General features: G+C 39.7%; 78 protein-coding genes and 2 pseudogenes. 40 read left to right on the forward strand and 40 right to left on the reverse strand.

Going from position 1 to position 102,432, the window contains the following annotated elements; translation table 11 throughout:
• The 4 genes from L0659_RS24980 to L0659_RS24995 all read right to left on the reverse strand — a co-directional run.
• Positions 1 to 1,431, reverse strand: a 1,431-nt coding sequence (locus tag L0659_RS24980; protein WP_235129343.1) for a tail fiber domain-containing protein, incomplete at its 3' end; no start/stop codon positions are given.
• A 28-nt stretch (positions 1,432 to 1,459) separates the two neighbouring features.
• Complete coding sequence (locus tag L0659_RS24985) at positions 1,460 to 3,028, reverse strand: tail fiber domain-containing protein (protein WP_235129344.1); 1,569 nt, start codon at positions 3,026 to 3,028, stop codon at positions 1,460 to 1,462.
• A 27-nt stretch (positions 3,029 to 3,055) separates the two neighbouring features.
• Positions 3,056 to 4,597 carry a tail fiber domain-containing protein gene (locus L0659_RS24990; protein ID WP_235129345.1) on the reverse strand — a complete coding sequence of 514 codons (1,542 nt, stop codon included), beginning with the start codon at positions 4,595 to 4,597 and terminating at the stop codon, positions 3,056 to 3,058.
• 91 nt (positions 4,598 to 4,688) lie between these two features.
• Positions 4,689 to 5,963 carry a T9SS type A sorting domain-containing protein gene (locus L0659_RS24995; protein ID WP_235129346.1) on the reverse strand — a complete coding sequence of 425 codons (1,275 nt, stop codon included), beginning with the start codon at positions 5,961 to 5,963 and terminating at the stop codon, positions 4,689 to 4,691.
• A 1,098-nt stretch (positions 5,964 to 7,061) separates the two neighbouring features.
• On the opposite strand from L0659_RS24995, the gene L0659_RS25000 reads away from it, so the two are divergent.
• The gene (locus tag L0659_RS25000) at positions 7,062 to 7,751 is read left to right on the forward strand and encodes a response regulator transcription factor (protein WP_235129347.1); all 690 of its coding nucleotides are present in this window, start codon (positions 7,062 to 7,064) and stop codon (positions 7,749 to 7,751) included.
• A 7-nt stretch (positions 7,752 to 7,758) separates the two neighbouring features.
• A complete protein-coding gene (locus L0659_RS25005; protein ID WP_235129348.1) occupies positions 7,759 to 8,082 on the forward strand; it encodes an Hpt domain-containing protein in 324 nt (107 codons plus the stop codon).
• 10 nt (positions 8,083 to 8,092) lie between these two features.
• On the opposite strand, the gene L0659_RS25010 is transcribed toward L0659_RS25005, so the two are convergent.
• Complete coding sequence (locus L0659_RS25010; protein ID WP_235129349.1) at positions 8,093 to 13,735, reverse strand: AAA family ATPase; 5,643 nt, start codon at positions 13,733 to 13,735, stop codon at positions 8,093 to 8,095.
• A gap of 185 nt (positions 13,736 to 13,920) precedes the next feature.
• Here L0659_RS25010 and L0659_RS25015 point away from each other — a divergent pair, with 185 nt between their 5' ends.
• From L0659_RS25015 to L0659_RS25025, 3 genes are all read left to right on the forward strand, one after another.
• Positions 13,921 to 15,168: a styrene monooxygenase/indole monooxygenase family protein gene (locus L0659_RS25015; RefSeq protein ID WP_235129350.1), complete on the forward strand. Its 1,248-nt coding sequence runs from the start codon at positions 13,921 to 13,923 to the stop codon at positions 15,166 to 15,168.
• Positions 15,169 to 15,600: 432 nt separating this feature from the next.
• Entirely contained in the window at positions 15,601 to 16,392 is a 792-nt protein-coding gene (locus L0659_RS25020) for a hypothetical protein (protein WP_235129351.1), read from the forward strand.
• Between the two features lie 56 nt (positions 16,393 to 16,448).
• The gene (locus L0659_RS25025; RefSeq protein WP_235129352.1) at positions 16,449 to 18,782 is read left to right on the forward strand and encodes an Rv1355c family protein; all 2,334 of its coding nucleotides are present in this window, start codon (positions 16,449 to 16,451) and stop codon (positions 18,780 to 18,782) included.
• Between the two features lie 54 nt (positions 18,783 to 18,836).
• On the opposite strand, the gene L0659_RS25030 is transcribed toward L0659_RS25025, so the two are convergent.
• The 8 genes from L0659_RS25030 to L0659_RS25065 all read right to left on the reverse strand — a co-directional run bounded on the left by L0659_RS25030 (position 18,837) and on the right by L0659_RS25065 (position 32,006).
• On the reverse strand, positions 18,837 to 19,268 hold the full coding sequence (locus tag L0659_RS25030) for a hypothetical protein (RefSeq protein WP_235129353.1): 432 nt from the start codon (positions 19,266 to 19,268) through the stop codon (positions 18,837 to 18,839).
• Between the two features lie 142 nt (positions 19,269 to 19,410).
• The gene (locus L0659_RS25035; protein WP_235129354.1) at positions 19,411 to 20,193 is read right to left on the reverse strand and encodes a hypothetical protein; all 783 of its coding nucleotides are present in this window, start codon (positions 20,191 to 20,193) and stop codon (positions 19,411 to 19,413) included.
• A 138-nt stretch (positions 20,194 to 20,331) separates the two neighbouring features.
• Positions 20,332 to 21,624: a T9SS type A sorting domain-containing protein gene (locus L0659_RS25040; RefSeq protein ID WP_235129355.1), complete on the reverse strand. Its 1,293-nt coding sequence runs from the start codon at positions 21,622 to 21,624 to the stop codon at positions 20,332 to 20,334.
• Between the two features lie 103 nt (positions 21,625 to 21,727).
• Positions 21,728 to 23,266, reverse strand: coding sequence for a tail fiber domain-containing protein (locus L0659_RS25045; protein WP_235129356.1), 1,539 nt, complete (start codon positions 23,264 to 23,266; stop codon positions 21,728 to 21,730).
• A 274-nt stretch (positions 23,267 to 23,540) separates the two neighbouring features.
• Positions 23,541 to 24,749, reverse strand: coding sequence for a hypothetical protein (locus L0659_RS25050; RefSeq protein WP_235129357.1), 1,209 nt, complete (start codon positions 24,747 to 24,749; stop codon positions 23,541 to 23,543).
• A 1,212-nt stretch (positions 24,750 to 25,961) separates the two neighbouring features.
• Entirely contained in the window at positions 25,962 to 26,096 is a 135-nt protein-coding gene (locus L0659_RS25055; RefSeq protein ID WP_310590718.1) for a DUF4249 family protein, read from the reverse strand.
• A 1,111-nt stretch (positions 26,097 to 27,207) separates the two neighbouring features.
• The gene (locus tag L0659_RS25060) at positions 27,208 to 28,620 is read right to left on the reverse strand and encodes a T9SS type A sorting domain-containing protein (protein WP_235129358.1); all 1,413 of its coding nucleotides are present in this window, start codon (positions 28,618 to 28,620) and stop codon (positions 27,208 to 27,210) included.
• Between the two features lie 32 nt (positions 28,621 to 28,652).
• The gene (locus L0659_RS25065; RefSeq protein ID WP_235129359.1) at positions 28,653 to 32,006 is read right to left on the reverse strand and encodes a C25 family cysteine peptidase; all 3,354 of its coding nucleotides are present in this window, start codon (positions 32,004 to 32,006) and stop codon (positions 28,653 to 28,655) included.
• A 499-nt stretch (positions 32,007 to 32,505) separates the two neighbouring features.
• Here L0659_RS25065 and L0659_RS25070 point away from each other — a divergent pair, with 499 nt between their 5' ends.
• The gene (locus L0659_RS25070) at positions 32,506 to 33,042 is read left to right on the forward strand and encodes a dihydrofolate reductase family protein (RefSeq protein ID WP_235129360.1); all 537 of its coding nucleotides are present in this window, start codon (positions 32,506 to 32,508) and stop codon (positions 33,040 to 33,042) included.
• Positions 33,043 to 33,196: 154 nt separating this feature from the next.
• Here L0659_RS25070 and L0659_RS25075 read toward each other — a convergent pair whose 3' ends face one another.
• The 3 genes from L0659_RS25075 to L0659_RS25085 form a co-directional block, all read right to left on the reverse strand.
• Positions 33,197 to 33,580 (reverse strand): FdtA/QdtA family cupin domain-containing protein, encoded by a 384-nt coding sequence (locus tag L0659_RS25075; protein ID WP_235129361.1) that lies wholly within the window; start codon positions 33,578 to 33,580, stop codon positions 33,197 to 33,199.
• 146 nt (positions 33,581 to 33,726) lie between these two features.
• Positions 33,727 to 34,722 (reverse strand): TlpA disulfide reductase family protein, encoded by a 996-nt coding sequence (locus L0659_RS25080; RefSeq protein WP_235129362.1) that lies wholly within the window; start codon positions 34,720 to 34,722, stop codon positions 33,727 to 33,729.
• A gap of 1,963 nt (positions 34,723 to 36,685) precedes the next feature.
• On the reverse strand, positions 36,686 to 38,239 hold the full coding sequence (locus tag L0659_RS25085; protein ID WP_235129363.1) for a Fic family protein: 1,554 nt from the start codon (positions 38,237 to 38,239) through the stop codon (positions 36,686 to 36,688).
• A 578-nt stretch (positions 38,240 to 38,817) separates the two neighbouring features.
• On the opposite strand from L0659_RS25085, the gene L0659_RS25090 reads away from it, so the two are divergent.
• Entirely contained in the window at positions 38,818 to 39,477 is a 660-nt protein-coding gene (locus tag L0659_RS25090; RefSeq protein WP_235129364.1) for a recombinase family protein, read from the forward strand.
• A gap of 270 nt (positions 39,478 to 39,747) precedes the next feature.
• On the opposite strand, the gene L0659_RS25095 is transcribed toward L0659_RS25090, so the two are convergent.
• On the reverse strand, positions 39,748 to 40,116 hold the full coding sequence (locus L0659_RS25095) for a hypothetical protein (RefSeq protein WP_235129365.1): 369 nt from the start codon (positions 40,114 to 40,116) through the stop codon (positions 39,748 to 39,750).
• Positions 40,117 to 41,423: 1,307 nt separating this feature from the next.
• Between L0659_RS25095 and L0659_RS25100 the strand changes: the two genes are divergently transcribed.
• From L0659_RS25100 to L0659_RS25115, 4 genes are all read left to right on the forward strand, one after another.
• Positions 41,424 to 42,086, forward strand: a complete 663-nt coding sequence (locus tag L0659_RS25100) for an AAA family ATPase (protein WP_235129366.1) — start codon at positions 41,424 to 41,426, stop codon at positions 42,084 to 42,086.
• On the forward strand, positions 42,058 to 42,333 hold the full coding sequence (locus tag L0659_RS25105) for a hypothetical protein (protein WP_235129367.1): 276 nt from the start codon (positions 42,058 to 42,060) through the stop codon (positions 42,331 to 42,333). The genes L0659_RS25100 and L0659_RS25105 overlap by 29 nt, the downstream gene beginning before the upstream one ends.
• A 52-nt stretch (positions 42,334 to 42,385) precedes the next feature.
• Positions 42,386 to 43,519: a hypothetical protein gene (locus L0659_RS25110; protein WP_235129368.1), complete on the forward strand. Its 1,134-nt coding sequence runs from the start codon at positions 42,386 to 42,388 to the stop codon at positions 43,517 to 43,519.
• Between the two features lie 1,688 nt (positions 43,520 to 45,207).
• Positions 45,208 to 46,401, forward strand: coding sequence for a hypothetical protein (locus L0659_RS25115; RefSeq protein ID WP_235129369.1), 1,194 nt, complete (start codon positions 45,208 to 45,210; stop codon positions 46,399 to 46,401).
• A gap of 715 nt (positions 46,402 to 47,116) precedes the next feature.
• Here the strand turns inward: L0659_RS25115 and L0659_RS25120 are convergent.
• Genes L0659_RS25120 through L0659_RS25130 form a run of 3 tightly spaced genes read right to left on the reverse strand, consistent with a single transcriptional unit; the run spans position 47,117 to position 48,727 of the window.
• The gene (locus L0659_RS25120) at positions 47,117 to 47,599 is read right to left on the reverse strand and encodes a hypothetical protein (protein WP_235129370.1); all 483 of its coding nucleotides are present in this window, start codon (positions 47,597 to 47,599) and stop codon (positions 47,117 to 47,119) included.
• The gene (locus tag L0659_RS25125; protein WP_235129371.1) at positions 47,599 to 48,306 is read right to left on the reverse strand and encodes a hypothetical protein; all 708 of its coding nucleotides are present in this window, start codon (positions 48,304 to 48,306) and stop codon (positions 47,599 to 47,601) included. The genes L0659_RS25120 and L0659_RS25125 overlap by 1 nt, the downstream gene beginning before the upstream one ends.
• Before the next feature lie 34 nt (positions 48,307 to 48,340).
• Complete coding sequence (locus tag L0659_RS25130) at positions 48,341 to 48,727, reverse strand: hypothetical protein (RefSeq protein WP_235129372.1); 387 nt, start codon at positions 48,725 to 48,727, stop codon at positions 48,341 to 48,343.
• Between the two features lie 265 nt (positions 48,728 to 48,992).
• On the opposite strand from L0659_RS25130, the gene L0659_RS25135 reads away from it, so the two are divergent.
• A complete protein-coding gene (locus L0659_RS25135) occupies positions 48,993 to 49,331 on the forward strand; it encodes a plasmid mobilization protein (RefSeq protein ID WP_235129373.1) in 339 nt (112 codons plus the stop codon).
• Positions 49,328 to 50,152, forward strand: coding sequence for a relaxase/mobilization nuclease domain-containing protein (locus tag L0659_RS25140; RefSeq protein WP_235129374.1), 825 nt, complete (start codon positions 49,328 to 49,330; stop codon positions 50,150 to 50,152). The genes L0659_RS25135 and L0659_RS25140 overlap by 4 nt, the downstream gene beginning before the upstream one ends.
• A 589-nt stretch (positions 50,153 to 50,741) precedes the next feature.
• Here the strand turns inward: L0659_RS25140 and L0659_RS26580 are convergent.
• Positions 50,742 to 50,960 (reverse strand): response regulator, encoded by a 219-nt coding sequence (locus tag L0659_RS26580; protein ID WP_409019460.1) that lies wholly within the window; start codon positions 50,958 to 50,960, stop codon positions 50,742 to 50,744.
• A 348-nt stretch (positions 50,961 to 51,308) separates the two neighbouring features.
• Between L0659_RS26580 and L0659_RS25145 the strand changes: the two genes are divergently transcribed.
• The 3 genes from L0659_RS25145 to L0659_RS25150 all read left to right on the forward strand — a co-directional run bounded on the left by L0659_RS25145 (position 51,309) and on the right by L0659_RS25150 (position 57,701).
• Complete coding sequence (locus L0659_RS25145; RefSeq protein WP_235129375.1) at positions 51,309 to 52,718, forward strand: T9SS type A sorting domain-containing protein; 1,410 nt, start codon at positions 51,309 to 51,311, stop codon at positions 52,716 to 52,718.
• A gap of 243 nt (positions 52,719 to 52,961) precedes the next feature.
• Positions 52,962 to 53,132 (forward strand): Tn3 family transposase, encoded by a 171-nt coding sequence (locus tag L0659_RS26585; RefSeq protein ID WP_409019462.1) that lies wholly within the window; start codon positions 52,962 to 52,964, stop codon positions 53,130 to 53,132.
• A gap of 3,057 nt (positions 53,133 to 56,189) precedes the next feature.
• Positions 56,190 to 57,701, forward strand: a complete 1,512-nt coding sequence (locus L0659_RS25150) for a tail fiber domain-containing protein (protein ID WP_235129376.1) — start codon at positions 56,190 to 56,192, stop codon at positions 57,699 to 57,701.
• Between the two features lie 245 nt (positions 57,702 to 57,946).
• Here L0659_RS25150 and L0659_RS25155 read toward each other — a convergent pair whose 3' ends face one another.
• From L0659_RS25155 to L0659_RS26360, 3 genes and pseudogenes are all read right to left on the reverse strand, one after another.
• On the reverse strand, positions 57,947 to 58,132 hold the full coding sequence (locus tag L0659_RS25155; protein ID WP_235129377.1) for an integrase core domain-containing protein: 186 nt from the start codon (positions 58,130 to 58,132) through the stop codon (positions 57,947 to 57,949).
• Positions 58,105 to 58,476, reverse strand: a complete 372-nt coding sequence (locus tag L0659_RS26355; RefSeq protein ID WP_310590719.1) for a fasciclin domain-containing protein — start codon at positions 58,474 to 58,476, stop codon at positions 58,105 to 58,107. The genes L0659_RS25155 and L0659_RS26355 overlap by 28 nt, the downstream gene beginning before the upstream one ends.
• Positions 58,477 to 58,731 (reverse strand): annotated as a pseudogene (locus tag L0659_RS26360) (fasciclin domain-containing protein); the annotation flags it as partial.
• Positions 58,732 to 59,446: 715 nt separating this feature from the next.
• On the opposite strand from L0659_RS26360, the gene L0659_RS25165 reads away from it, so the two are divergent.
• A complete protein-coding gene (locus L0659_RS25165; RefSeq protein WP_235129379.1) occupies positions 59,447 to 60,253 on the forward strand; it encodes a DUF3050 domain-containing protein in 807 nt (268 codons plus the stop codon).
• Between the two features lie 195 nt (positions 60,254 to 60,448).
• Here L0659_RS25165 and L0659_RS26590 read toward each other — a convergent pair whose 3' ends face one another.
• Both L0659_RS26590 and L0659_RS25170 read right to left on the reverse strand, forming a co-directional pair.
• A complete protein-coding gene (locus L0659_RS26590; RefSeq protein WP_409019465.1) occupies positions 60,449 to 60,643 on the reverse strand; it encodes a winged helix-turn-helix transcriptional regulator in 195 nt (64 codons plus the stop codon).
• A 242-nt stretch (positions 60,644 to 60,885) separates the two neighbouring features.
• Positions 60,886 to 61,884 carry a toxin-antitoxin system YwqK family antitoxin gene (locus L0659_RS25170; RefSeq protein WP_235129380.1) on the reverse strand — a complete coding sequence of 333 codons (999 nt, stop codon included), beginning with the start codon at positions 61,882 to 61,884 and terminating at the stop codon, positions 60,886 to 60,888.
• Positions 61,885 to 62,132: 248 nt separating this feature from the next.
• Between L0659_RS25170 and L0659_RS25175 the strand changes: the two genes are divergently transcribed.
• Positions 62,133 to 62,555, forward strand: a complete 423-nt coding sequence (locus tag L0659_RS25175; RefSeq protein WP_235129381.1) for a hypothetical protein — start codon at positions 62,133 to 62,135, stop codon at positions 62,553 to 62,555.
• A 23-nt stretch (positions 62,556 to 62,578) separates the two neighbouring features.
• On the opposite strand, the gene L0659_RS25180 is transcribed toward L0659_RS25175, so the two are convergent.
• Positions 62,579 to 63,319: a hypothetical protein gene (locus L0659_RS25180; protein ID WP_235129382.1), complete on the reverse strand. Its 741-nt coding sequence runs from the start codon at positions 63,317 to 63,319 to the stop codon at positions 62,579 to 62,581.
• 522 nt (positions 63,320 to 63,841) lie between these two features.
• Between L0659_RS25180 and L0659_RS25185 the strand changes: the two genes are divergently transcribed.
• Positions 63,842 to 64,075: a hypothetical protein gene (locus L0659_RS25185; protein WP_235129383.1), complete on the forward strand. Its 234-nt coding sequence runs from the start codon at positions 63,842 to 63,844 to the stop codon at positions 64,073 to 64,075.
• Between the two features lie 104 nt (positions 64,076 to 64,179).
• Here the strand turns inward: L0659_RS25185 and L0659_RS25190 are convergent, their stop codons facing one another.
• Positions 64,180 to 64,704 (reverse strand): helix-turn-helix domain-containing protein, encoded by a 525-nt coding sequence (locus tag L0659_RS25190; RefSeq protein WP_235129384.1) that lies wholly within the window; start codon positions 64,702 to 64,704, stop codon positions 64,180 to 64,182.
• A gap of 313 nt (positions 64,705 to 65,017) precedes the next feature.
• Between L0659_RS25190 and L0659_RS25195 the strand changes: the two genes are divergently transcribed.
• The 7 genes from L0659_RS25195 (at position 65,018) to L0659_RS25225 (ending at position 70,375) form a co-directional block, all read left to right on the forward strand.
• Positions 65,018 to 65,191 (forward strand): hypothetical protein, encoded by a 174-nt coding sequence (locus L0659_RS25195; protein WP_235129385.1) that lies wholly within the window; start codon positions 65,018 to 65,020, stop codon positions 65,189 to 65,191.
• A 328-nt stretch (positions 65,192 to 65,519) separates the two neighbouring features.
• Positions 65,520 to 65,819, forward strand: a complete 300-nt coding sequence (locus tag L0659_RS25200) for a hypothetical protein (RefSeq protein ID WP_235129386.1) — start codon at positions 65,520 to 65,522, stop codon at positions 65,817 to 65,819.
• Between the two features lie 381 nt (positions 65,820 to 66,200).
• Positions 66,201 to 66,689 (forward strand): hypothetical protein, encoded by a 489-nt coding sequence (locus tag L0659_RS25205; RefSeq protein WP_235129387.1) that lies wholly within the window; start codon positions 66,201 to 66,203, stop codon positions 66,687 to 66,689.
• A gap of 68 nt (positions 66,690 to 66,757) precedes the next feature.
• Complete coding sequence (locus tag L0659_RS25210; protein WP_235129388.1) at positions 66,758 to 67,924, forward strand: hypothetical protein; 1,167 nt, start codon at positions 66,758 to 66,760, stop codon at positions 67,922 to 67,924.
• Between the two features lie 235 nt (positions 67,925 to 68,159).
• Complete coding sequence (locus L0659_RS25215) at positions 68,160 to 68,621, forward strand: hypothetical protein (RefSeq protein ID WP_235129389.1); 462 nt, start codon at positions 68,160 to 68,162, stop codon at positions 68,619 to 68,621.
• 112 nt (positions 68,622 to 68,733) lie between these two features.
• The gene (locus L0659_RS25220; RefSeq protein ID WP_235129390.1) at positions 68,734 to 69,303 is read left to right on the forward strand and encodes a hypothetical protein; all 570 of its coding nucleotides are present in this window, start codon (positions 68,734 to 68,736) and stop codon (positions 69,301 to 69,303) included.
• Between the two features lie 820 nt (positions 69,304 to 70,123).
• On the forward strand, positions 70,124 to 70,375 hold the full coding sequence (locus L0659_RS25225) for a hypothetical protein (RefSeq protein ID WP_235129391.1): 252 nt from the start codon (positions 70,124 to 70,126) through the stop codon (positions 70,373 to 70,375).
• An 883-nt stretch (positions 70,376 to 71,258) separates the two neighbouring features.
• On the opposite strand, the gene L0659_RS25230 is transcribed toward L0659_RS25225, so the two are convergent.
• Complete coding sequence (locus L0659_RS25230) at positions 71,259 to 72,002, reverse strand: GntR family transcriptional regulator (RefSeq protein ID WP_235129392.1); 744 nt, start codon at positions 72,000 to 72,002, stop codon at positions 71,259 to 71,261.
• 223 nt (positions 72,003 to 72,225) lie between these two features.
• The gene (locus tag L0659_RS25235; protein ID WP_409019476.1) at positions 72,226 to 72,840 is read right to left on the reverse strand and encodes a LytR/AlgR family response regulator transcription factor; all 615 of its coding nucleotides are present in this window, start codon (positions 72,838 to 72,840) and stop codon (positions 72,226 to 72,228) included.
• A 346-nt stretch (positions 72,841 to 73,186) separates the two neighbouring features.
• Between L0659_RS25235 and L0659_RS25240 the strand changes: the two genes are divergently transcribed.
• The 7 genes from L0659_RS25240 (at position 73,187) to L0659_RS25270 (ending at position 83,954) form a co-directional block, all read left to right on the forward strand.
• Positions 73,187 to 74,557 (forward strand): glycosyltransferase, encoded by a 1,371-nt coding sequence (locus tag L0659_RS25240; RefSeq protein WP_235129394.1) that lies wholly within the window; start codon positions 73,187 to 73,189, stop codon positions 74,555 to 74,557.
• 109 nt (positions 74,558 to 74,666) lie between these two features.
• Positions 74,667 to 76,283, forward strand: coding sequence for a vitamin K epoxide reductase family protein (locus tag L0659_RS25245; protein WP_235129395.1), 1,617 nt, complete (start codon positions 74,667 to 74,669; stop codon positions 76,281 to 76,283).
• Positions 76,284 to 76,738: 455 nt separating this feature from the next.
• A complete protein-coding gene (locus L0659_RS25250) occupies positions 76,739 to 77,428 on the forward strand; it encodes a hypothetical protein (RefSeq protein ID WP_235129396.1) in 690 nt (229 codons plus the stop codon).
• Positions 77,429 to 77,981: 553 nt separating this feature from the next.
• Positions 77,982 to 78,833 (forward strand): FkbM family methyltransferase, encoded by an 852-nt coding sequence (locus tag L0659_RS25255; RefSeq protein ID WP_235129397.1) that lies wholly within the window; start codon positions 77,982 to 77,984, stop codon positions 78,831 to 78,833.
• A gap of 156 nt (positions 78,834 to 78,989) precedes the next feature.
• The gene (locus L0659_RS25260; protein WP_235129398.1) at positions 78,990 to 79,910 is read left to right on the forward strand and encodes a glycosyltransferase; all 921 of its coding nucleotides are present in this window, start codon (positions 78,990 to 78,992) and stop codon (positions 79,908 to 79,910) included.
• A complete protein-coding gene (locus L0659_RS25265) occupies positions 79,907 to 82,312 on the forward strand; it encodes a peptidase domain-containing ABC transporter (RefSeq protein ID WP_235129399.1) in 2,406 nt (801 codons plus the stop codon). Before L0659_RS25260 ends, L0659_RS25265 begins: the two co-directional genes overlap by 4 nt.
• A gap of 346 nt (positions 82,313 to 82,658) precedes the next feature.
• Entirely contained in the window at positions 82,659 to 83,954 is a 1,296-nt protein-coding gene (locus tag L0659_RS25270) for an HlyD family secretion protein (RefSeq protein WP_235129400.1), read from the forward strand.
• Positions 83,955 to 85,845: 1,891 nt separating this feature from the next.
• Here the strand turns inward: L0659_RS25270 and L0659_RS25275 are convergent.
• The 3 genes from L0659_RS25275 to L0659_RS25285 all read right to left on the reverse strand — a co-directional run bounded on the left by L0659_RS25275 (position 85,846) and on the right by L0659_RS25285 (position 91,107).
• Complete coding sequence (locus L0659_RS25275; RefSeq protein WP_235129401.1) at positions 85,846 to 88,236, reverse strand: tetratricopeptide repeat protein; 2,391 nt, start codon at positions 88,234 to 88,236, stop codon at positions 85,846 to 85,848.
• Between the two features lie 14 nt (positions 88,237 to 88,250).
• Positions 88,251 to 88,640: a hypothetical protein gene (locus tag L0659_RS25280; protein WP_235129402.1), complete on the reverse strand. Its 390-nt coding sequence runs from the start codon at positions 88,638 to 88,640 to the stop codon at positions 88,251 to 88,253.
• Between the two features lie 547 nt (positions 88,641 to 89,187).
• A complete protein-coding gene (locus L0659_RS25285) occupies positions 89,188 to 91,107 on the reverse strand; it encodes an SIR2 family protein (protein WP_235129403.1) in 1,920 nt (639 codons plus the stop codon).
• A 310-nt stretch (positions 91,108 to 91,417) separates the two neighbouring features.
• On the opposite strand from L0659_RS25285, the gene L0659_RS25290 reads away from it, so the two are divergent.
• From L0659_RS25290 to L0659_RS25300, 3 genes are all read left to right on the forward strand, one after another.
• Positions 91,418 to 91,657: a hypothetical protein gene (locus L0659_RS25290; RefSeq protein ID WP_235129404.1), complete on the forward strand. Its 240-nt coding sequence runs from the start codon at positions 91,418 to 91,420 to the stop codon at positions 91,655 to 91,657.
• Between the two features lie 366 nt (positions 91,658 to 92,023).
• A complete protein-coding gene (locus L0659_RS25295; RefSeq protein ID WP_235129405.1) occupies positions 92,024 to 92,512 on the forward strand; it encodes a hypothetical protein in 489 nt (162 codons plus the stop codon).
• 67 nt (positions 92,513 to 92,579) lie between these two features.
• A complete protein-coding gene (locus tag L0659_RS25300) occupies positions 92,580 to 93,737 on the forward strand; it encodes a hypothetical protein (RefSeq protein WP_235129406.1) in 1,158 nt (385 codons plus the stop codon).
• A 1,553-nt stretch (positions 93,738 to 95,290) separates the two neighbouring features.
• Here L0659_RS25300 and L0659_RS25305 read toward each other — a convergent pair.
• The 3 genes and pseudogenes from L0659_RS25305 to L0659_RS25310 form a co-directional block, all read right to left on the reverse strand.
• Positions 95,291 to 95,788: pseudogene (locus L0659_RS25305) on the reverse strand (zincin-like metallopeptidase domain-containing protein).
• Positions 95,752 to 96,159: an ArdC-like ssDNA-binding domain-containing protein gene (locus L0659_RS26595; protein WP_409019471.1), complete on the reverse strand. Its 408-nt coding sequence runs from the start codon at positions 96,157 to 96,159 to the stop codon at positions 95,752 to 95,754. Before L0659_RS26595 ends, L0659_RS25305 begins: the two are co-directional and overlap by 37 nt.
• Before the next feature lie 156 nt (positions 96,160 to 96,315).
• Entirely contained in the window at positions 96,316 to 96,483 is a 168-nt protein-coding gene (locus L0659_RS25310) for a hypothetical protein (protein ID WP_235129407.1), read from the reverse strand.
• Between the two features lie 539 nt (positions 96,484 to 97,022).
• On the opposite strand from L0659_RS25310, the gene L0659_RS25315 reads away from it, so the two are divergent.
• Entirely contained in the window at positions 97,023 to 97,169 is a 147-nt protein-coding gene (locus tag L0659_RS25315; RefSeq protein ID WP_235129408.1) for a hypothetical protein, read from the forward strand.
• A 216-nt stretch (positions 97,170 to 97,385) separates the two neighbouring features.
• On the opposite strand, the gene L0659_RS25320 is transcribed toward L0659_RS25315, so the two are convergent.
• From L0659_RS25320 to L0659_RS25330, 3 genes are all read right to left on the reverse strand, one after another.
• A complete protein-coding gene (locus tag L0659_RS25320; protein ID WP_235129409.1) occupies positions 97,386 to 97,547 on the reverse strand; it encodes a hypothetical protein in 162 nt (53 codons plus the stop codon).
• Positions 97,548 to 98,414: 867 nt separating this feature from the next.
• The gene (locus L0659_RS25325) at positions 98,415 to 98,906 is read right to left on the reverse strand and encodes a hypothetical protein (protein WP_235129410.1); all 492 of its coding nucleotides are present in this window, start codon (positions 98,904 to 98,906) and stop codon (positions 98,415 to 98,417) included.
• A gap of 88 nt (positions 98,907 to 98,994) precedes the next feature.
• Positions 98,995 to 99,213: a hypothetical protein gene (locus tag L0659_RS25330; protein WP_235129411.1), complete on the reverse strand. Its 219-nt coding sequence runs from the start codon at positions 99,211 to 99,213 to the stop codon at positions 98,995 to 98,997.
• 803 nt (positions 99,214 to 100,016) lie between these two features.
• Here L0659_RS25330 and L0659_RS25335 point away from each other — a divergent pair.
• Both L0659_RS25335 and L0659_RS25340 read left to right on the forward strand, forming a co-directional pair.
• Entirely contained in the window at positions 100,017 to 100,268 is a 252-nt protein-coding gene (locus L0659_RS25335) for a hypothetical protein (protein ID WP_235129412.1), read from the forward strand.
• The gene (locus L0659_RS25340; RefSeq protein WP_235129413.1) at positions 100,268 to 100,666 is read left to right on the forward strand and encodes a hypothetical protein; all 399 of its coding nucleotides are present in this window, start codon (positions 100,268 to 100,270) and stop codon (positions 100,664 to 100,666) included. The genes L0659_RS25335 and L0659_RS25340 overlap by 1 nt, the downstream gene beginning before the upstream one ends.
• A 175-nt stretch (positions 100,667 to 100,841) precedes the next feature.
• Here L0659_RS25340 and L0659_RS25345 read toward each other — a convergent pair whose 3' ends face one another.
• Positions 100,842 to 101,555, reverse strand: a complete 714-nt coding sequence (locus L0659_RS25345) for an aspartate/glutamate racemase family protein (RefSeq protein ID WP_235129414.1) — start codon at positions 101,553 to 101,555, stop codon at positions 100,842 to 100,844.
• Positions 101,556 to 101,756: 201 nt separating this feature from the next.
• Here L0659_RS25345 and L0659_RS26600 point away from each other — a divergent pair, with 201 nt between their 5' ends.
• Complete coding sequence (locus tag L0659_RS26600) at positions 101,757 to 102,002, forward strand: MafI family immunity protein (protein WP_409019474.1); 246 nt, start codon at positions 101,757 to 101,759, stop codon at positions 102,000 to 102,002.
• Positions 102,003 to 102,432 lie beyond the last annotated feature (430 nt).

Here is a 102,432-nt window from a genome sequence, read left to right on the forward strand (position 1 = left end):
TTGCACATCGCGCTCAGCCGTAAGCATTTCAATTTGCTTCTGCTGTTCCTGGATGGCTCTGGTCAAAACAGGAATGAGCGAATTGTAATCCAAAGCCAAGGTCTTATCTGCATCCTTACCTTCCCGTATTAATTGCGGCAGTATCTTTTGAACTTCCTGAGCAATGAAACCGATTTCTGATTTATTGTAAACGCTATCGGCAATGGTCGCCTTTTTCTCGTAGCTCACCGGATTTAGTTTAGAAACAATGCCCAAACCATTTTGAAATGCATGGATATTACGTTTTAAACGCGCATCTGAGGTTAAACTGGCACCGCTATTTCTAACCTCACCAGTGGCATTGATGTCACCGCCTACATCGAGTTGATATTTGGGGTTTAGTTTGTTGATCCCCACAAATCCATCGTCCTTCAAAATAGTGAGTGCGTCTTTGCTTTCAACAGTTCTAACCCTAAACACGAGCGCTCCGCTTGCACCGATTTTATTTGAATGAAATATCCGCGCGTCGTATCCATCTAAATGTGAGTCTTTAAAATCAACATGGCCATGGGTATCATCAGTTTCATCAAAATCACAGATTTGTATCCCGCCATTTCTCAATCGAACTGATTGCGTACTAGAAGCTAAATTATCGCCATTCATTTGAGTGAGAGGACCCTTTACACGAAGTTCACTTCCGATATTTTCAGAAAAGGAGGTCCCAATTGTAATCCCACCATCAGGGGCTATTCGCATCCGCTCCGTGGGTACATTATCAATTCCTGTTGTACGGAAAATCAATGGATGCTGTGTAGTTGTTTGGATCCCTGTCACCGCGTTAGCTTCGGGAGAATTAGCCAGATTAATTTTTTTGTTATATTCTGAGAACAAGCCGGTAACAGCTGGTTGTGCAGAACCATGGCCAACGACTGTGGCTACACGGGATGATACACCTGGAGTGAAAGAATTGCTCCTCAATGTCACTTCCTGGTTGCCAGCCCCGCCGTGATATATAGCGGATCCGATATCGGCAGGGTTTGATGGCGCTTCATCGTTACTAGTTTTAAACCAATCGAAATCGCTAGTTGGGCCAGATTGACCTTTTTTGTAACTTACCCAGCCGCTCCCATCCCAGTAATAAACCCCGATGCCGCCTTCCGCTATCGGATAAGAAGTAGATACAGCCTCAACAGCAGCGTTATTATTATACACCTGCATGCCGGCAGCAGGTGTACCCGCCAAGCCCCAGGTCGTAGTGTTGCCCAGCGATACCCTTGGAAGCAGTAAACCTTTGTTGGCACTTTCCACTTCCAAGACCGACCCAGCATTAATAGTTTGTGGATTATCGCCTACTTTTAACTGCGCAAGTGCTTGGGTTCCGCAAATCATACCTGATACAGTGAACGTGAGTGAGAACAAAGAGGGAATAATTTGCGTAGACAGTCGCTTCATGTGAATGTGTGATATAGTAGTGATTTACTTATTTGGAAACAGACGAGGTACTGCCCTTGGAGTTGACATTCAAAAGCTTCTTTATTTCAGCTAGTTCCGCAGCTTGTGCTTCAAGCTTGGTGGATTGTACATCAAGCCTTGTCAATTGTGCGTTCAGCTTATCAGATTGCGTATTCAGTTCCGCAGATTGCTTATTTAACTGAGCTGCTTGCACATCGCGCTCAGCCGTAAGCATTTCAATTTGCTTCTGCTGTTCCTGGATGGCTCTGGTCAAAACAGGAATGAGCGAATTGTAATCCAAAGCCAAGGTCTTATCTGCATCCTTACCTTCCCGTATTAATTGCGGCAGTATCTTTTGAACTTCCTGAGCAATGAAACCGATTTCTGATTTATTGTAAACGCTATCGGCAATGGTTGCCTTTTTCTCATAGCTCACCGGATTAAGCTTGGACACAATGCCTAAACCATTTTCCAATGCATGGATATTGCGTTTTAAGCGGGCATCAGAGGTTAAAGCAACACCGCTGTTTCTAACCTCGCCAGAGGCATTGATATCTCCATTAACAGATAATTGATATATAGGATTATCATCGTTAATTCCCACAAAACCATTACTATTAAGAGCAGTAAATGGAATTTTATTATTATTCACACTTTTTAATATCATTAATAATCGACCATTCAAGTTAGATCCAGCATGTCTAATTGAGGCGTCAGAATCACTGTTGGAATCAAACACATGGCCAAATTCTATTGACGGTTCACCCAATGCGTTGTTCTTATGAAATAATCTTACTATGCCATTCTTCAGTACGACGCTTGCTTCTGCTTCTAAGTCTGAACTACCGCTTCTTTGAAGAAATGAGTTCTCGACAGTGATTCCGTGATTAAAGGATGGAGAAGTTGTGAATAATCCAATTTTAAAGTTTGGATCTATATGTAAAGCTGGAAGCCCAATAGGAAATTGAATTTGAAAAGCATGATTTGATTCAGCTTTCAGGCCTACAACACCACCTCCTAACGTACTTGCGAAAAAATTACCAGCGATCGGCATTGCCGATTCGTGGGCAGCGCGCACTGAAAATTGAGCAAAATTACTCGCGCCGGTCTCATTTGTTCTTACCATTACTTCCTGATTACCTGCACCACCATGGTAAATCCCACTAGTAATATCACCGGGAGTGGATGGACTTCCATTTCCACTAATCTTTAGCCAATCAAAATCACTTGACCCGCCAGATCCAGCTGATTTACTAGGAACCCAGCCATCTCCGTCCCATGTATACACTCCTTTACCCCCCGGCGCAGGCGGATAAAAAGCAACTCCCTCCGCAACTGCAATATTAGTATTATACACCTGCATACCAGCAACCGGCGTGCCGGCCAGGCCCCACACTGTTGTGCTAGTCAGTGTTACCCTTGGCAGGAGTAGGCCTTTATTAGGACTCTCTACTTCCAGCACAGAGGCTGGGTGGATGCTGGATGGGTTCTCCCCTACTTTCAGCTGCGCGTGACTATTCTGCCCGCTCAATACAAGGACAGCTGTAATGCTAAACGCAATAAAAAGTTTCGAATGTGTTATGAGTAAAGTCTTCATATGTTTGTATTTGCTAATATTGGCTTACTATTTAGACGCTTCCAACGTACTTTTGGTAGACTTACTCAAAACCTGCTCGATTGCATCAAGTCGTGTAGCTTGTGTATCAAGCAACGCCGACTGTGTATCAAGTTTGCTAGCCTGAAATTGCAGTTTAGCAGATTGCGCTTCGATCAGCAGTTGCTGTTCCTGAATAGCCTTGGTAAGGATGGGAATTAGTGAATTGTAATCCAGTGCCAATGTTTTGTCAGAATCTTTGCCTTCGCGCACCAGTTGTGGCAATATCTTCTGGACCTCTTGGGCGATGAACCCTATCTCTGACTTTTCATAAACTTTACTCTCAATAGAACCCTTTTTCTCGTAGCTAACGGGCTTCAATTTTGAAACGAGTCTAAGCCCATCCTCCAGTGCATGAACATTGCGTTTCAGTCTGGCATCAGACGTTAAGGCTACACCATTACTTCTAACTTCGCCGGTTGCGTTAATCTGGCCACCGACTGATAGCTGGTAATCAGGGCTTGTATCATTAATTCCGACAAAGCCGTTTTTTCCTATTAAAGACATTGTTTGGTACACGGGCAGAGTAAGGCCATTGCCTCCATTGGCGCCGCCAATACGAAAGTTCAATGAGCCTCCATCTGACTCGTTGTAAATAATTCTTGCCGTTTGAGATCCTCCTGCGTAACCCTCTACAAACGAAATGCTTCCGCCATCTAAAAGCCCACTGCCCCATAATTGCAGTGAACCACCCGCCAGTCTAGCACCTTTTGTATTAATATTATTGATATCTCCTGCCAGATATAAAATACCTTTTTCCTCCGGAGCCAAGCCATTACCCTCTCGCACATGCAGCATAGCGAGGGGGGATCCTGTGTTGATCCCTACTCTACCATCACTCGTAATACGCATACGTTCCCTAGGATCTTGAGCTCCGTTCTCGGTTGTACGAAAAACAAGCGGATCCGGCGATAAATTTTGGAAACCGGCCGTCCTGCCATACGGTGTGCGATTTTCTGCAAACAAGTTACCAACTACAGGAACGGCAGAACCATGCCCAGCGCTCACCCCTACACGGGCAAATACATTGTCGAGCTCAATGGTTCTTACAGAAATCTCTTGATTCCCTTCTCCACCATGATAGATGGCCTTTGATATATCCCCCACATGAGATGGATTGGAATCGTCATCCAAAAGCCAATCAAAATCCGCCCCCGCTGATCCGGATTCCGGCGTATATTTGGTAGCTACCCAACCAAGCCCGTCCCAATAATATATACCTACTCCTTCATTGGTAGTGATATAACCTTGCGAACTGAAGGTTTCTGCATTTATATTATAAACCTGCATCCCTGCGACGGGAGTCCCGCTCAACCCCCAAATGTCTGTTTTAAAAAGCGAGACCCTTGGCAAAAGTAACCCCTTGTCGTCTGCCTCGATTTCTAAGGCTGATCCGGCGTTGATTGTTTCCGGATTGTCTCCCACCTTAACTTGCGCATATAAACTACTTTCATCGAGTAATGTTGCGATGATCATCACTACTGTCAGTAGCACTTTTTGACTTTTAAACATAGGTTGCATTAATTATGATTTACTTGTTTGTCGACAATGTTTACTACTATCATAGAAATGCCTGTAACAACTTTTTACTGGCGAGTTCGCCTCAATGGATTACAGATATCTTTCTTATATAACTGCTACCATCACTTAGTCGTACCCTGACAATATATAGTCCATTTTGAAGCAAGCTGACATTTATACTGCCGGTGAAAGTTTTATCTGAACCGAATACTTGTTTCCCTACACGATCATTAATTGAAACCGCTTCTATTTTCTGTAGATCAATGTCTTTAAAATATAAGGTCTTTGAAACTGGATTTGGAAACATTGTCAGAAACTCAGCTGCTTCTCCAACGTTCACAATTTGAATTTTACTGAAAGCAAAAGTTTTGTCCCGATCCATCATTTTTAGACGGTAGTAATTTTTTCCAGGCATAGGTGCCTTATCTGTAAAAGTGTAATCCAAACGCGCTTTGCTGTCACCTGCTGCAGCCTGTCTGCCAATCACATTCCAATCACTCGCATTTGTGCTGCGCTCAATCTCAAAATAGTCTGTATTGGTTTCTTCCGCTGTCGTCCATCGAAGGTGCCCTAATCCTGATTCAGTGCTTGCAGTAAAGCTGATGAGCGTAACGGGTAACGGTGCTGATGTAGCCCCAATCGTTATAGCACTATATTTGGTCATATCGGTTATTGTACCGGTGACAAATGTGCCTTCGACATTAGATGTGGGGGCTGTACCACCACTTAAATTTTCCCATTGGTTAGTCGTTGTATTCCAACCTACCAAACGGATATTAGCTGCCGGATATCCCTCGCTTCCAGTATTATCCGGCATAGATACACGTATGTTGACTACCGCTGACTTTGTACCGCGGACCCAATCCCAAAAGCCAAGACTCGATACAGATTCAATCTTATCTACTCCGGCAGTACCTAAATCGCTAATTTCATTTCGGTCATGCGCTCCACCTGTGGGATCCAGGTTAGTCCCTACATCGCCTTTCCAATAACCTATTGTAAGTTCTATTTGACCTGCGGCAGAAATAATCTCCAAGGGTCGTATATCATTGCCATCTTGATCTCCAACAGGAAATTGAAATGCTGCCTGCCCGACCTTGGTCACGTATCCATTGACATATCTTGCATCGCTTTGGCCCTGAATGATTGTTCCATCTGTAAAATATACAGAGGTTGTTTGAGCGGCACTACGAGATGTGATGATATGCCCATTGACGAAAGTGAGGGGTTGAGCATCAATTCGTAAATAACTATTTGCAAATAAATGTGTTGTGCTATTTATCTGAACACCTATCTGGGCTTTGGCTATGAAGGCGTTGCAAAAAAAAGCGGCTAGTAGAAATTTAGTTACTTTCATTTGTTTAAGTAGGGTGTTGATTAATTCGAAATACCTGTAATAGCCTTATACTGATCACTCATTGCAAAAGCCATTTCATCATTACCGCCATTTTCAAATCAATATTTGAATAAAAATGTAAGTGTGTGATAGGCCTGTCACAGCCAGTATGAATGCTGAGACTTCCAATTAATCCTATGTCAGTGTGTGGAAGAATCTAGTGTGTGAATGTGATCCAGAACAATTGCTAGCGCGTTTAAACCACAAGCCGACCTGGCCTAAAAGGCCCACATTTGCAAATAACCTATTGCACTATACGTAAACAAATATATCGTCACATTTGCCGACTACCATCTTGGTAATGATTTTCAGATAGACAAAATTAACGCGTTAGCATATTTCTTTTAGTAAAGAAGGATTAACAATTATAAAAAATTATAAAATAGATGAACACCAGATAAAACCATCATAAATTGAAATAAAATCCGGTTTATAAATACCTGAAAAACTATACTGGTGATTTTTAAAGTATTGGATAAGCAATCATTAATCCATTAATTATGAAAAATATCTTCCCCTAAAATTAGGGAAGATATCCATATTACTGCTCAACGTCCCTGTTACCTAAACTTTACCATTTCAATTTGTACTAAAAAAAACGCGTTATTATTAAATGTTGGTGACCACTATTATTAGTTAATAAATCAGTTTTGTGATCTATGTTTAGTAAGTAAATATGCCAACTCAACCTCATTAATACATAAGTATTGCTGCGGCAAATAAATAGCTTTGCAGTTTCTCACTCGAAAAATAGGTTGATTAATAATATTGCAAAATTATATAATCTATGAATAGCCAGAAATAAATACTTGTTAAAAAGTATAAAAATTTATTAAATTTTGAATGCCAGCGCCTTCATACTGTTCAAAGAGGAATAATAGCATGTAAACTACCACGAAATGCCTCTAAATAGGATAGTATAAATTGATGTATTGACCATCGTGAGTCGCTGTTTGAAATGATTTTATCTCTCTATTTGAAGATGTCATTGCTTTTACTAAATTTGTAAACTATCCTAAGTTTCAAATTGGTACCTATCACAATAGAATAAGACGTTTTATGGAACAGCCTCATCTGTTGCTGATCGATGATGAACTCCAATACAGTGAACTGACAAAGGAATATTTAGAAATGAAAGGCTGCAAAGTCATGTTAAAACATGATGCACAAGCTGGCTTTGATGCTTTTAAATTACATGTTTTCGATCTGTGTGTTTTGGACATCAAGATGCCAAAAAAGGATGGATTTACTCTTGCCGAAGAAATCAAGTTGGTTGATGAGCTGATGCCTATTATCTTTCTGACCGGCCAATCGCTTAAAGAAGACAGGATTAGAGGCCTTACTCTTGGAGCTGATGATTATCTTACAAAGCCATTCAGTATGGAAGAACTTTATCTTCGTATTTTGGCGGTCTTAAAACGTGTAAAAGTCAAGGGACATGTCAGAAAGTCAGAACCTTACCAGCTAGGAAATTCAAGTTATGATCCTCATCTTCAACAGCTAGTCGTTTCCAGTAAAACGATTAAACTCACCTCAATCGAATCAAAACTCCTTAACCTGTTTTGCAAACATCAAAATCAGGTGTTGATGCGGGACGCTGCCATCATAGCTATATGGGGTGACGAGGAGCATTACCGAGGTTATAGCCTGAACGTCTATATTAGCAAGCTTCGCAAATACCTCAAAGATGATCCTAGTGTCGAGATTATGAACTTGCATGGGGAAGGTTATAGGCTAATAATTAAATAGATATTTTATGGATTTATCTCTGTTAAGGAGCCTTATGGGCGATGACGAGAAACTGCTTAATCATTTTGTTACGATATTTAAAGCCCAGGCTCCTAAGCAAATAATAATGCTCTCGCAGCTGTGTGAACAAGATAAGTGGGAAGACTTATCCATAGCCGTTCACAGCTTAAAAACACAATTTAATTACGTTGGTCTTAGCACATTTTCAGAACGGATGCGCGATATGGAGAAACAGATAGATTTAGGCGAAACGGGATCAATTAAACAACAAATCCAACACTTTACTGATGATTTTAACGAGTTTTGGAGTATAGAATTCTCTACTCAGTAATTGACTACCCTTACGAAGAGATGCTCATTTGCCTGGATACTTGAAGTAGTTTCCCGATTTTCAGTTTCAGTTTTTTAGCTTCAATTGGCTTGGTAATATAGTCATCCATACCAGCATCGATACATTTTTGGGCTTCTGTTGGATTTGCATTCGAAGTAAAAGCAAGAATGGGGACTCTTGTATCTATTTCACGTGCTCGAATTGCCTTGGTTGCTGTATATCCATCCATGATTGGCATCTTTATATCCATTAATACAATATCAAAAGTGCTTTCGGATAGCTTTTGAAGAGCGATTTCGCCGTTGTCGGCAATTGATACTTTTACATCACGGATCATTTTTTTCAACGTCTCTTCCGCAACAACCTGATTAAAGAGATTATCTTCGACCAACAACACGTTTAGCCCGGAGGGTAGCTGCTCCTCGTTTTCGCGCTCATGGTCAGATTCTTGCGCACCAGTACAAATTTCAAATGTCAGGTCGAAACTAAATTCCGTCCCTACCGAAAGTTGGCTCGCGACCTTCATCGTTCCACCTTGCTCTTCAACAAGCTTTTTTGCAATGAATAATCCAAGACCGGTCCCTGATTGTTTATTATTTAAATCCTCGTCGATTCGGGTAAATGTCTCAAAAATATACTCAATTTTATCCTCCGGAATACCTATCCCGGTATCATTTACGCTAAATGTAAGTGTCTCTTTTCCGGCCTTACGAGAATATACACTTACCTGGATACGTACGGAACCGTGATCTGTAAATTTTACCGCATTACTGGCCAGGTTCAATAGTATTTGATGCAATCGGATAGGATCTCCAATGAGTTGCGGACTTACATTCTGATCTACTATGATATCTAGCACGAGACCTTTTTCTTCTGCAATCACATGCAAGATGTAGCTAAGCCTGTTTAGGCGTTCCCGAATTCGGAACGGTTTATTGACAAAGGAGAACTTACCAGCTTCAATTTTGGAATAGTCTAAAATATCATTGATAATAGTTAGTAAGTTTTCTGACGAATACTGAATACCCCGGGCATATTCAAGTTGCTTGGCATTTAATTCTGTGTCAAAGATCAATTGTGACATTCCTAAAATGGCTGTCATTGGCGTGCGGATCTCATGGCTCATATTGGCAAAAAATTGCTCTTTATAGCGTGATTTTTTTTCCAGTAATTGTTTCTGCCTCTCAATTTCTTCTTTTTGAACTTGGATTTCAGCAGTACGGATAGCTACTTTCTGTTCTTGCTTTTCATATAGTATGGCATTTTCGATTGAGACAGCGATTTGCCCAGATAGTAGTTTTAATAGCTGTGTGCGCTCATAAGTAAAAACCGCAGTGGCTAGGTTATTTTCCAAATATAGTACACCAAGTACCTTACCTTGATTTAAGGCCGGAATACATAGTAAAGACCGAACCCCTCTGGAAATGATCACTTGGTCCTTCTTGAATTGCTCACTTTCCAGTGCATCATAAAGCACAACATCTTTCTGGGTTTGAAAAACATGGTCAATGATGCTAATAGGTAATTGATTGGATTGGCTAAGCGGAATTTTTCTGATTTCACTTACTTCCCCGATCACTGAGCGCTGTGCTTCAATGAATAGCTCCCCTCCCCAGTCAAGGATAAAATAGCCTGATTGAGCACCTGCGTTCTCGATTACAAACTGCATGAGTTTCTCCATCAGCTTGGCAAACACAACTTCACTAGAAATGGCGGTAGAGGCTTTCATCAAAGTGGATAGATCGAGTGTTGATGCTATGCTATCATGTGAGTCAGAGAAACGAAGCACTGTGGACGTTGTATCAGTATGAGTAATTCCAGCAAAATTTTCCAGCAATTGCCGTTCTTTTAATACACACCCCCATTCTTGATAACCCTTTAATGCCGCTTTTAAGTAAATAATAGCTGTCTGTACTTTGTTCTTTTTAAGCCAGTATAAACCACACAATTCATTGGCTATTGCGGCTTCATGTGGATGGTCATTTTCAATGGCAGTTTGTATTGCTGTATCATACCGATCAATCGCCATCTCGCTTTTCCCTCTACAAGCAAAAATCTCGGCTTCAAGCAATTGAAACCTGTGTAAAAAATTTATCGGAACCTGACTTGCTAATTTTTTCAGGTCACGGGCCTGCTCACAAGCTATCATTAAATATCTTCGATTGCCACTTTTTTTATACATAGCCGTGTTCAACAACCCAATGTAGAAAGTAGATAAAGGAACAAATAGCCCAAGCGCTTTAGCTTTACCATAAAAAAATTTCGCACGTTGTCCTTCTTCTATTCCCCGCTCATATTGACCCGTTAGATAAGCCAACATCATCTTATATACAAAGGAGACAAACACTCGCGTGTTATCCTTTTGAGCCAGGATTGATGAGAAATTATGTCCTTCGTTGAAGTAAGAGCCGCTAAGAGCAACAGGATCAGCACTCTCGCCAAGAAGGTTGGAAGCAACCTGGATCAGTGTTTCATTACCGTAGGTTCCGTTGTTTTTTGACAACGCCTTTGGTGGTTGGTTAAAACGGAGTATTTCGTGTTTTACCCAATGCAAGTTTTTTCCGGATAACAATAAATAAAACGAGTAAGTACTCGAAGCATACGCACAATATTCAAGATCACCCATCTCAATGCCTCTTTGATAGCATTTCCTTAACGAATCGAGCGAATTTTTAAAATGTTCGCCTGATGGCCTGTTAACAATATTGTAAACCAGAACAGTCCTGTTCAAGCCTGCCCCTGCCTGATCTGCCAACTTTAGGGCAAGATTACCATACCGGTACGATAAATCATGATTTGCCTCGATAGCATTGACAATAGCCCCATACGTTGCAAGTGCAATTGCCGACTCTGATGTAATCCCAAACCGCAGAGACAACTCCACCATTTTGATCACCATAAGCGTATATAAAATTTGACTATTTTCAAAAACAGTAGCAGTAATCATTTGTAGTACCCTCATAGCAGCCAGTGCTCTCGGGTCACTCATCTTATGTAATTCTGCTATGTCTTCTACTTTTTTACCACGTAGTAGCCATTTCGATTTTAGGTAAGCGGAAATCACATGAAGCTTTCCGGGTTTTTCCGGAAAATTAATTTCCAATTCTTTTAGTACCCTTAGTGAGATGTTAATTGCATTCTTAGGTTCTTCATTAAATATAAGGCATTGGATTTGCACTTGACAAATCTTTATTTTGTCGTCAATTTGGTTTGTAAATAGCAGAGCCTCATTAGTTACGCTAAGACATGTGTCTAGATGGCCAGCCAAATAAGCGCTCTCGGCATACAAAAGATGAATTTCAAGCACAAGCAGATAATCTATTTGCCAATCCTCTGACATGAGTATTTGTGCTGCTTTCTGAAAATAGGCAAAAGCAACAGAATAGGCTGCCGAGGCTTTTGCCTTCTTTCCAGCATCTCTATTAAGTTGAGCTATCTGCCGTCTTTCTGACGAGATGCTAAATATTGCTGGATGGTGATTAAAGTGGTTAACTATTTGAAAAAGCTGTCGATCCCGCTCTGCAATTGTCAATCTTTCCATCAAAAAATAACCGACATTAAGATGTATTTCATCGGCCTCTTTTGATCCAAGCATGTTATATGCAGCTTGCTGAACTTGATCATGCACAAACCTATATTTGTTCCTTAAGGGGTACTTTCCTGCTCCACTATCAGCGACAGATATTGTAAGCAAATTTTCGACCACTGCCTGGCGTAGATCCTCCTCCGTTTCTTGAGGCGTTTTGTCATGCAGCGCTGACAATACCATCAGATCGAATTCTGTACCAATGCAGGAAGCCGTAGTTAGCGCCTTGTATGTTGCCTTATCTAAGCCGTTTATTTTAGACGTGAGTAGTTGCTGGGACGATACTAATCGGGTATAACCTGACATTTTTTCCAAGTCCCAAACCCATCTGTGCATCTTTCGATCATAATAAATCAATTCCTGGTGAAAGAAATCCGTTACTACTTCTAATATAAAATATGGGTTTCCCAAAGTTGCTGACATAATAATCTCTGCCAATGAACTGACCGCACCTATTGGGGATGAGAGCATATCGGACACCATATGAGCGATATCCGTTTTTTTCAAAGGTGAGAGTACAATCTGTGAAAGCCTGATGGTTGTCTCCCCTAGTTTTTGAATAGCTATTTTTAAGGGGTGATCATTTGCCACTTCATTATCTCGATAGCTGCCAATTAATAACAGGTTGCTTCCCTGAACGGAATCGGTAACACGGCTAAGGAAATTAATGCTGGCCAAATCCGACCATTGCAAATCATCCAGAAAAATAACCAGTGGGTGTTCCTTTTTGGTGAACACATTGATAAAATTAGTGAATACGTTAAAAAACCTATTTTGCGCTTCCACAGGTTCAAGCGGCGCAACTGCCGGCTGCATTCCAATTATTTTTTCTAGCTCAGGCAGTTCATCAATAATTATCTGACCTAATGATCCAACAGCATCCAAGATGGATTCACGCCAATAGCTTGTATTTTCTGAGGATATTTTACAAACGAGTTCTTTAAAGGATTTAATAACACCTTCGAAAGGTATGTCTTGTATATACTGATCAAATTTACCAGACACAAATAGGGCATCCTGAGATACAAGCCTCTGCTGCACTTCTCGGATTAATGAGGACTTACCAATGCCAGAGTGACCTGATACAAGCAAAAGTTCATTACTATTTTTAACCCTACTAAATATTTCCAATATCTGTGATACTTCCTGTTCTCGACCATATATGCAGTCAGGAACTATAAGTTTTCCTGGTAAATCAGATTTGCCAGCTTGGAATTCGGCGAAATTTGCCCCAGACAAATGTTGCTTTGCACATATTGCAAGATCAAGGTTAATACCCCTGCTTGTCTGATAACGATCCTCTGGTTTTTTAGCTAATAGTTTCATTGCAATTTTGATGAAACTATCAAGCTTGTTAGTGCTAGATATTGCCGGGTTTTCTGGGAGTCGGGCCATATGAGCATGGACAAGCTCATTCGCGTCTGTACCTTCAAAGGGCAAATGGCCGGTAAAAAGCCGGTAAAAAATTACACCCAGATGGTAATAATTAGAACGATAGTCGATTGGTACGTCTGTCAGGCCACTTTGCTCAGGTGAGATATAATGAAGTTGAACCTCCTTTTGGCTAACATTACTTCTTTTTTGGTTGTCGCTTTCCAAAACGGCAAACGATAGATCCGAGAGTCTGATCTCTTTGGTTTCAGGATTAATCAGAAAGTGTGCCGGCCGAAGGTCATGATGAATAATACCGTAATATTGCAACTCTTCTATTATAAGAATGAGCGACTGTGCAATAGAAATACACAGCGGCACATCTATCTCTTCGGAAGCTAAAAAACTTTCAAGATTAACTCCGTTAAAATAGCTTAATTCGACAACATGATGACTTTCAGTGCGGCTTAACTTGTTATAATTTAATATACGGTCAAAGCGATAAAGCTGTGTCCACTCAAATTCTGTTTCTATCTGCTTGTTAGAGCTGCCGATAGCACCTACAAAAGGCACAATCCTAAGAATGACAGGCTCTGGCGCATTCTCCGGCACAGCCACTAATAGCAGTTTGTCATGCTCTCTATATAGTTCAGAAATAATAGTGTAATCAGGAAGGTAAACTGTACCGTAGCTCATACTGTCGTAAATATTCTGTCTCGAAGCATTGTAAAATTAAACTTACGTTACTGATATCAAATCTATTAGGACTTATTTTTTTATAAATTTTTATAATTTTTTATATTTTTTAAATACTCGCCTCAACTTTTCATAAAGCATTCAATGTTATATTTGTTATTATCGAGAACCAATACTGCTGATTAATGAGAAGGATAGCCATCATGGGTGCGGGACAGGCCGGATTATTTCTCGCAATACGACTTATAAAGAGTGGCTATGACGTCACTGTCATTTCAGAATACTCTGCCGAAGAGCTTTTTAATGGCCCACCTACCGGCGCTACCTATCTTTTTGATGATGCACTACAGCTTGAAAAAGAAATAGGATTGGACTTGTGGCGTGATACCGCATATCATGCATCGGCATTTCACATTAACCTTGGCACCCCTGGCGGTAATCTGGATTTTGCCATCAGATCCCGAACAAGTAAGCCGGGAGCTTCCATAGACCAACGGCTTAAGTTTTACCAATGGATTAAAGTGTTTCAGAAACATGGAGGAAAGTTTATTGTAAGCGATACAACCCCTTCTGACTTATTGGGATGCACTTCTCAATTTGATTTAGTCATTATTTCCTCAGGAAAAGGTCCGCTTGCACGTCTTTTCCCAAAAGATGTAGAGCGCTCCCCACATCAGCAGCCTGCTAGAAAATTGGTTCAGATCCATTTCAACGATTTTGAACAGCCTGGCCATACACGTTTCACCTCTATCACATTTGACGCGATAATGGGGGCTGGTGAAGTAATAACCGGACCATTCTATCAGAAAGATGATATTCAATGCGCATTTATGCTAATGGAATGTGTCCCTGGAGGCCCTATGGATGTTTTTGATGATTGCAAATCCGCAACTCAAATATTAGAACGTGCAAAGTTGATGATGCAAAGCGTGATACCATGGCGTTATCCCTCTTTAAATAATGCGTCGGTAATTGATCCGAGTGCATTTTTGAAAGGTTCATTTACCCCCGTCGTCAGAAAGCCGTTTGTAAAACTCAATTCAACTGCTACAGTTATGGGCTTGGGTGATACAGTCATACTTAATGATCCAATCGTTGGCCAAGGCGGCAACAATGCAATTAAGATGGCTCATGCATATGCCCAAGCTATTATTGAACATGGTGATAATATCTTTGATTCTGAATGGATGGAAAGGACTTTCGAAAGTTTTTGGGCCTATTCTCAGCATGTTAACCATTTTTGCGATCTATTTTTATCACCTCCAGCACATGTTATAGACATCCTTAAAGCAGCTGAACACAATCCAGAAATTGCATTTGATTTTGTTAGTGGCTTTAATCACCCACCTGGCTTATTCCCCTGGCTTAGTAACCGCGAAACTGCAAGCGATTATTTGGCAAATAAATTGGCCGTATCTGCCTTCGAAATTTAAAGTTTTAAACCTATCCTCCTGCCAGAGCATGCTTGCGATCAAGCCTTTCACAAGCATACTCTGCACATAAGTATCAAGCTTGGTCCCATCTCTCATTATTCTTATCTAATTCCAATTTTTTGCTAAGGTCACTTTACCTAGCAGGTAACATAGTTGCGATGCTTTCCCTCTCCTTCAAACAAGTATTATTTTTTCACTTTAACTCTTAGAAGAAAGCAACAAGTAATACTATTTTATAATAATCCTTTCCATTATTTTAATAATTCTTAATACTTCTTAAGGATTATTTAAAGCCTAGTCTTGTTGGTAAAAGTATTTTTGTAACTCTTAATTAACCAAATGATATTTCTACCTGTGTTAAACGCAACAAAAGGCAGGATATTATAAGCTAGCACAAAGAGGTCTGATCACTTAAACATCAACAATCAACTTATGGAATTTGATTTTCAGCAATTGCTTAAAACTTTTGAACTTAGGGAACTCAAAAGTGAAGCCGATCTAATAGACCATTTAACTTTAAGAAGGAAAATATATAAAAACGAATATTCGGATGAGTATCTGGAAAATGAGTACGATTTACTACCAAGTGATTGGAAGGCAAATTTGATAGGAATTTTTTTTCAAGAACAGCAAATCGCAACTATTAGAGTTGTTAAGAGAAATATTAATACCGCCATTGAAAAGCAGCTGACAATTATAAATCAGAGATTTGGTTTAAAAATTGTTCCGGATACCTCTGATCTACTACCGACTGAATATGCTTTTGATATAGAATCTGAGGAGAACATTGACTTTAAAAGTGCTACTGTAGAACTAAGCAGAGTTGCTGTTTCAGCGGAATTTCGTGGCCTAGGGCTGTGTAGATTCGCCTTACTGGCAGCCGTAGGAATTTCCATTCTTGATAATTCAAAATATTGTCTCTACTCCTGCTCCATCGACTCAATCAAATTCCATTCAGATCTAATACCAATGATGAAAGGAATTACGACAAAGCAGAAAACCAATGGTTATCCTGGATTCAAATTCCCTGTTTCATCGGCGGCTATCCTCTCGGAAATACAACATATCCCACAAGCCCATACTAATCAGGCAATTTTGGCCGGTATCGTTTGCAGGTATGGAATCGGTGTATTAGGAAATGATTTTATAGGGAAGCAAAGCCGGTTGTTTCCTGATGACACCATTCATTTCCCTAATAATTATAGATCCTCTAGTCAACAGTGAGCAGTATTACTTTTTTCAAAATGAAGCAGTTTAAATTATATTCCCGTTAGTACTCTATGGACTCGTTAACAAAGTTTACCGAAAAAATTACGGAACGATTAGATGCCACATTTAAGCCGATATTCTTCCGTGCTAATAATGAAGATGATAAAAAGAGATTGGAAGTTCTTATTGAACGTAACCCAAACATCTTAATATTTGATACTATTTACGATCAGCTTTCCGAGCTCGTCAAAATTGAGAACCCTTCTGTAACTTTAAGTCCTGAACAGTCACATGAACATCTACAAAGAAAACTAGGCGGGTTGACGTATAGTGAATATGGTATATGGGTTTTTTATCCTTGGAGCAGACGTCTTGTCCACCTATTGGATAATGAAGAATTTGGTAAGGTTAGAACTAACCGCAATAATTATATTATTACCCCTGAAGAACAGCAGGTATTATCTACAAAAAAGATTGGCATAATAGGCCTATCGATAGGGCACTCAGTGGCAATGACCTTAGCAACTGAAAGATCTGTTGGAGAGTTGCGATTAGCTGATTTCGATCTAATCGAGCTATCAAATCTTAACCGTATCCAAACGGGAACACATAATTTGGGTTTAAATAAATCCATTGTCGCTGCACGAGCAATTGCAGAAATTGATCCGTTTATAAGCGTACGTATTTATCGCGGAGGAATTTCAGATAGTAATATCAATGATTTTTTAACAGAAGGTGGTAAGCTTGATTTATTAGTGGAAGTATGTGATGGTTTAGATATCAAGGTTCTTGCGCGTCACCGTGCTCGTGCCTATAAGATTCCAGTAATCATGGACACTAGTGATAAGGGAATGATTGATATTGAACGATTTGACAAAGATCCTTTTCGCCCGATTTTACATGGCCTGCTAGCTGATGTTGATCCGGTTAGTTTGAAGAATCTATCTACAAAAGAAAAAATACCGTTTGTAGTCAAGATGATTGATACTGACAAAATTTCGAATCGCTTGAAAGCTTCGTTGATTGAGGTTGAGCAAACCATTTCTTCCTGGCCACAACTTGGCTCAGCAGTTGCACTTGGTGGTGCAACCACGGCTGATACGTGCCGAAAAATCCTTCTAGAGACAGATATTCGGTCAGGGCGGTATTACGTCGATATCAACAAGATCATTGGGGTTCAACAAAGTGGCACATTACAGTCAGAATCACCAGTCAGTTTGAACAACCCATCATCCTTCGATTTTGCGCCATTTACATTAACTGTTGACCAATTCGATTTTGATACCATTCAAGATCGCGTAGATTTATGTGAGCACCAGATACAAGCAATTTGTTATGCTGCGCTGCAAGCCCCGTCCGGAGGGAATTCCCAGCCTTGTAAATGGATAGTTAAAAATAGCACTTTTTTCCTATTCTATGACCAGGACCGTGCAGGTGGGTGGCTCAACGTCGATAACCTTGGATTATATATTGCGCTTGGTACTGCAATAGAGAATATTTATATAAAGGCCCTGCAACTGAATCTCAATTCAAATATACATTACTACCCTCTTGGATTGGAAGGCCAAATGGTTGCTGCTATTTCATTCAGCCACCTCAACTCAGACCACGTACTACAGGAGTTAAGAGGTTTGGCAAAATATATTTTTATTAGAAACACAAATAGAAATCAGGGGGATAGACACTTTTTGCCTAATAGCTTTTACGATATCTTACAGGGTGTATCAAGATCTGTTTCCGGTTGCGATCTTCAAATAATCAATGGAGACGAACAACTTGATGAATTGGGCGAAATTTTGTCAGCATGCGATCGGGTGAGATTATTGACCGAGCAGGCCCACGCTGATTTCTATAAGGAAATGAGATGGTCAGCCGCCGAAGCCGAAAAAACAGGGGATGGTGTCGAAGTGGAGTTATTGGATATGACGGTAGAAGACCTCGTTGGGCTTCGCGTTGCGAGGGACTGGAACTCGGTTAAGTTGCTTAATAGTTGGAACAAAGGCAGAGGTCTTCAAAAAATGACACGAGAAAGCTTAAAGAGTGCTTCGGCAATCGCCTTAATTTCCGTTTCAAGCACTCAAATAACAGATTTTATTGAAGCTGGACGCTGTGTCGAACGAATCTGGTTATGTGCAAATGGGCTCGGATTAGCTGTGCAGCCAATGTATACTATTATCCCCTTACTTCAACGGACCAAAACTGGCGATTTAGAGGAATTTTCAACTGAGATTAAGCAAGAAATTAAAGACATAACTTCACGCTTTGAGAATATAGTCAGTATCGGCGATCAAGAAAGTGCTGTGTTTGCCTTTAAATTGTCAGTTGCTGATCAGGTACATAAGAAATCCAGTAGACTACCTTTTGATCAAGTTTTCCATCTTCTATCATCAAATGCACAAGAGTAAGAAGTTGATGTAAAAGACGTATTAAAAAAGACTTTAACTTTGTTAAAGTCTTTTTTAATACGTAAAGCCAGCAGGAATGTTTTCGATCATTGAATGCAAAGCTTCGATTGTCATATATATCTTATTCTTTCTGATTTCATTAATACATTTAATTAATTCTGATGCTGGGCTACACTTAGAAACATAACCACTGGCCCCAGCAGAAAAATATTTAATACAAATTTGATTTGCTGGCAAGTCATCATAAACAATAACCGGACACTTAAAGACCTTTTTAATGGCTGGAATCAAATGAAAAGGATCTACAACGACCTCCCTGGCAATGCCTACTATAAATATGTCTGGCTTACAGTCTGGATTCTGTGCCTGAAAGGAAAAGATATCGTTGGCAGCCAATATTCGGACGCCCTGTAACGACTTTTTTATCGTGAGCTTTGTCCCCATGAGCACAATAGGAAATCTGTCTATTAAAGCAATTGTTAACATAGTGGTATATTTAAAGTGATTAGATAAATTAATTTGTATTTTTCAGATTAACGAATAACAAAAAGCCCGACAGGCGTCGGGCACTTTGTGCATTACATACTCAGTCTCCAACTTAAAACCCCCAATATATTACCGATAACTATTATTGCAGTTGTGGCTCACTATAAAAGAAATCATCCATGATTACTTTATCAGCCGGACCGACGATCTGCTTATCAACAGCATCTGTGCCCGTTGTAATAGTAACTTTTGTTACCTTGGTATTTTTAAATACTACTCCAAGAAATGAAAATCCGTTTGCGTCCGTTCTGACAGGAGCATAGAATTTCCCTAAACTTTTGTTTCCTGCAAAGAATTCGAGTGTGGTTTTATCGGCGACACTTATGTCAGAAAAAATAACCCCGAAGCCCTTTACAAATGCATTGTTGGCTGTACCAGGAACCTTGAAAGTAACGTCCATTTTTGTGCTGCCAGTTGCTGCGAACGTTCGGGCAGGGCTAAATGTATTGAATTTATTCAGGTCCCCTGGAAGAACGTCAATGAAATTATTGTTGCTCACACGCAAACCTGTACCAGGCGTAGAAAAGATAGCTCCACGCTTCCTGCCAGCAGGCGCGGCAGGATCAGTACTGTTAAAAAAGTCACCTGGGAAGGTATTGGTATTAGTAAGATTATCTGGAACAGCGTCCCAGTTAATTTCACGTCTACCAACTGGTGGTTGATTTGGCGTTGTATTTAAAGGATCTCCAAGCAAACCTCTAAAATCGGCAAGCTCAGAGGTAAGATCTCCGCTTCCCTTGATAACTGTATACTCAGGCGTCGGATCCACTTCTGGCTCATGGTCTTTTACGCAAGCGCTTAATAATGCTATGCAAAAAATTCCTGCATATTTCGAAAATGTGATCATTGTTCTGTACTTCTTCATTCTGTTTTTAAGTTGAAAATAGGTTTGATAAAATTTAATTGTAACGACTATTAACGTTTCCAGCTATCCCACCGGCGCACTTAGTCGACTAGTTAGGTTTGCACTTTCAATGAAAGTGCGCCGATCGGGAATAGAGGATTAATGATTGATTACTATTTTTTCTGTCCGCGAATTACCGTCCGTCAGCTTGACTGTTACCAGGTAAATACCATTGGCCAATTTGCCAACATGGACACCTTCTTGCGAAACTGCACCGGATTGATATACCCGTATTCCTGAAATATTATGAATGGTTACTTGCTGTATTTTTTGCAAATCAGCATCCTTAAAATGCAAGACATCAGAAACCGGATTCGGGTACATTGTTAGAAAGTTGGTTGAACCTTCAAATGAGACGGTCAACACTTTGCTGTATGCAAAAGTCTGATCATTATCGACCATTTTCAGACGATAATAATTACTGCCCCGCAAAGGGGATGTGTCCATAAAAGCATATTCTAATAGCGCTTTGCTTTCCCCAACCGCGCTTTGCTTGCCGATCACATTCCAATCCTTCGCATTGGCGCTACGCTCGATCTGGAAATAATCTGCATTGATTTCTTCCGCCGTTCTCCAGTCCAGATTAACCTGGTTACCCTCTTTACGGGCGTTAAAGCTGATCAGTGTCACAGGCAGCACTTCCTCTGAAACTGAACCGACCGTGATCGCACTATATTCTGACATCGTGCTGGTAGTTAATGTACCGATAACAATAGTCCCATCCGTATTAGTGGCTGGCGCTATATCGCCGCTCAGGTTTACCCACATTCCTGCTGTGTTGTTCCATCCCACCAAGCGGATGTTCTCAGGCTCATAGCCTTCTATTGCTGAATGATCGACAATAGAAACCTCAATGCGGATTTCGGATTCCTGTGCTGGAACTGCCAAGGGCACCCAGTCCCAAAACCCTTGCTTAGATACCACTGTCAGCTTACTTACACCAAGTTCCCCCTCACTACTTACCAATTTAGTGTCATGCGGACCGCCAGTAGGGTCTAATGCAGTGCCTGGATCGCCTTTCCAGTAAGCCACTGACAACCTGATGGGCGTAGGATTTGACAATGAAAGCGTCATCGACCTTACATCCTCGCCCTGCTGGTCCCCAACCGGGAACGAAAATGGCTCGCTTCCTATTCTGGTAACATAACCATTTACGTAACCTGCATCGCTAGTTCCGTCAGAAAAAGCATCGTCTGCAAAAAACACAGAGCTTTCCCCGGGATTACTGCGTGGCGTGATGATATGCGCACCAAAGGACATCGGATTGGAATGTACTCTCAAATTTCCTCCCGGAAAGCACTGAACCGTGCTGTATACTCGACTCGGCACCTGCGCGTAGGTCATGACAGGACCGCACAAAAGGCATAATATTGTATAAAATTTATTTTTCATCTCTCTAATTTAAAATGGTTAACTAAGAGCGAACGAAAAAACGGTATTGAATATACGTTATTTCGTTCGGCTTGAAATGCATCACAGATACTTCACAAAACTCTTATTTGGAAGCTTTGCTAGCAGCAGTTGCCGGAGCAAAGAGCTGCTCCTTGATCTGTGCCAGTTCAGCTGACAAAGCAGCGACCGCCTTAGAAGACTGATCAAGTAGTGCAACCTTACCAGTTAACTGTTGGTTTTGATTTGTCAACGCCTCAATTTGCTTTTGTTGCTCCTGGATCGCTTTGGTAAGTACGGGGATTAGCGAGTTATAATCGAGTGCCAATGTTTTGTCGGCATCTTTACCTTCCCGCACCAGTTGTGGCAGTATTTTCTGAACCTCCTGTGCGATAAAGCCTATCTCGGACTTCTCATAATCTTTGCTCCCAATGGATGCTTTTTTCTCATAGCTAACTGGATTCAATTTAGAAACAAGCGCTAAGCCATTCTCAACGGCATGGATATTGCGTTTCAGTCTGGCATCAGATGTTAACGCTACACCTTTACTTCTAACCTCGCCAGTAGCATTAATGTCTCCACCCACAGATAGTTGGTAGTCAGGGGATATATCATTAATGCCGACAAAACCATTATCACCTACCAATGTCATGGGTACGAAGAAGGGAGCATTCACATCCGTATCTTGAATACGGAAGAGCATCTTTCTGCTGTTTTCGTTAAAAGTGATCTCGCCAGCTGAAAGGCTGTTATGCGTGTCGGAAAATAAAATTTTAGAATCCCCACTAGTACTAAATAATCGCAGCGTACTATTCTTTAGCACCGAACCCGAAGTTGAACTAATTGGAGCATCACCGTCTGAGACGTAAATGCCATCCGGGCCACTAACGTTCAAGTGTCCTACTGATGGTGTTTTTGTACCAATTCCTATCCTACCACTAGGTAAAATACGCATACGTTCAATTGGCTTCGATTCATTGGAGGGGTTGGGATTGGTACGAAAAACAAGTGGTGTGTTTGATATAGCTTGAATACCAACCACTTGATCTGTGGGGAAATTTTCGGCAAATAAACTAGCCCATTTCTGCTCGCCTTGCCCCGAGCCATAATCTGCAATAACTTCAACCGAAGCGGATGTGTTTTCAGGATCTTGAGATCTCACAATCACTTTCTGGGTACCAAATCCACCATGATAAATGGTTTTTGCAATATCGCCGGGAGCAGATGGATGTTCTGTATCAGGCGAAGTATTAGGATCGTCTAAAAGCCAGTCAAAATCCTCACTAGGCGCCGCAGCTTCGCTCGGCACGTATTTTGCCGCAATCCAGCTAAGGCCATCCCAATAATAGACCCCTACTCCTTCATTTATTGTCGCACTTTTAATGTCAGGATTCATGTTGTAAACCTGCATACCCGCCACCGGAGTTCCGTCTAAGCTCCAGTCAGAGGTAGAATTAAGAGAAACCCTTGGCAATAAAAGGCCCTTCGTGCTGCTCTCAATTTCTAAAGCCGAGGCGGCATTAATTGTTTGTGGATTGTCTCCTACTTTAACCTGTGCAAACGCAGATGTTCCTTCAAATGCTAGTCCCGCAGTCAGAACAACTGAAGCAAAAAGCGCAACACGCTTATTGGATAATTTTCTCATAATAATGTTGAATGTATGATTGTAAATAATTATTCTTAACGCAAAAAGAAACGTTAACACAAAAGGGCAAATTCGGAAGAACGATCGACGTGTATTTATGTGTGTGTATAGCCTAACTGCCCCACTTAAACTTAATTACACATCCCACAATCCAATTCTCTTGGAATAATAATAAATGCAACTATGATCTTTCGCTTATTGAACCTTATAAATCAAGGCTAGTACCATTACACCACAAGCCGTTGATTTATAAGATTTTATTAGTTTATATAAATTATAACTCTACTAACGACTTCTCGAACAGCAGCGCTATTTCACTTGGAGTTGAAGCGAAACTTGCTTGGGGGGTATTTGCAAATATGGCCACTTGAGCGCTACCAAAATTGATAATAAGTGTCTCGCAATTGTGTCCTATACCGCTTTTATAGTAATACTTTCCTAACGAGCCTTCAAGCGCGCCATCGTAGCCAATAAGATTGCTTTTCATTAAAATAATATCGGAAGATGGAATAACCTTTAATTGAGAAACTGCATATTGAAGTTGAGCAAACTGAGAAGCGCTCATGTACAATCCAGTTGCACCACCAATTGCATAAGTAGATGGCTTATCTGTTCCCGGTGCGTTACCTGTTTTTTCAGGATATCCTTGTGTTGAAAGATGTGCAGCTATGGTGCCTGATGCATTCCACGCATCCCAGTCTATTAAACTTGCATCTTTAAGTCCAGCTGGAATGAAGACATTTTCCTGAACATTCTTACGAAATTCAGATTGATAAAGGGGAAAGTTGGACGCAGACATATTAAGTTGGGTCAATTTCGTTGCATTCCCCTTCTTACTCATCTCAACTGCATCGATGTAGGGAGTCATAATCCCTAATAAGATATAGTTGATATCGTTGGGCTGCCGAACACTGGTGTTTACATTTCCCTTAACAGAAATCTTAATCGATTGTGGCGTTCCATCATATTTCAACCCTGTTTTATGCGCCAGCAGTTGTTCAAAATTTAAATTTTTAAATTGATCGCTTGGCGTCCAATCTTTTGGCAAGTATGGCCATACCTTTGTTTTTAACGAGAGATTATTTTTTCTAAGAGTCCGGAACACCGCTAGCGCCGTAACATATTGCGTAACCTGATTTGTTTCCTGCTTCACCGAAGCGCCATGCGAGTGACTGCCACCTGACTCAAAGCTTTTTCTAGCAAATCCATCGCCACCCATTCCCACAAAAACTTCATTTCCGCCAGAAAAAATAGAATAGCCAAAAGAAGTTTTTTCTTGCTCCATGTAATCTTCAATTTTTTCAGCTAAGCCGAATGCATCCAATTTTTTAGGAATACTAAATTTCGCATTGCTATTATTACCTACTTCCTGCCCTTCAGCCATTGACTCCTGCATAATTTGCTCTTCATTGCAAGATGTGGCTAGTAAAACTGCACTAAGTACAAGGCAGTTGCTTACCGATTTCAAAAATTGAATTTTCATTTTTTAAAAGATTTGTGTAAATAAATATTAAATCTAAGTGCTCAACACTTCGATGGTAGCAAAGGTAGGACATCGAACAAACCTGAACTTTTAACGTATGTTAAAAAGTATAAAAAATTATAAAAACAAAACCATCAACTTGTATTTATTACGCAAATCACCTACTATTATTTATTTGATACAAATATTGTTCATAAACAGAAAAGTCAATTCCTTCAGAAAAAGATATTAAAAAAGCATGGCCGAATCTGACCATGCTTAAATACAACAGTTGAGTAAAAATCGATTATTTTACACTATTTATCTGCACCTATACTGATTTATCCTATGGGTTTTAATTGATTGCTTAACCATATTTCTTAAAAGCTCCGGCTTGGTGATGCCGCTTCCTGGTGAGTTGGCAAAGGCAGAAACCTGTACGTTCCCCAAATTAAAACTGATGGTTTCACAATTATTTTACTAACTTATACCTACTTTATGGTAGTAACTTCATTTTGTTCCTTGGAATTTACCATCATAGTCAACCAGCGTTTTTTCATTCAAACAACATCGGATTCTCCAGTGACTTGTAATTTGTTGACAGCATATTACAGCTTTACTAATTGGAAGCACTGATATACAAGCATTTGCTCTACTTATCATCATCTGTATTTTGCTGCTCAGCCTCCGAGCACAAGTTTGTAGAATTACTCTTCGTTGCCAGAGCCTTAGGAAGCGCACCTTTGCTATCCATTCATTCTAATCAATTTGCATTTTCCTGTACAACAGCAATAAAAACTTTTCCTCACATACGTATCATCAAAGGTCTTAAAGAAGATCAGTTTAAAATATAAATTTTTCTAAAAAATTATTAATATTTATAAATATATTAGAACTAAACTATTTGGTATGCTTGAGTAGGTGTTCCTTTTGGGCACTATCATATATGAAGATTTTATTCGATGAAGTTGAAGTATCATATACATAGCAGTGAATAAAATACGCTGGACTTCTCAGCGCGCTAATATAACCCTGTTTCTAAAATTTTAAACTATAAGTTTAAAATCCCCACGAGCGGTTAAGTATAGTATGGCATGTTAAGAATCGAAATTATAATTTGTATTGTAGCTACTGTTAGCTTGCAAAACTTGACCAAATGAAAAATTGCTTTCTAAACATTAGCCACACGGCCTTAACAAGGATAGAAATTACTTGGTTGAATTGTACCTAAGATTATGGTTTAACTATAAGCAGTGCTGTATTGTAGCCGCCAAAACAACCTAAGCCTCCTTTAATATTTGTATAGATCATGGCCGGTTCCACGAACGGATCATCATTATTGTAACAATTTTCAGAGCTTAGCTGAATTTATAGTATTTTTCATCTCTTCGGACTGAATGCTGGTTAGTTCAGGGTTTGAAGTATATTTTTTGGCTTTGTGCATTTTGATCAATGTACCCAAGCTCGCAAGATTGTTATAAGGCATAATATAACGGTGATTCGAAAGTAATGCCATCAAGATTGGTATCTGCCATAAGGTAGTGTACCAGAGATCAGTTGGTAACCCAAGACCAGAATTGCTCATATATAGACGCATTGGTTCATAGCAGCGTACGAAACCTTTGCTGACAAATAACGTGCTAGTTTAAACGCAGCTGATAGTCGCGGCTCGGGCCGTATGCATGTTTTTAAACTAGTTTGAAATGTGCTTTTTCTCAAACCGTAATTTATTTGGAATGCAGGGAATGGTTGCCATGTATCCTCTGCGTAAAGATCCGTTTCGATGGTATGGATTGACCGTCCCGGCAAACTTATATCGTTATCAGAAACGTCTCCCTACACTGGCAATGTGGATGGGACGAAACGGTGTAAAGTTGCCTGGGCTCCTGATTTAATAGAGTGTTTGGCATCATGATAATAATCAAAGTTTGTTTTTCAAGCTGAAATCAAGGATGATACTATTGTAATTCAGACTCAAAATTTCAGGCTCTAACCCTTCGCTTTCTTCCGAAGGTTGAAACTGTAAGCCTAAAATGGTTAAGAATCAGGGGAGGTGTTAAGGAATAATTATCGTTGATTAAATGATGCCAGCGAAGTGTGGCTCAGTCGTAACTGAGCATCCCCTCCAAACAGTATTACAAACAATGTAAAAAAATAAGCTCATTGACCACCTGATCCCTCAGATGGTCCTGACATCACTAGGGCAATGATCTACCTAGTCTTTCAGCATTGAGATAAGAGTTATCAAAGTATTTGCGGATGTCTCCTATTCAACATGACTATTTTATTAATTTTAGAAAACCTGGCTGCTTAACTTTTGGATCTTGACATTTAAACAGTATTGTTAGAACTTCTTAGCTTAGCTCCAAACATTCACCCAAAGCAAAGGAGTAGACATAGATCGGATCGATGTAGCAAACGACTTGCGAACTCATGATTATTAGCCCAGGAGAAGACCCTAAGAACATCAAGTTCATTGTCACTTATCCACCGCTAGATGTAACGATTCTTGACTGCCATTCTTCGAGGTAACTTTAACAACATAGGATCCCGTAGAAAGAGCGCTTACATCAATCTTACCATTGGTTGGAACTTGTGTTTTAAGCATCAATTTGCCTACATTATTATATATTTTAACCTCAATAATTTCCTTTGAGTTGGAGAAATTAAGGGTGTTTTGCGCTGGGTTTGGAAAGAATGTCAAGTTGCCACTATCCCGCACAATTACTGTTTGTATGCTACTAAAAGCAAACGTGTCATCTAGATCGACCATTTTTAGCCTATACAAGCCAGATTTTACAGGGGAGATATCTTTAAAACTATAATGCTTTGAATCGTTACTCGCACCGCTGGCAGCAACGCTTCCCAAGGTTTGCCATGCCTTACCATCAATACTGCGTTGAATCTCAAAATGATTACTATTCTCTTCCTGACTTGTTGTCCAATCAAGAATGACTGCACCTTCATTTTGTGAAGCTGTGAATTTAATCAAGGTTACAGGCAGGACAGTCCAATTGATTTGATAGATGCCCGCATTCCCATAAAATGAGGCGTTATCCAATATTTGATAGAAGAAACCTGTGCTCATTGAAGACGGCTTTGTAAACTTAATTGCTAATAGTGCTGGATTATAGTTCACTATTTTTGCCCCTTCCGATAGTTTGACGCCGTTATAATGAAGCTCATTGCCTGCTAAATTATTAAAAAGGCTAAAAAGAACGGTTTTGCCTGCACCAAGTGTACCATCTTCTACATCATCACCTGACAGTGGCCCAGGCGACTGTGTCGAACCTGTACCATTCAATATAATAGTTGAGTTTAATGTTGGTTCAGGAATTTGAAAGGTCTTGCTATGGCTAACAGGATATTGCTGAACACCAAAATCTGCATCAACTATTGGTTGGGCAGAAAAAACTCCTATGGTGAGGATCCCATTACCCAATCCATCGGTAACTTGCCCGAGGCCAAGCCGTTCTCCAAAAATGGTCCAGCGTTGCGAAAACTGGGTCAATGGGGAGCTTTGCCCGATAGTTGCCTGATTCCCATTGATTCTTAATTGATAGTAGCCTGAAAAGTCACCACTAATCTGGTAGGATCCATCTGTGTTAACAGGCACAGTAGCTACGGCAATCTCAATACCGTTCAACATGCTGAACATATTTATATATAATGTACCAGAAGCATTTGTCCCTGGCCCTTCAAGCTTGCCATCGTTAAATGCATTACTATCATGGTAAACATGCCCTGAAATTGTAACCAATGCAGCTACCTTACGATTAGCATATTTGCCCTCATTAAGATTCAGGCTACTTGAATCTGCCGCTCGCCCGTGTAGTAAAACGTATGGACCGACAATAAGGCTTAGCACGCAGGATAGTAGATGTTGTTTCATGATACCGTTTAATTTTTAATATACATATTTCACTATTTAGCACCTTGAAGGATTACATTCCCAGAAAATGTACTAAATGATTCATTGTGATCATTGATAAGAAAAACTTTATAGATGTAAGCTCCCGTTAACGGATAGTTTGGCAACCAATACCATTCATTCGTAAGCGCTCCTTCCAGTAATTGTATAGTTTTATCCTCGATAACTATCCCCTTATGATCATATATTATAGATCGAATAGATTTCGGTTTTGCATTTTTGGCAGTTTTAATTTCAAATCGTAAGTATGATGAAGCAGGATTTGGGCTTACGACAAGTTCGGCAGACGGATTATTATCATCACTAATTTCGAACTGCATTCTATAAGGCCCTAGCACTGCATTGCCTGCGCGGTCTTTGGCATTCACTAAAATTTCGTAAATGCCTGCTTTCAAATCAGTTGCATAATCCAATTTGAGCGATTTAAAATCTGTGGCAGCCATTTCAATATCATTATCAGCATATGTAATCTTCTGGAAATCACAATTATCGTCTCCGCAGTGCTTTATAAATATTTCTACCAGCGAAGAATCTGGGAAAAGTTGTCTGTCATCTGACAGATACAATGATAGCTTTGGATCGGCAGTGATATGTTCTTTGTGCTTCAACAATCTATCATTAAATTTGACAGTCAACAAGGGTGGCACAACGTCTTTGGCACTTTCAGAGGAGAAGTTAGTGCCCATTTTAATCAAATCCCAGTCAACATTCAATTCTGCAAAATTATTATTGCTATTTAATTCACTAATTAAATTATCTGGGTCGATCTGAACCTGAATTTTTTGGATGTCTTTTGAATTATAAAAGATAACTTTGAATGTGTTTTGAGCAGGAAATGATTCTAAAACCTCCGTTTTGACAACTTTATTTTTTCCAAAATAAGTCACCCTGATAGGTATATTTTGGCCTTTGATAAATCTTCCGTTGTTTGAGACTTTGATTAGGACCTTTAACGAATCGGAAACTTCAAGGGATTTGTCAACAGACTCTGAGAGCAAAGAAATGCTTTCGTCCGGATCAATAGCATAATCTGATTTGTCCACTGTAAGCAGCCGCAATGCCGGATCACCCTGCAGGATAGTTTGGTGGGCATTGGCGATGCTATATTTATCTTTACTTTTCGAGGTAATGTCATTTGCAACTTCTATCATAATTTTGCCAATTGGAAGGCGTGAAGTTTCCAAATTTGTAAACATGAAATGATATAGTCCTTGCAAATATTTAGCGGATGGACTAACGTAACTTTCAAAGGAATTGGCAACAATGGCAATTGCGCCGCGGTCTGGAGCCAACAGCCAGTCAAGTGATAGTGGGATCCTGTCGTTGGACTTAGGTGTTTTAGGCTTCTGATTTGACCTTCCGGAAAATATGTTTCCTACACCGCAGCCATTGAAATACATCAGCGGATATTTATGCAAGTTGTTATAATTACGTGCAGCGTCGGAAATGTAGCCCATGTCCAGGTCAGTGATAGTCGTGGATCCATGTCCGAAAAACGTAATCAGCCCTACACCCGTATTCACATCAGCTGTTATATTGACAGACTCAGGTTCTGCCATTGCCTGCTGTTTTACATAGTGTTTCACATTACCACCTAACTGACCATCCATAACGTCAGATTCCAAATCACTTAACAATCCTTTTAATTGTAAAATTTCACCTACTGTTTTACCGCCATTGAGATGCAGAACATTTTTTCGCCATCCGTAATCAGCAATGATGTTGCTCTCGTAATTTTTTACTTTCTTCAAGTAATCGGTTACATGCTGATTAGTAAACGCTGTCAAACGGCCGACAGGCATTGCAGGAACGTCCTTGGCTGCGCCTGCAATGCCTTCCACTAGTAGCATATCGGATGCAGGGTAACCTATGGTTGGTACCTCCCCCGGTAGTTCTCTTTTCATTTTCTCATTATGGGTAATAGATTTGCCTATGATAAACAAATATTTGTCCTTGCCACCTTCCAAAAGCATATAGGACATGAATTTGCGGATTGCTACGGGGCTAGGCTCTCCATAATTAAATTTATTGTAAACATCCTGAATGTCAATAACCAAAGTTTTAAAGCCACCACCTGCCTGAGATTCTCTATAGTTTGCGTACTGCGTTGCGCTTTCAAACAGGCTATCTGTCGTAACGATAATGTAATTAGATTCCTTCGGAGATATACGTTTAAATTTTATCAATTTCATCCTACCAACATTTACATCGATTATTTCCTTTGCCGCCAATAGAAGTTGAGTTTTACCAGCTTGCCTAGGCACTAACAGGCCTTCACTTGATCCTTTTAAAACAATGGGCTTGTCAGGGCTTGAAATGTCCAGAAATGTGTAATCAGGGGAAGCGTCTTTGAATAAGATTTTACTTATGTCATTTGCCACCGGGTCTAGCCGAAATTCTTTGCTAAACAATTTATCAGTCTGAAAAAGCTGTGGAAATTCCACAGAAAAGTAAGTGAGCGAAAACCGGTCCAAAATGTCCGCCTTAACGGATTTAAGGGAAATTAGCCCCTTGTTTGCAGCATCTACATCTTCTGGCCTTAAGGTAAAAGTATATTCCATTGGAGAAAATCCCGACACCACCACCACATCTACTAGCCGCAATGATTTTGCATTTTTTCCGACATGCACTTCAATTTTATGTTCTTTATTACTTCTGCCATGAATAAGGAGCTTTATGGAAGGCGTATTAGCAGTATTCGCGAGGTTTTTCAGCTCTAAATTTCCACTAATGGAACCAGCGCCATCCTTATCCTGAATTTTGCTGCTCCTGCTTGCACCAAACTCAAAAAAGCTATTCAGAAAATCTGGTGCACTTACAAATTCTGCTGTACTGAGCGTGTATGCTTCCTTAAACACAGTGGTTACAATTTCATTGTGGAACATCAGAGGAAGCATTTTACTATCCGCAGGTTTATCAATTATCCTCGTTCTTTCACCGACTGAATCACCCACAGTAAGAAAATAGGAGCCCTCATCCGAATACATACTGAAATATGGATTTATTCGTGAGCTCATCGGTCGGTACAATAGCGAGTCACTTGCCCCATCATTGGGAACTCCGTAAAACAAGATCTCTTGGTTAGCAGTGCTGATAATGGAAACCTGCTTGCCCCGCCTCCATAATTGTAGCTTTTCAGGAGCACTAATTGGAAAATCCTTGGGTAATGAGGCAAATGCTATTTTATGAATGCCCTTTTTAGCTATCCCAATTTTTACATAAGCCTGGTCATAATTAATCCAGTCACTCGCATAAGGAGGGCCCCATTGCGCATTAACTGTATATTGACTTAGCAGAACTACGACGAGCAGGGTTATTTTGATTAGAATACGGGTATCATTACTCATATGAACTTTGAATATGCCCAGGCAGCTGTCGAGCGTATCACAAGGTGAAAGATTTATAATCAAATACAATTATAGGAATATTGATCTCATATTTTATTTGCGCGTATTTAATTCGAGATCTTAGCATAACGGCTTGTCTAAATTATGAGCTAATTAATGATCTCAATGAGCTCAACAAATTTTACTTAGCAAAAATAAAAATATATAAAACTATAAAATACTTAAAAAGTATAAAAAAATGTTAAAATTTATTAAAAGTTGTCAATAACCTAGTCTTAAGCTGGCTGCTATGATAAATATGCCACGATTTTTTAATTATTTTACTTTAATATTACTTTTAATCAATAGTATACATATTCGACCAAATTTAATTGATAAAATAATTCTTTTGTTTAACTCATTGTTGTCATAAACTTGTAGGAAAAACTACAAATTATTTAATGGTCGATTTCTATAAGGAAACCGGCACTATTTGAAATCACAAGATACTTAATCAAAAATGAGAAAAATAGTTTATCATGTAGCATCTTCGGTGGACAATTTTATTGCACGTGAAGATGGATCTGTCGATGGTTTCATTTATGAAGGTGAGCATGTAACAGATTATATGCAAAGCCTACAGGGTTACGACACTGTATTAATGGGGAAGAACACCTATGAGTTTAGCTATCAATCAGGAATTAAGCCTGGTGAACCAGCCTATCCCAATATGAAACATTATATCTTTTCAAAAACATTAAACATTGACTCTTCACCTAATAATCAAGTAGAAGTTATTAAAGAGAATGAGATAGACTTCATTAAACATTTAAAAGCAAGTGATGGGCCACCAATTTATCTATGCGGGGGCTGTATTTTCGCCAGCTTCTTATTTGAACAAAACCTAATTGACGAGCTAAAAATAAAGATGTATCCCGTTCTTTTTGGAAAAGGGATTTCCATCTTTAAGACGCGTCAAGAAGTTAAACTGTCATTATTCGAGTCGAAGGTTTATGAAACGGGAGTCATATTGGCAAACTATCAAATTTGCAATTAGGTTTAGTGCGTTGGATTACCTAACTATACATGATTCACTTGCTGTTCATACTGCCTGTTTATACATGACAAATAGCCCCCAACTTCTTTCCAAGGCACAGTCAAATATGTGTTGCTTAATTCAGGGTAATAGATGTCATGTTTACAGATGACGGTCAGACGTATTGCTTATCTTTTGCGTAAGGCTCATAGATATAATCATTTTCGTTGTAATACGTGTTTGCCAGGACTAACAAGATAGCATCATGTGAAAATCTATCCATTATATGCCATTCCTTAGGTTGAATAACTAAACATTGCTTGGGATCATTTAAATAGAAAAACTTCTCCGTTTCACCGTCATTGCAATAGATCCTACATTTCCCGCTAAGACAGATCAATATGTTCCAGCTTTGGTGATGGCGATGTCCACCTCTTCTCTGACCCTTGGCTCCATAAATGTAAAAAATTCTCTTTATTTCCCCTGGCACTATACCGGTGAAAGTTGACAAATCACCATTTTGATAGCCTAGTTCATTTTGGCAAATAATGGTCGCCATCTTTTTGATGATTAAAATATAAACTAACACGTCCAATTGTATTTTGCTATTTTCCGGTGCTCAACTAACTGATATAGCTCCATGGATTATGTTAATAGCCAGGAATATCTATACAATGTTCCTGGCTATTCTACTTGGCAATATCGTTAGTTCAATAATCTATCCAGTTCTTCAACAAATCGTGGAGATGATGGCCTGGCTGCATTGGCATCAAGAACCTTGCCCTCTGGATCAATTAAAATAAACCTTGGTATCGTGGAAACAGCATAGTCCTTCATAAACTGGGACTGCCAGTCTTTATCAGCTATTACTTGTACTCCTGTCAATTGTTTATCAGCAATAAACTTCTTCCATTGAACTTTCTTCTTTAAATAATCTATGGAAATACTAATAAAAACAATATTTTTTTCTTTGTACGTTTCCTCCGCCTTTTTTAAATATGGAATTTCTTTTATACAAGGTGCGCACCACGTAGCCCAAATGTCAATGAAGACGAACTTTCCTTTGAAATCTTCAAGTTTGGTGACTCCTCCCATAACATTCTCATAAGTAAATACGGGCGATTTGGTATTTTTTAGCTGCCTAGCAACTAATTTCTCCTTAAATATCTTTTTAGAGACATCGGCTCGCTTTATTAATCGTTCCCTTTCAATTTCAACAAATTTTGAATCAAAATTGCCATTCGTTAATTGCAGCATCTGATCATCTTTTTTCTTGGTTACAAGCGCATTGAATTCTTGTTCGTCCTGCACGATTTCATACTGTTTAGCAAACGCTTCGTCTAGTAAGATCTGTTTTGCTAAATAATTATTTTCATTACCTCCAATTCCATCATAATGAATAGATTCATCAAATTCTTTACCGTTAAACTTCACCTGAATGTCGAAGCCATTTTTGAGAAAAATAGTGGTCGATTCAACCTTATCTGACAAGGTGTAGAGTCCTTCTTGTACATTCAATGTGTCATCAAAATTCCCATTCATGTCGACCTTTAAAGTCTTTATTTTTTTAGTACCCACAAAAATTCGAAGGGTGTCACTATTTCGATTTTCTATATTTCCGAAGAAATGCACATAATTAGTTTGAGCCGTGCAAAAATTGAGTGTAAACAACCATAGTAGAGTGATATTTCTGATATTCATGCTAAGTTTGTGTTATATTACGTTTATTATTATATTCACATGGATGTTAGCTTTACAGGACATCTATCGTTAATCTTTCGGCGATAGTTATTTTTCTCGATATAAGTAACATTCAAAACTGCGTCGATACCTTTATTTTTCTCGATAGTGACCTCACAACTTTTGTTTCTATATCTTTTCCCTGCTTCAATTTAACGTTGCCGGTTAAGTATTCTACTTTCTTCCATAACTCACTCAGATCTTAAAGCATTTTCAGTATAGCTCTGCGCGCTGTAAGTTTTGATTAGTTGGCGACAAAAGTACTTTCCTTGATATTATCTTATTTTTAATATATATTAAAAATTATAAAAAATTATAAAAACAAAATCCTGGGCTCGTATGCGAATCCTATTTTCGATTGAGCAAAATACTTCGATATTTCTTAGCGGTGACAGATATTACATAAATATATGCAGTAGGAGGACCCATAGAAGAAGGATATAATTCTCCTTGTTGACCTATTCCTTATGTTGATAAGGTATACTTAGGACCAAATGAAGACGCAAGACTATTGACGTAGATCTCGATGGTAGATTATTCTAGTGAAAGATTGCCTCTAAGACGAGAGATGTATAAGTATTGCTTCTTAAGCCTGATTTTCAAATGAAAGTTAATGAATTTCTTACGGAGGACTTTTATTAGGAAGCCGCCAACACTGGTACATAATTTCCCAACGAATGGTAAGTACTCAAAATACTCTTTGTGCTTGGAGATTACAGAAAGGAGCTTGTTGAGATATTGCTTGGGTAACATCACAGCTAGAACTGACTGCTCAAATAATTGTATGATACAAAGCAATGTTCAACAAGTCTTCCTTGGTTGTTAACAATAACCAAAAAGGTTTCACCTTTCTATCCATCTGGGCTTAAATGAAAGCTGACGTAATTTTTACAGAAATGCAGATATAGGTAAGCTATGGTAGTCGCCGACCATTGCGTCTAGGAAATGGCCATCTTTTTTAAATTGAATTGGGGAATGCAGACGTATATAGAACCGATGTTTATATTTAGCTCATGGAAGGTAGAATCGGCAAATTCTTCTCCGTTCATTCGCGCTCCCAAACTGTCTGGTTTATTAAACGTTTTCACCGAGTTACGTTTTTTGGCAAAAGAGGCTAGTGAGGACGCATCTTCTTTCACTAAGCCTAGTGAATATGCGGTAATATCACTGTATGTTTTATCTAGTAGCAAACAATCTGCATAATAATTCAATCCGTTCATAGTAAATAGTCTTCTTAGTAATTGTCGGCTGATGAATTTCAAGATATTCGAATGCTTTTGCGAGAACCAAACCGTTACTCATTAGCATATCTATACCTGCATGCAGGGCTAGTACATCAACTGGAAGCCCTCTTTCCTTCATAACTTATACGTTTGCTACTCACCGCCTGACCGTTCGACAAGGAGATTTGCCAGTCATTTGATAACCTATCTCCGTATATGGAAGAAAAATACCATTTGTGTTTTCGCCCATTTGTTTGGGTTTAGGGAGTTCCTTATGATACAGGGGGCATAATCACCAGCACTGATCGTGGCACCACTGGTCAACAGAATTGTTGGTTTAATCAATTGTTTCGTTACCTGTGGCGCAATTTGACAAGCAGCCCAGAAGTAAAATCTTTTTTGTTTACAGGTACACGTAGTCTGTACCCAACCAATTGCTTAACTTGTGTAAGTCTTCCTACTTATGCACTCAGAGATGCTGGTGAACCATTGCCATTAATACGAATGTCAATAATGAGTGCCATTACGTCAGCAAATTTTACTAACCATATCATCTAATTGTTTGGTAAATAGCTCAATCGGCATGCCACCGAATCCGTCGATAACTTATACATGATTGGCGGTTCATGAAAACTAATTACAGATATATTATTATGACATAGCACGATAAACTGTACAATGTTCGCGCAGAGATTAAAGTTTTAGTGTGGTATGATTATTAATTTTGCGACTTCTGGTTCCTCAAAAGCATTAGATCTGATCAAATGATTTTCTATGATTGTTTGGTCTTCACCATAGATGTTTGAGCTAAATTCGAATGTTCTTAAAAGCATACGAATGTAAGCATCCGGATCATGTTGGCGGGTCAATTTTCGCAGTGCGCCCATATAGTCCTCACGATATACGGTAGGAATAATTATCTTAGAAAGCCCTTTTGAAGAAAGTTCAGCATTCATCATCACCCGGGCTATTCTGCCATTTCCGTCAAGAAATGGGTGAACTTCGCTAATCATAAACATCATGTAGGCTGCTTTGGCAAAAGGGTCTTCTAGTAGCGAATACCAATCGAACCCCTTTTTTAAAGTACCGGCCACCAGTTGCCAGTCTACAAACTCCGTATTACCAGCTCGATTATTTTTGTCCTTGAACTGTCCGGGCTTTTTAGATAGTCGCGCTCGTAACAATGTAGCATGCCTGCTTCGCAACAGTTGCAAAAGTTCATTGGCTGAACTGGGAGTTATCGCCATTTCGCGCCGATCTGATACGATTTGATAAGTACCCAATATGTCGTGAGAATCTTCATCGCGTTCAGGCAATGGTGTTTCAGTTTGGATAATCTGCTGCGCTTCATTAACGGCAAATTCTGTCCCCTCAATATAGTTTGAAAAATAGCTTTCAAAAAAACCAAAATTTCTATATGCTTTTAATGAAAGGTTTTTGTCGGCATAAGCAGGGAAGGTCCGGCCACTCAAAGCTGCGTACAGTATTTCGAATAAGGTAATTCTTTCAGGGTCAAAAGGATCTCCTAGTGATCGTGCTATGGCAACGGGGGAATGAAGGCTTTTAGAATCACCTGTCGTCAAAAGGGTCCCTATCAAAAGGTTAAGTTTGATAAATTCTTTTTCCATCCCCAAGGCTGGTGCCAAGTTCCTGGCGTTATCTCGGATAACATTGATAGCACCTTCCCCCCTAGTTCTAATAATCAGATCAAGTCTTTCTTCAATTTCCGAGATTAAAAGGGTTTTTGAAAGATCATTTCTAGTTCGGGTTTCCTGCATATTCTCTAAAAATGCCCGCGCTTCCTGTGAAGCATATAAATTCTCAAAAAATACGTTGTCGTTGTCTTGACGGGCAGGGCCTTGCTGAAAATGGATTGTGAGACCAGGTAGTCGATTCTTGCGTGTATAGGTGTATGTAACAAATATATGCTCACCATGAGCCGGGACAAACTCAAGTGCGCTGCGATGACTTAGGATTACACCCGGAAATTGATTGGATAGTATTCTAAACCAATTTCTTTTTATGATGACTTCAGGCTGCTCTTCTAGGTTTGACGTATAAATGCGAGGGGCTATCTTTCGAATAATCCCCTTTTTCTCCAAAGTACTGATTTTGGCAGATTCTGTCTTGTTTGAAGATCCAAAAAGAACCTCCTGTAGTCTTATCATTGGAATTCTTTCTATTAAGGTACACAATGTAAAGTATTTATTAGAAATTTTTCTATTAATTACATATAATGGTAGAAAATTTTCCATTAATGCTTTTTGACTGCTCACAGTGTGCCTTGTTACTCATGTTCGGAGCTCCTGTTCTCAAAACCACTTTTTCCCTGGCATTATTAGTATTTTGCCGATATTATGCTTCCTATACATGGTGCACTTTTTACAATTAAAATAGCACCTCCGACAACTACCAATATTGCGAACGCAGCAAAAAGAAGGGACGCCTTGTAATCCTTCCGATGAATACGGCCAGCTTTTAGGGACGGGTTGCGTACATTGACTTTTATATTTTCAATTATTTCTGGACTCGTCGATCTTTCCAGTTCCATGACTTTATAGTTTTAACTTATGGGTTGAAAGTACTGCCGTCTTGCACTGATCGGCAGGACCGGCTATCAGCGTCCATTAACCGAAACTTGCAGATAAAGTGTCGTAGGTTTGCGAAATATTTTTGACAGTTCGAACAACCGCGATTCAAAGCTCAAAAGACACTCTCAAAGACTTCAGGAAAGTTGCATAGGCCCCATGGCTAAGTTTTAAAGTACTTTGTCCACATACATACGACCGTATACATGTGGACAAAGTGCCAAGAAATTACTACTTTTAACCATATGAAAAGAGCCGTTGCGTATTTTCGAGTATCAACAGATCGCCAGGGAAAGAGTGGCTTGGGCCTGGAAGCACAACATGAAGCCGTGCATCTGTTTGCACACCATCAAGGCTACCAAGTCACAGCAGAATTTACTGAAATCGAGAGTGGAAAGAAAAATGAGCGGCCAGAGCTAATGGCTGCCTTATTGTTGTGCAAAAAAGAGAAAGCAATGCTGATCATTGCGAAGCTGGATCGGCTAGGCCGAAATGTGGCTTTCATTGCAAACTTAATGGAGAGCAAGGTTGAGTTTCTGGCAGTTGATAACCCACATGCAAATCCGCTGATGGTGCATTTGCTAGCCGCTTTTGCTGAGCATGAGCGGAAGCAGATTAGCACTCGGACGAAAGAAGCATTGCAGGCTGCGAAGCGCCGCGGTGTGCAGTTAGGTAAACATGGCCGGGAAATCGAAAGCAAAAAGAATTCGAAGGCTGCAGGTCAGTTTGCGGAAACGATGCAGCCGATCATCAAAGCGTTGAAAGCAGATGGCTTTACAACCGTTCGAGGAATCTCCGACGAGTTGAACCGGCGAGGTGTTGAGACGTTTCGAAATGGTAGTGAGCAATGGCATCGAACCACAGTGCATCGCTTGCTTAAACGTCTTTATATTGGAAAACATTAGCCGTATCACAAAGTCAACCAACGACGTAAATGTGATACGTTAATTTGTCAGATGACAATTTGAGAAGTTTTAAATTTCAGAGCTCAAAATGCTCTTCATAAGATAAGTTTCCCCTACCCTATTATGGTTTAGATCCGTCGCTCCGAGCGGAGGTTTCACAAGATTTTCTTCTTTTGTCAGTATGCTCGAAAGTACTTGCAGGATTTGCCACATTGAGATACTATAATAAACCTAGTGATTTAAAACGATTTTTATATAAAACATCCTGACTCAATCATTCTTTATAATAGAAGTAATCTGAATCGGGACTCCCGCAGCCATTGACATATATTCTTGACCTTTAACCGAGCATCTCTTTTTTAGATTGCCTGAAATAGTGTAATTCCAGATTTTTTCATCTGTACTTACTTTCCAGGTACTATCAACATCACAAGCCCATCCATAAGTCAAACTTCCATTTGTATCTATTTTATTAATAATAAAATAGCCATTGCCTGAATGTCTGGCTTGTAGATTTTGAATGGTAAGGTAGGTAGAGCCACTGCATCCACAGTCTGTATCAATTTTCTCCTTCTGACAGGAAGATGAAAAGACAAATATTAAAAGAAAGAAGAATGGAGTCTTTAAAATGAAATGCATGTATGATGTTATTTTATGATTCATTTATAAGACACTTTAAAGTGAAAATGGTTGGAAATACGATAATATTTTCTTGTAAGAAAGCTATGCCTAGCGCAGCTATTACTCCGAAATGAAAGGGGAAAAGTGACTTCTCCTGGTATTCAATCAAGATTTTGCCAAAATGAGAAAGGCCCTCTTTTTCTGTCAGTTAACATAAAAATGTTTGCGAAAACTCAACATGCTAGTTCTAGGTTTCGTCCTGATTTCTGGTGTTTTCGAAAAGTACACTGATTTGCATTTTTCAGTATCATAGCTTCATTAGGTGGGCTCTTGCAATCCATTTTGGGTCATCTTTTTACCTCCCCCTCCCCTACTTTGTTAGATCTTGATATAAAAATATGTTTTTTGAGTGTCGTTTTAAGTGTTAAAAACAGCACCATAAAAAGCACTTAAAAAAGTGCTAGATACTGTATGTTTTTCGGAGTGCTGCAAATCCAGAGTTCATCCTTGATGTTCAAAAATACGTTCATTCACAAGTTGTGGCTCTCTTTGGTAACTACACTCTACTGGCAGCTATCTAGATCAACTAAAGTACCTGCCCCCCTCCCCTACTTTGTCAGACCTTGATATAAAAATATGTTTTTTTTCAGTGTTAGAAACTGCACTATAAATAGCACTGAAAAAAGTGCTAGATATTGTATGTTTTTCGGAGTGCTGCAAATCCAGAGTTCATCCTTGATGCTCAAAAATACGTTCATTCACAAGTTGTGGCTCTCTTTGGTAACTACACTCTACTGGCAGCTATCTAGATCAACTAAAGTACCTGCCCCCCTCCCCTACTTTGTCAGACCTTATATGAAATATGATTTTTTGAGCACCTTTTCCAGTGCTAAAAATAGCACTGGAAAAGGTGCTAGATATTGTATGTTTTTCGGAGTGCTGCAAGTCCAGAGTTTATCCTTGATGCTCAAAAATACGTTCATTTACAAGTTGTGCCTCTCTTTGGTAATTACACTCTACTGGCAGCTATTGCTCCTCCCTTTTACTCTGCGATATCTTCCAACTAAAAGTGTGATTACTCTTGCCAAAAAAATCTAACCAAATTAGGCGATTAATATCATTGCTTAGGCCAAGCTTTGATAGGATTCTAATAACATAGTAATGTGATTCCGCTTGTTCTGATACAATCAACAAAGTCTAAAAAAAGGGATAGTATATGCAAACTTCTAGTGTTCAAAACAGCACTGAAAATAACACTAAAAATAGCATTTGTTTTTGTGTAAGAGTTTGTATTAATTGCAGCATCATTTTTAACACAAGAACCAGTGGTAATATCATTCAACTCAATAAAGGGTGGAGTAGGCAAGAGCACCCTCGCTACGACGATGGCTGGATGGCTAGCTAGCCGAGGGAAGGATGTGCTGCTTGTCGATGGCGACGATCAGGAAACGTCTTCAGATTTTACCGCATGGCGGGAGCAGACACTTGGCAATACCGGGTATACGCTTGTCAATATGACGGGGGCAAATCTACGGAAACAAGTTGAAGCCATGAAGCCAAAATACGATCACATCATAATTGATACGGGCGGAAGAGATACCACTAGTCAAAGAGCAGCGCTATCTGTGGCCGACGTATCAATGATACCGTTTGTTCCACGCAGTTTCGATCTGTGGACAATTACGAAGGTAACAGATCTGATAGACGAAATTCAATCAATTCGGGCTGAGCCATTGGTCGCTTACACATTCCTAAGCCGCGCAGATATTCGTAGCGCTGATAATAGAGATGTTGCGGAAGCACTCTCTCAGATTCCCCAACTCACTTATTTGCCTTACCCGATCTGCAATCGTAAAGCTATCAGTAACGCCGCTGGTTTTGGACTTACACCGTTTGAGGGTGAAAACATCGACCTCAAAGCAACTAAAGAAATAGAGGACTTATTTAACCGTGTATTAAATGGCAACCACATTACCGCCACCGCGTAAACCAAAAGTGACCGAAGCCGATATTGAGGCAGTCATCAACAAAGGAGGGAGCACAATCAAAGAAGCTTCTCCTGCTGATCCGGAAAAGGCAAAACATATTAATGTGCGCCTTACTGGACAAATTATTAGTGAAATTGATCGTCACCGCTTAAAGCGGCCACGTAAGCCTGGGTCGCCTAAGCCAGGGATCAGTATCCACGATTGGATTGTTGAAGCGGTTTTAGAAAAATTAAATATTGAAAAGTAGCACTTAAAACAGTGCTACTTTCAGCATATCAAATAGTGCTTAAACTTAGTATATGGAGGAAAAAGAAATAGCCCAAGCTAATGTTAGTAGTGATATTAGTTTGAAAAACGACTTCTTTCTGAGTCGAATCGACAGAAGTGTAGCTGATAATCTTCATGACATAAGGAAATCGTTTGGCGAGGATGCTGGAATTGTAAAGGACTTTATTGTATTCATTAGCAAGAACTTGAAGAAGGATCTTTTTGGGTACACTAAATTTACTCTAAAAGATTTTTGTAAAGAGTCTGGTCGAAACAGGCAGGACTTAGCCAGGAAACACCCATACTTCATTGCCAATCCCAAAGCAGTTGTTCCTGAGTACTTTGGGCATGAATTTGTTTCCGTCTTTGACTATGCACTTTTTAACATGCTTCAAAAAAATATAATTTTTGCGAAGTCATACGCCGTCAACACAAAAAATGAGGTTATACAACTTAAGAATTTTCCAATTCTTAAGGATATCAAACTGAATCTGAACAGACAATCAAATACCATAAAAATTTATGAAATTAGAATTTCTGATGAATGGCTAGATGGCTTTATTAGCCGATACTATACCATTGAAACAAATGGTTATCCGAAAATTGGTAAAGGTAGGGGAGGAGATGGCCGTAAAAGCTTATATCTTATCTTACAGAGGACTAGGCATCAACTACTAAGTCAAAAGGAGACCACAGCTCGATTTTCGGTTGATTATTTAGCTGATTTAGCAGAGTTAGAGGTAGAGCAAAATAGATTCAGAAAAAAGTCATTAAAGAGAATACTAGATTTTTTTCAAGAAAAGGGAGATTTTCCTTTTTCCTACAGATTCGTAAAGGGTGACCCTTCTAAACCTTACCAAGAAGAGTACTGGGTTGAGCTAGATTTTTCAAGTTCAGTAAACATTCCATCCTTAACAGAACGGCGAGGCGATCATTTATTTTTCAATTCGTTGATCATAGAACTGAGGAGTATTTTCAATTCTAAGCATTCCAAAGTAGCAATAAAGGATGAAACGGATGTCTTTCAACGCTGGTTAACTAACGCTGATGCGGATACGGACATTAAAATAGACATACTTGTCTCTGCATACTATAAGGCTTACAATCAGCAACTTACTAAGATTCAAGCTAAACAATACATTAGAGATGGCTTCTTTAGTAGGTAGTGCTGTCGAGTATTGCCTCAATTCTAGTGTATTTTTATTATCATAACTTGGTGTAAACCGGGTGTTAAAATTAAAACAGCTTTTCTGTCGAGTATTGCCTCATTTTATCTTCAAGGGCAATTTCATTTCACTGTTATAGATCCTCAAACCATTTAATATGTGCGGTTGTGAGCCAAATAATGTATGAATATGAGTGATGCTGTCGAGTGTTGCCTCAGACTTATGTAAAAGTTTGATTTGCGAGTTTGTGAAGGTGATTAACTGTCGAGTGTTGCCACAAATCTGTCGAGAGTTGTCACATTGCTGTCGAGTATTGCACTTTTGTTGTCGAAAGTTGCCACATTGCTGTCAAGTATTGCCTCATAAATACACTTTACTGTCGTTCCTGGCCACATTGCTGTCGAGTATCGTCACGCTTATACCATAGTTGTCGAGCTTTGCCACAGAAAAAACAGTGTCTAAGAGCACGAAACATCAATTGCTGTCGAGCTTTGCCACCATATATATAACTGTTATAAAAACATATAATAGTGAAAAAAGGAAAATCGGTATTCGTTCCTTCGTCACTCATATCATATTTTATTACCATACACACAAAATCGGCCTGCGTCGCTACGCGCACGCTAAAAAGGTCATTTGGTGGGTTGTGTTTGCTACAATTTTAATTTTTTGATACTGGGTAGCATGACAAAATAAGATTAGGAATTTTGATTATGCGGAATAGATGTTCGAAAATGCGGAAAAACTAAGTTTTTAGTTATACTGATTTTTAATTATGTGCGCCTTTTTGGCAGTCTTTTTGAGTTTTTGTAAAAAGTGTTCCACAGCAAGTATCAAGTCAGAAAATCAGGCCAATAACACATTCCGGACGGTATTGTATTTCTATGCTTGCAAAAAAGATCCAATAATTCACCCGCTGACAGCACTGTTACCTAAACAGGATCAGCCTGAACTCTCCCGTTAGTTTATAAGCTTCGCCTAAAAGTGATCGTCGAATGGACTGAGCTTTCCGATTATATTCTCATAAAAAGGAAAGGAACACTAGGAAGAATCGATTCAGCGAGATCGTGGCCATTCTAAAGCAGCAAGAAAACGCAGAAATAGTTGTTCTGAATACCGGTGAGCATGGAATAAGCTTGTAGCTGAACCATGCAAAAGGCTGATCATCAATGTGATTAACTATTATCACTTACTACTGCTCTCTCAACAGATTTGCAATTGTAAAACAGCCGAACGAAAGGAAAAATCAATAAAGTTGATTTCCCTGACATCTATACATAACTGGCATCACATCAATTAACATGGTGAATTAGATTTCAGTGGAAAAGCAATCTACACCAACCTTTGACGTGGATGCGATTTTAATCTTTTTCACGGCTGATGATTGGTTTACTTGTCAACGACCTTACATTAAATTGATTTTACGCGAGGCTTGGAGGGACAATTGTACGTAGAGTAGTTTTAATAACCATTTGCCGTCAAAAGAATAATTTTGACCGCCTTTTTTGCAAAAAGCCGGTATAGTAACTCTGGACAGCACTTCACAAAAATTAACAATTTTCAGAACGTACGTTCACAAACGTTAACAGGCCTGGGTTGAATACCATTTTAACAAGAGTCAACTTTGCCCATAAAAAACGCCGAGCTCAATTTAGGCCGCCAATTCTTCCAACAAAAAAGCAACAAGTATGTCAAAATTTTTTCTCTTAACCATTTGGGCATTTTTCATCCTTTTATTTAAAGCCGACGCCCAACAACTTATTATTTCACCGCAGATCCGATTACCAAGGGACTCCACACTTAAAAACAATCTGATCGCCTCGCTAAAACAATTCTTGAACAGCAAGGAGCTTCCCAATCAGAAAAACGGATCCGTCTTGCCCGGAACGCTCTCAGAAACCTCGTTACTACTTGACGAATTCAAGCAGATTGAGATAGATCAGGAATCCCAAGACAGTATTTTCTTTAAACCATATCTTATAAACTTGATCGAAGCACGAGATAGTACTTATAGCCTTCAGCTTTCCTATATGGGTATTCGTAACACTCAGCCGACGCTTCGTGCCTGCTTTAAGCTATCGGCAAAAAGGGAAGGGTCACGGTTCCTCTTTTTTTCTCCATTCAAGCAGAATACGAAAGGTTGGAAGTTAAACCGCGTTGGTTTGACGGACTTTTTCTATCGTGAACATCTGAATGAAGCCAACGTGCAGGCATATCAGAAAATGATAGAGTCCTTTGATAAAATAATAGGTGCTCCATCCATTGCAACGCGCTACTACTGTGCTGATAACTTTGAAGATGCACTCATGCTCGCAGGTGTTAACTATAAATCGGACTACAATGGTTATTCAAAAAGCAGGCTAACTTCTTTGGAGAACGATACGTTGTTGGTTTTGGATGGCAGATTTTCCAACCATTTTGATAACATTGATCCACACGATTTATTCCATGAAAGACTTCATTTGGTCATTGAGCCAGATATAATTAACCGCCCTGTAGATGAAGGATGCGCTTATTTGTACGGTGGAAGCTGGGGGATAGGCTGGCCGACGATTCTTGCTCAGTTTATAGACTATGCCGCGAAAAATAAGCACTCCGATTGGTTAACCCTTTATTTGGAAAGGGAATACTTTACGCAGCCGAAGCAAATGAACAAATCCATTACTGCTGATCAAAGACTTAGTATCTCTTATGTAATTAACGCGCTTATCGTAAAGAAGCTAGAGCGTGAAAAAGGATTTGGAGCAGTGAAAGAGTTGTTGAGTTGCGGGAAGAGTGAGAAGGGCGATGCCAATTATTTCGTAGCGCTTGCGAAAACTGCAGGTATTACTAAAGCAAATTTCAATAAAGCTGTATGGGAACTTATAGAATGCAACAAATAAGAAATGCCAACCGGTTTGCAAGCCAGGATTTAGTTTAGATTATTTTCCGTTTCATGTAATTCTATATTTTTGACAGACTATAAGTTTTAATATAAGAGGTGCCAGATAGCAGTTTCTAGGACTGGAAGGATACTAAGCAATGCTATTTTTTATTTTTTTTTGTTAATATATGCAGTGTACAAGCAATGCTTAAACGAATTAGGTTGTGCTGAGAATTCGTTATTCTTGATAATAGCACCTGATTTTGGTTTACAAAATCCATGGACAAAAGCGTGCGTTTATTAGTTTAGCCCCATTTGAATAGAACCGGTCAGATTTAATACATCCCAATTAATATTTCCGTTTCCAATCGCGTGCCCAAATATATTCTCCTGGAAAGGTTTACTGGCAAGATAACGGATGGAACAGGCCGGTTATACTTTTTACGTGCTGCCTGTTCGTATTTGTTGGGGCTTGTAACATCCTCAGGAACAGGCCAACCTATGTCTGCAATATTATTTTCTTTGCAATATTCAACGACGTCGTCATGTGTCTTCCCATTTTTAGGATCGGGTCTAATATGTAATTGCCAAAGCTTTTTTTTATATGCGAACGGTTGATTTTAAACAAGATAAAAACAATAGTTTACTACTACCGCTGACATGGGTTTTATCACTTAATAAAGCCAAATGTTGGATATAGACAAGTTATATCGTTCCGGACATATTCTACCGTTTTATTCCTCACGGTTAATGAGTATAATGCCTTTTTTGTCCTCCGTGACCAGATAATTTTCTTTTGGAATGAAAATTTCTCCCTTGTCATTGCGTTCAAAGTACTTGGAAACGAAATTCCACTTTGTTTCAGCAAGCTCAATTTTCTCCTGATCGGCAATTGCATCTTTAATTACGAACGTTGCCAGGCAGCCCAATATAAAAGCTGAAAAGATCAGGCTTACGGCCACAATGTTTTGACCAATGCCAGTAGACAGGTTCCCCCACCATATGGTCCAGGCAGAAGCGTTATGCCCATAGTGGTTATTATAAGTAACCGGCTTGATCGTTTCATTCACCTTCGCAGCGGCCTGGTCAATCTGGTCAACGGATTTCTCGACAGCCAGCATCAGTGGCACGATCTCCGGCTCGATTGCTGATTCTGATAAGTTAAAACGGAGTGCCAGCCTGTGGCGCTCCGCAGCGACGTTTGTATGTTTTTCCATTAGCTAATAATTTCCTGTATTTCCTTCTGTTTTTTACGGTACATGATCCTGGACATCATACCCAAGGATGCCGGATCCGGATCAGGCTTGCTGATCAGGTTGATTATCTCGGTAACAGCCCCACCACTTCCCAGGTCACCAAATTGTTTGCAATCAATCCCAAGCTCTTTAAGTTTTTCAACTGCTTTTTCAGCCGTTTCCCTGCCGCCAAAGGTGCCCATATTGACCACCATTGTTATAGGGAATTGCCCGGCAATTCCAGCAGACACCGCGTTGTAATAATTTACGCAGGAAGCCAGGGCATCACGTCCTGCAACAATGACAAATAAACGCAGCATAGTGTCCCTATCTGCCAGTTCCCTGCGCAGTTCATCAGCCAGGTCATCTTCTTGCAGCAAGCGTAAGAATTCAGCCGATTCAGGTGCGCCAAAATCAATGTAATAATTTTCAGATTTCCCCTTGGACAACCTATCGAGCAGATCAACAATTACATCCCGTTCCATTTTTTTGTACTCATTGAGTATAGAGAAACTCCGGACACGCTCTTTGCCCACTACTGCGCCCAGACGCCCGATGGATGTGCCCGTAGATTCGTCCAGGTCAATAAAATTTGTTTTCTGTTCTTTCTGGTTTTGTGCTACAAACCATATAAACAGTGATTTGCCTACGCCACCTTTTGACTGTAATACCAGATTAATTTGCTTCATGCTAATAGTTATTGATTATTAATAAAGTACAATATCAGAAATCAGTAAAATCCATTCCTGGATCTTTCTTACCTTTTGGTTCTTTTGTGGCTTTTTCAACGATTGTACCCAAATCCTGTTCAGGCAGGGCAGGAGGGAAGGCCGCCAGGTCCGATGGTTGGGTGACTGGCGGGCCTGGTGCAACCACCAGCGGGGCAAGCTGGGCGGCCTGCTTGGTTTTACGTCTTCTTTTCAGGTTGTAGATGGCATCTTCTGTAATGTCAATACCGAGCTCATCTTTGACCTGGCGGATCATGATCTGAGCCGGGATGTCAAAGAGGTAATCGCCATAGTACCTGGCCAGCAGATCAAAGCGACCTTTCAGCTTCATTTCAAATGCCTGCAAGACATACTTTTTATCCATAGGACAAGAAAAAGACATTTTTTAAACAACTATAAAACGAAAATAGAACAGAAATATTTAATATTTAACAAATGGCCGAGAAAAAAGTAAAAAAAGAGTTACTTGCCCTTATATTCGTGCGTTTGTTGTTTGTGAGAAGGTAAAGCAAGCCATGTGTTTGTATATACAAACTTTCGCTTCGCTTCAAATTTGCATCTCCAAACACGCCGGTCGTGCCTCCCTTGACTTGCCGGGGCGCTGCCCCAAACCCCGGTGTCACGGACACCTTTTTATATTTTAGGCTATGGAAGACAATGATAAGAACCCGCATTATGAAGCCCGCAAGGCCGGAGCAGCCAGGCGGGAAAACAAAGGTAAAATGATCCCTGTCCGGGTAACCGAACATGAGCATGCACAAATCAGGGCGAACGCGATCCTGGCCGGCCTGAGCGTATCAGAATACCTGCGCCGGCTAAGCACCGGCCATCAGGTGCAGGCGCGATTTGAGAAGGAAGAAAAGCGCAACTTGCAAGGCATCGGCACTAACCTGAACCAGCTGGCCGCATATGCCAACAAAGGCTTCTTTTATGAGAAGCCTTTGCTTGAAGTTTTGGAACAACTTAAAAAAATACTAAAAGCATGATCGCCAAAACATCGATCGGATCGAGCTTTTCAGGTGCAATCCATTACGGGGCAGGCTATTCTGTGGAAGGAAAAGAGATAATGGGCAAAGCAGATTTGCTGGTCACACACAACGTGGTTTCGCGTGACCCGGAGGGCATTGCCGCCGAGATGCAGCAGGAGGCGTCTTACAGCCGGTGCAAGACACCGGTGTGGCATTCGTCTATCAGCTGGAAGCCGGAAGAGAAACCTACGCGTGAGCAAATGATCGAGACGGCCAACCGGTATTGTCAAAAGATGGGGGCTGACCCGAAAGACCACCAGATTGCAGTTTATGAGCACCATGACAAGCCGCACCAGCATATCCATGTTTATATCAACCGCGTACCGACGGATGGGAGCAAGGCGCTGGAAACTTCGCACAATTATGCTCGTAATGTGCGGATCTGCAAAGAGATCACGCAGGAGCTAGGTTTTTCGAAGCTCGAAAAGCTGGAAGAAGGAAAACTGCGCCATGTGGCGGTCAACCAGGAGGAAGCACAAAAGGTCGTAAATATTGCAATTAAGGCTGCTTTGAAAGAAGAATCCGACACGCCGGAAGACATGGAGCGGCGGCTGAAAAAAAAAGGGATCGAGTGCAAATATAAGATCGAAGAAGGTAGGCTAAAATATTCGAGTTACAGCTATCAGAGCGTACCCATTAAGGGGCAGGATGTTGGCTTTACCGCCAAACAGTTACAGGCTAGGCTAGACAAGAACCTCGAACTTAAAAAGGAGCAGTTGCAGCAAGTCAAACCGGAGCCAGAGCGCAAGCAGAAACGCGGCCACAAGATGGGCTTTTAATTTTCTTCTTGAAATTTATTTTAAAGACATGCAGCCTACATTACCATATTGTTGGTATTGGCATTTAAATGCCTACGGATCAATTGTTCGATTATAGCAAATTGGGCCATTTAATTGCATGGTTATGTTGGCAGCCGCCAATCAGGATGGGCTAGTTGGATACCTGGCAAAAGAAAGTCTTGCCATTAAAGAAAGTTTCGAATCATGGCTACCATACTCTTATTTATTGATTGTCGGAAAGTAGGATATATTTTCTTGGATCCGTACTTACAAATCATAGAATCTTCGGTTATTGGAATTGTCATATTTCTACATTATGTATTGCCAACAGCAAGCTTTGGTCTGCACTTACTTCTCCCATTTGTCGTTTAATCATTAAGCGCTCGCTTGAGGTAACAACTTTGTATTGCAGTTAGCCTCCAGATACACGATCTGGCCATAGTTCAATTTTTTGGTCCTTCCCTCAGTCTGCAATAGTAAATGATTGCTTATAATCTCCGAAGGAATTCAGGTTTGGTAGTCATTTTAGGATTCAGCTTTTCTACAACACGGTCAATGGCGATAATGAAGCGTTCTATGGACAAAGGTTTCAACAGATAATCGCAGGCAGCCAAGTCAATGCATCGGTTGCAAATTCCTTATATAACTGTAGTGAAACCACTAGGGGAGTGTTTTTCAGTGTTTTTAAAAGTTTAATCCCCGACCGCACTAGCATATTGATATCCATCAACAACAGATCAACTGGTTGCTCCTGTATTTTCTCGCCAGCTTTGAAGGCATCGCTGCATAGCCCTACAACGCGCAGCACAGGGAGCAGTTTGCGGTATTCGACCAATAGTGTAGCATGCGTGTTTCACTAGGTTGATTTATATTTTTTTATACTTATTAATATTAGTTAAAGGTTTGGCTGTCTCCGTTGCTTTACCTTTGTTTTACAAGATTTTGAAAAACGCCGAGATCAAATATTATCGAAATAGTATTCTTCCTGAATTGATTGAGGATCTTAAATTCTGTGATCGAATATGCCAGGACTGATGATTTATAAGTGCGTTTTTTGCCTGATCTTAGTTTGACATCACACTAATCTCAAATTAAGTGGATGCCAGTAAATATAAAAGATCAAATACGGCTAAAATGCTCATAGATATTTTGCATTATGACAGCTAAAATCAGTTACCTTTTCTACTCTACAACGGTCTATACCATCCTATGTGTATTTTCAGCTACCGCTCAACCATTTGAACCAGGTGTAACATACTTTGGGGCTAATAATTACATTGAGTATCGGGCAGGTAATTTACCTATCATCCTCACGGCACCGCATGGCGGAAAGCTAATTCCCTTATCCATTCCTGACCGGAATTGTATAGGTTGTAATTATATTTCTGACGCAAATACAGACGATTTAGCGATTAAAATGGACATGGCTTTACGTTCGTCCATGGGTGGGTATCCGCACATCATCATCAATCACTTGCATCGAAAAAAAATGGATGCCAACCGTGAAATCGTTGAAGCTGCTGATGGCAACTTGGAAGCAGAGGCCGCCTGGAAGGAATGGGAAGCCTTTATTTTGGCAGCTAAAGCAGATATTGTGAAACAAACGGGTAAAGGGTTATTGATCGACATACATGGGCATGGGCATGATAATCAAAGGATTGAGGTAGGGTTCGATTTGTCGGGTAACGAATTACGACTTTCTGACGCTACGTTAGTGAGTACATTGTATCGGGACAAAACATCCATAAAATACAATATTATCAACAATTTGACCGGTAAGAATACGCCGGAAATGATACGCGGTGAGTTTGCATTGGGTACCTTACTAGCCGCTCGAGGATACCCCTCTGTTCCTTCTCAACAAGACGTAGCTCCCTTAGATGGTGAACCTTATTTTGAAGGTGGCTATAATATCGAACGTTATGGTAGTACGGATGGTTCGACCATAGACGCCATTCAAATCGAGTGCAATATGACAAACGTTCGGGATTCACCTAAGAATCGTACTGCTTTTGCGGCGAAATCGGCGGACGCTTTAAAGGCTTATATGTTAAAACATTATGGAGACTTAAATTCACTACCCGTCACAATAACACGTTTCATTGGCGAGCATAAAGACAGTGTCAATTACCTGACATGGCAAACCGCAGATGAAATCAATAACAAAGGTTTTCAGATAGAACGTTTAGGGTTGAAAAGTAAATGGCAAGTATTGGGTTTTGTTAATGCAAATGGCGAGGCGTCTACCTATGACTTTACCGACAACCAACCCCTACATATGTCTTACTATCGCCTGCGCCAAATAGACATTGATGGCAAAGAAACGTTCTCAAGAGTCATATTCGTTTCTTCAAAAAAGAAATATAGACTCAAACTGTATCCCTCCGTAACCAGTGACTTTTTGACATTAGAAACAACTTCAACGGATAACTTCTTGATTGTCAATTTACTTGGGCAAACAGTTAGTACTGGTAAAACTACTCGGCAGATAGATGTCTCTTCTTTATCACAAGGTATTTATATTATTAGAATCGGAAGAGAGCAAACGAAGTTTGTGAAGCTTTAATGTATACAAATAACTGGCGTCCGTGTAAAATAGAGATTTCTAATTTTTTGTATTTTTAAGTCGTTTGTGTGGGTTTTAGCCTGAAATTGTTACAATACCTTCCTCTTTGTTGCTAATTATATTAAGTTGCACATTTTAATATCCGCCAAGGCATTGTTGAAGGACAAAGTCGACTGTTTGAGGAATTTGATAATCCGATCCAGACCAAGCGTATTGAAGAGAAGTGGGATGAAATCATGAAAAATGGTTGTGAATATTAAACTCAAGCATGCAACAGCATCTACGCTGGTAAAAAGACTCATTTACTATTCACAACAACACCGGCTTTACCTAGCACTCCTTGAACGGATCGTAAAACCTTATTTTTTGCTAAATATTTATCTTAACCATTATTTAAATCTCTCTCACCTTTGAGAACAGGAGATGTGGTCGTTCTTAGGGCGCTCACGCGCAATCCATTTCATAATACTAGGTTAATGATTAAAAGATTCTCAATGATGACCAAAAGAATCTACTACAATGCCCAATCTGTACCAGCACTCCTGATCGGCGACGGGATAGATAACTAATTCGCAGCATCTACTGCCAGTGCAAATAACTGGTCAGGATCATTTACCTGCAATCCGATCCGTACCGGAGTGCCTTGCAATTTCTCATGGCTGAAATGGCTGTGATCTTCCGACCATCTGCAAAAATAAACCTTGTACCTATAATCTCTATTTCCGCGATGTCGATTCGTCCGGTTGAGTGTTGGACATAAGAACTGTGGCACTAAATGCTGTTTGATATAATTTAATAGCGCCAGAACAGTTTCTTACTGTTTGTGTGGGCACAATGACCGCTATATCCCCGGCAATAACACAATTGCAAGCAAGTGAGATTGAACCACAATTCGTCATGTGACTAGTAAAAGCTGCCCTTAGTTAAATCAATTCCACCGGAGACTAGCTCCTTTCCCAATTTGACTATGGTATTTCCTAAAATAGGCAGAAATATTACTGACATGACAGATTATCAATTAATCGGCGAGATTAAGAAATTCGAGCTTGACAACTTTATGCCTTATATGGGCTGGATTGGTAACAAACCGCACAAGATTATACGCACAAAGACCCTTTGTCATTCTTTGTCTAAGATGAAATTACTGACAGGCTCTTTGAATTCGAACTGAGAGATTGGAATAGGTTGAATAAAGCTACCATTTACGATTGTCTCATCAATGCTTATCTGGCCTTACCTGAAACACAAATTTGATTCTATGCCAACAATGTCAGCCCAACCTAAAAGTATGGTAGTTTGACCGGCTTAGATTACAGACTCAATCGGTCGAGCAGTATGAACTGTTCAAAATTAACCTTTGATGATCATGGCAAACAAACAATTGACAGAACTTAGAAACGAAGAAAGTGCATGCAAAGCCATTTTCGAACTTGTATCAGCTGAGTGTAGGCCTACCGATTTGGGTACCTAGAAGATTCTGAGCGTGGACATAAACCATATGGGAAAATATGGAAGCGGTACTACGCGCCATATTCCTATTTCAAGTGACGTCCCCATTGAACACAATTATGGTAACGAGATTGAACCTATTGACAATGTTTTTTAAGCTTGTCTATCGAATCAGGGAGTTCTGCTTGATGATAATTTACACCAGATTCAACTCCATCCAAAAGTTGTCGTTCGACTAAATCGATCCTTGGCTTTTCTGACACTTTTCATAAAATACAGCAAATTATTAATTACAACTAGTATCACGCTATTTCCACGCAATTCCGCCTTTTTGTATTTATGTAATTCAAGAGTTATTTATTTTTATATCTGATATTTGAATTAAATAAGTTCTGTCAATACAATATTTAATTAGCCGAACATATGACAAAGGTATTGATATTTAAGTTGTGAACTTTTAACGAATTATTAAATCTATAACAAAGCATTAAATACTTATTTAATTCCTGATGTTTACCTTAAATACGCGCAACTTCATTATAACTTTCGTGTAAGGATTAGACAAACTGAATTCACCATCATTATTTTGTTCTCCAGCCATTACACTTTTGATGAACAGTTATCAATATGAAAGATTAGAATTGGAACTAGGTGCTACGAGTGAGATAGGTGCAAGCTGTGTCATTGTCCATGGCACTGTTTGAAACTAGTGTATCAAAGGGAATATCTTGACCGAAATAAGCTGGACACATCATTTAATATTGGGATCTTTTTTACCAAATTTTATTATTTGTAGGCATAACAAATGAATGATTTATGTTGATAAATCCTCTATCATTTGATAATTTCAGTAAAATAAGAATACCATTAATATATTTTAATATATTTTAACATCTTTTAATATTCTTTAGGTTGCCCTAGTATTACATTTGCAGCACAAAACTTTATTCTTATGTTATCATTAAGATAAAGGTGACAATTAGCAGGTAAGGTAGAGAACATGGCCCAATTGAAGAAGATTTGTTCCCGAATTAAGTTGCACATCTTTAATAAGTTGTTGAGAACAAAAAAGGAAAGGTTATTGAGGCGAAGTAAACGAGATCTTTCATGAACTTGAGATAAAAAATTTTTTATATGTAAAACAGTTTTACTATTAAGTGCAATAGGAATGTCCTATTGCCAATAATTATCCATGAATTCAGGAGGAAATGTCCTTTCAGATCCATCATTAAGGATCAAGTGCTCAGGATTTGTGACTTATATGTGAATCCTAGCGCAGTTTTATATTAGTTATACTGTTCGAGGACTATTCACTGCCTTTGTAGTTCATTCTAAAGAAGAGCAGTATGAATACAACACCCATAATATGTGCTCAGCGCTTCCATACTCCTGCACAAAGTTTTGTGTGTTATGGAATATCACCTGAACATGTATCCAAAAAGATGCCATATACTGGTATACTGCTTTAGCAGACCAATAAACCACTGCTCAGACTGCTAACGGAGCACCAGAATAGCATTCGCCTTACCTGTAGCCAATAAACGACGGATGAAAGAGCCGGTTGCAGACATTGATCGTTACGCATAATTGTTTTGCCTTACTAGGCGAATGGGAGACATTAACTGGACTTTTCTAAAAGAACCGGGTTGAATTCTGCCTATGACGGAATTGATTATTCCAGCCATTATTATCGGCAAAGAAAATTTCCTGGCAAGCTTTGGCAGTGCTTAAAGCGGTTATTAAAAGGCACTTCAATGGAGGTCAGTTGATTCAAATATAAGCGGCAATGACTATAATAAAAGGAAAGAAGGATTGAAAAGTCTTAAAGATTGTATTCCAGGTTTTCTCTGTTATTACTAACAAGCGCCAGCTGATATTGGAGGCTGCGCTTCCTGATAGGGAGCTGTGCGGATCTTTCGGGAAGCGGGAACTATTGCTGGGCAAAATCCAGATGAAACTATATGCAGTGGTTTGACTTTTACGTGCCGCAAAACCATATTTAAACACAAATCAAATACTTTAATGAAAAAACAAACAACACTTTTACGCGCGCTAACTCTTGGTGTAGTGCTTTTTTGTAGTGGGCAACAGGCACATTCCCAGGTAAAAGTCGGGGATAATCCGCAAACTATCAATGCAGCCTCAGCTCTGGAAATTGAGAGTGGCACGAAGGGCCTTTTGTTACCTCGGGTTTCGCTTACTGCGACGGACGTCTGGGGATTGGACGGTACTCCGGTGGCAGGTATGCAGGTTTATAACATTAATGCGGACATTAAAAGTGCAACAGCTAATGAAGGAGTAGGCGTCTATTATTGGGATGGACTTAACTGGATAGCTGCCAAATATGTACCGAGCGAAGCCACGGCTGCTGGAGATTTTGACTGGCTTAAGCAAGATGACAGCCAACCGAACGCCGCTAGCGATATAACCAGTAGCCTTTATCATGGTGGGACTGGTAGTCAACAGGTTGAAGTACGTACGACAGATACAGGTATCGGGACCTTCTCAAGAGTTGGCGTAGGGCATGGGCACGAGACTACAAATGCAATTGGTGCTTATTTATTTGCAGCGAACATGGGGGAGCGGACGGCTGGGTTGCAAGTAGATACTGCACATCCGTTTGTATTTAATACAAAAGCAACCAACGATAACTTGATTGCAGAAAGAATGCGTATCGACTCTGACTACGGTTTTATAGGAATTGGAACTAAAACACCTCATGGGTTGCTATCCGTGGCCAAGGGAAGTATTTTTCAATCAGATACTCCGATTTTTACCGAAGCAAACAACAGTGTTCAAATTGGGGGTGGCGGGGTCCGTATAATGAATAACACCGGGGACTTAAACGGCTTTGTAGATTTTATGGATAAAAATCTCGGAGTGCCTTTCGGCGCACGTCTTGCATGGATGAACGACGTTGGTGATTCCAAAGGTGGTGCATTTAAAATTCAGGTGAGGCAGAAGGAGGAAGGAATTAATATTGTGAGAAATGCGGTAACTGTCATGAACAATACTGGCAAGGTTGGAATTAACACAAATTTTCCTGCTTACCAGCTGGATGTAAACGGAGATATTCAGGCGAGTGGAGAGTTTCTTAACAGCGGCCAAATCGTGACTTCAGACGAACGCCTCAAAACAGAGATTAATACGCTTGAAAAAGGGTTGGCGATCGTCTCTAAACTCATGCCTGTGACCTACAAAAAGAAAGAGTCGATATCCAGCAACGATTACAAGAGATCGGAGATCGGTTTTATCGCACAGGAAGTACGGAAGATATTACCCCAATTGGTGCGGGAAGGTAAAGACACTGATAAATTATTGGGACTTGACTATATATCCCTTATTCCGATACTTACCAGGGCTATCCAAGAACAGCAACAACTGATAGAGAAACTCTCGGCAGAAAAAAATGGACAATCGGCAAGACTAGATGCGCAGGGAGATCGACTGGACACACAAGCGAAAGAACTTTCACAGATTAAGCAGATGTTGCAATCCATGTCACAGGGAAACACTGTCGAGGTGTCTAAGTAAGGGTTGATCTGCATCTATATAAACTTCATCAACAAACTATTTACGACATTTACAACAGATTTTTCTAACGGCTGCTCTGCGACCGTCTATTTACAGGTTATTGGGTTCGGCGCGTTGAAGATGTGCGAACCCAATAACCTGTAATATCCCTCATATGCTTCTGAAATCGGTTGACAGTTTGCCCGTTTTCAAGTATCTAGCTGGGCATTGCACATTTCCAACACGGATTTTTTGTACGGATACCATTACAAAGGCAACGATCCGTTCCGGTGATGCGCTTGATGGGGAGTCAAATAGCCTAGTAATGCATGGGGCCGCATGGCGTTATAAGTGTTAATGCCTTTTGCAATGCTGGCCTGTGCTGATGAAAATGAGAAAAAGTCAGTCAATTTAGAATCTTCCTTCAAAGTCCGGAACACATGTTCTGCCATGGCGTTTTCGTTAGGGTCACCGCTTTTGGCCATGCTGGGTTAAGGAGATCGATGAATCGCAAGCCTTCAGATTGACTGGTATTGGCGGTAGCAACTGGCCCTGAAACATTAGGCAGATCTGTTGAGAAAACACGGCCTGGAACTACGTGGTAAAGTAAAACACTGGTGAGTAGTGCACGGTTAGCCGGCGCAAGAAGCGTGGCTTTCGGCGTAGTGGTATATAGCTGGCGTAAAGCCGCATTCGTCGAGCAAAGACGATCAGGCCATCGCCTGCTGAGGTAAGCGCTGGGGCTCCTGCGCAATCTCCACCAGCGATTGGGTAGGCGGGACTCATTATCAATCACATGGTTAACGCCATTGAAAGCAGCAACATCTGTTGCTATGACTTTGATCTTGCCATTAATGAATACACCATCTGCATTTTTGGATAGGTAAATATTATTATTAGTGTTTACTGTTTCAACGGTGCCGCTTTGCACGTCGGCTGCTCTCACAGTACCGCTCAACAGAGGTGAAGTTAGGATCGGTGTTAATGCATCTTTTGTCAGCGGATCCATGCTGGTAATGGCAGCGGTTGTGTAAGGCGCATTATTGGGAGCAAAAACACTAAAAGCCTGTACTCAACAAAGTTGCAACGAGGGCAGTGTTGAGAACTGGGGATCTGTGGAGGCAACACTCGGTACGTTACCGGCTCCAGGATCTACCGTTTGATCATCATCTTCATCGTTGAAGAATGAAATTATAAAGGCTATCACAGCCGCAAACAGGCACGTTTTTAGATTGGTCGTTGTTGTGAGTGGCTTCATAATTTGAGTTGGTAAGGTGTTTAAAAATTTTTCCTTAGAATCAATTCAACAAGCCAGAGATCTGCTGGATCCGTTCTGCATGGGGTATCAGCCGCCTTCGCAATGGGATGAGTAGCTTGTTCCAACGGATAGACAGCCGAAAGTGATGAAACGATCCTTAGTTATTTTGGTCATTGATGGCCTCGGTCACCCTTTTCAGACCCGCTTTACTAATAATTGTTTTTTGTTGATGATGGTGCCGATGAAAATCTTCCAATATTACTGATTTTGCAACTGCTGAATCCATCTAAAATGCGGTCATTATAATGTATTATGAACATCTTTCCAATTTAGGAGCTATAAGCATTGAACGCGATATTGTTGTTGAGGTAAGCGTTATTATCCCGGGTTAAATCGTACTAACCATAATTCTGGTCCATTTCGAAAGCAACTAGCCGTTTCATTTCTGCTTATCATAGTTTAATTTATTTCGTGGGGTAAAGTAAGAATGCTCATAAATCAAAAAAAGATGGATTCCCGGATTAAAGAAATACAACACACTATCGAACCCTTTCGGCAGCGGATCATCAGCCACAAGGTTTATTCGATAATCAATGACCTTAATGACCTGAATATTTTTATGAAATATCATGTCTACGCGGTTTGGGATTTCATGTCCCTGCTGAAAGCTTTGCAGAATAGTTTGACATGCACATCAACTCCCTGGTTTCCGATAGGGTCGGCTGATACCAGGTATTTGATCAACGAGATAGTCCTGGGTGAAGAATCGGATGTTGATATGCAAGGAAACAGATGCAGCCACTTTGAGCTATATTTACGGGCGATGGACCAGTCTGGCGCTGATACCTATGAAATCAAAAGCTTTTTAGCGCAGCTTCAACAGACCGGCGAGCTAAAAGGATCGTTTCGGTTTGCAGGAACGCCCCAAAAGGCCCAGCAATTTGTTGATTATACCTTTGAGCAAATCAGCGCCGGAAAAGATCATATCCTATCAGCCATTTTTACTTTTGGACGTGAAGACTTGATTCCGGGCATGTTTCATTCGATCGTCAATGACCTACACAGGCATTCCCCTGAGCGCGTTTCTATATTTAAATATTATTTAGAGCGCCATATTGAGGTGGACGGAGACCACCATAGTCAGCTTGCTTTGCAAATGACGGCCAACCTTTGTGGGGATACAGCAGATTTATGGATGCAAGCGGAATCAGAGGTCTTAGCGTCGTTGCACAAAAGGATAGATCTATGGGACGGTGCATATGAGCAAATCATTGCCTTTAAGCAAGATCAGCCCTTACCCGACAGAACAAGATGAATTATATCAAACATGTGTTAAGTACCAGTTCAAACTCTGCCCTCCAGGTGTTTCCAGATCCAGGAGGGGTGTATCCGAATTGACATTATAAAAGATTCTTCTTTATAATGGTCAATCGAGTGCTTTTGTCCGACTAAGGATAATAATGCCTTCAATAAAATGGGCGATTTTGATTCCCATATTCATTCATTTGCCTTAAGATAGCTTCAAAAGGGGGTATTCAATCTTAAGTGGTAGCTGATGATAGATTTTCTTTTCGATTAATTCTAATTCTTCCAGTTCCTTCAATTTCAAATTTAGAACTCTTTTGGTTGATTGTGGGATTGCATGGTGTAACTGACTTGGTCGGGTAACGACCTCCAATATAGCAAATATCAAGTTTGGTTCCACTTAATGTTTCGACAACCTTTCGTTTGAAAAGCAGTGATTTTCTTATTTATTTCTTTATGAATAATTAACATTCAAGAAGTTACAATTTAAGTGTACACTAAAAACAGTAACATATGGGTGTTTTTATAACAGGCGTTATGTTTAGTGCTTATGGGCGGCTGGGCAAATTGCCAGTCAGGTAGGTGGATGAAGAGTCAGCTTTTTCGATCGTACAAAATTTTCGGCTCAACTAGTCTAGCACATCACTTTTTCATCCAGATACTTGACTTGATTTGCTGCCCGTCTTGATCGTAGTCCCATGATTTGCTCGGCGCACCGTTCTCGTCATACTCCTGATAGTGGCCATAATCCTTACCATCCCTTGTATAACTGATTCCCTTTACGGTCCCATTCTTATGATAATAAATCCGGGTCATTACACCGGGTTCAGGATTATAAATTGATTCGTGTCTGATAATTCCAAGCCGGTCAAACTCTCGAAAGACAACTTCTCGCCCAAAAGAATCAAATACATTTTCATGTTTGACTTGAAAGCGTCCATACACAAATCGCAATGAGTCCTCGGATTTATAAAAATCCCTAATTAATAAGTTTTTATAGGATTGATCAATTGTTGAATCATAGTAAACCTTTGTCACATTTCTGGGCTGTCCACGCTCAAAATACTTTCGGACGTAGAGCTGCCCGGAAGGATAATACCAAGATGCTTCGCCTTGCAAAGAATCATCTAGATAATTCTCTTTCCCATAAATGCCGCCATTAGGATAGTAAACTGTTCTTTTTCCATTTCTAAGGCCGTTTACATAATTTTCTTCTAACTCTTTTTTCCCATTAGAATAATGTTCAACATAAATTCCGTCTGGTTTGAATCTGGTTTTATGTCCGTACAATATCCGAAGTTCGTCCAGCTGCCGGAAACCTCCCTGAAACTGCCAATCCCGTAGCCCATCCTTGGCTTTAAATTGGACGTTCCGGTCACAGGGGAACATTGCAGGAGTTCCATTGGGCACCGTTGCAAAAACCAGCCACTCTTCTCCAATGTCGACGCCTATATCACAAGAAGTATTGACTTGATTTTCAATAATTTGGGCGGTTACTTGGCCCTTGAATTGTTCGATAACCTTGATGCTTAGAAGACTTTGAAACCCAATCGTATTAGGATCGGAAGGTTTGATAACCTGCTCGCTATTAATACGTACTAAGGCAATAAAATTGTACTTTTTCAGGTCATCTAACTGCATTGGCCGGTCAAAATCGTTTAGGCAGCTGCATGCAAAGGATGATCGCCAGAAAACTGTGAAAATTAGCAGTGAACTTATTTTGAATAATTTCATTATTTGAATTTGTATTAATCCAACTTTTGGTATTCCTGTCTATAAGGTTGGTTGGCGACATACATATAACTAGCATTGCCTTATAAGGGATGTTTTCAGTAATAACTCAGAAACGTTAGTTTTTACTGTTTGTAAGCATAAACTTCTCTCTACTCATGAGAAATCTTATAGTTTTAGCGTTTGCAATCACTGGCCTTGTATGTAAAAGTGCCAGCCAGGAACTTCCGCCCTGTAAAGAAGTTAAACAGGTTAAAATTGATACGGATCAAAGAAAGAAGAAAATCCTGTCCGATTACATAGATTATTGTGTTAAAAAGGAGTGGAAAAACGACAAAGGGATTGTTATGCTCAGGGAATTTAGAAATGAGCTGGGCCAGGATTGCTGGCTTCTGATACCTTCGATTGATGACAGTTATAAGGATAACCCGCCTGAGCGCTTCGCCACTTTCGAAGGGGACATCATTTTAATTTTTAGTGCTGACTCTATGCAGAACGTTATTCCTGCAAAAGGGGATAAAAATCGGCTAAACCAATGCCTTATGTTTGGCCATGTGGCTGTTATCAGGCTTATGTCCTAAAATGAACTTTGTCTCACCGTTTTTCACTGGGGATCGCTAGGTTTATTGGTGGTCGGCGTGCTCACCTTTCCCTTCTCATTGGTATGAGTAAGCTGCTCCCGAAGACTTCTGACTTCTCCGGCGATATCATTAAGTGCCTTCGGAAGCTTCTGGAGTTCAAATTCCGTTCTCCTTACTTCGTTAATGTAAGTGAGCACACGCCCATGACCCAAGCTTATCGGTACAAATACTTCCCTTACTTCACCACCCCTTATTTGGTGCTGGAAAGTAAGGCGAGCCAGGAAAGAGGCCGGTTTATTAGCATCCAGGAATGAGTAGAATTCATCCACCCAAATAGCAAAGGTTGCGTTCTTTGGCAGCGAAACAATCACGTCGTGGCCGGTAATTTTAGAAAAGCAGACAACATCGCCATCCCGATCCTTGGGCTTAATGGTCCGCAGCTCGTCATTGACACTCGTCTCCAGCCATTCGATCCGAATATTATAAGCGGTACTGCCACCCATATTTTTTACCAGAAGCTGCCAGATCATATAGCGTTCGGTCGAGTCGAACTCCACGGAAAGCACTGGCCGCTGGGATGCTTTTGCCTCGTAAACGACCTCGTAAGCAAAGCCAGATGCAAGGACCGAGACAATAACCGCGAGTGCGGCCGCACAGACCTCATATTTTCCTTCGGAAAGAGAATAGATGGTCAAAACAACAGCGCCGATTCCTAATAAAACCAAGCTGCCCAAAATACCCTTTCGCTGATCTTCAGCAGTCATAGCAAGTAAGTCAGATGAGGTGAAATGTGCTCCTATAATAGTCATCTGGCGTGACTTGTCCCAGCTGCACTCAAACTTTCATACAAACGGCTATATTATTAAAGCGAGTTATCGTCTGATTTCTGTATAATCAGCTTTTCCAGTGCAGGATCATTGGCCATACGGTATAGTTCGGTATCGAAAATATCCTGGACGTCTTATTTAATTTGGGCAATTTCGCTGGATCGTTCAGGCCGACTTAACACCGCAATGCTTATACAATCAATCGGCAGAAAGGCTTGTTCGCGAAAACGATCAATTAAATGAAATGTACGCTGATGTGCCTAACTAGTCTCTAAACTTGCAACATTTTGTTTCATGTTGCTGTTTGCAAAATCAAATTTCATTTATTCAAGTATTCAACAAGTTAATTGAAACAAACCTGAAAATTGAGCATGTGAGCGTAAACGTATATCTTATGTAACCAAATTTTACTGTTCAAGGATTTTTTGATCTTGCCGACATTCCTGTCTAATTTTGGGTATGAATGAACCCCTCGTACTTCCAGTCGAATATCTTGGCGCAACTATTGAACTGCCGCTGACGATTATCACACATGGGTACACTTATCAGCTTCAAATTGACATCGAGGGCAAGAAGCTCGTTTTTGAAAAAGATGATCAGGGTGAATACCGTGTTATTGATGAGTCTAACGGATCATCTCACGTTAACAGAAGTCTTGTTTCAGCAATTCTTACCACCCTGAGGGAATTGTAAGGCAGTCCGCCAGCTGTCACTGTTTTGAGCACCGGTGCAAATTCAGGACTCAGTCATGGCTTAGGTGCAATGTTGGACCTTATGACCAGCTTACTGTATTCTAATTAGGTCATTTGAGTTTTGATCATCCTGATAGTAAATGGATAGTAATATGACTTGCCAATTATTACCCGTACCGTATTTACTAAAACCACAATCACTGTAAATACCGCTATTATTTGGGGCAATCCCGGCAGGAGCATACAGGGAATCAAGTAAGCGAGCATGCTAAGCTGAAAGTTGATCACATCGGCACCATGGTAGTTGATATCGTCATTTTGAATTCTCTCAAAGATCCAGATGAGAAAAGCAGGCAATAACAACAGGGCACTCAAATGTAGCCAGACTAACATCATTTTCTGCCTGCCAGAGTTCTGCTGGGCGTTTCTGGGTGGAACCAGTTCAAATATCTCTGATTCATCTATTTTTAAAACGCTTGCGATTGTTTTCAGGGTATAGCTTCTAGGTATCACTTCACCATTTTCAATTCGTTGTATGGTTCTGAGGCTGATATTTGTAGCCGCAGCCAACTCCTGCTGGGTAAGTCCCTGCTTAATCCTGGATTCTCTGATCTTTTGCCCCGTTTGCATAGCTGGTCATCTTTTTTGCAAGATAGTCCAAAACCAGATTCTTATTCTGAATACAAGACGACATTCCCACGTCATTGGAATGACATTTAGTCTTCGGTATATGTCTTAGCCAATGAGCCCAGTCTTTTGGCATAACTGCGTAACCTATCATTGTTTTGATCTGATGATAACTGCCTAATAATTTTGTACCTAAAAATCGGTAGCTAAAAGGTGATAAAAAACATTCACCTTTATTGATTTATCCAGCTAACGTTGCACTTTTGAAGAAAATCTGGTTAAGGGAATGAAAGACAAAAATGAACACTGAGACCCTGTGTTACAAGCAAGGCAAGTTGCAGCACTTGCGGCATTACCAGAGGACCAGCGGGATTTCATGGCCTTTATGTTCCGTACAGGTGATGTCAGCGCTTATACTACAATCTGCACGGCGCTGAGCCCTGTCAGGAAGACTTTGCTGATTGGCTTGAGGGCCTGGATCCTGCAATAGCAAAGAGCATACGTGCGGAAGGGTTCGAACGCCACCGATCGTCACTTCCACTCAGGCGCCACGCCGCTGAGCGAAAAGACCTTGACCTTGATGAGTATATGAAAGAGCACCTTTCAGACCAGGACTATAACAGATGGAAGCAGGTACCCAAAACTGAGAATGATAGCTAACCTTACCAAGAGTTTTATCAAATCATATTTGCTTCATAGCTGGCACCAGTATGTGCAGATCTAATCAATTGCAATATTTATAAGATAGGAACCCGAAGGGGTAGAGCTGCTTGGATTTTAAGTAGTTTACGCCTGATTACTTACTTCAAAGAAATCCGATGATTTTAATTGGTTTGATAAAAAACGAAGATCCGACTTCTCTGATTGACCCTTTAAGCTTTGAGTCAGTAGAAGCGCTATATGAATATCTAGGCCTGGTTTTGAAGAAACGAAACTTTGCGCTTTTCACACCACTTACCGTTGGAACGCTCACTGAAAGCTTAAAATTAGAAAAGCCGTTGCTCATTAATTTTGGCGAGCGTAGTGTGTCTTTAATGATTGGAGAAGAAGGTGTAATTATAGGCAACACTTCACGCTTTATACACGTGGGCTTATTGCAGGAGCTTGCTGATTTGTAAGCTAAACTGTCAAGTATCACTTGACAGTTGAAATTCCTTATGAAGCCATATTGGCTACACTTTGTAAATTTGAACCCGGCCCAAAGTACCAAACTCGTAAAACTATTTTTTCCCATTTAGTTTACTTGCAGGCTTTAAAGGCAACCAAAAAATAACAAAATCAGGCCTTCATTTTTCTGTACTGCAATTAACTTATTGTTGGCTTTTCGCCATGGTTATCATCTGCGACATCAAGCCGCTGCGGATAAAACCGGCCAGCAATTGCTAAACAAATGTCTGGCTCAATAAGCTTGTGCTGGCACCAAAATGGCAACATTATATTTTGTTTGGGATCTGGTTTATATATTGCATACTCAGTATCCTTTAATCAAAAAACCACTAATGAAAGCTAAAAATATCCGCTTCTTTTCCCCGCAAGAAAATGAGCAAAAAGCAGAAAAGAAAGCAGCGGTAAAATCCCTGCCCAAAGGCTATATCTCTGCTGTCGGCAAAATCGTGTTCCCATCAGTAGCCATCGAAGAGCTGGGTATAGAACCGGATACAACCAAATTCCTGGTAGGGACCGATGACGGTAAACGCAAGATCAAAAATCTGTACCTAATCCCGACAGATCAGGACAGCGCTTTTTCTATTACACGCTCTGGCCGTGGGTACTCTTTGCCACTGGACTTGATCCTAAGCAAAGGAGGCATTGATTATGGTAACCAGAAATATGTTTTTACCGCTTCGATCTTTCAGCATGAGGGCTCAGTTGGTTATGCCTTGGAGATCTCACCCGAGCAGGCACCTGAAAAAGCGCCATATACCGGCAAGCCACGGGGGCGCAGGCCAAAAGACAGCCAGCAAGCTGCTGATCAGCCCGCAGAATAATCAAAGGCTTGCTTGCCGGTAACCCCTAAACGTTAACCACTTTTGCTAGTCTCTCGGCCTAAGATATTATGCATCATCATACAGCCTTTTTAAGCGAGTGGGGTAACAACGCACTTGACTTCTCTAAAAAGGGCCCATCAGGCATCTTGCCAACAACGCATTTCATTGTTACCGCCCTTATCATGGATAAGGCAGATCTTGCAGCAGTCCTGGTAGTACTTGAAGCGGTCAGTAAGAGGCACTTCGATGGCGGCACGATTGACTCAGAAAAGACCGGCAATGACCATGTGAAAAGAAATGACGTTTTGGAAGACCTGGAAGAGTTGCCCTTTCAGGTTTTCTCAGTCATCGTTGATAAGCGCCAGTTGGTAGGGGAGGGGCTACGCTACAAAGGCTCCTTTTACAAATTCCTGCATGGGCTGGCCGACCGGGAGCTGTTCCGGATCTTTCCAGACCTTGAAATGGTTACAGGCCAGACCGGGGATGAAACCTTCATGAAAGGGTTTATCACTTATGTGCAGCAGACCCATATTGCCAACCTTTTCAATGAATCATCCTTTGGCTTCGTCGCTTTACAGGATCGCCCAATTGTCCAGGCAGCAAACTTTATTGCTGGGACGCTCGCGCGCTGCTACGATGAAACGGTCATCACTGATCAACGAGGGGAGTTTATAGAAATCCTTAAATGCAAGGTCCTAACGATAAGGTTTTGGCCGGATGCCTTTGCGCACAACCAGATTAGCCAACCCGAGCCGGGCCCAAGCTTTGATCCGCTTCTGTCCCAGCTGAGCGTCAACCTGGCTAATGAGTTCCTTCATCGTAAATCAGCCGATAAGGCCCCGCAGGCTATTGACCAGGTAAGCAGCCTGAGCTATCTGCTTTTTCATTTCAGGCATATTAGCCCTACCCGTTACATCACAAGCTTTGAGCTCATGGAGCATATCAGGGCCAGAAGGGGAAAGAATGTTTCGCTTCATTATTTTCAAACAAAGGTGATTGCCCCGCTCCGGGATGCCGGTGTGCTGATTGCCAGCAGCTCGCGTGGATATAAGCTGCCTGCCAGTGAGCAGGACTTGTATGACTTTGTAGGCCACAGCAACACCATTATTGAGCCTATGCTTTCGCGCGTGAAACGGTTTCGTGACCAGATCTATATGGCCACTGATGGCAAGATCGATGTGCTGGCTGCCGATGAATACAAGGTTATTCGAAAGGTGATCGAAATTGGACCATAATGCAAGCCGAACACCAAAACCTGCTACGGTATCCTTACAAGACTAAGTAGAATGATATATTCATTGACAGAAAGGCGACTTATTTGAACAAACTATCGAAACAGATGGCATCACAAGCAGATATTTTTCTTAACAAGCGCATTTCTAACAGGGATGAAATAAGTCAAGGGTTGAGTTCGGCATCTTTTTTTTCATGCTTATGGTGGAAGCTGAGAGACTGTTCGGTAAAAGGTCAATGGAATTTACTTTTTATGGTATTGAATTGGGTGCACCAAACAACGAGATTTCTACAATTTGGCACCCAAGCAACGACCATAAAAGTGTTATTATTCAACTGGAAGAAGATTGTCGTTTCAATTATAAGAAATCAATTTATTCTATCGCTCGGCAAACTATTCACTGTCTTCATCCAGCTGATAATCCCAATAAAACCAGTGTCTTGGCCGAAGGTGTTGCTGAATGGTATGCGCAGCAAATAGCGGTTCAATATCAATACATGCCCTCGTCGTTGTCGGAAAGCCGCCAGGAAGCTTACTCACTTGTCAGTAAACTGATTAGACATGATCCTGGATTTGTGAAAAAACTCCGGAGTTATTCTTCGTGCTTATCAAAAATTTCGGTAAAGGCATTTAAAGAAATGGGAATTTACTTTGATCAGCAGGATATTAGTAAGCTAATTTCACAATTTGTTTATTAACCAAAAATATTTGTAAGACAGACTTATGTCGCAATTGGAATGTTTGTTACTGTAGCTCGGATAAACATCAGGATCGTTACTCTTAAATGTAAACATAAACTTCTCTCTACTCATGAGAAATCTTATAGTTTTAGCATTTGCAATCACTGGGCTTGTATTTCAAAGCGCCCGCCCGGAACTTCCGCCCTGTAATGAAGTTAAACAGGTTAAAATTGATACGGATCAAAGAAAGAAGAAAATCCTGTCCAATTACATAGATTATTGTGTTAAAAAGGAGTGGAAAAACAACAAAGGGATAGTTATGCTTAGGGAATTCAAGAATGAGCAGGGCCAGGATTGCTGGCTGCTGATTCCATCGATTGACGACAGTTATAAGGATAACCCGCCTGAGCGCTTCGCTACTTTTCAAGGGGACATCATTTTGATTTTTAGCGCTGATTCAATGCAGAACGTCATACCTGCAAAAGGGGACGAAAATCAGCTAAATCAAGGCCTTGAACAAATCATAGGTGACCGTGTTTATACAAGGACTACTATCAAAGGCCGATGGACAGATGGTATGAGGCCATTTACAAATGAGAAGATTACGGAAGGGGTCCATAGGATTCTTGGAGGCAATGGCGGAACATTAATTATTGTCTTTAACGCAGATGGTACCTATAAAAAGTTGCTGCCAGTATAAGACGCCGCTGGTGATGTATGTTATGTTTACTGCTTAGGAAATGAAAAGCTATTGGAGCATACTTCTTTTCAATGTATCCAGATGCATCCCGTCTTATTTTCAGTATATCAAACATCAGCACGGTAAGTTTAGTGAATATGGTATCACATGACTGATTTGGCTCAACAGTAAATTCAATACCTGCCGACCCGTCAAATAGCTGAAAGCCTAGTGACAATATGTTTTTCTTCATGAAAAGTCGATAGACGTAGTGATGTGCTCGCTGCATTTCACTTTCCGTTGGTATCGGGCAATAAAGACTGTTATCATCAAGCCTGTGAATATGCAGGTAACGGTCTGACCTTTTTACGAAAATCAGTGAGATGCTTGATATTTGGATATCGTTTAACTCAATGATTGCAATCACCAAAATGGTGCGTATCAGGTGAGCTTGGATTTCGGTCAAGTTGTTTGAGGCACTCGATTCGCCTTTCGATGGCCAAATCCCTTTTTTATCCGTAAAGTGATAGATTAATAAAGTTGTTGTTGATCATTATTTCAAATCAGCCTTGATCGAGTAGATTGATAGGCGTAGTTGTGCTCAATCGAGCGTTTTTACGGAACCTATAAGGGCATTTTCCTATTTGTAATAAAAAAGGCCGGTGTCACTTGTCAATTGCAATTGTATTGCCAGCGATGACACACGTACCAACTCCTGAGATCAGGCCTACTATTTAGATAATCTGCAAAAGCTGCCGTTAGTTAAATCAATCACACCGGAGGCTAACTTCTTTCCCGATTTTGTTTTGGTATATCCTAAATAGGGAGAAATATTACTGAAATGACAGATTATCAGTTTATCGGCGAGATCAAGAAATTTAAGCTTGACGACTTTACGCCCTATATGGGATGGCTTGGAAACAAACCGCACAAGATTTATACGCACAAAGCCCCCCTGTCATTCTTTGTCTATGACGAATTTACTGACAGGCTCTTTGAATTCGAACTGAGAGATCAGAATAAGTTGAATAAAGCCACCATTTATGATTGTCTTGTCAATACTTATTTGAGCTTGACTGGAACACAAACTTGATTTGCTGGCAGCATGTCGGCCTGCCTTGATAATATCGTTAATTTGACCACTGGATTACAGAAATGCAAAAGAAGTCGAGCAGTATGAATTGTTCAAAAAGAACCTTTGATGATACTGGCATACAAAAAATTGACAGAACTTAAAGATGACGAAAGTGCGTGTAAAGCGATTTTTGAATCTGCAACAGCCGGGTGTGGGCCTAACGAATTTGGTTATGTAGAAGATTCTGAACTAGGCTATATAACCTTATGAGAAAAATATGGAAGTACAAGTATCTTGGTGGAAAAGGCTCCGTATTTTAGATGAGATTAATTCTGATCGTGATATGTATAATTTTCTTTACGCTATTAGTCTCGGCTGTCAACGATAGCACCAGTACGTGGGTATACGTCTTTCTCGGAACCTCTTTTCTATTTGGGGTGTGCTTATTTTCTGCTTTCTCTGGCGTCAAGTAAAATCATTCAGAGATTGTAATTGCTAATATTTGGGGTGAAACCCGATACCGAAAAAGTGATTTAAAGACAGTTAGCCCAATCTTATCATTTTTACCTTTATATATTATTGTTTTCAAAAACAAAAGATCTTATCGTTTTAGCACGGCACCTGGAAGGATCATTGGATTCACAGACGTTATAAAAGAGGCCGAGCACATAAAGGTAGAGCTTTTGTCTGTTGATAATCGTTACTAGAGGTTTACTATTTAATTGATTTAAGCGTTCTCAGTAAATGTCCCATTTTATTACATAGATAATATGGTCATTCGATACATACCTGGTCTTGCCGCCATTATACATGAGTCAGAAAGATACAACGAAGCAGATCTGTGAGCAGCAGTTAGCATTTTCGGACTATTAATTAATAGTCTAATTCAATTCTTAAATTTCTAACTGGCGGTAGTTTCGGGATATTTACATACCGTGTAAACAATACTATCAGAGCGGCGATACTCCAAGTAATACTCGATAGGTTGTTCAACCTGATCAAAAACATAACGCTTTCTAAATAATATAGGAGTTCCAGGCTTCACATCGAGTTTGTCGGAAATAAATTTGTCTGAGGCCTTTGCGCTGATCTCCTCCTTCGACACTTTTGCAATCACTGAATGTTCGCTTTCGAGAAAGTCATATATTAAGTGTGTAAAATCCTCATTTCCTTTTAAACCAATTCGTGGATTAAAGAAGGAGATCGAATAGACGAAAGGACGTTCCAAATTGCCGTAAAGCAACTCTACTTTTAATATCTGTTCGCTCAAACCTACGTTGAAAAAATTCGCTAATTTTTCCTCGTTAATGACCCAAGTAACATGAATTTCAAAATTTCTTACCGTTACACTACGTGCAACTAGCTCCTCATAAAAGCTTAGCCAATTTTTGGATAATAGTTTAGCACTTGGTTCCACTACCTTCGTTCCTTCCCTCTTTTTACGTACCAATCGGCCTTCGTGAACTAATTTACATATAACCAAACGTAGCAATGTTCTGGATACCCCTATGCTTTTTGCCAATTCAACTTCTTTAGGTAGAAGTTTACCAGTCAAATATTCAGGCTTGTCTATTAGTTTTCGCAACATACTTTCAACTTGTGCTTGTAAGGGAACCGAGCTACTATGATCTAACTTAAAGTCCATTTATGAGATGTTTTAAAATTTGCACGGATTTGCTAATATAACATCAATCATCTGTACGTCAAATGGATCAAGACCAAATGTTGTGGATCAACTTGGATTAAGTATATAGCTTAGGGACACCTACATCCCAACCATCAACGAAACGCTAAGATGCGTCAACAATGTACTTAAGATATGATGGGACTTTAATAAGTTTGAGCAGTTTCTTTTAACATTCCTGCTCTTAAGCCTTATTTGTTGGGAAAACACCCAAAACCGCAGGCTTGGACGTCTTTCCAGTAGGAATCTTTTTAGTGGCAGTAATGGTTATTTCATTTCCCAAAATTTCTCGTATGACTTTCTTATTTACTATGAATGACCTGTGTACACGGAAAAATAACTTTGAAGGTAAGGTTTTCTCACCGTCAGCCATCGTCATATGCGTCACAATGGATCTTCCAGCCAGATTTCCTTTAAATAATCTTTCATAGCCTCTATAACAACGATTCACTCCATTTTCGACGCGTATCAACTTTTTGTCTTCTTTTAGTATAAGAAACTCGGCAGTGGAATCAACTACATTGTCAAACTCCCGTAATACTGTTGAGATTGTAAGAGGATTTTCCTGTATGATGCCTGCTAGGACTTCTTTTGCACTTGCGTTTTCCGCGAATACTTTGGTTACTGATCGCATAAATTTTTCAAATGCGACGGGTTTGAGAAGATGATCGGCTACCTGACGCACAAACCCCTCAATTGCATAGGAAGCATCTGCGGATATTATGATACTGTGAGGTCGTGGAATTTGAAGGGATCTTATAAATTCAAACCCATTCATTTCTGGCATTTGGATGTCCAGAAAAAACGTGAGGTATTAATTTCTGCACCTTTAAATAGCATCAATTGGATCATCACAAGTGCCGGCAAGTTGGAGATACGATACTTTCTGTATGTATTTCTTTATAAGCTGCTGAGATGACTTTTTATTGTCAATGACTAAACATTTTAGAATAGGAGAGAATAATGCTTAGTAAGGATGAGTTATACCGCTTAGCTCTAATTTATGGCTATTCGTCGAAATTAAATAACAATTCCGAGAAAAAATTAGTTAAATCAATTATTAACACCTTTATTTGCAAAACACCATGTAAGCATTTTTTTGAGATATACCAGAAGAACCTAAGCTGATTTTGATGTAGTTATCTATGAAAAAGAGTGTCTTATTCCTTCCAGCATCAATTCGGAGCCACGTTATTCCGGCATTATACCTGGCAGATCAGTTGAGCAAAGAATGTGACATTTATTTTGCAGTGACCAACGAAGTGCTGGAAGAAATTGTGGTAAGGCAAGGATACAATGCTATTGCTACCGGTACTTTTAGGGTAGCGTTGGGAATGGAAGGACCATATGTGTTTGAAAAGAAGAATAAGGCTAGCAAATGGGAAACTTTAAAAAGTATTCGTAATGATGACTTATTTGTTCATAGGCAGAAGGAATTGTCTAAAATCGTAGACAGGATCAATGCATCTGTAATTTTCATCGATATTTTTAATAGTACGGATTTGTTGGTTCTATATGCCAGGTACAAAAATATTAAGTTCATATTCCTGAACCCTATGCTATCTACCTATCGTGTGAATGGTTTTCCTACGGTGGATCAGGGGCAGTGGACAGAGAACCATGGACCTGAAAAAGGGATGAGTGCCAAAAGGAAACTTTCGTGGAAATACTTACTTAGTAGGCCTTTTGACGCCCTGATTACAAGGGCCATAGAAACTCAGTTTGAAAGACTGATCAATATTGACGGATTTTCGCAAAAGCATCCTGTTGCCACAGACAGAACAAGTGCATTGCTTTTTGAAAACATTCCCGAAATTATACTTGGTCCGCTCGAACTGGAGGTGTCTCCAGAAGTGGGCAAACCAAATCAACACTATTTAGGCTTATGCATTAGCGAAAACCGGCAGGATACCGAACTGGACCTTTCATTTGACAACACGTTCTCTATAATTCTAAATAAGAAAAAAGCAGGAAAGCGACTTATCTATTGCACATTTGGTACATTCTATCAAGGTTCCGACAAGGCATTACTCGATTTCCTGAATAAGTTACTTGATGCAATTGAAGGTATCGAAAATGTGGAGGTAATTTTCTCGGTGACGGAGTTGGTGATTGAGACCTTGAGTTACCAAAGAAAAATACCGAACTACATCAATATGTTTAGCCGTGTTCCGCAACTCACTGTTTTAAAGTATGCTGATTTATTTGTCACGCACGGGGGGCTTGGTTCGATCAAAGAGAGTATTTATTATGGCGTTCCTATGCTGGTTTATCCCCTAGATTTAAAGTATGACCAGAATGGTAATGGGTTGAAAGTAGAGCATCACGGCTTAGGATTACGTGGAGTTTTTCTACATGAGAGGAGTGCGGACATGAATAAGAAAATGAAGGAATTGCTAATTAAAGATTCTTTCAGGGAGAATATCAGAATGTTTAAAAACCGGATTATGTCAAATACGAGAAAGGAGAAAATCATAGAAGAATTTTTCGCGCTCGCTCCACAAGAAATTGGCTAAGGATCTGGCGGCCAAAGCTTGTAAAAACAGAAGGAGTATTGAATTATCACCTTCGACGTACAGCGCAGTCTAAAATTACTGATTAGAGCATCACGCTAATTCTTGATATATGAAATTAAATGCAACTGAAAAAAACGCATTGGAATCTGTGGAATACCTTTTGTGGCAAACAAAAGTGAAGGTAACATCAAGGGGCATAAAGGAAGACTTGATAATGCACCCTGAATTCCCAAGTGTAGCATCTATAAGTGATGCTTTAACCGAATGGCAGGTGCCTAATATGGCCACTCGTCTCAACTCTGTTCAATTACAGGATATTCCCCTTCCATCCCTTGTGTACTTAAACCTGAATGGTGGAATGCTGGCACCATTAAAAACGGTTACAGAACATTCTGTGGAATGGCTTGATACCCAAAGAGGGTGGCAAAAAGAACCGATGTTTGATTTTGAACAAAAATGGAATGGCATCACAGTGCTTTTAGAACCAAGCGAAAAGTCTGGTGAAATTAAATATTCAGAAAAGAGCCGAGAGCAATTTGTAAACAAGCTTAGAATCCCATTTTTGATTTTAGGAACGGTGATTTGTTTGACTAGCATTGTTTGTTTGAACTGGAATCAACTACTATCGTTTGGGCATTTTTTTGAGATCTTTTTGGGACTTAAGTTGGCAGGCATAGTAGTTGGCGGTTTACTATTATGGCAAAGCCTTGACGGGGACAATCCCTTTCTTCAAAAAATCTGCCATTTAAGCAACAATAGTAATTGTAATGGGATACTCCAATCAAAAGCTTCAAAAATAACCTCATGGCTATCATGGTCCGAAGTTGGGTTTTTGTACTTTGTTGGAGGGTTGGCAGCCATGTTTTTCGCGCTAATGTGGGCAAATTATTCAGTTATTAAATTTTTGGCTTCATTAAGCTTAGTCGCCTTACCTTATACCATTTATTCAGTTTGGTATCAGGGTTTTGTAGCGAAGAAATGGTGTGTACTTTGTATATTAATTCAAGTAATACTTTGGGCGGAATCAGCAATTGTTTTGATCTATTTTCGCGAGTACGAATCGGTATGGGATTTAAGAACATTTACTATTTTATCTCTTGCATTCCTCATGCCCGTGCTAATCTGGACTGCTGTCAAAAAACCTCTAATAGAATCTGGACAATTATTTGATGTCGGGAGAGAGTTACAGAAAGTGAAGTTTAACGAACATTATATCAAGGCTGCATTCAGTGACCAACCCAAAATGCCGCCAATCTTTAAGGATATGCAAACAGTGGCAATTGGAAATTTAGATGCGCCAGATATAGTTACTGTGGTAACTAATCCGCTATGTAGTCCCTGTTCCCAAACGCATAATGAGATTAATCAGTTTTTGGAATATAATACAAACATAAGATGCCAATTTGTGTTTACTGGGCCTCAAAAAGCTTTGGAGATTTCATCAACTTTTTTGAATCCTACAATAAAGAATAAGAAAGTGCTAATGGATAGCTGGTATCATGATATACAGCAAAATTCAGATACGTGGATCACTTCTCATGACAGCAAAATACAAATAGATGAACAGCTTCGCCTGCATGCAAGATGGTGTGAAATAGCCGCAGTTTCCGAAACTCCGACAATCTATATTAATGGAGTTAAGTTACCGATAGCTTTTAGAATAAGAGATTTAAAAGTAATTCTGTCGGCAGTCAACAGGTATCATCACAGCCATATAACTGATTGAGGATTTTCGAAAGTCAAATATATTATTCACTTTTAAACAATTAAATTATGTCAATGTCTAGTTTTAGTGCCTTTGTTCTAAGTAGAGCAGAGATGAAAGATGTAAGAGGTGGATGCGGTGTTTCGGCAACTTGTCATTGCCATGGAGGTTCTGGAAAAGGCTTCACAGGACACTACTGGACTAAATCAGACCTTAAATTCTACATCTCATTATATTGCGGAGGATCTGGAGTTTCCTGTAACGGGACTGGAAGTTATTGTTAAATAGGCCTAAGTGCGTAGCTAAATTATTTGATAGAAAGTAAATAGCATATTTACTTTCTATCAAATAATAAATAAAAATTAGATATGTGTATATACATATTTCACTTTTTATGTATTAGCGATTCGAAGGTAGATCATTTCTGAAACTTGAATAACTTGGGTTCCAGAAAAACATTTTTAATTATATATGATATGAAAGTGCAAAACAGCTTAGTAATTTTTCTTCTCTTTGCTACTCTCGTTTGTAGATCCCAGGGAAACACTATTGTTGGCACATTCCAGGATTCTAGCTGTAAAGAGAAAGTATTATTTCTTTACAAGTACAATAGTCCATTTAGTGAAGAGCTAATTGACAAACAAAAAAGTATTAACGGTGTAATTACTTTTCGAAGAAGTGATACAGAAATGAACACTTACCTGCTCAGAGATGGTAAATCAAAAGGAGCGTTATTGTTTATTTGGGATGATGATATAACAATTGATCTAAATTGTGAGAATATTTATGAATCATTAGTATTCAATTCACCCGAAACTAATGAATTGAACAAAATAGAAAAGCAAAAATATAATTTGTACATCGTTCCGATAATAAAGCTAGATAGTCTGCTTTCACAGTGCCAAAAACAAAATCAGTTTAGCAAAGACAACTCTTGCAAAACCTTAATTATAGAACGAAATACGCTCGAAACGGAAAACAAGAAATTATTTAATGAATTCACAAAAACCTATATCAAGCGTAACCCAGATTCGTTTGTAAGTCTTTACTACCTCACATACAGTGGTAGTGAAGTGAGTTTGGAGACGAAAGATATTGAACTCTTTGAGTTTCTTTCGGAAAGACTAAAAAAACACAGCAGGGCAAAAATCTACCAGCAATATTAGGGTGTAAGATTCACTGCTAATAAATAAAGTAGATCATGTGAACAAACTCTAAATCAATTGTTAACTTAACGTTAAGGTCTCTTGAATTCATTTTCTGGCTAACAGATTAAGGGATGGCACTCGTTGTCAAGAGTGGTTTTGTTGCTTTTTTGTATTTTATGTGTCTATATAATCGAATGCTTAAAAATAGTTTCAACACTAATGAGATTATCTTTATCTATTCATCTATTGATGACAGTATAAACTGCAAAAAATAGTAAAATGAAAGACTTATGAATTGTAAGCACAATTACCGGGTAACCAGTTGCCGTACAAATTGCCTTTTAAAATGATAAGAATTTATAGGTATTCTGCAATACATGAGATTCGATAATCTGGTAAATTACTCCATTCAAAGGTTGATAGGGTCGAAAGCAATGAAATTTCATGATATTTACGATGCTGGCGAATAAGCCGACAAAATTGAGTAGCTTAGATTATAAGTTGAAAAATGAATTTAATCGTCGACAACTTTATTATGCTTTAATTTATAAAATGTTAGGCTAACACAAATATGAATAAGATAGAGTTCCTGAGGCCTATTTCAATAAAGGGCAAGATTAGAATCGGCAAAAAGCATGATGGTGGATATGTAGTATATGGGAAAAACCTGGATAGCGTTGATGTTCTTCTTGCATACGGAGTTGGATGGGACACTGACTTTGAGGAAAAATTTAATGAGCAGACGGGAAAGGAAGTTTTTATGTTTGATCCAACTATGTTAAAGGGCGAACAAATTATCGATAGATCGGCTCTCTTTCAGCTAATCTTCCAATTCCAGCTAAGAAGAGCTACAGAATATTTTTATTGGGCAAAGGATTGGAAGTTAAAGTTAGAAAAGCTCAATTCCAAAGGTGTCCATTTTGTCAACGAGGGAATAAGTACGAAAGGAGAAACTAAGTACAATACATTGGGATGTCATATAGAGAAGTATGGCCTTACAAATAAGCGACTACTTTTAAAAATGGATATAGAGAATGCTGAATATGACATCTTTTTAGATGATTCTACGTACATCCATTTGCAAAATGTTACACAAATTATAATTGAATGGCATAATCTAAAAAATAGACTTCGCGACCTGGGACAGATATTAAATAGACTGAAGCAAGATTTTGAAGTCGTACATATTCACGGCAATAATTATGGAGGCACTTTTGTTTTGTACAATTTTATGAGTAATAATCAGGAGGACATGGTATTACCAGATGTACTGGAAATGTTGTTAGTAAGAAGAAATGATATATTGCCAGAAGATTATTCCACTGATGTTGAAAGGTATCCAATTGCGGATCTAGATTATCCTAACAACCCTCATAACAAAGAATTGGCCGCAGACTTCTGTAATTCATTTATGTCGCCATAGTATTATGAAACTACTGTACTGCGTAGTAAGTCAGATCTAATCATCTAATGCAAGGGGAGTCAAACTCATTTATCATAGTTAGTGTACGTGCTTACATCTTGAAAGGCTCTCATTACTACAAATAACTTTTTGCTGAAATTTGGTTAATATTAGCATATGTCTTTGAATTTTGGAACAAAATATTTCTTTTTAGCCTGTCTTAATGGCGGAAAGAAAGTTATTGACAGGGTTTTAAGCGGTAAATATTTCAAGAAAAGACCTGTTAATCAATTGTTGGATGAAAATTCGGATACGACCGTGATTCTCACGGTATGGAAGAGAGGCCATCTAGCCGAGCAACTAAATGCACTATCAAATCAAATGCAAAAACCTTGCCAAGTTTGGGTTTATCATTGTGCCGATCATATTAATATTAAAGGCATTTTGAAACTATATCCAGAAGTTTCTTTAATTCATTCAGCTGTGAATCTAAAATATTTTGGACGGTTTTCGTTAGCGCAATATGTTACGTCAAAGTTTGTTTGGGTGTTGGACGACGATGTTATACCATCAGTTAATTGGCTTGATATGAGCAAAAAAATGTGTGTTGAACAAAATGCAATTATAGCCAGTGCAGGACGAATAATTCCCAACGGAGATTATTTTCCAGAACAACCAACAAACACTAGCAGATTTTTTTATGGTGATGTAAGTCCTCGCTATTCATGGAATTTCTGTCCAGAAAATACCATAGTAGATTTTGGATGTAACAGTTGGTTTTTTCAGAAGCACTGGGTTCAACATTTATGGCAGATTCCCCCTTTTACTTTGGATACAGCTGAGGATATGCATTTGTCTGCAGTGCTAAATTTGAAGATGGGTATAAAAACAATTGTACCGAAACAGACCGATATTGAATCAACGGGTAATTTAAAAATCATGTATGGTCGGGATAGAGATGCTTCCTGGATAAAATATGATTTTTTAAAAAAACGAGAACAGGTGTTAAGGTATTTAATAGACGATCACGGTTGGCAACCTCAACTTTGGTTGAAGAATACTGAACCTGAAAGTTTGTACAACGCATCTGACGTATGAACTTTCCGTACTACAACCAACTCGACCAAATGGACTGCGGGCCAACGTGTCTGCGCATGATTGCCAAACACTATGGAAAGCATTACACCGCCCAAACTTTAAGGGAAAAAGCAAATATTAGCCGTGAAGGAGTGTCAATGCTGGGTATTGCAGAAGCGGCCGAAGTTATAGGATTTCGTTCCATTGGTGTAAAAGTAACTCTGGAAAAATTGTTTGTCGAAGCGCCTCTTCCCTGCGTGTTGCATTGGGGACAAAATCATTTTGTGGTTTTAGTAGCTGTCAGCGGACAGAAATCTGCGGTTAGCCGGCGCTTCCTGTCCGCAATTTGGGGAGGGCGAAAACCGGTTGCTGATTTGGAATCTTTTTATCTGGATTCTGTAGGCCACCAGAAAGACGCCCCAACTGTAGAAAATAAATCGAGTACAAAGCAGTTTATTTTTCACATTGCGGATCCAGCCATGGGTCTTATTACCTATACGGCTTACGAATTTGAAAAACATTGGCTTTCCGGGAATATAGACGGTAAAAAAGAAGGATTGGCCTTGTTATTAGAGCCCACTGCGCGCTTTTACGAGGAAGAAGGAGAAAAAGTAAATGGTTTGCAGTTAAGTCAGTTATTAGGCTATCTGTGGGGATACAAAAAACTGGTTGTTCAGTTGGCGCTGGGAATGCTTGTTGGCAGCGGATTATCGTTGCTAATGCCATTTCTCACGCAATCGGTTGTGGATGTGGGAATTAGTACACAAAATATACCCTTTATTTATCTAATTCTTACTGCACAAATGGTTTTGCTTTGCAGCACAGCAGCGGTCGATTTTTTGCGCAGTTGGATTTTGCTGCACATTAGCACACGACTTAACCTCACGATTCTATCTGAGTTTCTTGCTAAACTGATGAGGCTGCCCCTTTCCTTCTTTGATGTAAAGCAATTCGGTGACATCATGCAGCGGATTGGTGATCATCACCGGATTGAGTCCTTTCTTACAGGACAAACATTGAGTGTTTTGTTTTCTCTCTTCAATCTGGTTGTTTTCGGTTTTGTGCTAGCTTATTACCATTTGTCTATTTTTTTAGTAGCAGTTGGCGCTTCCGTTTTGTATGCAGTCTGGGTCATATTATTCCTTAGACAACGCCGGAAGATGGATACAAAGCGTTTTGATGTTTCGTCACGCAACCAAAGCCAGATCGTGCAGCTTATTCAGGGAATGCAAGATATTAAACTATCAGGTGCAGAAACATCCAAGCGATGGGAATGGGAAAGAACACAAGCCAAGCTTTTTAAATGGAATGTAAAAAGTTTATCTTTATCTCAATTCCAGCAGGCAGGGGCACTTTTAATTAATCAGAGTAAAAATATTTTCATCACCTTTTTAGCGGCAAAAGCCGTAGTAGATGGCCAGTTGACATTAGGAGGAATGATGTCCGTCCAGTATATTTTGGGTCAGATCAACGCTCCTGTTGAGCAGATGATCGGATTTCTACAATCCTGGCAGGATGCGCAAATTAGTTTGGAAAGATTGAATGAAGTACATAGCCTCGCAGACGAGGAACCAAGGGATGAATCAAAAAGAAAAAGCTGGGACCAAGACCAAAGTATTATCTTAGATAATATTACGTATACTTACCCGGGTGCGGGAAATGAACCGGTTTTGAAAAATATTAGTCTCACCATTCCATACGGAAAAACTACTGCAATTGTGGGAACCAGCGGCAGTGGTAAAACAACGTTATTAAAATTATTGCTTCGGTTTTATGAACCTCAAAATGGGTATATATCTCTGCAAAAGGGTCAGACCGCAAAACTGGATTTCGAATTAAAGGGTGTCAAAGACATATTGCTTCAACCGTTAAATAGGAGTGCACTTGACATAAAATATATTTCGCACAAAGCCTGGAGGAAACAATGCGGGGTAGTGATGCAGGAAGGGTTTATTTTTTCTGATACGATTGCCCGCAATATCGCAGTGAGTGACGAAGTCATTGACCAGGACAGATTGTACCAGGCAGCACATGTGGCCAATATCCATGAATTTATAGAATCACTTCCGTTAGGTTATTATACTAAAATAGGCGCCGAAGGTAATGGTATCAGTCAGGGACAAAAACAACGGATACTGATAGCCCGTTCGGTATACAAAAATCCTCAGTTACTTCTTTTTGACGAAGCAACTAATGCACTCGACGCCAACAATGAAGCTGTTATTATCAGCAATCTTGAAGAATTTTTCAAAGGTCGTACCGTCGTTGTTGTAGCGCATCGTTTAAGTACAGTAAAGCACGCCGATCAGATTGTAGTCATGGAAAAGGGTGAAATTGTGGAGATTGGAACGCATGCCGAGTTGGTAAACTCGAAGGGAAAATATTTTGAGTTGGTCAGTAATCAGCTTGAACTAGCGGTTTGATAATTTGCTTTGTATCGATGCAATATTTTAAATTTAAAAATAATTCAACATGAAGGTGAGTATTTCAAGTTTTAGAGAGTTCGATTTAACAAGATTAGAAATGAAATCGGTTAAGGGTGGCTGTATGCCATCACATTATGAATTCCATCGATCACTATGACAATGATCTTAACCAAAAGCTAAAAAATAAGATGAATAATGCCACTTTTTACCAAATGATAATTGTAAGAGCTAAACCCATTTCACTTCAATTCTCTATATAAACTACACAATACTGAGGATTGGAAAATAAAGGTATTTCTTTGCGTAAAGTTGATGATTTATCCAAGGGCTTCAATTAAATAGTATGTCCAAGCGCTCATTGTCACGTGTATTTCCCGAAGTCCATTCCGAAGAAGTGCATGAAATCATCAGTCGTCCGCCGAATTGGTTGGTTAACTGGGGAATTACATTATTTTTCGTATTGTTGGTAATGCTTGCATTCGGAAGCTGGTGGATACGCTATCCGGACGTTGTTATGGCGCCCTTTACACTGACATCCACAGATGCGCCACGTACGATTGTCGTTAGAACGGAGGGGAAATTAACAAGACTTCTTGTAAAGGACGGAGCGCAAGTTTCAAAGGGTCAAGCAATTGCTTATTCAGAAAGCACAGCAGAGCATGAACAAATTTTGCGATTGGCTGATGAAATGGAGAAAATTGAAAAAACGATTCCCAATCGGCGCTGGTCGTCAATTCAAAACTTTTCGATAACGCCATATACAAGAATTGGCGAAGTACAGAATGATTTTCAAACCTTCAACCAAAAGCTTACAGAATTAAAGTCATTTCTGGCTGGGGGATTTTATTTACAGAAACAAAAACTTCTAATTGATGATCAAAACGATCTGATTGCTATGGGCAAGATTATTTACGAGCAACTGGTATTGCAAGATAAAGACTATGAATTAGCAAAGGATGAGTTTCAGGTTCAGGAAAAGTTACATGAAGGCAAAGTAATTTCGCCAATGGAATATAAACGTGAAAAAGCCAAACTGCTTTCTCGGGAAATGCCGGTTAAAAACCTCGCTTCCTCTATTGTTCAAAACAGGTCTGCACAAACAGCCAAACAAAAGGAAATGTTGGAACTCGAAAATACTATTCAGGAACATAAAACTGGCTTTTTACAATCACTTCAAACCCTAAAAAGCAGTATAGATAACTGGAAGCAACGATATATTATCACCGCACCTGTTGCAGGTAAAATTTCTTTTTCGGCTCCCTGGCAAGAACAGCAACATTTAACAGCTGGGCAGGAACTTATGACGGTTGAACCGGCAAGTAGCTCGTTTCAGGGATTAATAAAAATACCTCAGATGAATATGGGAAAATTGAAAGAAGGGCAAACGGTTCTAATCAAACTCGATGGGTTTCCATATCGGGAATATGGCATGGTTGAAGGGGAATTATCTCGGTTGTCAGTAACACCGGGGAAGGATAGCACTTATTGGGGATACATAGACCTGCCGAACAAATTAAAGACCAGATACGGGCGATTTTTACCATACAGAAATGGATTAAAGGGACAAGCTGAAATAATTACAGCTGACAGAAGATTGGCCGAAAGATTGTTGTCTACGTTTAAGAATGGAGGCAAGTAGAAAAATATTTTGCCTAACACATCTGAGTAAATGAGCATGTCCATGGAGTGCAACAAGAACTGAGGGAGACTTACACGCTTCCGGGATAATATCATGAGGTGGCTCCAAAACGGCACACATTTTTGCACAACATGATGCAGAATGGGAGTTCAAAAAGGTATCAAGACCCAAAAGAGTTATGATGCTGATTTTATACAGGAAGCAACGATATTGTTGGCATCCGGAAGGAGTGCAAAGGAAATTTCAGAGACGTTTGAATTGCTGAAATCTTCGTCTTTTTTGACACTTAGTCAAAGGAAGAATACAGATCAATTCAGATAAAGGGATATAGCAATAGATTCGCCGACTTCTTCAAGCCTTTAAAGTCAATGTAAATTTGGTAGCTTATTGGTGCTTGTCACTAGTAACACAGTTAAAAGGCCCTGCGTACGTACAGGATCTACAACAACCATGCATCATCAGGATTACAATGAACAGAAACCTTTCAACCTGGTGTGATTCCATCAGATTCTGAACGAAGATGCGCAAGCGTTTCGATAATAACAACACGATAAGTTTTGGTTGTCGTTTATACTACATGTAAGGTTATTGCTTTACGAAGGCACTTAGATAGACACGTTCATATGAAAAAACTTTTCAACTCTTAAAAGGATACCCTCCCTCAAATTTTTGCAGGCTTGCAGTGTCATAGGGTCAAACGCTTTTTCTCTCAGTTGTCGCTCACAGCGTACGCGAAAACAGTGGTTTTTCTGTACTCTTAGTCCCATTTGATTTTTATTCCATTTAGTTCCCAACGGAGCCGCTTTTGCAACTTTAAAATTACAGATTAGTAGTACACCAAAACAAATTACTGTAAATTGCCAAATGGCACGTTAAACTGTACTATTCTATTATTTTGACGAAGGAGATCATCGCAATAGATTAAGTTGGTGATGCGGTGGGTTTGATTGAAATAATCTAAAATGCGATCCAATCGAGTTTGTGGCGTCAGTTTTATCTTTTGCCTAGCTATTTAGTGTCTTTCCTTAGCAAAGCAAAGGCTTATTTGCTTTTTTGACAGTATCAGTAACAATTTTTTTGCCGGAAAAAATGTCCATTTCCTGTTTCTTTTCATTCTTTAAGAAAGGCAAAATTGCTGTCAGGAATGGAATCGAGCTAACTCCGACAAACTCTTTTCACTTCTTAGATGCAAGAATAATCATCGATGCAGAAGCCACTGTGAAACTCAAACGGACCCTAGCAGCCAATAGGGACTCTGGGTTGAAAACAGTTGAGAATATTTCAGCGGGAGAAAGCCAAATTTTTAGTAAACTAATTGAGAAAACCACAACGAATCCAGCATATCTTAGAGCTTGCGATTGATCTTCACCTAACTTATCTCTTTCCGTCTGTTCTGCTATCATATCCGCTATCAACACAATTAGTTCTCGTCCCCTTTCCGCCACAATATGCTCGCATCATCGTACAATGGCGCATCTTTGGATTCATGAACGGGATTATGTAGCACAAGTTTATTAACAGCCGTGAAATACTCGTCCTCGGTACCATACGCCAGTTTTATAAATTTTTTTAAGTTCTAGTAGAAGCTTGTCCTGGGTCATAAGCCTGGATGCATAAAACTGGGTATTAACACCGTCACCCACGTAATAAGGCATTATTTGAGTTCCGTCCTTTGCTGTATAAAAGTCATAGAGGTCTTGAGGCAATTATATATTGCAGGAGTAAAGTCAATTACTCGCCCTAAGCGTTGTTTTCTTATAAAGTCTCTCATAAGGTAAAAATGTTTTTTCCCCCAGGTAGATCCCACAAAGACTGGGGGCTAATCTTAAATAGATCGAAAGTTAGATCTGATGCACATATAATAATAAGCAATAATTATATCTACGGCCATTTATAGATCAGGAAAATGGAAATTAAGTCTTTCAATATCATCAAAATCCTCGGAAAGTGTAAAATAGTGTTTGGCTTTGGATACCATCGATTTCATGAAAGCTAAGTAATCAGACCGACTTGTGTTAGTTTCATGCATCCAACGCGATAGTTCAGAAGGACTTTCATAGGAAATATGATGAAGGCGTGCAACATAAATGGTACCTAATTGTCTATAATGCCACTTCATGTTTTCTATTTTATGGGGCTCAATTGCCAACAGATAATCTTCAACAGCTGGATTCAAATACAACCTATCTAACTGCCAACGAAATGATTCCTCATGCTGATTAAAATCCTGTTGTAACGAATTACTTATGAATGTTTGCTTATCTATACATTTCAATGCGTTAATGAAATCTCCATAGTGAATCGCCAGCTCACCAAAAAGGCGTTCGACTTCAATCAGATTTTCATGGATATCTCCAAACAAACTTAGGTATTCATTCTTAGCAAATTCCAAATGGCTCTTAGCTAATTCAAAATCAACATCAGTACCCCGAATGATCATCGCTTGGGCAAGTTTATAGTTGACTAGGGCAACGAATCTTCTATCGCTTGTACTGTCTGCTTGAGGTGGGTATTTTGAAAAAACACTTTCGGCTTTTTTAAACTGCAAAATCGCGTTGTTGGGACGTTTATTAATTCTTTCTATGTCACCTAAATGCGAATAATACATGGCAATATTTATTCCATAATTTTCTTCTTGCTTCTTATGTATTAGGTATGCTTTATCTAAATATTTTTTCGCATTGATAACATCTTTCTTTTTTATGTATAAAATTGCGGTTTCACCATAACAATTTGCTAATTGCTCACTTTTTTTGCCAAAAATCCGAGTACTAAGAGTTTGTGCCTTCGTAAAACATTCCAATCCTACCTTGAACCAATCTTTAAAGAATCCATGCTTATATATATGGCCCTTTTGCATATTGAATTCCCATACAAAATGAGGGTTGATAGAAGAGTTGAGAAGATCCTTATTGCGATCAGTTATATGTTCAATGTGAGCTAAAGCTCTATCGTAAAGAGAAATAATTCTGAATGACATGGCTACTGCGAGTTCTAAGGATGCTAACGCAGGACTATTGTCTTCATTAAGAATGGTTATAATATTTTCAGCATGTGGAAGAATAGCAAGATTTTCTACTGGCTTAAATTTATTATTGGAAACGACTAGGTCTTGTAACAATTGAATAAGATGTCTGCAATCGTCAGAAGTAGGTTTAAATTTGTAACGAACAAAGTATTGAACTGTTTGATGCATCTCTATATGCCCATCTTCGAGATAGATAAGGCCCATATTGTTGAATTTTTTAATCGTCGTTTTGAGTTTTTTAATATCCTCACGATCTGAGGAAATACCTATGGTATCTTTAATTATATCCTCAGTCCAACTATTTGGAAGTAAAACAGCTAAATTTATAAGTAACTCTTTTTCAATCTTGGTTTCTAAATTCTTAAAATCAAACAGCAAATCATAGTAGGGAATTAATCCTTCAACTTCTTCAACCGAATGATCCACATTAATATCATCTCCCGTAAAGTCCTCAAGTTCTTGAAGGCCTGAATTTTCAATTTTTTGCAACAACTCTTCAATTGGATAGTCTTTCTGCCAGTATTTACAGGTCTTGGCGATAATTTCAATAGTCAATGTATGATAGCCAACCTTCTTTATTAACCGATTAATTAAGTTGGTATCATGATAGCTGTAGTGCTTCAGAAACAGCTCTTGACTATGGCTAACAGATAAGGCAGCGATTCTTTTAGCAATAAACCCATTCAGGCCATTTATCGAAACATGAGAGGATACGATAATTTTCCACCCTACAAGTCTGGCTGCAAACCTGCTAATATCCGCTATGTGGAATGAAGTAATATTTTCAATGACAAGGATTTTCTCTCCAGTCAAACCAACAAAGTAAGTCGTTATTTCGTTGAGAGTTGGTACCCTGTTCAATTTAAGCAAATATGAGTCGGAAGCAGGTATACGTATTTGACTAGCAATAATCTGTTCGGCCTTTATGTTATCATTACCAAAATTAAGCCAGGCAACATATTTAAAATCTGATAAATGAGAATTTACGACATGTCTAATAACGCTTGTCTTTCCAATTCCTCTTATCCCAGTAATACATACTCTTGCATTCTCAGACTCTATTGACGAAGCAAGAAAGGCACTTTCTGATTCCCGACCAATGACAACGTTTTCTAAAAGTATTGGCACTGAGCTTAGGAAAGTTACGCCTGATAAATGTGCCGGAGCTTCCGATCCGAAATGGTAGTTGTGCACGTGTTTATCCCCACCCACATTGTCCCCAGAGCCACTATGATCTTGCTGAATTGCACTCATTCGATTTACTTATTTTAATTTACTGTTTTATCGCCTCCTACATTATCACCACTGCCTGAATGGTGCTGTGTGATGATATTGCCATATTGCGCTTTGGGATCGTTCTTTTGAAGCTGATTGATTAATTCCTGCAACAATGCATCTGCATTCACATTATCTTCTAACGCACTAGCAATCGCGCTTTTAGCGAAATCCTGTTTTACTATACTGTCCGGTTTTTTTTGTAAGTCTTTCAAAACATCTTTGGGAGTACCATCATCTTGGATAAAAATGGGTTTAATCCAGTTGACTGTAGCAGTTGTAAAATCTTCAAAAAAACTTTGGACAGAGTCGTTATCCTTCAGCTTCTTCGCCAAGTAGGTAACAATGGCCGAGATAGCAGCAGTAGTTGTTATAGGTTCCATAATATATTTTTAGTGTGATCTAAGATAATACCTTTAGAAGCTTTATCCCGTTTAGAAGAACAAATTTGAACATAGACTTTTCAAATAACAATTATCTGTTTCCAGTCTGGCTTCGAACTAAATTATCAGTTCCTTATCACATTAACTTATTGACGCTCAGATAGTAATTCCAAATAAAATTCAATCCTTCATTAGTCGTTGCTATTAGTCAGGCGATAGAACGCTTTGCAGAACAATGCTAATAACTCACTTATAGGAGTGTTATGGCATTTTACAAACGGACGTTCTTAAAATGCCATGGCAGGCTGACATACTAAATTATACTGTACTATTTATATCTTAAAAAGAAATTTTTCAAGTACGTATCTATGGAAGCGGCATAACGATCTGATTCTGACTCGTTAAAGTTTTCGTCACCTTTTTCGATGTAGATAACCTTTGAAGCCTTTATTTCATTGGCTTACTGCCATCTGCGAGCTCCATAAGAGGACCGTTGTACTTGTATATGAGGCTCATTTCCCAATGAGCCTTGATGTTTCTAATACAACTAACCGTTTAATAAGGTAACATAGATGTTATCATCGTCTTCTTGGGGTGGTCCTTTGAATTCTTTTGACAGAACAGTGAGGCGGGTGTTTGTTTCACTGATAAGCTTGCAGCATTTATGGCCATTGCTGTCAAGGTAGATATCATGTGTTAAGAATTTCGGGGCATTTACAACATATGTAATATATCCACTTTCAATTTCTTGACCGTGGAGATACAGTTTATGAAGTCGTGTGTCAAATATATATATTGATTGGTGCGGATTTATATCGTTTAGCGTTTTTAGTTCCTCGGTAGAATTTTGTGTTAACTTTATTGATATTGCGTCCTCCCATTTACTTTCAATATATGAATCACATACGAACTTTTGTATTAGTTCGGCACATCTGGCACCAACTTCATCTATCTCATATTCTATATTTGAAAATGATTTTTTATAGTGTTTTTCTATCACTTTAAGTGATTTAAAGTGATTTAGTATTGCTAACCAATGCTCAAAGTTCGGATGGCTACCATTGAGTTGACCTCTAAATATTGGTTTACCTCCTTCAAAGATTTCAAATGATTCCTGGCCTCCGAAGCTTGTGAGTAATGAATGAATTTCAATTTCTTCATTGACCGTGCCGCACCTTTCTTTATGTACCACATCGGTGTGAAAATGTATTTTTCCTTTAGCTTCTACTATGTCTTCTAATTTAGCCGTTAATGTGATCACTATGCCATTCTTGCTTATTTTCGAAGATATTGATGAATCCGACTTGTAGATTTCAATCAATACGTTTTCTATTTCTATTCCGTTTTCAAACCTTATATCACCCTTTATTGTCTTCATTGGTGATGGGCTTATCAGAAAACTTTGTAGTGTTTCGAAAATTCTTATTCCATTTAATGTGCCTTCAAAATCTTTGACCTGATTGCCAGGAAGAAGTAGGCTCTCTATTTTTCCGGATTTGAGGTAGTCATCAATTGTTTTTCCAGTTTCGAGATTGGTTGAAAACCGAAAGTTAAACATTGACTTTGTTTTTGACGGAACAAAATATGATTGTGTTCCTTTATTTGTTCTTTTCGTTTCAATCGAGACCCCGTAGTTAGATATGAACTGTTCGCATATTTCTCTGCTTACCTTTCGTTCTTGGAAGTCTAGGTGAATATTATCTTTTATATTCTGAATCAATTCATTTATAAACTTTTCACCTGTTAAGTTTATGTAGTTAATTTTCTTAATATTTAATTTTCTCACCAACTGCTCGCTAGCATTGGGAGATATAAAATAGCATTCTCGTCTATGGTCACCTAATATTTCTGTAAGTTTTTCTATTGTTACATTTACGTTGTCGTCACTTAGTCCATACCCAATGAATGCAATCGGCTTTCTAATTATTCGGTCTTTTACGACTGTCCAATATGGGGTAAGCTCCTTATTTGCTTTAAAAAAGGCAAGATAGTCATCCTTGGTAATAACAAATGTTCCAGGTCGAGAAACACAACCGTGAATTTTAAATAGTTCGACTTTTGTTCGATCGAGATATGTAAGGTCTTGTTCTTCAATTGCGACACGTATATTGGAGCCGTAACACTGTTCAAATAGCTTGTCGTAGTTTGTCGTTATTATTGTCTTAAAATGCGGTATTTTCGCTATTTTTTTGTGTGTTTTGTTATGTCTTGATTCTCTATTGAATGTTGATATAAGAAAGTTATTTAACTTCGATTTTGATTGGTTTTCGTCCTGGAGTGCTTGTGCAATCAAATCAAGACTTAACTGTTTGCTTACTCCTTGTAGAGCTGGTTCTTTTATTTGCTTGAATATTGTGTCGCGTAGTTCATTTCCCGTTGGATAACCAGCATATTTGGATAATCCTGATCCAGCCCAAAGCACTACGTCATCTGTTCGTATTAACTCAAATAAGGCTTCTTTTGACATTCGTGGTGTTTTTTATCGTCTTATGATGTCGAAATTAAATCTAAAAATAGTAATATTATGTCTATATTTTTGTTGTTGAGTTGTAAGTTATATGCTGACGATTCTGGCCAGCTTCAACGCAACCCTTATCTTTTTCTTCCTAGCACGTTATTAATGGCAAATGATCATGTAATTTTATAAATATTAGGAACTGAAAGGGCGTACGTGCCTAGATTTAAGTAGCTTACGCCTAATTGATTAAAAAGAATCCGATGATATAAGTTGGTTTGATAAAACCCAGGACCTGGCCTCCTTGATTGACCCCGTAACCTTGGAGTCAGTAGAAGCGCGATATGAATACCTAAGCGGGGTTTTGAAGAAACAAAACTCTACTCTTTCCACGCCGATTACGATTGACTTGCTTACCGAAGGCTTGAAAATGGAAAAGCCCTTGCTTATTAATTTTGGCGAGCGTGGTGTGTCTTTGATGATGGGAGAAGAAGATGTAATTATGGCTAGCACCTCCCTGTTTATACACGTGGGCTTATTGCAGGAGCTTGCAGATCTGTAGGGTGAACTGTCAAGGATCGCTTGACAATTGAAATCCTCAGTATTATTACCTACCCTTTGTAAACTCAAAGTCGCGACAGATTCGGTGAATTATTCAATTTCTGTTTTTCCATTTAGTTGCTTACAGGCTTCAAAAGCAATTGACGAGTGATCAAAATAGCCTGCATTTGACTGTCCTATCCTTGACTTAACGCTGGTAATCTGGCCAGCCTGCCCAATCAAAGCCGCTGCCTAAAACCGATCAGTAATTGCTAAACAGATGGCTGGACCGACAGCTTATGCAGGGACCACTTTGACGAAATTATATTTTGTTTGGCATCTGCTTTATATATTGCACATTCCGTTATTCACCAATCCAAACCCATTAATGAAAGCTAAAAATATCCGCTTCTTTTCCGTGCAGGAAAATAAGCAAAAAGCAGACAAGAAAGCAGCGGCAAAATCACTTCCCAAAGGCTATATTTCCGCTGCCGGCAAAATTGTATTCCCATCAGTGGCCATCGAAGAGCTGGGGATTGAACCCGATACAACCAGGTTCCTGGTAGGAACTGATGATGGAAAACGCAAGATCAAAAACCTTTACCTGGTCCCGACAGATCAGGATGGTGCTTTTTCAATTACACGCTCCGGCCGTGGCTACTCTTTGCCACTGGAATTGATCCTAAGCAAAGGAGGCGTTGATTACAGCAATCAAAAATATGTTTTCACCGCTTCGATCTTTCAGCATGAAGGCTCAGTTGGTTACGCCTTAGAGATCTTACCCGAGCAGGCACCTGAAAAAGCGCCATATACCGGCAAACCGCGGGGACGCAGGCCAAAGGATAGTCAGCAAACAGCTGATCAGCCCGCAGAGTAATCAAAGGTTTCCTTGCCGTTAAGCACTAAACGTTAATCACTTTTGCCGATCTCCGGCCTAAGCCATTATGCATCATCATACAGCCTTTTTAAGTGAGTGGGGCAACAACGCACTGGACTTTTCCAAAAAGGGCCCATCTGGGATCTTGCCAACAACCCATTTCATCGTGACTGCCCTGATCATCGGCAAGGCAGACGTCGAAAAGGTTTTGGCAGTACTCGGGGCAATTAGCAAGCGTCACTTTGATGGTGGACAAATTGACTCAGAAAAGACCGGCAATAACCATCTTAAAAGGAAAGAAGTGCTGGAAGACCTGGAAGAGTTGCCCTTCCAGGTGTTTTCACTTATCGTCGATAAGCGACAATTGATAGGGGAGGGGCTCCGCTACAGAGGCTCCTTTTTCAAGTTCCTGCATGGAATGGCTGACCGGGAGTTGTTCCGGATCTTTCCAGATTTGGAAATGGTCGCTGGCCGCACCGGGGATGAGACCTTCATGAAAGGTTTTATTAGTTATGTGCAGCAGAACCATATTGCCAACCTTTTCAATGAATCCTCCTTTGGCTTTGTGGCCTCTGACGATAGTCCGATTGTCCAGCTCGCTCATTTTATTGCAGGGACGCTCGCGCGCTGCTATGATGAAACGGTAATCACTGATCAAAGAGGGGAGTTCATAGAAATCCTTAAACGGAAGGTCTTAACCATCAGGTTTTGGCCGGATGCCTTTGCGCATAATTTGATTAATCAGCCGCAGCCAGGACCCAGCTTCGATCCGCTTTTGTCCGAGCTTAGTGTGAAGCTGGCCAATGATTTTCTTCATCGTAAATCAGCTGACAAGGCCCCGCAGGCCATCGACCAGGTAAGCAGCCTGAGCTACCTGCTTTTTCATTTTCGTCATATTAGCCCCACCCGTTATATCACCAGCTTTGAGCTCATGGAGCATATCAGGGCCAGAAGGGGAAAGAATGTTTCGCTTCATTATTTTCAAACGAAAGTGATTGCCCCGCTCCGGGACGCGGGTGTGCTGATTGCCAGCAGCTCGCGTGGATACAAGCTTCCTGCAAGCCAGCAAGATTTGTATGATTTCGTAGGTCACAGTAACACAATCATTGAGCCGATGCTTTCGCGTGTGAAACGGTTTCGTGACCAGATCCATATGGCTACTGATGGCAAGATCGATGTGCTGGCTGCCGATGAGTACAGGGTAATCCGTAAAGTGATTGACTAATAAAAGTCGTTATCGGAGCATTATGCCGGTGGGTCGTAAACAGTTTAATAGGCGCGGTTTGTGCTTAATGACACATTTTACCAAGCTTACAGAGCTTTCGCGTACTTGAAACATGGAAATATACTGGCGCTCAGCTGTATTTTGTCGATCTTACATTAGTCTTACCGACAATTAAAATCATCTAAGTCTAGCAATTCATTATGCTGGGAAGGATATTAAGATATTGCATAGGTCTGGCACTCTTCGTAAATATTCTGGCCTATTCTAGTGATGAACGAAAGGTAGTAGGAATCTGGCATACTGAATTTGAGGCTGTGCCCCATCTTAAAAGCGCATTCGATATTGAGAGCAACTAGGTTGTATTTTCGGCTAACAGCTTTGCCATCGTTGGATGTCCTTGGCATGCCCTTAGTCATGTTGTAGTTATTGTGGATCATTTATGCTTTATGTGTCGTACAAATAAGTTCAATTGTAAAGAACATTTATCTATTTAAATCACTATAGTTAATAAACATGATTAAAATGAAGAACATAAACGTAGATGAAGCATATCGGCTATGCAACTTTGACAGAACCTTAAAAAGTCTAAAAGGAAAAAGCAGGATCGAAATTGTCGGAGACTTGTACAAAGAAATCGATCGAGTCGAGAAACTACCTTCTAACGCCCAAAGTGAGGCTTGGAGAATTCAACTGGGATATATCGATAAAATTAAGGACTTACTCAGTGTCCTATCTTCTGATAGAGCACCTTTACGACATTACTCGGGACACACTGCAGGATATCAGGAACTACTCAAGGACCTTATAGATAGGGGTGAAGTACCAGTTGAAGTTATTAACAAATTAGAGTAAGTGGTTTTGGATTTTTCCGCGATGAAAATATTCATAGCACCTCACTTGCTCCCGTAAAGCTGATTAACATAATAATCCGTTAATCTACATATTTTTTCAATTTCTGAGATACTTCCACTTTTGCGAGTAAAATCACGGTAGGGGAATGTTTGCACTTTTCTAACATCCCTATCGGAAATATATTAATATTATTGTATATAAAATTATAAATGAAATTGTAAATAAAAATGTAATAAATTTTGTATATCATATTGTATACACTAAATTTGTTATATAAAATGCCCACCCTCAAGAGAAGGCAGGCATTCATACGCTAGTTAGGATTTTCTAATCTGCGTTGATGTATGAAATCAACATAGAGAAGGCCGTCCTGGCCATGTATCCGATAAACTCGAATACAGGCTGGTGTTTCTTGAAGAATTTGGAAGAGCGAATTCCAATATTCTCCTTTTTAGGCACTGCCATAGTATCAATATGGTTAAGTGAAAGATTCATCATACACCGTGTATGACGAGTTTAGTCATCTGTAAGCTACTGGTAATAGCTTAGCAAGTGATTCGACTCTTAAAATTAAGTATTTTTAAGATAAGCCCTGGACTATTTAAGTCTGGGGCTTTCTGTTTTATTAATAATTTTTTTATAACATGCTTATTGTCAAAAAGTTACTATTTCAAAGTTCGAAGACGAATGTAGTATTATATTCACTTTTTCATCTGAAAGCCTTGTGAAATACACTGACGGCAATTATCGTTCGTCGGCTTAATCATGTCCTGTAAGCTGTGCAGATATTCAAAGGCACGGCTGGCCTCGCTGGAGCCTTGAAAGATAGCCGTCTTGTTCTCGGACAGCAGTTGCAGCCAGTGTGACATATATTGATCATAATCCAGACGCGGCGCGTCTTCAATCCCCCAGTTAGCACAGAGGAAGGCTGAACCCACCTCAGCCACGATTCTTCACCAGCATATTTCTTATCATCCGAACCGTTTACCCATGTCACGATTCAGGCGGTGTTTTGGACCCGTCCAATGTGTCAGCTCATGCGCAAGTGTTGCATAGATGCTTTCTGTGATTGCCTGAGTTGGGGTACCGATGAATAAATTGCGATCCGGCATCTTGATATCGTCATTTGTTCCACTGTAATAAGCCTTGTCACCGCCAAAGGTTATTTTGGCTCCGGTCTTATCAATGAAACCGTCGATGTGCTAGATCTGCTCGAAATTAATAGCAGGACGGCGAAGGGGATCCGCCTCTTTATGGGATTGCAGCTGTGAGCTGTTAAAGACCGTACAGGTTTTAAGGAAAGGGAGTTTATCGACTTCCTCCTTACCTTCTTTCTGCTTTTCGATGAAGTCCTAATAGACAACTGTTGTGCCTTTGGATCCTTTCTTGATCGTTTCCTTACGCTCAGAATGTTAATGCACTTATAGCGCTTACCGCTGTCGATGTTGACCGGAAGCTCATAAGAGGCGTTTGTGTCACCTTCCTGCCAGGGCTTATGCCAGGGACTAGTTTTCTGTTCAAGCTGAGCAATAATTTTAGCGGTGATTTCGGTGTGTAAGTCTCGGGACAACTAACAATCTCCATTAAAATATAGTGTGTATGATTGGGTTTCCACAAAACTTCCGATATAGCAATTATACCTGTGGTTTATATTTTGAAACCCTGAACTTGACAGAACTTCCACGTTTACACATTTGCCGGTAAAGCTCCATTGCTTCCGAATGGCTCATCTTCTTAATTTCTGGCCGCTTCCGATGCCGAGCATTTCCTCAGTCATGGGGTGCCATTCGGCTTGCCCAACGCCCCGGACTTCAAGGACATAGATTTCATTCTTATGTGCCGTCCAAAAGGGCTGAGTTTTGATCGTGTTATCATCACTTAGGAGCGCTGACAAAAACAGTTTGGCGGCCTCATAATAGTTGAGCTTATTCCATGGTGATTGTGATATCTCTCAACCGACACACCTACCATATCAAAGTATTTTTGATTGAACGCTACAACTTCGGATGGAGACATTTCAGGGTTTATCTGGATCCTGTTCCGGGTTAGCCGCAAACGACTGCGTATAGCATGGGTGATAATCGAGTGACTCTCTTTCACGATACCGTGAATAACAAAATATTGTTGCCTTTGATATCAAATTGAAAAATTAAGAACGGGGGTGTTCTTCCTATTTTATTATAAATACAACGATCACCTGAATATGTCGTTTTTTAATATTGGTATGTTATTTTTTGATACAAGCCTATAAATCAGCTATTTCCAAGTTAAAATTTTTCTCAGTTCCATTTTAATGTTAATAATTCCTAATTAACTGGAATCGAGAATCTTAACAATTTCCTATTTTGGATTATCCCTATAACCCGAAAAACACGCAGAATTATTCTTTTTTACTTATCTATCAACGCATATCTTTACATCATGCAACATCGCATGAAAAAAGGAAGCCCTAAACCACCAGGTGGATTAAAGCTTCCCATCGAACGAATCATTGGTGTCGCAACAGCAATTGCTGGTTTCATTTATGCTTCTCTACAAGCCCTTGCAAAGTTAATAGAGATCATACAGCAGCTGCCCTGATTCGGAAACCCTTGATCCCTATTGTGGATCAGGGGCTTTTTTGTTTAGTTTATAATTATAAACCATTTTAATGCGTCAAAGATATTTTGTTTGTCAATACATGATGACATTTCTGATAAATATTTTTCAAAATCGGCCTTTCCAGCATGCATAAGCATTTTACTTTTGAGGATATTTTATCAAAAAATTGATATTTCAAATACACAAAGCTGTTGCTCATTTCCCGGCATCGTCCGCGGCCAGGGCTTTACGGGCAAATTTATAATGGTCCTTACTAATCCGGCTTTCTCCGTATCCAAGCATTATATATTGGGGCAACGCATCAGCCAGCTTGTCGGCATTCCCCGCGTTCTGGCTCGCGGACGGCACTTGAGGCATAATTGATACACGTGCTTTTAGCCGTTATGTCCGTGAACTCCTGCGGGTAAACCTCCATATCTTGCCGGTTGTTGTTTGCCTAAACGGCTACTTTACTATCTTCCGCTTTACCAGTGACCGCAGCATTAGTACTCGCTCATAAGAAGTCCACCACTTCTTCTTGCCTCACAAGAAGTCCACATGTCGACTAGTACTAGCTTCTTCATATGAAGTTATATTAGTACTAGTTGTTTTGTTTGTAATTACAAATGCTATAACTTTGAATGTATAAAGGTATCAGGTTTAAACATGTTATCAGTTTACACTCGAACCTATAAAGAAAAAACCCCTGACCAAAAGGCCAAGGGAATTCGAATAATCAAAATAAGTGGTAGGCTTCTAGTAGTTTTCGAAGGGCCATTAGAAACTTCACTATTTTGTTTGCGACATCTATTATTCGAAAGATGGGTAGTTTTGATCCCTTAGGATCGAGGCTACCTTTTTTCATGCGATGTGGCATGGGTGTAAAGATAATACCTTCCGCAATAGCTTCCAGCCCGCAACTGCCGAATTTTTAGACTTGTTTTACGACTATTTTATTTAACACACTATTAGTCAGAACATTATACGAGTTTAATTGAATAAAAAAGTAGTTTATACATTTTTTATATTATAATAATAGCTGTGATTTATGTACAATTTAATTGAAATAACAAATTCAACCTTAACCACTACAATCCGCACATAGGTTGGATAGGGGATAACCCGATCAAGATTTACAGCAAGGATGAATGAGATAATTATTTCCTCCATGATGAAGAGACTGATCGCTTGTTTGAATTTCGACAAATGGGATAGAACTGAAATTCAGGAAGGATGCTGATTTAGTTATCGACGCGTATTTGACAAGGGTCTGACATCTAATGTTGTCTTGAAATTATAGTCATAGACGTTTTGTAGCTCATGAACGTAATCAATATATCTGTAATCTTGATCAATAAGGATTATCTCTTCATTTGAGCGTCTATCTCTGACCTTGTATCCTTTGAAGGTATTTTTAATTTCCATTCCGCTGACGACATTTTCACCAGTTGAAACCAGTTCCACAAAATCCTGTGTCCACTTCCTGTTCTGTTCAACTGTATTATCAACCACCTCAAAACCAAGCTTATCTAAAACCTCGGGTGTAAGGCAAATCGCTTTCACGTATTGATCATCTTCCCTTAGGATTTTTACCACTTTTCCGGTTTTGACATTCTCAATTTCCAGCTCATCATTTTCATTGCTGACTACTCGAAAAACATCGTAATCCATTCCTTCGAAAATTGAGTGGTGAAGCAGGTTTCCTCGCTTGTAATCGTGGTATAGCGGTAAGGCCATTTTTGCGGTTATAGGTTTAGTTAAATATAAAAAATATCTTCTCGACAGCCTTGTAGGCTATCTATTATGAGGGATATGGAAACGGCTATTAATGACTCCTCAGATAATCTCTTAAAACAGCTTCTGCTGTATCGTAATCATGGTACTTATCCTCTATATAAAATTCCAAAAATGGAGCATACCAAGCCTTTTTTCTAATTTTGAACCACTTATCCTTACCTTGGACAATGAAATATTCATGCCTTCCCTTGCTACCAAAATACATAAAAGCAAGATATATAAATAAGATCATCATTACACCGGCCATATCTCTTGTTCGATTTAGTTGTGGGAGCAAGATAATATTTTCTTGACATTTTCACATCAGGCATATATTTTGGCGATAAGGGGCAGCCAGGCATGGTGTTCTGTTTTCCTTCACAGGATAGAACAGCGCCGTTTTTTTCATTGCGGAATGCGCGGCTTGTTACCAAATACATGTATAACTGAATGATATGTTAACAGCAAACCAATTTACGCTAGGTTAATGCAAGCGTAACCCCTCTAATCAGCATCACTCAGTGGTTAAACAGTGAACTACGTCACTTGGTCATATTGATAAATGCTATGAGTACGGCTTAAATCTTATACTTCTTCGATTTCGACTCTTAATCCCGACATACGCTGTAAAAAGCACAAGTGGGATTATTGTCAGTTTCCATACAATGAGAACGTTTTCTGGGGAAGTCAGATAGGGAAAGAAAAAGATGGGCAGAGTAGCATTCGCAGAAAGGTGGGTTAATATTGCGATGAGGACACTGCCATTTGTTATAGACGATATGTAAGTAAAAAGATAAGATAAGCAAATTGTCGCAAGCAGATAAACCGACACATTATTGCTACTTTGCTCATACTGAAATCCCCGACTGGTTCGATAAACAAATGGTAGATATAGATTCCCAATAATATGAATATAATTGGCAAGACAAGAATTGCAAGATACACGTATGGCGATGCCCGCCATAAAAAAAGTTATTCAGGAACTGCCGTTAGTTAAATCAATCCCACCGGCGGCTAACTGGATTCGTCCGTTGGCTTTGGTATATCCTAAATAGCCAGAAATTTAATGGCATGACCGATTATCAATTTATCCGGGAGATCAAAGCATTCAAGCTTGACCACTTTATGGCTTATATGGGATGGATTGGAAACAAGCCCTATAAGATTTATACACGCGAAGACCCGTTGCTATTCTTTGTCTATGATGAATACACTGACAGGCTCTTTGAATTCAAACTCAGGGATCCAGGCAGGTTAAATAAAGCGACCATTTACGATTGCCTCATTACAGCTTACCTGGCCTTGCCTGAAAAACAAATGTAATGTTCCTGAGAGCAATGTATGCCCGACTCCATATTATGGTTAATTTGACCGGCAGAATTTACAGCTCTTTAAAAGTCGAGCAGTATGAAGTCTTCAAAGCTAACCTTCCCAGGACCATGCAATACAAACCATTGACGGAGCTCAGAAATGATGAAAGTGCCTGTAAGGCCATCTTCAAACTTGTAACAGCAGGGTGCGGGCCTACAGAGTTTGGCTACGTGGAAGACTCCGAGCTCGGATATATAACCTTATGGGAAAAATATGGAAGCGGCAGCACACGCCATATTCACATATCCAATGATGGCTCCATAGAACACTATTTCGGTGATGAGCTTGAACCTGTCGGCAATGTTTTTAAGCTGGTTGATCAAATCAGGATGCTAGGTTATTCTGCTTGATGACAAATTATATAACTCTGAATGCATTCAATAATGGTTTTTTTGGGACAGACCTCTTGTTATCTTTCTTCAACCCTTCTAATTGGATTCAGAAGGGTAGGATCCAGCAATTAGTTAAGCTGCGGATTGGATCTTTGATGTAGTATATCCGACAACCGCTATTCAAACCGATCTGCTAATCACAGACAGATTGTTCTGCCGCAGCCAGAGCATGGAGCTCCATCATATCAAACAGTGGAACGGAGCTATCTGCCTGTGACACCAAAAGCCCCATTTCGGTACAACCCAAAATGATACCTTGCGCTCCGAGAATAATTAAATCTTGTAGGATCCGCCTACATTCCTGCCGGCCCGCGGCCAAGACCTTTCCCTGAGCGAACTGTTCACCCACAATATTGTCAATAATGCCTTGATCTATTGAATTGGGGGCCACTACTGTGAGCTTGAATTGGTCCTGCAAACGTGCTTTGTAGAAATCGGTGTCCTTTGAGGAAGCACTACATAACAATCCAATCTTGACTATTCCTTGCTTTTGGATGGCCTGCCCGGTCGGTTCAATGATATGCAACAGTGGTACTGCAACTCTTTCTTGCAACTTGTAAGCCATACTGTGCAGGCTATTTGACAGAATAATGATTACGTCTGCACCGTCCCGCTCAAGCCGCAGGGCAGCATCTATCATTATTTGGAGAGCTTGTCCTATTTGGCCACGATTTTGATATTGCTCAATTAAACTTGCATCGACAGGTATCATTAAAGTTCTAGCAGCATAAAAATCCCCTAACTGATCGCGCGTAGCTTGATTAATGAGGCGATAGTACTCTGCCGTAGGTCTTGAAGGCAGGCCACCGATTAGGCCAATACATTTCAAAGAGATATCGGTAGCCATCTGTAAGTAACGTTTAAATGAAACCAAGCCTAAGGTAGAAACTTTCCTAGGAACACGTTCTGAAAGTTAGAAGCTGGCGAAAAGCTTTTCCGAGTAATTTTTCCTTCCTTGCATTCCTGACTTTACAAAAATTGCACATTGATAATGAAGTTACTAGTGGATCTATTCAATCCCATCCTAAGAAAATCACTGAGGAAGGAGATGCGTAACCTAATTTTCAAGTGCGAATCACTTGGCTTACCGGAAAAGGATTGCATTGATGCAAATTCCTTTCTTGAACACAATGAACTCGGTTTGGCATTCGAAACAATCCTAACACAAATGTATGAATACGACATTTTAATCGATTCGGAATTGTACGGCCAAATAGAAGCTATCGCTGGTAGATTGTCATTGAAGAGCCCAGAATACGAATTTATGTCAGGATTGATACGACCTGCAAAGTAGCCATTGTCATTTCAAACAAAACTGCAAACTCCGCAGACTTGTGCGACACTCACCGTTATTTTTTCGATCAACAAGTAACGGCTTATTTCGAAATCGCTGATAGTAACGGTTCCAGCGCCTTGATAAGTTATGGGAAATCCCAGTTGCAAGCAGGATTTGTTGTTCCGAGCAAACACCTGTCCGCATCAACTCAAAAATTTGCCGTTTGACCAAACCGGTTTTCGGCTTATTCGACACTTCACATAGAATGCTGTAACCCAAATAATTACAAATTAATGTCAAGCAATAGTAGGACAATTCCTATTGCATTACGCTGATTTTACCTTACAGATTTAATTAAGATTTACACCATTTTGTAAACGAGTCGATTTTGTAATATTCCATTTACCTTTCTTTTTGAGGGTCTCCACTTTTTTAACATCGGTCCGTT

The organism is Dyadobacter sp. CY347, from assembly GCF_021502655.1.
Taxonomy (GTDB): domain Bacteria; phylum Bacteroidota; class Bacteroidia; order Cytophagales; family Spirosomataceae; genus Dyadobacter.

Excerpts from the sequence above, each read along its gene's own strand:
- L0659_RS24985 (WP_235129344.1), bottom strand. The coding sequence starts at position 3,028 with ATGAAGACTTTACTCATAACACATTCGAAACTTTTTATTGCGTTTAGC.
- L0659_RS24990 (WP_235129345.1), bottom strand. The coding sequence starts at position 4,597 with ATGTTTAAAAGTCAAAAAGTGCTACTGACAGTAGTGATGATCATCGCA.
- L0659_RS24995 (WP_235129346.1), bottom strand. The coding sequence starts at position 5,963 with ATGAAAGTAACTAAATTTCTACTAGCCGCTTTTTTTTGCAACGCCTTC.
- L0659_RS25000 (WP_235129347.1), top strand. The coding sequence starts at position 7,062 with ATGGAACAGCCTCATCTGTTGCTGATCGATGATGAACTCCAATACAGT.
- L0659_RS25005 (WP_235129348.1), top strand. The coding sequence starts at position 7,759 with ATGGATTTATCTCTGTTAAGGAGCCTTATGGGCGATGACGAGAAACTG.
- L0659_RS25010 (WP_235129349.1), bottom strand. The coding sequence starts at position 13,735 with ATGAGCTACGGTACAGTTTACCTTCCTGATTACACTATTATTTCTGAA.
- L0659_RS25015 (WP_235129350.1), top strand. The coding sequence starts at position 13,921 with ATGAGAAGGATAGCCATCATGGGTGCGGGACAGGCCGGATTATTTCTC.
- L0659_RS25020 (WP_235129351.1), top strand. The coding sequence starts at position 15,601 with ATGGAATTTGATTTTCAGCAATTGCTTAAAACTTTTGAACTTAGGGAA.
- L0659_RS25025 (WP_235129352.1), top strand. The coding sequence starts at position 16,449 with ATGGACTCGTTAACAAAGTTTACCGAAAAAATTACGGAACGATTAGAT.
- L0659_RS25030 (WP_235129353.1), bottom strand. The coding sequence starts at position 19,268 with ATGTTAACAATTGCTTTAATAGACAGATTTCCTATTGTGCTCATGGGG.
- L0659_RS25035 (WP_235129354.1), bottom strand. The coding sequence starts at position 20,193 with ATGAAGAAGTACAGAACAATGATCACATTTTCGAAATATGCAGGAATT.
- L0659_RS25040 (WP_235129355.1), bottom strand. The coding sequence starts at position 21,624 with ATGAAAAATAAATTTTATACAATATTATGCCTTTTGTGCGGTCCTGTC.
- L0659_RS25045 (WP_235129356.1), bottom strand. The coding sequence starts at position 23,266 with ATGAGAAAATTATCCAATAAGCGTGTTGCGCTTTTTGCTTCAGTTGTT.
- L0659_RS25050 (WP_235129357.1), bottom strand. The coding sequence starts at position 24,749 with ATGAAAATTCAATTTTTGAAATCGGTAAGCAACTGCCTTGTACTTAGT.
- L0659_RS25060 (WP_235129358.1), bottom strand. The coding sequence starts at position 28,620 with ATGAAACAACATCTACTATCCTGCGTGCTAAGCCTTATTGTCGGTCCA.
- L0659_RS25065 (WP_235129359.1), bottom strand. The coding sequence starts at position 32,006 with ATGAGTAATGATACCCGTATTCTAATCAAAATAACCCTGCTCGTCGTA.
- L0659_RS25070 (WP_235129360.1), top strand. The coding sequence starts at position 32,506 with ATGAGAAAAATAGTTTATCATGTAGCATCTTCGGTGGACAATTTTATT.
- L0659_RS25075 (WP_235129361.1), bottom strand. The coding sequence starts at position 33,580 with ATGGCGACCATTATTTGCCAAAATGAACTAGGCTATCAAAATGGTGAT.
- L0659_RS25080 (WP_235129362.1), bottom strand. The coding sequence starts at position 34,722 with ATGAATATCAGAAATATCACTCTACTATGGTTGTTTACACTCAATTTT.
- L0659_RS25085 (WP_235129363.1), bottom strand. The coding sequence starts at position 38,239 with ATGGAAAATTTTCTACCATTATATGTAATTAATAGAAAAATTTCTAAT.
- L0659_RS25090 (WP_235129364.1), top strand. The coding sequence starts at position 38,818 with ATGAAAAGAGCCGTTGCGTATTTTCGAGTATCAACAGATCGCCAGGGA.
- L0659_RS25095 (WP_235129365.1), bottom strand. The coding sequence starts at position 40,116 with ATGCATTTCATTTTAAAGACTCCATTCTTCTTTCTTTTAATATTTGTC.
- L0659_RS25105 (WP_235129367.1), top strand. The coding sequence starts at position 42,058 with ATGGCAACCACATTACCGCCACCGCGTAAACCAAAAGTGACCGAAGCC.
- L0659_RS25110 (WP_235129368.1), top strand. The coding sequence starts at position 42,386 with ATGGAGGAAAAAGAAATAGCCCAAGCTAATGTTAGTAGTGATATTAGT.
- L0659_RS25115 (WP_235129369.1), top strand. The coding sequence starts at position 45,208 with ATGTCAAAATTTTTTCTCTTAACCATTTGGGCATTTTTCATCCTTTTA.
- L0659_RS25120 (WP_235129370.1), bottom strand. The coding sequence starts at position 47,599 with ATGGAAAAACATACAAACGTCGCTGCGGAGCGCCACAGGCTGGCACTC.
- L0659_RS25125 (WP_235129371.1), bottom strand. The coding sequence starts at position 48,306 with ATGAAGCAAATTAATCTGGTATTACAGTCAAAAGGTGGCGTAGGCAAA.
- L0659_RS25130 (WP_235129372.1), bottom strand. The coding sequence starts at position 48,727 with ATGTCTTTTTCTTGTCCTATGGATAAAAAGTATGTCTTGCAGGCATTT.
- L0659_RS25135 (WP_235129373.1), top strand. The coding sequence starts at position 48,993 with ATGGAAGACAATGATAAGAACCCGCATTATGAAGCCCGCAAGGCCGGA.
- L0659_RS25140 (WP_235129374.1), top strand. The coding sequence starts at position 49,328 with ATGATCGCCAAAACATCGATCGGATCGAGCTTTTCAGGTGCAATCCAT.
- L0659_RS25145 (WP_235129375.1), top strand. The coding sequence starts at position 51,309 with ATGACAGCTAAAATCAGTTACCTTTTCTACTCTACAACGGTCTATACC.
- L0659_RS26585 (WP_409019462.1), top strand. The coding sequence starts at position 52,962 with ATGGTTGTGAATATTAAACTCAAGCATGCAACAGCATCTACGCTGGTA.
- L0659_RS25150 (WP_235129376.1), top strand. The coding sequence starts at position 56,190 with ATGAAAAAACAAACAACACTTTTACGCGCGCTAACTCTTGGTGTAGTG.
- L0659_RS25155 (WP_235129377.1), bottom strand. The coding sequence starts at position 58,132 with ATGGCAGAACATGTGTTCCGGACTTTGAAGGAAGATTCTAAATTGACT.
- L0659_RS25165 (WP_235129379.1), top strand. The coding sequence starts at position 59,447 with ATGGATTCCCGGATTAAAGAAATACAACACACTATCGAACCCTTTCGG.
- L0659_RS25170 (WP_235129380.1), bottom strand. The coding sequence starts at position 61,884 with ATGCAGTTAGATGACCTGAAAAAGTACAATTTTATTGCCTTAGTACGT.
- L0659_RS25175 (WP_235129381.1), top strand. The coding sequence starts at position 62,133 with ATGAGAAATCTTATAGTTTTAGCGTTTGCAATCACTGGCCTTGTATGT.
- L0659_RS25180 (WP_235129382.1), bottom strand. The coding sequence starts at position 63,319 with ATGACTGCTGAAGATCAGCGAAAGGGTATTTTGGGCAGCTTGGTTTTA.
- L0659_RS25185 (WP_235129383.1), top strand. The coding sequence starts at position 63,842 with ATGAATGAACCCCTCGTACTTCCAGTCGAATATCTTGGCGCAACTATT.
- L0659_RS25190 (WP_235129384.1), bottom strand. The coding sequence starts at position 64,704 with ATGCAAACGGGGCAAAAGATCAGAGAATCCAGGATTAAGCAGGGACTT.
- L0659_RS25200 (WP_235129386.1), top strand. The coding sequence starts at position 65,520 with ATGATTTTAATTGGTTTGATAAAAAACGAAGATCCGACTTCTCTGATT.
- L0659_RS25205 (WP_235129387.1), top strand. The coding sequence starts at position 66,201 with ATGAAAGCTAAAAATATCCGCTTCTTTTCCCCGCAAGAAAATGAGCAA.
- L0659_RS25210 (WP_235129388.1), top strand. The coding sequence starts at position 66,758 with ATGCATCATCATACAGCCTTTTTAAGCGAGTGGGGTAACAACGCACTT.
- L0659_RS25215 (WP_235129389.1), top strand. The coding sequence starts at position 68,160 with ATGGAATTTACTTTTTATGGTATTGAATTGGGTGCACCAAACAACGAG.
- L0659_RS25220 (WP_235129390.1), top strand. The coding sequence starts at position 68,734 with ATGAGAAATCTTATAGTTTTAGCATTTGCAATCACTGGGCTTGTATTT.
- L0659_RS25225 (WP_235129391.1), top strand. The coding sequence starts at position 70,124 with ATGACAGATTATCAGTTTATCGGCGAGATCAAGAAATTTAAGCTTGAC.
- L0659_RS25230 (WP_235129392.1), bottom strand. The coding sequence starts at position 72,002 with ATGGACTTTAAGTTAGATCATAGTAGCTCGGTTCCCTTACAAGCACAA.
- L0659_RS25240 (WP_235129394.1), top strand. The coding sequence starts at position 73,187 with ATGAAAAAGAGTGTCTTATTCCTTCCAGCATCAATTCGGAGCCACGTT.
- L0659_RS25245 (WP_235129395.1), top strand. The coding sequence starts at position 74,667 with ATGAAATTAAATGCAACTGAAAAAAACGCATTGGAATCTGTGGAATAC.
- L0659_RS25250 (WP_235129396.1), top strand. The coding sequence starts at position 76,739 with ATGAAAGTGCAAAACAGCTTAGTAATTTTTCTTCTCTTTGCTACTCTC.
- L0659_RS25255 (WP_235129397.1), top strand. The coding sequence starts at position 77,982 with ATGAATAAGATAGAGTTCCTGAGGCCTATTTCAATAAAGGGCAAGATT.
- L0659_RS25260 (WP_235129398.1), top strand. The coding sequence starts at position 78,990 with ATGTCTTTGAATTTTGGAACAAAATATTTCTTTTTAGCCTGTCTTAAT.
- L0659_RS25265 (WP_235129399.1), top strand. The coding sequence starts at position 79,907 with ATGAACTTTCCGTACTACAACCAACTCGACCAAATGGACTGCGGGCCA.
- L0659_RS25270 (WP_235129400.1), top strand. The coding sequence starts at position 82,659 with ATGTCCAAGCGCTCATTGTCACGTGTATTTCCCGAAGTCCATTCCGAA.
- L0659_RS25275 (WP_235129401.1), bottom strand. The coding sequence starts at position 88,236 with ATGAGTGCAATTCAGCAAGATCATAGTGGCTCTGGGGACAATGTGGGT.
- L0659_RS25280 (WP_235129402.1), bottom strand. The coding sequence starts at position 88,640 with ATGGAACCTATAACAACTACTGCTGCTATCTCGGCCATTGTTACCTAC.
- L0659_RS25285 (WP_235129403.1), bottom strand. The coding sequence starts at position 91,107 with ATGTCAAAAGAAGCCTTATTTGAGTTAATACGAACAGATGACGTAGTG.
- L0659_RS25295 (WP_235129405.1), top strand. The coding sequence starts at position 92,024 with ATGAAAGCTAAAAATATCCGCTTCTTTTCCGTGCAGGAAAATAAGCAA.
- L0659_RS25300 (WP_235129406.1), top strand. The coding sequence starts at position 92,580 with ATGCATCATCATACAGCCTTTTTAAGTGAGTGGGGCAACAACGCACTG.
- L0659_RS25315 (WP_235129408.1), top strand. The coding sequence starts at position 97,023 with ATGAAAAAAGGAAGCCCTAAACCACCAGGTGGATTAAAGCTTCCCATC.
- L0659_RS25320 (WP_235129409.1), bottom strand. The coding sequence starts at position 97,547 with ATGCCTCAAGTGCCGTCCGCGAGCCAGAACGCGGGGAATGCCGACAAG.
- L0659_RS25325 (WP_235129410.1), bottom strand. The coding sequence starts at position 98,906 with ATGGCCTTACCGCTATACCACGATTACAAGCGAGGAAACCTGCTTCAC.
- L0659_RS25330 (WP_235129411.1), bottom strand. The coding sequence starts at position 99,213 with ATGGCCGGTGTAATGATGATCTTATTTATATATCTTGCTTTTATGTAT.
- L0659_RS25335 (WP_235129412.1), top strand. The coding sequence starts at position 100,017 with ATGACCGATTATCAATTTATCCGGGAGATCAAAGCATTCAAGCTTGAC.
- L0659_RS25340 (WP_235129413.1), top strand. The coding sequence starts at position 100,268 with ATGTTCCTGAGAGCAATGTATGCCCGACTCCATATTATGGTTAATTTG.
- L0659_RS25345 (WP_235129414.1), bottom strand. The coding sequence starts at position 101,555 with ATGGCTACCGATATCTCTTTGAAATGTATTGGCCTAATCGGTGGCCTG.
- L0659_RS26600 (WP_409019474.1), top strand. The coding sequence starts at position 101,757 with ATGCGTAACCTAATTTTCAAGTGCGAATCACTTGGCTTACCGGAAAAG.